We start from the raw sequence: 108,387 nt of genomic DNA, 5'->3' as shown, positions 1-108,387 counted from the left end.
CTGGTCCTTGTCGCGCAGCGCGCTGACGAAGATGCCGAGCGTCGGGATCAGCCAGATGATGACGATCAGGAGGACGGCTGCATGAACGAACAGACGGGCCGGGCCGATCTTGAAGAAATCGCGGGTCAGGGTCATCTCACTTGCCTCCCATTTCGCGATTGGCGCGGCGGACGTTCCACACCATGATCGGTGTGACGGCCAGCATGATGATCAGCGCGATGACCGCACTTCGGCCGCTGTCGCCGCCTCCCCGGAACATCCAGTTGAACATGAGATTGGCGAGAACCATCGTGTCCCACTGACCGTTGGTCATGGTGAGAACGATATCGAAGACCTTGAGAACAAGGATGGTGATCGTGGTCCAGACGACGGCGATCGTGCCCCAGACCTGCGGCACCATGATGCGCCAGAAGATCTGCCAGCCATTGGCGCCATCGATGACGGCGGCCTCGATGGTCTCTTCCGGAATGCCGCGGAGCGCCGCCGAGAGGATGACCATGGCAAAGCCGGTCTGGATCCAGATGAGGATGATCATCAGAAAGAAGCTGTTCCAGAAGGGCACCGAGATCCACACCTGCGGCGTGCCGCCGAAGAGCTGGACGATGGCGTTGAGCAAGCCGATCTGCGTGGCGTTGCCGCCGCGATACTCGTAGATGAACTTCCAGATGACGGAGGCGCCGACGAAGGAGATCGCCATCGGCATGAAGACGATGCTTTTCGCAATATTGCCCCACCAGATGCGGTCGGTCATGACGGCGATGACGAGGCCGAAGAAGGTGCAGGCGGCGGGTACGACGGCGAGCCAGAGGATGTTGTTGAAGATCGACTGGCGGAACTCGCGGTCACCAAGGGCCCACTGGTAATTGCTGAATCCGACGAACTCAGCCCCGGAGCGATCGTAGAAGGACAGGATCACGGTCGCGACCACAGGATAGACGAGATAGACCACCAGCAGGAAGAGCGCCGGGAACAGGAACAGCCACGGCCTGATGACGGAGCGGCGGTTGAGGTTCTGCGAGGCGGCGCGAATGTCGCCGTCCTTCACCGGAAGCGCCATATCAAGGAGCTTGTTCGAGAAATAGAAATAGGCCGCGCATGCGAATACGGCGACGACCACGACCCCCAAAGCGGAAACCAGCTGCGATAGCATTCATCCCTCCCCTGATGCCTACGTCTTTTTGAAATCACGCCGCCCGATCGCCGCTTGCTTCGGACGCAAGAGGCGGCGATGGCCGGCGCTTTGACGGCGTCCGGCCAGGCATTAAATCCATGCCGCCCGATCAGGCGGCATGGAGATCGGGCGATGTTACTTGATGCCGTCCCAGGCGCTCTGGATTTCCTTGGCGGTATCCTGAGCGGACTTGCCGCCGACGAAATCGACCATGCCGGTCCAGAAAGCGCCGGCGCCAATCTTGCCGGGCATCAGGTCGGAACCGTCGAAGCGGAACGTCGTTGCCGTCGTCAGGATTTCGCCTTCGCGCTTCATCTGCTCGTTGGCGTAGGCAGCCGTGTTGACGCCCTTGTATGGGGTCAGGAAGCTCGACTGCGCCATCCAGACTTCATGCGCGATCGGCGTCTTCAGGAATTCCACGAAGGCGCGAGCGGGCTTGGAGTCCTTGGCGATCGTGACCAGCGTGCCAGCGCCCAGAACCGGCTTGCCGAGTTCCGGATGCGAGGCGAAGGTCGGCATGTAGAAGAAGTCCGCATCCTGGCCCATCTTCGTGCCTTCAGGGAAGAAGGACGGGATGAAGGACGCCTGATGGTGCATGTAGCACTTCGGCGGCACCGCGAAGAGGCCCTTCGGGCTATCGCGGAAGTCGGTCGAGGCCACAGCCTTGACGCCACCATCGACGTACTTCTCGTTCTTGGCGAACTTACCGAACTCGTCGATGACGGCAACAACAGAGGGATCATCGAACTTTAGTTCGTTGGTGGTCCATTTGTCGTAGGCTTCCGGCGGCTGCATGCGCAGCATCAGGTCTTCGATCCAGTCGGTTGCCGGCCAGCCAGTGGCGCCGCCGGAACCGAGACCGATGCACCACGGAACGCCGCCGTCCTTGACGATCTGCTCGGAGAGAGCCTGCAGCTCTTCCATCGTGGTCGGAACCTTATAGCCCGCTTCCTTGAAGTTTTCAGGCACGTACCAGACCAGCGACTTCACGTCGGCTTTGTAGGGGAAGGCGAAGAAGGCGTCCTTGCCGTCCTTGCCCTTGTAGGTGCCGTAGCCGACCCAGCTGTCGCCGGCGCCGTAATTGTCCTTGATCCACTTGGAATTTTCATCGCCGAGCGGCGCCAGGAAGCCCTTGCTGGCGAGATCGGCGAGAAGGCCGGGCTGCGGCAGGATCGCGATATTTGGCGGCGAGCCGGCCTGCGTGTCGATGACGATCTGCTGTTCGTAGTTCTCCGAGGACGAATATTTGGCGTCGATGCCGGTCGCCTCGGTGAAGTAGGCGAGAATGCTGCGGAACAGCGTCTCGTCCTCGCCGCGCCACGGCCCGAAGATCGTCAGTTCCTGACCCTTCAGGTCGGCATTGGCCGCCTTGAAGTCATCGTAGCTCTTCCAGTTGAACTTGGCGTCCTCGCCCGGCGCGAATTTCAGATCGGCCGCGGACGCGCCGCCGGCCAGAAGCGCTGCCACGGCAACGCCCATCAAAAATGACTTTTTCATGTGATCATCCTCCCATCACAATCTCAATCACGCCCCGCAACCGAAATTCCAAAGCGCTTTGACAACGAACTCATTTCACTTTCGGCATAAAAGAGTCAAGGCAATTCGCAAAACCCAGCTTTGGGCCTTTGGATATCGCAATGCAGCAACGCCTATGGGGCAATATGGAGCGATTTTTCTTGAGTCAAGCCGCGCAGCTGCTACATTGCTAAAAGCGCTTTGGATGCCATTTGGGAGACATGACCTCCAAGGCGTTGGAGGAAGTTTAACACGTGAATCTGAAACAGCTATCGGAAATGCTGGGCCTGTCCCAGACGACGGTGAGCCGTGCGCTGAACGGCTACCCCGAGGTCAACGAGGCGACACGCGAGCGGGTGCTGCGCGCCGTGCAGGAGACCGGCTATCGTCCCAACAAGGCGGCTCAACGGCTGGCGACCGGCAAGGCGGGCTCAATCGGCCTCGTCATGCCCACTGCGCCAGGGCATTATTCCGACGTGCATTTCGGCGAATTCCTGACCGGGCTTGGCGAGGAAGCGGTAAGGCACGACTTTCATTTCGTGATCATGCCCGCCGATCCAGATGACGAGGTGGGCGCGCTGAGGCGGCTGGCGATCAGCGGCAATGTCGACGCACTGTTCGTCGCCTATATGCGCGGGCACGATCCCCGGCTGCCGCTCCTGAAGTCGCTTTCCATGCCGTTTCTCGTGCATGGCCGCTCGTTCGGGATTGAGCCCGATTACCCCTATCTCGACATCGACAATGAGGGCGCCTTCTACGATGCGACGCGGCTGCTGCTGCAACTCGGGCATACACGCTTCTGCCTGCTGAACGGGCCGGAGCATCTGGATTTCGCGATCCGCCGCAAGAAGGGTGTCGTCTCTGCGCTCGCCGAGCGCGGGCTGGAGCTTCCCGAGAATTGCACCAGCCACATGTCGATGACCGACGAGCACGGGCAGTTCGCCATGGAGCGCTTCCTGCAGCTACCGGAGCCGCCGACGGCCATTCTCTGTTCCAGCACGGTACTGGCGCTCGGCGCCATCCGCGCGGTAACGCAGGCGGGGCTGAAGCTTGGCGAGGATATTTCGCTGATCGCCCATGACGACGTGCTGCCGCATCTGAAGCCGGAGAATTTCTCCGTGCCGCTGACCACGACGCGCTCATCGCTGCGCGCGGCGGGTGTCCGGATCGCCGAGCGGCTGATCGGGACCGTCAAGCAGGACGGCCCCTTCCCCGAACAGGAACTGTGGAAGACGGAGCTGATCGTGCGGGCGTCGACGGGTGCCGCGCCGCGCTAAAATCAGAACTTTGGCGGTGTCTGGCCGGCGGCGCGATGCGCGGCAATCACGGTGTTGGCCATCAGCATGGCGATGGTCATCGGGCCGACACCACCGGGGACCGGGGTGATGACATCCGCGACTTCGGCGGCCTCGGCGAATGCGACATCGCCCACGAGGCGCGTCTTGCCCTCGCCCTTTTCGGGCGCTGCGATGCGATTGATGCCGACGTCGATGACGGTGGCGCCGCGCTTGACCCAATCGGCCTTGACCATCTCGGGGCGACCGACAGCGGCAACCAGGATATCGGCGTTGCGGCAAACAGACGGGAGGTCCTTGGTTCTCGAATGCGCGATGGTCACCGTGGCGTTGGCGTTGAGCAGAAGCTGCGCCATCGGCTTGCCGAACAGATTGGAACGGCCGACGACAACAGCGTTGAGGCCGGAGAGATCCTCGCCGTGGGTGCGGCGCACGAAGACCATGGCGCCTGCGGGCGTGCACGAGACGAGGCCGGTCTCGAGATCGCCGACCGCCAGCTTGCCGGCGTTGACGACGTGAAGACCATCGACATCCTTCTCGGGCAGGATCGACTGGATGATCGGCTCGGAATTCAGGTGCTTGGGCAGCGGCAGCTGCACGAGGATGCCGTGGATCGTGTCATCGGCGTTGAGCGAGGCGACGAGCGCGGCCAGGTCTTCCTGCGTCGTCTCGAGCGGCAGCGTGTGCTGCACGGACTTGAAGCCGCACTCCTTGGCCATCTTGCTCTTGGAGCCTACGTAAGCGTGGCTTGCCGGATCGTCGCCAACGATGATGACCGCGAGACCGGCCTGAACGCCGCTCTGCTTGTCCAATGCCGCGGTCGCCGCCTTCACCGTGTCGATGACCGAAGCTGCAACCTGTTTGCCGTCGATTACTGTCGCCAAGACCGTCTCCCTGCCATTGCCCGCCATTCTAGTCGGCGGCATCGGGCACAATTTGCCTGTCCACGCCCTATCCTGCCTGAAACGAGAAATGCAAGAACAATCATGCCGCAGGTGAGCGACGATCAGGCCGTCGGCGCGTAGGAACGCAGGCGATCGCGCATGGCGGCGATCTCGGCGCGCAGCGTTTCGACCTCGTCCGAGGTGTCTTCTACCGAGGGCTCCGGCACGGGAGCGCGCGGAATATCGACCGACGGCTCGATCGCGGCGACGGGCTCGATATGCGCGACGGCTTCGCCCGCATCCACGCGTCTGCGGAAACCGGCAAGGCCGAAGGCAAGACCGGCCAGCGCGCCGAGTGCCGGGGCGAGCCACGGGCTGCGGCCCGGCTCGATTGCTGTGACCACGGGCGCCTTGATGACCTGCACATGCGCGCCATCGGTGCCGATTGTGCCGGTGCTCAGCTGATCTTCGAGACGCTGGCGTGCAACGGCCGATTTCTCGCGCAGTTCCGTCAGCCTGGCGAGATCGACGCCGGTGTCGCGGCTTTGCGCGATCAGCGTGTTGCGCTGGTCGCCAAGCTGCCTGACGGCGGCGACCGTTGATTTGACTTCGTCGGCGGCATCGCGCGACAGCCTGCCGAGTTCCTGGCCGATGCTGGCGCGCAGGCCATCGACTTCGGCCTGCTGTGCGATCAGGCGCGGGTGCCGGGGGCCGAGGCTGGCGGCAAGCTGCGCGAGCGTCGACTTCGCGACGGCATAGCGACCACGGCGATCGTCCAGCGCGGGCGAGGTGATGTCCGCGGCGAGCGCACCGGTTAGTGCATCGTCTGCTGTCGCGGTCTTCAGCAGGTCGGCGCGCGTCTTCGCAGCCACGACCTTCTGCTGTGCGTCCTTCAAGGTCTCGTTGGCCTGCACAAGCTGCTGCTGCAATCTGGTTGCGACCTCGACATTGCCCTCGCCGTTCTGCTTGGTGAATGCCTCGAGCTCGGCGTCGGCGACCGCGCTTGCCTTTTTCACCGCGCCGTCGTTGACGCCTGCTGCCGACACCGGATGGGCGACGGTCGAGACGAGATAGGATGCGATGCGCGCGGATTTCGCAGCACTTGCCGTCGTGACGCTGAAGCCGATCGTTCCCGATTTGGGGTCGGCGGATGCGCGAATGGCGGCGGCGAGAGATGCTTCGGCGCGCGAGACGGGATCGGCGGCAGCGCCACTTGCGGAGAGGAGATCGACCACGACATTGAACGCGCTGCCGCTGGCGCCGGCAAACTCGGCGTCGCGGTCGAGCTGCAATTTGGCGACGGCCATGGCGATCGTCTTTTGCGAGATCAGCGCATCGCGCGCGGCGCTGACCAGCGCCCGATGATCCTTGGCCGGGCCTTCGACGCCGAGCAGGCTCTGCGCCCGAAAGCCGGATGGCTCGCTTGGGATCAGCGTTCCGCCAAGCGCGCCCAGTGCGCACAGTGCGCCGGCTGCGATCAGCGAGCGGCCGCTGCGCGCGGATGCCGGGGCCGGATGCTCGACGGCGGGATGCGATGTGGATTCGACGTGGAATTCCTGTGCGGCCAGATCATCGATCAGGTCGTCCATCGCTGCATCGTCCATCGCAGTTGCGTCGACGGCAGCGCTGATGAAGGCGGCGCTGGGGGCGGCATCGTCGATGGCCGGATTTGGCGCCGTGGCGGCGTCGTTGGCGGCCTCGAGCCTTTTGCCGAGGATGGTTTCGATGCGGCTGACGAGGGGCGCGGTGGTGTCTTGCGGTGCGGGTTCCTGGAATTCCGGCATTCGCTGCGCCTGAAGAGCCCGTTCGATGACCCGCAGGAGCTCGGCTTCCGGCACGGCCATTTCGTCCTGATAATGGCCGTTGGAAAAGCCGTTCGAGCCGGCTTCATCCTTCGGCTGGGATGACCATGAGTGGGTGGGACGTCTCGAATGATTTTCGCGCATCACCAAGTCTCGTGCATGGAACGATCGAACCCATCGCAGTCGCGTGTGGTTAATCGAGCCTAAACAGGCTTGGCAAACAAAAGGTTAATTTTCACTCAATCTTGACGTGTATCGCCGATTTCCGAGCGCTTCATGATCACCTTGCGGCGGCTGAACCGGTACTTGGCGACGTGATAGAGAAAGACCGGGATGCCCAGCGCGTAGCGGCGCCAGAGACGGCCGGGTTCCTGGACGAGCCTGTAGGCCCATTCCAGGCGCATCGAGCGCACCAGCTTTGGCGCGCGCGGCACCGAGCCGGAGACGAAATCGAACAGGGCGCCGACCGTCAGCACCAGGCGCGCGTGATCGGCGCGGATGTGCTTGTGCGCCCACTTTTCCTGCAGGGGGGTGCCCATGCCGACGATGATGATGTCGAGATCCTGCGCGGCAATTTCGGCGATCACGCCTGAGGGGTCATTCTTGTCGAAGAAGCCGTCAGAGATGACGACGAACTCATGCCAGGGCGCATGCGTACGGAAATTGAGTGCCGCGCGCTCGACCACGGCACGGGTGCCACCAATCAGGCCGATGCGACGTGGCTGCTCCATGAAGGTCAGCAGTGCTGGCACGAAATCGGTGCCGTTCAGATTGGCCGGAAAAGGCGATCCATGGGCGATCTGCGAGGCGATGTTGAGGCCGATGCCATCGGGCAGGACGAGGTTCTGCGAGAGAATGTCGCGATACTCTTCGTCGCGCAGCGCCAGAAGCATGTTGTGCGCGTTGACGAAGGAGATCGACGTCTGGCCGACGGGCATGGAAAGGAGCTCGTTGATGAAGACGAGCGCGTCATCCCAGCCGAGATCGCAGACAGGCAGATCGAAAATGGCGCGACGAGAGGCGAGGACCGCGAAATTCGCGATCAGATTCATGCCCGCTTCTTGACGATAATGCTTCATGGCTCGGAGATCCCGGTAACACTGAGGTCTGCCTGGGATCAGGCGCCAGCTTCCAATCTGGAATGCAGCGCGCATGTCTGCCCATCACGGGACGGTATAACAGGGCTCCCTCAAGCAACCTTTAGGAAAACCCGTCGACTTTGCTCAACGATATCAGGGATTTGTTAACCATCACGGATGGCTGGTCGCGGTGATGAGGCCACCGCAACGACAAGCGGGTGTCAACCGCCGGCGGCCGGGTCCTTGACGGGCTCTGGCGGCACGACGTTGACCGGCTTGCCCATCTTCTTCGGCTGGCCGGAGGCGTTGGCGGCGACGTCCTCCTTGGAGAGATAATCAAGCTGCTCCAGCAGAACCTGGTCGATGTACTCGCCGCCCAGATGCGTGTTGAGGTCTTTCTTGATCATCTCGCGGAAGGCGTTAGGATCGAACGACTTCATGTTAGCGATATCGACCATCTTGTTGCCGACGAGCAGCGAGAAGAGTTCGTCGGTGGTCATCTCGGTCAGCGGCAGGGTCGCGCCCTTCAGCATGTCCTTCTTGACCATGAACGACACTTTTCCAAGGAAATAGCCGCTGACTGCACCATCGTGGACAACAGGGATGGTGATGGACTCGCCCTTAACAAGCTCGACGAGGCTCTGCTTCGACTGATCGGGAGCCGGGGCCGGCGCCGTTGCCAGATGCACCGACATATAGACCGCCACCAGCGTGATCACGCAGACCCAGACGCCTGTAAGAACGAGTTTAATCATCAGTGTTCACGCGCCAGGAACTGTTCCTGGGAATAGGTGCCGTCGGCATCCGCATCCTGAACCGCGTTCTTCAGGAGATCGGCGACGGTGCGCACGGCTTCGAGGTGAGCCTCGACGCGGCGGGCGTTGAGCGCCAGCTTTTCCTTCAGGCCATGCAGCTGTTCGAGGTGCGAGGCTGCGAGTTCCTTGGGATCCGTATCGCTGAAGAGCATCGACAGCTCATAGAGGCAGCGGCTCTTGTGGGCATTCGACACCTTGAGATCGAACTGCGGATCGCTGCCGATGCGCGTGTTCTCGTTGTCGATGATCATTTCCAGGCGTCCAAGAACCGATTTGATACGGTATTCGTTCGAGATTATTTCCATTGTTTTCCTCGATTCCCTTAGGCGTCGCTTGCGGACTTGTTGTCCGTCGATGTCACGCCAAACGTCTGGCGCTGTATTTCATTGATCATGCTGACCGCTGCATTGCGGTCATCCTTGTCGGTAGTGGCGTTGACGACCCTACCTTCCTGTTTCTTCAGAGCATCGTGATAAAGCTGCTTGGCAACGCCGATGCCATCGCCCTTGGCGATGGTGTTGCCGAGCTGTTCGGCCATCATGCCCTTCCAGATATCGCCCGTGGCGCCCTTGCCGTAGACGTCTTCGCTCTCGTTGGGCAGCATGTTCTTGATGAAATTCTGCAGCACCATCGCTTCGAACTTGCGATAGGTCTCCGGAATTTCTTCCTTCTTGCCGGTGCGATTCTGGACGTCGCTGAGGCCCGCCTTGTTGGAGGCGCGGTCGAGAATGTCCACCGCCGAGGTGAAGCCCTTGCCTGCTTCGGCAAGGCTGTTGGCCGCGAATGCAGCCTGGTTTGCCTTCAGTTTTTCCTGAGCGGCCTGAACCTCCATGGGGTCGGCCGCCTTGACAACATCCAGCACCAGATCACTCGGGGGTGAAATCGCCACGTCATAATCCTCTTGATTTCAGATCGAGGGGATTATGAGTTTTGAAGCTTGCTGGAGGCTGGCGTACCGTATTTTTGATCGATGATATCATAGACCGCGTTGTCATCGGCCTCGCGGCGCTCGTCTTCGAGCGCTTCGCGCATACCGTCTTCCAGCCGGTCACCCTTGGCGCGCTCCTGCTGAACACGCATCTGGTGAACTTCCTGCATGCCGTTCAGCTGCTTGTCCTTGATGCCAAGCCGGTTGAAACGATCAGCATAGCCCTGCGAGAAGGCGTGATGCACCGGGTCCATGGAGCCGAGCGCATGGATCACGCTGTCCATCTCCTCGCTGACTTCGGCGCGCTGGCGCGTGGTCTCGGCGAGATCGAACTCCGCCATCTGTTCGAGATGCCGCTGGACGGCGACGAGGCGTTTGAGCTTGTCCGAGCGCGTCTTTTCAGCCATCCGCCTACTGCCCGATAAACACGCTGGTGAACGACTGGCCGAACTGGCTGATCATCGCCGCGACGGCGAAATAGAACAGGAAGAGGCCACCGAACAGCAGATAAGGCGTGGAGATGAAGTAAACAGGGATCTGCGGCGCCAGCTTGTTGATGAAGCCGATCGCGACGTTGAACAGAAGGCCGTAGATCAGAAACGGGCTTGCGAGCCGCAGCATGATGAATGTCGTGGTCGACAGCGTGTCGGTGAACGAGATGAGCGTCGCCCGCATCTGCATGGCGCCGCCAAACGGCATCGATGTGTAGGAATCGATCAATGCCCTGAAGACGATATGGTGGAAGTCCATCATGAAGAGAATCATCATGCCCGCGAAGATGATGAAGCCCGAGATGGCGCTTTCCTGGCCTTCTTCGAAGATATCGGCGGCGCTCGGCTGGGTGTAGCCGATCATCATGGCGGCGATGTTGGCGGCGAACTGAAGGCCCAGCGTATAGAGGCGGGCCAGCATTCCGAACATCACGCCGATCAGCGATTCGCTGAAGATGAAGCCGATATAGGTCGCATTCGAGGTGCGGACGGCCGGATAGACGGTGTCCCAGAGGACGGGCATGATCGCCAGCGACAGCGCGCCGGCGATGAAGACTCGCAAGACCGAAGGGATACGCGCCGAGGAAAAACCCGGCATTGTCAGCACACAGCCACCGATCCTGCAGAAGATCAGAAAGAGCGCCAACACGGTCCCTTGCGGGTCAGTTATCATGAAATAGAGCCTAGAATCTTTATCTCGATGCCCTTTGCCAGTTCCACATGCGAGAGAACCGGGAGCGTGGCGAACAGGCGTTCGATGATCATGCGCACATAGGACCGTGTTTCCGGCGAGGTGACAAGGGCGAAAGGCAGGCCGCGATCCATGAATTCACGGATAACTTTGCTCGCCTGCTCGCTGAACTCTTCCAGCATGCGCGGATCGATGTCGAATTCGACGACTTCGCCCTTGTTGTCGCGCTTCAGCGCCTGGTGGAAGGCGAGGTCCCACTTGCTGCCGAGGCGTAGCACGCGAAGCACGCCGTTGTCGGCAAGGTCGCCGCAGAGTTGCTGCGCCATGCGCACGCGAACGTGTTCGACGATCTGCTCGGTCTTGCGGACATGCGGGGCAAGCTCCGCCACGGCTTCGAGGATGAGATGCAGGTTGCGGATCGAGACGCGCTCGGCAAGCAGCAGCTTCAGCACGGCCTGCAGACCCGAATAGGACATGTGCGAGGAGCAGATCTCGTCGGCGAGCTTCTTGTACTCGGGATCGAGGCGATCGATCAGAACCTTGAGGTCCTTGTAGGAGAGAAGCGCCGGCAGGTTGTTGCGGATGACTTCGCTCATGTGGGTGAGCACGACGGAGACGTTGTCGATCGGCTGGAAGCCTTCGCGCTTCAGGTCCTCGGTGAATGCCTCGAGCACGGAGACAGCCGGCATGCCGAAAGCGGGTTCGCGGATCTCGTCGCCCGGCACGCGCGGCTTGCGGCCGGAGCCGGTGACGACGAGCACTTCGCCGACGCGCAGCTCGTTGGAGGCGACCGTCGTGCCGTGGATGCGGATCTGGTAGGACTTCTCGGTGATGGCGATATCGTCGGTGACCTTGATCTCCGGAACGACGAAGCCGTACTGGGTCGCGAACTTCTTGCGCATCTTGCCGACGCGGAATGCGAGTTCCTGGTGGGCGCCGAGAAGGCGAGAGGAGACCATCTTCCCGAGTGCCAGCTCGATTTCCGAGGTGCGCAGCACGGACTTGACCGAGTCCTTCTCCAGTTCCTTGTTCTCGACGACCTTCTTTTCTTCCTGCTCGCGCAGAATCTTGTTTTCCGCATCGATCTGGCGCGGGATGAACCAGGCGCCGAAGGCGAGAACGCCACCGAGGAACATGAACGGGATGAACGGCAGGCCGGGCATGAGACCGAGCACGATCATCAGCACCGCGGAGACCGACAGCGCGCGCGGATAGCCGCTCAGCTGATCGACGACGGCCTTGTCGGTCGAACCGACGGTGCCGCCGCGCGAAACGAGAAGGCCGGCGGCCAGCGAGATGATGAGGGCCGGCATCTGCGACACCAGACCGTCGCCGACGGAGAGCTTCACGAAAACGTCGGCCGCTTCGCCGATCGGCATGCCGTGGCGGAAGTAGCCGATGATGATGCCGCCGAAGACGTTGATGGCGGTGATCAGAAGGCCGGCGATGGCGTCGCCGCGCACGAACTTGGACGCACCGTCCATGGCACCGAAGAAGGAGCTCTCCTCTTCGAGTTCCTTACGGCGGCGCTGCGCCTCGCGCTCGTCGATGATGCCGGCCGAAAGGTCGGCGTCGATCGACATCTGCTTGCCGGGGATAGCGTCGAGGGTGAAGCGGGCGCCGACTTCCGCGATACGCGTCGCGCCCTTGGTGATGACGATGAAGTTGATGGTGATCAGGATCAGGAAGACGATCAGACCGATCACGAAATCGCCGGACATGACGAGGCTGGCGAAGCCGGCGATGACGCCGCCCGCGGCATCGTGGCCTTCATTGCCGTGCGAGAGAATGACGCGGGTCGTCGCGATGTTCAGCGACAGTCGCGTCATCGTGGCGATCAGCAGGATGGTCGGGAAGGACGAGAATTCGAGCGGCTTCTGAATCCACAGCGCCACCATCAGGATCAGCACGGACAGCGCGATCGAGAACGCCAGGCCCATATCGATGAGGAACGGCGGGATCGGCAGGAAAAGCACGCAGATGATGACGACAATGCCAAGGGCAAAGCCAACGTCACGCAGGCTGGGGCCGGCTTTCGGAAGGGGGAGTGCGGGTGGTTGCGCCATATCGATTCCATCTCTTCATGAGAAGTGCGGGCATGATGCCCGCCAATTCGAATCGACAGTTAAATGGCGAAGCTTGCGCGAGGGTGGCTCAGAAGCCGGACTGGATGCGCGAGAAGACGAGATTGGTAAAGATCGAGATCTGCGAGCCTACGAAGGGAGCGGAGATGCCGATCGTCACCAGAACCGCGACGATCTTCGGGACGAAGGTGAGCGTTGCTTCCTGGACCTGGGTCAGCGCCTGGAACAGCGCGATAACGAGACCGACGATCATCGCCGCGGCCACGGCTGGTCCTGCGGAAACGAGAACCGTCCAGATCGCCGCCTGGAACAGATCGAGTGCGTCAGCTTCATTCATCCAGGCAACCTCATATCGCCTTTCGGTCCGTCCGCAACCCGGCCGGACCGTCGTTCAGTTTCTTGTCGGTCAGCTGCCGGTCGTGGTCGAAGCCGGTGCCTGATCCGCGACGGTGATTCCCGCCTGGACAAGAATACTCTTCCCGTCGGTGGTCGTCGCGATAATTCCGTCGGAATACACTTTTACGGAATCGACGGTGCCGGCGACGGTGCCATCGGCGCTGGTCATGTACTTGCCGACATAGCTGCTGGCCTGCGTCAGGCTCGAGCTCGCCAGAAGCGTGTCCAGCTTGGTGTTGGTCTGGATGGTCTGCTCGACCTGCGAGAAGCTCGCGAGCTGCGCCATCTGCTGGCTGGCGTCGACGGGTTCCGTCGGATCCTGGTTCTTCATCTGGGCGATGAGGAGCTGCAGGAAGTTGTCGTAGTTCAGCGTCGCCTTCTGCTGAGCCGTCGATGTCGTTGTTGTCGTCGACGTGGACGTTGCCGAACCTGTTGCGCCTACCGCCATGGTGCGATCTCCTTGCGAATCTGCTCAACCATTGCAGGGTGCATTTCCTGGTTGTTCAAAATGTTGTCTTCGATAACGTAGAGACCGCGGATGGCCTTCAGGGCGTCGAAGGCGCGGCCGGTCGAAACCAGACCGTCGATGCGCTTCAGCTCGGCCAGAACTTCCTCGTTCTTGAAGCAGGTGAGCAGCATCGTTACCGACTTGCGGAACATCGCCGTCGACTGATCCTTGCCCTCCGGGTTGATCAGGATCATCTGCGCGATGAAGTAGAGCTGGCGCAGAGGCGTGGTCGCGTCTTCCGGCTGGAGAACGTGGTTTTCGAGAAGGAACGTTACATCATTCAGGAATTCCAGCGCGACCTTGCGATCGACGCGCAAAACCGCACCGTTGATGAAGATCTTTTCCCCGGCTTTTAGCGAGATACGAAGCGTGCTTTTCATTTAAGTCCATCCCTGATGATGGTGGTAACGTCAATAATGCCTTGAAAGTTGGTCGACTGCCGTTTCCGGATCCGGTCGCTTTCTTTCAAGATCCAAATAGCGATCGAGATCAGATTGGCGCGCAACTGAACTTCGAGCTGATTGTCCGGATGCTTGAGGTCTTCGATAAAGCTCACCCAAACGCGTCGGGTGTAAAACAATGCATCGATAGCCTCACGGCCATACTTCTCTTTGTCCCGTGCAATCGCGAGCAGCTCGATGGACCGGTCGAGAACTTGACGTTCCCGCTCCTTTGCATCGGCCACCGAGTCTTGCATGACCTCGGCGTAAGAGAACTGATACATTCATGCATCCTTCTTTGTACTTGTACTTCTACCGCTGATCATCAGAGGTAGTTCACGAGGCTCAACTGCTGAATTTTTGAAACGATCGTGTATGCGGTTTCGAGCTGCGTCTGCAGGGTGTTGACCAGTGTGGACGCTTCCGACTGATCGACGCCCTGAAGGTCGACGAGCTTGTTCTGAATGATGCTGGACTGCGCATCGAGGGCGTCGTTGGCCTTCGTGACGCGCTCCTGCGACAGACCGAGCTGGCTCGCCTGCGTGACGATACCGGTCGTGCCCTGCGCGGCGTAGCCGATTGCCTTCGATGTGGTCATCGCCAATGCGTCGCCACTGAGGCCGGTGCCGGCGAGCGCCGAAACGGTGATCGACGCGAGCGCGAAGTAGCGCATGCCCTCGGAGTTCGAATTGGTCGACGAGGTGACGGTCTCGGAGTTGCTGATCCGGCTCGTCATGTTCTGGTTGGACGCGCTCGACCAGTCGGCCCATGCCGGCGGCGTCACGTAGGCCAGCGGCGGCGTGGGCGTTCCGACGCCAACCGGCGGGAACGGCAACGGCGTCGAGGTCGCGTTCAGCGTATCTTGCGAGAACATCGGCTCGACGAAGTTGGAGATGAACGTGTCCATCTCGTCGCCTGTCAGCTCGGACTTGGTCTTGCCGAGGCTGCTTGCCCAGGCATCGAGATTCTTCTGGATCGCGTCGGTTGCAGCATCCGTCTGGTCGGTCAGAGGCTGGATGTCGGTGTTGATGCCGGAGAAGAGATATTCGCCGTTGAGCATCGAGTTGCCGGTGTCCATCAGCGACGACAGCGCATCGCCCGCCGACTGCATCGCAACGGTGATGCTCGTGTTGTCCTGGCTGCCCTGCAACGCGGTCAGCTTCGAGACGAGCGCGTCGCCCGCCGTCTTCATGCTGGTAAGGCCGAGCTGGGAGGCTTCGAGACGGCCCGATACAACCGAGTTGCTGCCCTTCAGCGCCTGGATGCGCGTGACTTCGGCGCTGAAATTGACACTCTTCGCTGCGCCAGAGCCCAGCGAGGCGCCGATATCGGCGTAGACGCCGGTGGTCGCCTCAAGCGAGGATTTCACGAGCTGGGTCTGCGACTGACGAATGGTCAGTCGCATCGCGTTTTGAATAGCCGAACTAGAAATAAATGAACTTTTCATGGGCTTACCTCGCAATGTCCAGCAGCGACTGGTACATCTCGTTGACGGCGTTCAATATCTTGGTCGCCGCCTTGTAAGACTGCTCAATATCAAGCAGCAGTGTCAGTTCCTCGTCAAGGTTGACGCCTGTCTCATTTGAGTACGCCTCGGTTGAGCGCGAGAGGGCAGCGGTTGTATTTTCCGATGCCGTCGTTGCGTCGCTTCGCATCTGTTCGAGCCAGCCGACCGAATTCTGCGCATAGCTGATGATGCTGACATTCGAGGAGATGCCGGCGTCCGAAGAGAACGTCTGTGCCGAGCCCAGCGCGGTGTAGAGGTCGTCGAGGTTGTCGGAGAAACCGCTCGCGCCTTCCGTGTTGAGGTTGGTCAATCCGGTGATGGAGCCGTCGCGCAGCTTCATCGGATCGCCACCCTGGCTGGTGATTACCGCTGTGTTTACCGTAATTGTACCGGCGATGCCGTTGATGACGTCTGGCGTGGTCGGAGTATCGCCGTCGAGACCCGTCGAGGTCTTCCAGACGAAGAGGCCCGGCTCCGTCGTCGTGCCATCGGTTTCCGAGAACATCGTCACCAGCGACTTTGCGATCTCGTCGAGCTGCGACTGGAAGGTGGGCGCGACGTCGTCGCGGATCTGCAACAGGGATTGAAGGCTGCCCTGAGCTGTCGTCGTGGACCCCTGCCCGCTTGAGAGCGCCACGCCGTCGATATAGACGCCGTTGCCTTTCGTTCCCGTCGTATAGGTATCCTGCGAAACGAAGGTGACCGCGCGCGGAATGGTGTCGAAGACAACCGTTCCGTCGTTGGTGTAGAGCGCCATATCGCCATTGGCGCGATCGGCGGTCTTGACGCCGACGATCGAGGAAATCTGCTTCAGCAGCTTGTCGCGCTCATCGAGCGCGTCGGCAGGATTGCCACCGCTGGCGGTCGCGCCCTTTACTGCGTCGTTGGCCGTCTTGAACTGCGCGAGCAGCGTATTCAGCGTGTCGACCTGGGTCGCGATCTCCTTGTCCGCGTTCTGGCGGATAAGCTGGACGGACTTGGTCGCGTCATTCAACGAGTTGGTGACATCCTGCGCCGCCGTGACCGCACTCTGCGCGGCAATCGCGCTGCTCGGCGACGTGCGGAAAGCCTGGAGCTTCTGCTGGAAGGTCGAGAGATAGGTGGCCGGCGACGTCTCGTAGTCGTTGCCGCCGAGCACCGATTTCAGGTCGGTGAGGCCGCTCAGCAAGGTCTGCTGAGCGCTATCACCGGCGCTTGCCTTCAGCCACTGCCGCATCAGGGCGTCTTCTTGCGCCCTGCTGATCTTCACAACCTGCGCACCATTCAGCGAAGTCGTGACCATCGCCTGACGGCGAACGTAATCGCTGTTGCTGGAGTTCGAGATATTGTTCGATACGACACTGCTCTGCGTGCCGGTATTGTTGAATATGCTCTGCGCGGTGTTCAGTGCTGATGTAAGCGACATGGCTAACCCGTTACCCTACTTATCTCTTGAGGTTGACGAGAACGTCCATGATGTCGGACCCCGTCTGGAACACCTTGGAGTTGGCAGTGTAGCTGCGCTGCGATTCGATCATCTCAGTCAGTTCGCCGGCGAGGTCGACGTTCGAGCTTTCGATCGCACCCGACTGGATGGAACCGAAGCCGTTGGTCTGCGGGAAGCCGGTGACCGTGACGCCCGAGGTGCCGTTGGCGCTGTAGACGTTGCCGCTCATGAGCGTCATGTTGTCAGGGCTTGCAACGGTTGCCAGCGGAATGCGATAGAGCGCCTTCGACGTGCCGTCGGCATACTTCGCCGAAACCGTGCCGTCCTTGCCGATCGATACGCTATCGACCGGGCTGGCAGCCTGACCGTTGGGCGTACCCTTGCCGGAGAAATCGGAAGCGAGCTGTGTGAAGCCGGACAGATCCATCTGGATCTGGCCTGTCGTCACCGGATCGTCGATCAGAAGCGAGTTGCCGGAAACGAGGTTGCCCGACGCATCGAATTCCATCGTACCTCCGCCGACGGCGTCCGTCGAATACGGGAAGGACGTCGTGCTACCGACTGTCGCGTCGGCGTGGCGGTAAACCGAGACTTCCCAGGTGCTGGCTGCGCCCGTTGCAGGCGGCGGTACGGTAGCGTCGGTCTTGGTGAAGTAGAAATCGTACTGGACGGTGTTGCCGAGCTTGTCGTAGCCGACCATCGAAATCTGCTTCGTGTCGCTGGTGACGGGAGCAGTGTTGCTGCTCGGCAGGTTTCCGGTTGCTACTTCGGCGCCCGAATTCAGGTTGCCGGAGAAGGTACCGGCCGTGGAGGCGATAGCCGTCAGCCCTGATTGAGCGACGTTGACCGGGACCAGTCCGGAGAAGCCGTTGACGACGACGGCCGGAGCACCCGAATCGTAGGAATAGCCCATCAGCTTGAAGCCGGCCGAGTTGACGAGATTGCCCTCGTCATCCTTCGTGAAGTCGCCAGCGCGGGTCAGGACCGGAACGCCATCCGGGCTCTGAACGATGAAGAAGCCGTCACCGGAGATGGCGAGGTCGTAGCCCGAGGTCGTGTAGGAGATATCGCCCTGCGCGGAAACCGACTGGCGAACCGACGTCTGAACGCCGCCCGAATTGTAGTTGCCCGAGCTCGAAGGCAGGACAAGCGACGAGAAGGCGGTCGATACCGACTTGTAGCCTGTCGTGTTTACGTTCGCAATGTTGTCGGCCACGGTGCTGAGGCGGTTCGCCTGCGCGTTCATGCCGGACACCGCCGTCTTCATGCTGCCGAAAATGCTCATCTGAAAACCTCGATTCCCTTAGTAGGCTTGAGAGTATCCGGTGGGCCTTGCGTGAAGCTGTCTGGCAAATGCGTGATCGGAGAAGATCGAAGCCTAGAGAGCCGCGCCCACCGAGGACGCCAAAAAAACTATTCCCAATCAATGCAGTAGCCGAGGAAGCGCTTGGAATCGACGGGGTCGACGCCGAGCTTCTTGCGCAGCTTTTTGCGAAGCTTGGAAATGTGGCTTTCAACGACGTTCTCTTCGACTTCCTCGTCGAAAATCCCGTAGATGGCATTGAAGATCTGGGTCTTGGTGACGCGGCGACCGCGGTTGGCGATCAAGTATTCGAGGATGCGGCGCTCGCGGCGCGGCAGTGCGAAGACTTCGCCGTGGATCTCGGGATCGCGGCCATCGGAGAAGACGCGAATGGCGCCGATGTCCGTGTGCGTGGAAATCGCCTTGAGGCGGCGGCGGATGGCCGCTGCGCGTGCAAGAATTTCGCGGGGGTGAACCGGCTTGCGAACGACGTCGTCAACGCCGCAATCAAAAAGTGCAAGGGTGTTTTCGAGCGACGGCTGGTCGCTGACCGCGATGACTGGCGCCATCGACCGATCGCGAATGGCGCGCGGCAGCTCGAACGTCTGCTGGCCCTGGCCAATCAGAAACGCCTCGACCGCTGCGATATCTGAATCAGCAGCCGTCTGCACCCACTCGCCAAACTCGTTGGGATCAAAACCGGTCGAAGGAATACCTTCTCGACCAAAAAGGGAAGTGTAGCCATCCTTCACGAGCTCACGCTCATCAACCACTACGATCATTCGTCCGCCTCCGAATCACTTGTGGCACATCGATGACCTATGGGTACGAATCGCACGATTCTGGGACAAGCTGTAGGAACTCACTGGCAGAAATTAATAGTTGATTAAGAATTGCCCCCCGATTTGCTCTACATTTAGTGGGTAGGCAGAATTATGCACACAAAAGTTTCGTGGAAAAGTTAACGTGTCCTAAATTGTGACTTGCCTTGCCACATTGGCCCGAATTCTTGCCATATTATGACACATTTCCGGTTTGTTCTTTTTTCGCTATCTTTGGGCGAGTTAGCTACGACAAAAATTGCTCGCGTTGGGAGTCCATTTCCCATAGCCCGTGGCGACCAGATTGGCGATGACGCGGCAGACATATTGCTTCTGCGCGGGGTCATTATTGGGGCCGGCGTGGTAGCGGGCGACCGCCATGGTCCAGGTCTCGTGGCGATCGTGCAGGTTCTTCAGGAACCGTGCCGCGTATTCCACATTGGTACGGGGGTCGAACATCTCCTCCAACGACCGAAAATTCTCCCCGTGGTAGAACTGGTTGATCTGCATGCAGCCGACGTCGATCAGCTTTGCGCCTGACCTGTGAGCCGTATCCACCTGCCTCAGCGCATCGCGCTCCGAGGGTGGGAAGAAGGGCTTGCCCTCTATGTTCAACGCATAGGGGTAGAGCGAACCCTTGCGGCCCGTTTCGGTCAATCCGACGGAATAGAGGATGCCCTCGGGGATACCGTACTTCAGCGCGGCCGACTGGATCTCCTGCTCGCAGGCGCCATCGGACGCCCGCGCGTCAGAGGTATACGTCGCCAGCGCTGCCGCTGCCAGAGGAGCCAGAAGAAGCGCTCGTAGCGTCGCTCTCACCTGTAACATTGAAGCCCCCTGCACTGCGCTGGCCTGTTTGATTTTGGCGCTCGCGCGCCTCGCCGCCCTGCCCCTGGGCGGAGCCCTGCTGCGAGCCGCTCTGCGCGTTCGCCTGGCTGCTGGTATCGGTGTTAGCGACCGGCGCCATGCTGACGCTCACGCCGTCGATGGCGTAGCCCTGACTGCGCAGAGACTCCAGCATCTTCGTGTGGTCTTCCCTGAGCTGCCTGTAGGCGGCTGCGGTCTCGACCTTGAGATCGACGTTCAGCGTATCACCCTGCAGCCTGAGCGTCGCGGTGACGAGGCCGAGATCGATCGGGTTCATCTGGATCTTGAGCGTGTTGACGACCTTGCCGGTGCTGCTGAGCTCAGCTGCGTTCGACAGGGACGACGAAGCCTGCATGGCGTGCGCCCACTCCTTGTCGCCGGCGATCGCCGCCGTGACAGCCGCGGAATTGGTGTTCTGCGCGAGGCCGATATAGCGGCGGGAATCGAGGATCGTGACCGTCTCGACATTCGCCTTTCCGCCAACGTCAGCCGCATCCTTCTCGATGCCGAGATGCATGTCCATGGATGTGCCACGGCTGTCTGCGCGCGTCAGCCGGAAGGTCTGGCCAACCGTATCGCCGGCTGCGGTCGCGCCAGGCATGTCCACGTCGGACGCGGCGTCGCTGGCCGAGGTCAAGGCGCTGGCAACATCGGCGACGGCGTCACCCTTGGACTTCTGCTTGCCGGAAGACTTGTCCTTGGCGTCGGTAGGCGCGGTGTCCTGCGCCTGCTGTCCGAACAATGCCGCAGCGGCGACCGATGCGCTATCGACCGGCGCGTTTCCGAGCATGCTCAGGACGTCCGAGACAGCACTGTCGTCGGCCGCTCCGGGCTTGGCCTCGGTCTTGACCGGCTTGCCTGTCTTGTCATCCTTGGATGTCGGCGCGGCGATCTTGTCGGCAACGTCTTCGGCCGTACCATCGACCTTTGTGTCGTCGATCTGCTTGCGCAGCGACTTGATATCGACGCGGCCCGTCTTCTGAACGTCCTTGCCGGCATTGGCCGTCGTCGCATCGGCTTCCGCCTGCGCCAGTGCGGCCGAGTTGCCGAGATCGATCACAGCCTTCGGGTTCTGCCGGTGCGGTGCCGAGCCAACGGCGCCATTGCCGCCATCGGCAGTGCCGGCCGGCTGCTGGCCATCGGCCTTGGCGCCCGGGTTGCGGTCGGAATTGGCATTCGCCTTGTTGAGGACGTCCGAGAAGCCACCGCTGCTGTCCGTGTCCGAACCCTTGCCGGCCGGCCGGCCGGCCTTTGCGCCTGCGGCGGCATCCGCGGCTCCAGCCGGAACGCTGATATCCATCATATCAATTGCTTTCTTTGTTCAAAAGGCCGTCGATCTCATCCAGCTGAGAGCGGCTCGAGGTCACAAATGAGCTGAATGCGGGGTCGGCGTTCTGTGGATCAGCTGACTGCGATCCGGCTGCCGGCGCGGCGTCGGGAACCGCCCCCTCTCCGGCCGATCCTCCCCCGGCCGCCTGTTCAGAACTGGCTTCTTGACCATCTGGTGTATTAGCAGAGCCTTGCGTCAGGCTTGCAGCGTCTGGTTGTCGAAGCACCTGCTCGGCCACTGAGCGCGCAGCAGCTCGCAAGATCTGGTCGCGTGGGGAAAGCGCCTTGTCGGCGATCGTCGAGATATCGCGCGCGGCGGTATCGATCTTGTCCGTCGGGATCGCGGCCATGCCGCCGTAGAAATCGGCCAGTGCGCCAAAGGCGTTGTTGTTGTCGCCAGACAATGCCTGCGCGCGGCCGGCGGCCATGCGGGCGAGTTCGCCCTTGCCCGCGATCGCGGCAGCACGCGCAATGCGCAGATAGATTTCGCGCTGACGCGCATCATCCATGAAAGAGAGGATGCCGATGACATCATCCGGCTTCACATCATGATCGTGATCGACGAGCAGCTTCACGAAAAGATCGGCGAACTGGCTGGCATAGGGCGAGTGCAGGAAGCGACGGACATAGCGCTGCGAATATTGCAGCCCCTGGTCGACCAGCCCCTTGTCGACGCAGATCGCGACCGAGCGGCGGAGAGCCGCTTCTTCGATGATCGTGCCGGGCGCATTAAGGCGCGCGAGATCGTAGAGCTTCAGCGCTTCTTCCGGGCTCTTGGCGATCGTGACATTGCCGCCGACCAGCGCCAGATAGGGACCGATCTTCTTGTCCTTATATTCCTGCGCGGTATCGACCAGCGTCTTGGCGACAAGGAGGCCCTTGCCGCTCAGATATTTGCGTAGGATGTCAGTCACGCGGTTGTCGAAATAGCCGTTGACGTCGCGCGCCACAAGATATTCCAGCGTTTGCGGATTGCCGCCGCTCATCGCGTAGATCAATGCGGCATCGACATTGCGGTCGTCATCGAACACGGCTGGGTCGACGGCGCGCAAGCGCTTGTCGATCGTGCCAAGCATGAAGCGCTGCATCTCGCTGGCGGAATGGTCGCCGAGCACGACGGAATCCTGCACGAACTGCAGCGAGCGCAGCATCTTGTAGGGGGCTGTGTCGCCGCTATCGTCCGTCGTCGGGACGATGGGTAACGCCTCGGCAGGCGCCGCCGCGTCGCCGTGTCCGGCAGACGATGCTTGCGCTTCGGTGGGTGCTGGCGTCTCCGCATGCGCTGCCGGCGGCTCTGCGGATGTTTCCGCATGCCCGACCGCCGGTGTTTCGGCTGGTGCCGGGGCGTGTCCGGCCGGCGTCTCGGCATGGGCGGCGGGCGCTGCCGCTTCTTCCGCGCGCACGACGCCGGTCGCCGTCAGCGCAAGGCTGAAAGCGAGGGGCAGAAGATGCCTGTGCTGCCGGCGCTTCATCGATTATCCCTGATCGGCCTGGAGAAGAATTTCGATACGACGGTTGGACGCGTTGAACGGATCGGCGGCGTCCTTGAGCTTGCGGTCGGCAAAGCCGGAGACCTGCGAGACGCGCTTCTCATCCAGCCCGCCGCGCACCATCATGTAATAGGCGGCCTGGGCGCGATCCATCGAAAGGCGCCAGTTCTCGTTCTCGCCCTTGTACTGGCGACCGTCGGTATGGCCGCGAATGGCGACGACGCCATTCTTCTCCTTCAGCACTTCGCCGATCTTCTGCATCGCGAGGACCATTTCCCGGCGCGGTACGGCGGAGCCGACGTTGAACATGGAATCGTCGCTCTGGTCGGAAATGCTGACCAAGAGGCCGCCCTCCGCCGGGGTGACGGTCAAGCCTTCGGCGAGCTTGCCGGCGATACCGCCGATCTGCTGGGCGATCTGCTGCTGGAGATCCTTGGCTTCCTGCTGCTGCTCGACCGCTTTTTGCTCAGGGGTCTGCGTGTCAGGCGCTATGCCATCCTTGTCAGCGGTCTTGTCACTCGTCTTGTCGGTGGTCTTGTCCGCCGCTTCAGGGTTCTGAAGGTCTGCCGGCTTTGCAGCCGCCTGCTCGGCCTTCGCGTCTTCGGCCTTGGCGAGCTCGATCGCCTGCTTGGCCGGATCGTCGGCTTGCGTCTTGTCGGCGCGCGTCACCTCGATCTGCTTCGTCCAGAAATCCGGATCGAACGGGTCGCGATAGGCTTCACCACCATCGGCACCGGTCGCAGGGCCGGAATCAGCCGCACCGCCCTCGCCCTTGGCGCTGACATTGGCCTGCTGACCCACTTCCTGGGCGATCTCAGCAAGGACCGAGTAGGGGTTTTCGAAGAAATCCGCTTCGGAATAGTTCTTCTGGTCGCCAGACGTCGAGGTTTCATCCTCACCGCTGGCAGCGGACGCGCCCTGGTTCGGCTGGTCCTCTTTTTCCTTCGACTTGTCGGCCTTCTCCTGCCCGTCAGCCTGGTCGACCGGCTTTTTCAAGCCCTTCTCGGTCGGCTTTTCGTCCGAGAGCTTGATCGGGTTGAAATAGGTGGCGACGGAGGCCTTGGTTTCCTCGTTGGCAGCATTGACCAGCCACATGACGAGGAAGAACGCCATCAGCGCGGTCATGAAGTCGGCATAGGCGATTTTCCAGGCGCCACCATGGGCGCCATCGTGATCACCACCACCATGTCGCTTGATGATGATGACCTCGTTCTTGCCGTGGTGATGATTTTCGCTGTCGCTCATTCCAGAACTTTCTTGACGCTCGCCGCCCAGGCAGACATGCGGGTTACGAGTACCGAGTCATCAAACTCGGCGATCAGGTCGATGTCGTCGTTTTCGTGATGCCGCAGCAGGTCTGCCTTCTCGCCGAGTTCGTTCTTCAAGATATTGAACAGCTTTTCCGGGCCTTTGACGGTGATCGTGCCGATCTCGCCGTCCAGAACGGCTTCGCGAAGCTGTGCGGCCAGTTCGATGGCAGCTTTTTCGGCAAGCGCTTCGGTCAGGACAGGCGCCAGCGTGCGGGCGACTGTTGCACTCACAAGATCCGCGACCTCGGTGGAGATTGCGTTGATCCGCGATGCGACCAACTCGGCGATCTCGGTCTCGTAACTGTTACGCAGCTCTTCGATTTCGCGCTGGTGGACAAGGGCAACGGTCTGCGCCTCAGCCTCGAATTTCTCCGTGAGCTCGGCGGTCGCCTTGGCCTCGCCCATGGCGTTGGCATCGCGGCGTTCCGCCTCGATATCGACTACCGGTTCGGGTGCGATGTCGTCAAAACCGCCGAAGCCTCCGAAATCGTCGGAAAGAGGCGTATCGGCCACTGATGGGGCGGCGACGGCGGGTTCGCCGAAGTCTTTCAGACGAGACAGCAGCGCGCTCACTCAACCCACCTCGTATCAGCAGAAGCCTGCGACATGCCGCGCCTCACATTGCACCAAACAAATCTTTCGCGCGGTTTTTCACCACGCCCGTTGTCCCTGACCCTAGGAGGCCAAACTTGTGCGAAGATGAAGGGCGCCGCCGCATAGCGCACGACGGCGGTTCGCAAATCACTGCAGCAGGAGCAGAACCTTGCTGGCAGCGGTGTTCAGGATCGAAACCGCCTGCACGCCCATCTTCTGCTGCGTCTGCAATGCCGTCTGGCGCACGGACGCCTCGTCCATATCGGTATCAACAAGCGCACCGACGTTCTTGTCGATCAAGTCGGCCATGTTTGCCGTGTAGTCGATGCGGTCGTTGATGCGGGCGCTCATCGTGCCGAGGCCGGCCGCGGTTGTGGTCAGCGTCGAAAGAAGCTTGTCGACAACAGCCATCATGTCGTCGACCTGCTCGGTCGTCGTATTGTTGTCGAGCTTGATCTCGTCACCGTCGGCGCCAGTGACCGATCCGGCATTGAGCAGATAGTAGTTGCGCGGCGCGGTCGAACCGGTGTCGTTCAAGGCGCTGGCATCGACGGACTTGGTCAGCAGGCCGCGATTGGCGTTGCTGGTGTCGATCATGACGGTCTGATCAGCCGGGAAGCTGATGTTCTGCGGCTGATACTCGCCCGTCGGCGCCCGCGTGAAGCCACCGATGACCGAACGCGAAGTGGTCAGCGTTGTATCCTGGTTGAACAGCCAGTTTTCACCCGCGATGCTGGTCGACTGAACCGTCGTCTGCATCTGCTGCTTGAGCTGCTCAATCGTCGTGTTTAGCTTTTCCTTGTCGACGCCGTCTTCCTTGGCGCTGACAAGTGTAGAGCGGATGCTGCTCAGCTGATCGATGAGGCTGTCCATCGCGGTATAGGCCGTGTCGACCTTGGAGGCACCAACGCCGAGCGCGTCGTGAATGTTGGTCATGGAGCTGCCATCGGAGCGCAAGACGCTCGCAAAGGACCAGTAGGTCGCGTCATCCGCCGCCGTTTCGACGCGCATGCCCGATGATACCTGCTGCTGGGTCGTCGCTGCTTCCTTGTTGATGATCCGCAATGCGGCGAGAGCGTTTACCTGGGCGGAGCTGGTGATTCGATAGGTCATGTTTGAAGCTCTATGGTAGAGGAGAGGATAGACCGGACCGCCGGCAGCGACAGGCGTGGCTTCATGCCGCCAACCGGACTTTTTCCGATCGGCTCGTCGCTAAACAAATCAATTCTTAAGTGAAGTTAACCAAGGCCCACAGCCAGCGCAAGTAGCCGACAAACGGTCCCGCAAGCCTCGCGCAACCTTGATTCTCTTTTCAAAAACAAAGAGAAAGCCGCATCTTTCGAGACGGCTTTCAAGGCTCTGACGCTTGTCTTCACGGCGTCGATGACGCCTTTGGACCAACTTAGTTCTGGAACAGCGTAAGGATGTTCTGAGCGCTCGAATTGGCGATCGACAGCGACTGAATTGCTAGCTGCTGCTGTGTCTGGAGCGCCGTGAGCTTGCTCGATTCCTCTTCCATGTCGGCATCGACGAGACGGCCCACGCCTGAATCGATCGAGTCGCTGAGATTGGAAACGAAGCTGTCCTGGAGGTCGATACGGGTGGAGATCGATCCCAGCTGCGAAGCGGCCTTGGTAAGCGCGCTCAGACCGGTTTCGACGTTGCTAAGCGTCGTGTTCAGATCCTCCACGCTGAGGTCCGAGATGTCCATGTTGTAGATCGAGCCGTAGGAGCCATATTCCGAACCGATGACGCCGGTCGTGGTGTCGATTTCGCCGGTCGCCTGCATGCCGAAGAGCACGTTTCCACTAGCGCTGTCGTCGAGATTGTAATCAGTCGTCTGAACAGAAACCTCGCCATTCGCGCCGCGAACGAAGGATGACACGACGCTCTTCGTGCCGTTGCCAGCCACCCAGTTCTCACCGGAGAAGGATGCGGACTGCGCGACGCTCAACAGTTGCTGCTGGAGCTGCCCGATCTCGTCCTGGATCTTGGTCTTGTCGACACCGTTTTCGGTGGCCGCGACAACCTTGGCCTTGATTTCGCTGACGATGTTGATGGCATTATCCATGGCGGCATAGGCGGTATCGACCTTGGCGGCACCCAGGCCGAGCGCGTCGGAGACGGCGGAGAGGGCCTTGTTGTCCGAACGCATCGTGGTTGCGATCGACCAGTAGGCGGCATTGTCCTTGGCTTCGGCGACGCGATATCCCGAAGACACATTGCCCTGCGTCGTCTCAAGATTGGTGTTGATGCCACGGAGTGTCTGAAGTGCGGACATCGCCGCGACGTTGGTCAAAATGCTTGACATGAAAAGAGCGCCCCTTGTTGGCAAACTATTTTAAAAAAGGGACATCCCGGTCCACCGCCGGGTACGGTTCATCAGCCTCATGCCTGCTAACCGCTTCTTAAGCTTGGTTAACATACCGTTTAATGATGGCCACAAGACATGAGTTTGGTTAACAAAAAGTTAACGGCAATAAAAAAGCCGCGCTCCGGAGAGCGCGACTTTCGAAAACCACCCGCAGAAGCGGCGGCGTATTCCTTCGCTGGCGCCTGGCGCCGGCGATTTTAGCGGAACAGCGAGAGGATGTTCTGCGACGAGGAGTTGGCGATCGACAGCGACTGAACAGCGAGCTGCTGCTGGGTCTGGAGTGCCGAAAGCTTGCTGGACTCTTCTTCCATGTCCGCATCGACGAGGCGGCCAACGCCGGAGTCGATCGAGTCGGAGAGCTTAGAAACGAAGTCCGTCTGCAGATCGATACCCTTCTGCAGCGAGCCGAGCTTGGAGCCGAGCGAGGTCATGTCCTTCAGCGCGCTTTCAGCGTCGGTGATCAGGCCGTCGATGTCACCCTTGGTGTTCGTGGTGGTGATCGAGAAGGTGGACATCGATTCGGTGATGGTACCCGTGCCATCACGGTCGAGGATGCCCGAACCGCCAGCGAACAGCAGGTCGTTTGCGCCGGCCGTGTAGCCAGACGTGCTGACGCTGACGCCACCGGTGGCATCGCGGATGAACGAGGAAACGACGGACATGGTCTTGCCGGTGCCGGAGCTGGAAACCCAGTTTTCGCCGTTGAACGAAGCCGATGCCGAAATGCTTTCCAGCTGCTTCTGAAGCTGCTTGATTTCGTCATTGATCTTGCTCTTGTCGACGCCGTCTTCGGTCGCGGCAACGAGCTTGGCCTTGATCTCGGATACGACGTCGATCGAGCTCTGAACGGCGGTGTAAGCCGTGTCGACCTTGGCGGCGCCCATGCCGAGAGCGTCGGAAACGGCCGACAGAGCGCCGTTGTCGGACTTCATGGTCGTAGCAATCGACCAGTAAGCGGCGTTGTCAGAAGCCTTGCCGACGCGGAGACCAGACGACACAGCGCTCTGCGTGTCCGAGAGGTTGCTGTTGACGCTACGGAGCGTCTGCAGCGCTGCCATTGCGGAGTTGTTCGTGAGAATGCTGGTCATTATAAAAAGCCCCTTTTTCGGCAATTTTTCATACGAAGGGACATTCCGGATTCTTACCGGAAACGGCGGACAGCTTCATGCCTGTTGACCGCGCTTCTTGCTGATCAACTCACCGTTTCGATGAGCCCATAAAACCGCAACATAGTTAAGAAAGACTAAATCCGCGGGGAAGAAATTTAAGAAATAACTTGCACTTAGCTCGAGACGTCCCCTGGCCAAAAAAAATGCGGCCGGGGAACGCCCGGCCGCACGAGATTTCAGATATTCTGCGTTCGCCGCTATTAACGGAAGAGCGACAGGATGTTCTGCGAAGAGGAGTTTGCGATCGACAGCGACTGGATCGCCAGCTGCTGCTGGGTCTGGAGTGCCGAAAGCTTGCTGGACTCTTCTTCCATGTCGGCGTCGACGAGACGGCCAACGCCGGAGTCGATCGAGTCCGAGAGCTTGGAAACGAAGTCGGTCTGGAGGTCGATGCCCTTCTGCAGCGAGCCGAGCTTGGAGCCGAGCGAGGTCATGTCCTTCAGAGCGTTTTCAGCGTCGGTGATCAGGCCGTCGATCTCACCCTTGGTGGTCGTCGAGCTGATGGTGAAGCTCGAGAGCGAAGACGTGTTGGTGCCGGTGCCGTCGCGGTCGAGGATACCCGAACCGCCTGCGAACAGCAGGTCGTTTGCGCCGGCCGTGTAGCCAGACGTGCTGACGCTGACGCCCGTGGACGTGCGGATGAACGAGGAAACGACGGACATGGTCTTGCCGGTGCCGGAGCTGGAAACCCAGTTTTCGCCGTTGAACGAAGCCGATGCCGAAATGCTTTCCAGCTGCTTCTGGAGCTGCTGGATTTCATCGTTGATCTTGCCCTTGTCGACGCCGTCTTCAGTGGCAGCAACGAGCTTGGACTTGATCTCGGATACAACGTCAATCGAGCTTTCGACGGCGGTGTAAGCCGTGTCAACCTTGGCGGCGCCCATGCCGAGAGCGTCGGAAACGGCCGACAGAGCGCCGTTGTCGGACTTCATGGTCGTAGCAATCGACCAGTAAGCGGCGTTGTCAGAAGCCTTGCCGACGCGGAGACCCGAGGAAACGGCGTTCTGCGTGTCCGAAAGGTTGTTATTGACGCTACGGAGCGTCTGAAGCGCTGCCATTGCGGAATTGTTGGTGTTGATGCTGGTCATATTACGTCCCCGAAATTCGATACCATAGAGGACATTACCGGACTTACTTACCGGCAATGACGGTTCGGCTTCATGCCACTTGGTCATTCTGCATTGGGACCAAACCCGTCATGTCGAGGATGAATTTCGCAGCAAAACCTTGCAGACTGATTAATGAGCATTTTTAGTTTTTCGAACAAATACAAATGGTTAATCGAATATTAAGTCCGCTCTCGCCTGTTTAACACAATCGATCCAGGGCCCTGACTTCCTGCTTCGGGCAAGCTTCACCTGCCATGAACAGGTGCAATGGCACCCGTGCGTCCGCGGTCAAGCGGTGCGTGGCGAGGTGCTCGACGTCTAACTGAACGAGGGTTGACCGTGAATCATGTGGTTTCGTTTTCCGCAGCATCGAAAGACTTCCAAAGCGGGAACTACGTTCGGTCGCTGGCAACTCTGAACACGCTTCTGGAGACGCAGCAGGACGCGAAGACCTACGCCCTGCTGGGCCGAACACTGGTGCAACTCGGCATGAAGGGCGATGCGGCGTTGGCCTATGCGCTCGCCGGCGACAAGGCTGGAGACAGCGGCGCCGAGTTCTCTCGCAAGGCTGCCCTTCTCCACTTCGAAGCCGGCAATGAAAACGAAGCGCTCAGGCTTGGCCTTCGCCATATGATGAACCGTAGCCTGGATGCGGAAATCGCCTATGTGCTCGCATCGATCTACCTGAAACGCGGCAAGGACGAATTGCTGAGCCCCTTCTCGAAGGTGCTGGCCGAGAGCAGCAACATCGAGCACACCCTGCTTGCCGTGCGCATGTTGAGGACCAATCCATCCGACGAAGCGCAAGCATTTCTGGCCCGCAGCCTTTTCAAGCGCTTCCCGCACCACCTCCGCTTCCGTCTGCTCTATCTGATCTTCAGCCGCCATATCAGCGACCTGAATGCAATCACGCTTCACAAGCCTCTGCTCGACAAGCTTCTCGCGAAGGGTGAGCGCGAGTTCCTGAGCTACGAAGGCGAATTCTACAATCTCCAATGGTGCGGCAACGAAGAGTTCAACATCCAGGCAGGAGCGTTGGGCGTTCTTGCGCCGGGCCAGGCCGCGGCACGCCGCGCGGCTCCGCATCAGTGGTCACAGAAGATCCGCGTCGGCTATCTCTCAAGCGACTTCTTCGAGCAGCATGCCACGATGAAGCTTATCGGCCGGGTGCTGGAGCTGCATGATCGCGACCGTTTCGACGTGACGCTCTACTGCCATACCAACGCCAAGAACCTCGAAAGCAACACGTTCGACCGAAACCGCTGGGGCCGCATCGTCGAAGTGCGCGACCTTTCCAACGAAGAAGTCGCCGCACGGATGCGGGCAGACGGTATCGATGTTGTCATCGACCTCAAGGGGCCGACATTCGAAACGCGCTGCCAGATCCTAAACCATGGCTGCGCGCCCGTTCAGATGTCGTGGATCGGATTTCCCGGCAGTACGCAAGGCACCGACCTCGACTACGTCATCGGCGACCGCTTCGTGCTTCCCGAGACGTCGAAGCCCTACTACCACGAAAAATTCGTGCATCTGCCGGACACCTACCAGCCGAACGACCCGATCGGTCGGCCGATGCCGCAGCCAGTCAGCCGCGCGCAATACGGCCTGCCTTTCGACAAGTTCGTCTTCGCGTCCTTCAACGCATCTCGCAAGCTTACCCCGGAGACCGTCGATGTCTGGTGCAACATCCTGCGCCGGACGCCCGACAGCGTACTCTGGATCATGGCCGTGTCGAAAGCGAGCGAAGCCAATCTCCGGGACTACTTCAAGAAGCAGGGTATCCCCGCCAAGCGGATCATCTTTGCTGGCCACAGCGACCAGTATCAGGACCATATCAACCGCCAGCAGGTGGCCGATCTGGCGCTCGACACATGGCCCTATAACGGCCATACGACGACCTCCGAACAGCTCTGGGGCGGGCTGCCCGTGCTGACGCTCAAGGGCACGAACTTCGCATCGAGAGTCAGCGAGAGCCTGCTCAACGCGCTCGGACTGCCGGAGCTGGTGACTGCCGACGTCAAGGCTTACGAAGACACGGCCGTCGAGCTCTACAACAACCCGGATCGCGTTGCCGGCTTCAAGCAGACGATCGAGACCAACCGGCTGCTCAAGCCGCTCTTCGATGCCGAGCGTTTCTGCCGGCATCTGGAAACAGCCTACGAGATGGCTGTCGAGCGCGCCAAGCAGGGGCTGTCTCCCGATCACATGGCGGTACCGGCGCTTCCCGAGCGGACTGCTCCGTTCCCGATCACCGCTGCCTGAGCAGTCCACTCAAGGCTCATGCAATACCAAAAGGCCGGCGATCAGATCGCCGGCCTTTTGCTTTGAAGAGTTGAACGGTGTCGTCCGTGTGCAGCGTATCAGTTGAAGGAGCGAACCAAACTGCCGACCAGCAAGTTCCAGCCGTCGATCAGGACGAAGAACAGGATCTTGAACGGCAGGGAGATCGATGTCGGCGGCAGCATCATCATGCCCATGGCCATGGTGATGGTGGCGACGATCAGGTCGATGACGAGGAAGGGAAGAACGACCAGGAAGCCGATTTCGAAGCCGCGCCGGATTTCCGAGATCATGAAGGCGGGAACGAGCACGCGATAATCGATCGTTGCGCCGGTATCGACCGCCTGGCCGCGCTCACGGGCAAGATCGACGAAGAGCGCCAGATCCTTGTCGCGGGTGTTGCGTGTCATGAAAGTGCGGAAGGGCTCGGCGATACGCTCGACAGCCTGTTGCTCGTTGATCTGGTTGGCCAGAAGCGGCTGAACCCCATCCCGCCATGCCTGATCGAAGGTCGGTTGCATGACGTAGAAGGTCATGAACAGCGACAGCGACAAGAGGATCATGTTCGAGGGAGTGGAGGCGAGGCCGAGGCCGGTGCGCAGGATGGAGAAGGCGATGACGAAGCGGGGGAAGCTCGTCACCATGATCAGAATGCCGGGCGCGACCGACAGAACGGTCAAGAGGCCGAAGGTGCGGATGATCCATGCCGCAACCGAACCGTCCACCGGCAGGTTGAGCAGGTTCGACGGGAGCTGCTGCGCATGCGCCAGCTCCGGGACCGCCATCATGGCAGCCAAGATCACTAGGAATCGAATCATTCGATGACGAAGGTCCTGAACATGACTTTCGATACGCGTCCCTGCGCCCGAAGGTCAACACGCTCCTGGATGTCATCCCTAAGATATTCGAAGCCGCGCGGACCCTCGATCTGCTGCAGCGAAACGGTCCGGATATAGGCCATGATATCCTGATGGATATCCTCGGCGAGCTTCACATCCGGCGGGCCGGAGAAGAGCAGCGCCACTTCGAGGCGCACCCAGTTCTCCGAGGGATAGGCGAGGTTCGAGGTGATAGGCTCGAGCTGAACGACGTTATTAGCTTCCGTCGAGATCTTCTGGAGCCCCGTCTCGCCGGCCTTTGCGGGTTCGGCAGCAGCAGGCTGTTCGGCCTGCTGCGCGGATTTCACGCTGGGCGCGATCATGCCGCCGACAACCCAGCCACCGCCGCCGCCAAGGAGGGTGAGGACGGCGAGACCGATGATCGTCATCATCATCGCCGACTTCTTCTTCGGCTGGCCCTCGGTGCCTTCTGCGTCTGCCATTTTGCCGGACCTTAGAGTGGCGAGAGGATATCGACGGCCTGCTGGCCGCGCGGCGGCTGCTGCACTTCCATCAGGCGGCCTCTGCCACCATAGGAGATGCGCGCTTCGGCGATCCTGTCGTAGGAGATTTCGTTGTTGGCGGTCACGTCCTGCGGACGCACGATACCGGCGACGTTCAAGATGCGCAGTTCCTGGTTCAGGCGCACTTCCTGCGAGCCGCTGACGACAAGGTTGCCGTTCTCGAGAATACCGGTGACGACGGCCGCGACCATCAGCGTCAGCTTGTCGGTGCGCTCGATCTTGCCCTTGCCATCCGTGCTCGTGTCTGAACCATAGGTGACGTCGGTTTTCGACGACGGGTTCCAGCCGAGAATGTTGGCCTGCGCGTCCCAGTTCAGGCCGCTGCTGTTGGTGCGGCTGCGGTTCGTGTTGTTTTCGAACGAGCCCTTGTCATTGATCGAGATGTTGACCGTCAGGATATCGCCGACGTTGAGCGCGCGGGCGTCCTTGAACAGCGCGGCCTTGGAATCGCTCCAGAGCGAGTAGCCCTGGGCGACCTGGCGCGGCTGCTTCGGATACATCGACATCTGCTGCGTCTGGCCATAGGCGAGACCGCTGCCGATCGGGCTCATGGCGGGCGCACGGCCGATCTCGTTGATCGCCTGCGGGGATTGGCAGCCGGCCAGAATGGCAACAGCGGCAATCGCGACCGGGAAACGCTTCTTCATGAGGGGTCCTTCGACGTATTGGGATCGGACGCGCTGGCGATGATGTTGGCGATGACCGCAGCCTTCTGCGGGTCCATCTCGTTCAGGATCAGGCTCGACTGGGTGGCGTTCAGCCGCATGATCACGGCGGCCGCCACTTCGACCTTCACTTCCTGAAGCTGCAGCGCCGCGGCGTCCGGCTTCATCTTCTTGTAGATATCGGTCAGCCCGGCCTCGGCCTGCTTCAGGAAGTCGTTGCGACGCTTCAGCCAGTCCTGATACTCGTCGCGGCGCTTCGTCATTTCGGCCATGCGGCTATCGACGTCGGCCCGGAGCTTGTCGAGTTCCTGCTTCTGGAGCAGATAGCGCTGATCGCGCGCGGGCTCGGCGATGTTGCTGCAGAACTGCTTGATTTCTTCCTCGGAGGTGAGCTCGCCGCCTGCGGAGGTGCGCGCTTCCTGCGCGAAGGCACCAGGGATGGTCAGCATGACGACGGCGGCCGCGGGCAAGACCAGGCGCTTAGCCAGTTCCGAAACGGTCATGTTCGCAAAAGAGATCTTCGTCATTGCAGGACAAGCTCCGCTTGCAGCGCACCGGCCGACTTGATGCCCTGCAGGATGGCGATGATGCCATCGGGCTTGACGCCGATGTTGTTGAGGCCGGCCACCAGCGTTTTCAGATCAGGTCCGTCGAGCAGGGCGACATTGCCACCCGTCTGCTGGGCCTGGATATCGGTCTGCGGCTGGACGGCGGTGACGCCGCGCGAGAAGGGCTCCGGCTGAATGACCTGCGGCGTCTCGGTGACCTGCACGGTGAGCGTGCCATAGCTGACCGCGACCGGTGAGACGCGGACATCAGCCCCGATGACGATCGTCCCCGTCCGCTCGTTGATCACGACCTTGGCCGGCGTATCGGTTTCGACCGCGAGATTTTCGATATCCGCCATCAGGCGCGTCAGGTCCGCTTCGCGAGGCTTCTGGACGATGACCTCCTGCGCATCCTTCGGCTCGGCAACAGGGCCGCCGAAGCGCGCGCGGGCGTAGCCGTTGACCACGTCGGCGATACGCACGGCAGTGGAGAAATCCGGATTGCGCAGCTGCAGGACGAGGTTGATCGAATCCTTGAAGCGCGACGGAAGCTCGCGCTCGATGATGGCGCCGCTCGGCACGCGACCGGCCGTCGTCACTCCTTCGGTAACCGTTGCGGCCTGGCCCTGCGCCGTGAAGCCGGAGACCACAACCGAGCCCTGGGCGACGGCGTAGATCTGGCCGTCGGCGCCCGAGAGCGAGGTCATGATCAGCGTTCCGCCGCGCAGCGACGTGGCATCACCCAGCGAGCTGACGTTTACGTCGAGCCGGCTGCCCGGGCTTGCGAACGGCGGCAGGTTGGCGGTGACCATGACTGCCGCGGTGTTCTTGGCGTTCGATTGGCCGCCCTGCGTAGAGATGCCGAGGTTCTGCAGCATCGCGCGCATCGACTGTTCGGTGAAAGGCGATGCACGGAAGCCGTCGCCCGTCCCCTGGAGACCGACGATGAGGCCGTAGCCGATCAGCTGGTTGTCGCGGCCCGCCTGCAGCGAGGCGATATCCTTGATACGCGAGCTCATTGCCGACGCCGGCGTGACAGCCAGGACGTTCGGCGCGAGCATTGCGAGTGCGATGAAAAGGCGAAATAGGATTTTCATTTTGCAGCCACGTGTATGGTGCCGTTCGCGAGCACGGTGCCGCTGACGATGACGCCGGAGTCCATGTTGCGGACACGGACCATCTGGCCGGTCATGCCGTCTTCAAGCGGGGAGCCGGCGGCCGAGATCGCCATCGCGCCAACCGTAAAGACCAGGCGGATCGAAGAACCGCGCGTCACGGTATAGGGTTCGCGGAGCGCCGAGACGGAAATCGACTGGCCGGGGAGCAGTGTGCGCTTGGAGATCATGCCGTCCACCTCACGAATGGACTTGGCGTAATCGCCCTGCAGGTTCGGGTTGGTGACTTCGACTTCCTGTAGCTGGGCGCTGGAGATCGTTTCGCCGGGGTAGATGATGGTGGTCGGAATGACCGCGTAACCCATGTTGGCGGCGGCAAAAGCCGTCGGCGCCGCAAGGCTCATGGCCGCAACGAGTGCGGCTTTCACCCATCCACGAAGATGTTCTACCCGGCAAAACGTCATGTTTCGGCCCTTCCCTGTTACTTCAGGTTCTTGCTGACGATGGAGGCCATTTCGTCGGCGGTGGTGATGACTTTCGAGTTCATTTCGTAAGCGCGCTGCGCCGAGATCAGCTCGGTGATTTCCTTCACCGGGTCGACGTTGGACGATTCCAGGTAGCTCTGCTTCAGATAGCCGTAACCCGGATCGTCAGGCGTGCCGACGACAGGCTGGCCGGAGGCCGGCGTTTCCTGGAAGAGGTTGTCGCCGAGCGGCTTCAGGCCTGCTTCGTTGACGAAGTCGGCGATCTGCAGCTGTCCGAGAGTCGTGGGCGTTGTCTGGCCCGGCAGCACCGCGGTGACTTCGCCGGAGCGGCTGATGGTCAGCTGTGTCGAACCGACGGGAATGGTGATGTTCGGCGCGACGGTGTAGCCGTCGACGGTGACGATCTGGCCGGTTTCGTTCTTGTTGAACGCGCCGGCGCGGGTGTAGAGCGTCGTGCCGTCAGGCGCCTGGATCTGGAAGAAGCCACGGCCGATCAGCGCCACGTCGAGGTCGTTGCCGGTCTGGGCGAGTTCGCCCTGGATGTGCAGGTTGCGGACAGCCGACGTCTGGACACCGAGACCGATATTCGCGCCTTCGGGCACGATCGCCTGGTTGGCGCGGTTGGAGACGCCCTGCGCGCGTTCGGTCTGGTAGAGCAGATCGGTGAACTCGGCGCGGGCGCGCTTGAAGCCTGTGGTGTTGATGTTCGCGATGTTGTTCGCGATGACCTCAAGGTTGGTCTGCTGGGCATCCATGCCCGTTGCTGCAATGGCAAGCGCTCTCATGGCTTAATCCTCAAATCAACTACATCTGCATCTTGGTTACTTCGAGGAAGGCCGAAACGACCTTGTCTCGAATGGCAATCGCGGTCTGAAGGGTCTGCTGCGCCTGCATGACGGCATCGACGACTTCGCGCGTTGTGGCGGTGCCCTTGATGCCTTCGAAGGACATGTTTTCAGCGCCCTTGATCGAATTGACGGCGTTGGTGGCCGCGTTGCCGAGGACGGATGCGAAGCTGGCATCGTTGGTGGCGCTCTGCGCCGACGACGAGGCCTGGGACTTGCCGAGATCGACGCCGCTCAGATCGCGCGTGATCGACAGGGAGCTGAGGCTGTTTACGCTATTAATCATTATTGGCTCTTCAGAAGGTCGATGGTCGACGAGATCAGATCGCGGGACTGCTTGATGGTCTGCAGGTTGGCGTCGTAGGAGCGGTTGGCTTCGCGCATGTCGGCCATTTCGACCAGCATGTTGACGTTGGGAAGCTTGACCACGCCTTGGGCGTCCGCGGCAGGATTGTTAGGGTCGAATTCGGTGCTGAACTTCGATTCATCGACGCCCAGCTTCTTGACGTTGACCGTCGTGACGCCGTTGGCGCGATCGACCGCTTCGCCGAAAGTAATCGTCTTGCGGCGGTAGGGATCAGCGCCGGGCGTGTCGCCCGTGGAGCGTGAGTTTGCGATATTTTCGGACACGATACGCAGGCGCGTCGATTGCGCCTCGAGACCCGAACCAGCGATTTTCATTGCTGCAGACAAAGGATCCATGATCTTAGCTCTTCACCGTCATAAGCATCATTCGGTTGAAAGACCCCACCAGCGAGGTGTTCAGCTCATACTGGCGCTTGATTTCGCCAGACTTGGAGAGCTCCTCGGCCAGACCGACCGTGTTGCCCGATTCCTGCACGCCCATTTCCTCGTCCAGAGCGGCATCCTTGATGTCGATGTCGTTCTTGGTGCTGAGGTCGTTTCCGCTCAGATGCGCGGCATTGGTCCGCGCCATCGCAACGTCCGAATGGTCGAGAACGGCCTGGAACGGCGTGATGTCCTTGGCGCGATACTTGGGCGTGTTGGCGTTCGCGATGTTGCCGGCAACGACTTCCTGACGAATCGTCAGCCATTCCGCCTGCCGCGAGGCCAAGTCGAACAGTTGAATCGGTTGCATGGAACTCTCCTTTTTACTGCCGTGAACCTAGGTGGGTAATCTTGCGTCAGACTTACGGAGAATGCGTTCTTGCTCCATAAGGGCGAGCCGGCATCGGCGGAGGCGAAAAAGGCTCCACCGCAGGTGCGGAGGAGCCTTGGAAACCGGCATTTTCCGAAATCGGCTACGTCAGTAGACTTCGCCTTTGGACGTGATGATCACCCACTTGCCGTCGCGCTGCTCTAGCGTCGCGAGCCGGCTCTCATCCGGCAGGATCGAGCCCACGCGCACGACGTACATGCCCGACGTGTCCTCGATCAGCGCGCGGCCATTGGCGACATGCAGCAGGCGGAAGGCCGACTTTCCGGGGAATGGCTGATCTTCTGCAGGCGCGCCCTTGTTGTCTTCCTTGCCGATGGAGGAGACCGTTGCGGTCGTCAGCGGATCGACGGGGACCTCCGGCTTTACTTCCGGCGGGTTCTTGTTGGCCATCGCCAGCGGTGAGACGCTGAAGACATTGCGCGCCGGCCAGTTCGGCAGGTCGCGCGTGCGGTCACCCTCGGCGATATTGAGACCGAACTTGTTCTCGTTAAAGAACACGTACCACGGAAAGATCGCGGACGCGCCGGCAAGCAGCAGGCCGGTGATCGTGAGAACGCGATCGTTGAAGGTCGACCGGCGACGGCCCTGCGGCTTCAGCGGTGGAATCTTTTCGTCATCGTCGAAATCGGTCACGTGTGGTCTTTCTATCTTCAAGCGTCGGCTATCGTCTAATTCGGTTATCTGCGCACCGGCTGGTTGCCGATGCCGGCGGCCGCCTTCAGGGCTCCCGCCAGATCGGCAAAGGAATCCGGGGATGGCTGATCGCCGGGCGATTGCTTCAATACGTCGTAAATGACGGGCACCTGCTTGACCGCCATGTCGAGATCCGGATCGGCGCCCTGCCGGTAACCGCCGATCAGGCGAAGGTCGCGGGTTTCCTCGTAACGGTGAACCAGAGCCTTGAGACGCGAGACCAGCTTCTCCTGATCCGGCGTCCAGGCCTTGCGCGCCAGACGCGAGATCGATGCGAGCGGATCGATCGGCGGATAGCGGCCCTCATCGGCGAGGCTGCGCTGGAGCACGAGGTGGCCGTCGAGAATGCCGCGGGTGGAGTCGGCGATCGGGTCGTTGTGATTGTCGCCATCGACGAGGATCGAGATGATGGCGGTGATGGTGCCCGTGCCCTCGGGGCCGGGGCCGGCACGCTCGAGAAGGCGCGGCAGTTCGGTGAAGACGGATGCCGGATAGCCGCGCGCGATCGGCGGCTCGCCGGAGGCGGTCGCGACTTCGCGGATGGCGTGGGCGAACCGCGTGACGCTGTCGACGATTAGAAGCACGTTGTCGCCCTGGTCGCGGAAATGCTCGGCGATGGTGATCGCCGTCAGCGGCGCCATCTTGCGCAGCATCGGGCTTTCGTCACTGGTCGCCACAACCACGACCGACTTCTGCATGTCGGCGCCGAGCGTATCCTCGATGAATTCGCGCACCTCGCGGCCACGTTCGCCAACCAGCGCGATCACGACCTTGTCGAAGGCGTCGGCGCGCGCAAGCATGGAGAGCAGAGTCGATTTTCCGACGCCAGAGCCGGCGAAAATGCCGAGGCGCTGGCCGAGGCACAGCGGCGAGAAGATGTCGATCGCGCGCACACCGGTCTTGAAGCCCTTCTCGACACGCTGGCGTGTCATCGACGGCGGTGCGGTGTTGGAGATCGAGCGACGCTTCAGTCCCTCGACAACGGGTCCCTTGCCGTCGATCGGCTCGCAGAGCGAGCTGATGGTCCGACCGCACCAGCTGTCAGACGGCGCGATGCGGAAGGCACCCTTGCGAATGACGGTGTCATGGATGCCGATCGGTTCGCCTGGTTCGATGGGGCAGACATAGGCAAGATCCGGCTCTACGCGCACGACTTCACCGAGATGCACGCCCGTTGAAGACTTGTGGGCGACGAACTCTCCCAAGCGCAGATGGCGCGAGAGGCCCGTGACCGTGTAGTGACCGGTCGCGATCGTCTGCACATGGCCGCCGGGGGCGATCATGAAGTCGGGATTGGTGTAGCGTGCCGAAAGCGCTTCGAGATGAGTGAGCTTCTTGGAAAGCGCCGCCTCGGTCAGCTGTTCATTGCCCATGGGTCAAACCTTCCGCTTAGCGGCTGCCACCAAGCGTCTTGATGGCTTCGCCGAAGGAGGATTCGCTGTCCTTGGTGAGCGAGGTCATGCTTTCGAAGGCACGGTTGACCTCGATCAGCTGAGTGATTTCGCGCATCGCATTGACGTTCGAGTTTTCGAGATAGCCCTGCTGAACGCCGACATTGAAGCGGTCGGTGACGGCGGTCGGCGTCTGAGTGGTCATGATGCCGCTGTTTTCGTAACGAAGGTAACCCTTGGAAATGTCAGCCTCGAAGAGGCCCAGCGAGGCGACCTGCCGGTTGTTCTGGTATATCATGCCGTCGGAGCCGACCTTCGGCTCGCCAGCGGTTCTGTCGAGCATGATCGGCGCGCCGCCGGTGTCGAGTACCGGATACCCGCGAACCGAAACCAGCTCGCCGGTGTCTGTCAGCGTGAAGCGACCGTCCTTGGTCAGCACCCGGCCTGCCGGCGTGTTGAGTGAGAACCAAGCATCACCCTTGATGGCGAAATCGAGCATGTTGCCGGTGTGGTTCATTTCACCATTGTCGGCGGACAGGTAGTCGTTGCCCTGCGAGACATATGCGATCTTCGCGTTGAGCTTGTTGTCGGTCTCGCCAATCAGCTGGTTGAACTTGACCTCGGTGCCGCGAAAGCCTGTTGTGTTCACGTTTGCCAGGTTGTCCGCGATGGTGTCGAGGCGACGCATAAGTGCCATCTGCGACGACAGCGAAACATAAAGACCGGATTGCATCGGGGTAGGCTCCTGGCATTGGCGATGAACGTTACGAAACCCGGGCGTTTATGGTGTGTTCGGCCCCGATTCCGCTGAGGCGGCATCTCAGACATGGGCATGGTGACCCATTCGTCATCTGTAGATTGTCAGCAAATCCTTGCGCGAAGCTGGCATCTGAAATGCTTGGCAAAAAGCTTGCCGGAAAGCTTAATCGTCAAGGCGAGGATCAGCCTCACGCAAGCCAGCCCTCCTATCCCTTCGGTTGAAAATAACGATCAGGTTTGGACTGGCGATGAATATCATTATCGGATTTGTGATTGTCTGCGGCTGTATCGTCGGCAGCTTCATGGCCATGGGCGGTCACATCGACGCGCTCTGGCAGCCCTTCGAGCTCGTCATCATCGGCGGCGCCGGCATCGGCAGCTTCATCATGGCCAACCCGATGAAGGTCGTGAAAGACTCGGGCAAGGCGCTTGGGGAAGCCTTCAAGCACTCGGTTCCGAAGGAGCGCAACTATCTCGATACGCTCGGCGTTCTCTATTCGCTAATGCGCGACCTGCGCACGAAGTCGCGCAACGAGATCGAAGCTCACATCGACAATCCGGCCGAATCGTCGATCTTCCAGTCCGCGCCGACCATCCTGAAGAACAAGGAAATCACGGCGTTCATCTGTGACTACGTTCGCCTGATCATCATTGGCAACGCCCGCAGCCACGAAATCGAAGCGCTGATGGATGAAGAGATCAACACGATCCTTCACGACAAGATGAAGCCCTATCACGCCATCCAGACGATGGGCGACGCGTTCCCGGCAATCGGTATCGTCGCGGCCGTTCTCGGCGTCATCAAGGCCATGGCGCACATCAACGATTCGCCTGAAGTTCTCGGCCACCTGATCGGCTCGGCGCTCGTCGGCACCTTCCTCGGCATTCTCTTGTCCTACTGCGTATGTTCGCCGATCACCTCGCAGATCAAGATCGTGCGCTCCAAGCAGCACCGCCTCTACGTCATCGTCAAGCAGACCCTGCTTGCCTACATGAACGGTTCGGTTCCGCAGGTCGCTCTCGAATACGGCCGCAAGACGATCTCGGCCTACGAGCGTCCTTCGATCGACGCCGTCGAGCAAGAAATGATGAACCCCGGTGGTGAGAACAAGGCGGCCTAAACGGACATGAACGCTCAACTCCAGAAACCATTGATGGACGACGCGCTGCTCGCGAAGCTGACAGGCAGGCTGGGCGACAAGGCGACGGTGGAAAAGCTCTGCGCCGCGTTCGGCGACGTCTACCGGGTATTTCTCCCCGATGTCATCAAGAGCGAGACCGACCTCGACGTGCAGGTCAACTATCTCGGTTGCCACGCCGGCTACAAGCACGACCTGGTCGCCGATCTCGGAGACAGCGTTACCCTCGTCGACGGATCGCTTCGCAACTGGTCGCCCGACTTCACGCTTTCCTGCGGCAACGGCTTCGTCATCACGCTGATGGAGCATCTGCTCGGCGCATCGCCCGAGACGGTGGAGCAGCCGGCGGATCGCCTGCTATCGATCATCGAGCTGGAACTTGCTGTCACCGTGTTCGAGAAGATCGCCAACGTCCTGCGCTCGGCCGTCAACGCGCCTGGCGGGTTCGAGCCTAGCCTCGAGCCTCCGCACGCCGCCGAGACGCGGCCGAAGGCTCCCGACGACAAGCCGGATGAATTTGCCGCCGCGATCAACATGTCGATCACGCTGTCAGGCATCACATCGGAATTCTCGCTGATCGTTCCCCAGGCCGCGCTGTTGAAGACGACTGTGGTCGCACCGCGCGCCAAGAACGCATCGGCCAACTCGTCGGAATGGACGGAGCAGATGAGCGAGCAGGTTCGCCGCTCGCAGGTGACGCTGGAAGCCAAGATCCATCTTCAGGAGCTGACGCTGCGCACCATCTCCAAGCTCGCGGCCGGCGACGTCATTCCCTTCCTCGACAGCGGCGATGTCCGCGTCGATGTCAGTGCCAACAGCAAAGAGCTTTACGTTTGTGAGTTGGGACGTTCGGGCGAGAATTATACCGTCCGGGTGAAGGATACGATCAACTCGGATGACGACCTCATCCGCTACTTAATGAATTAACCGATTTCGGCCCCTGCCCCCAAAGGCAGGTTGAGGCAAGTTTCAACTGGAATAGTGATTTCATGGCGACGAAAAAAACAAAGAGCACCGATCTCGAGCAACCAGGCAACGAAGCCGAGCTTGATCAGGCTATCGATGATCTGCGTGGCGTTCTGAAAACCGACGCGGAAGGCGGCATGCCCGACTTCGGCGGCGACGGTCTCGACGCGTTTGGCGGCGGTACCGACCTGTCTGCCTTTGGCGGCGATCTGGAAACCGGCACCGACACGGATTTTGGCGGCGGCGATTTCGGCGGCTCCACGGACTTCGGCGGCGTTTCCGATTTTGGCGACACATCGTCGACCCCGGGTGTCGCAGCCCCGCTCGGCAGCGCGATGCAGTCGAACATGGACCTGATCATGGACATCCCGATCGATGTTCAGATCATGCTCGGCAGCAGCCGCATGCAGGTCTCGGGCCTGATGAACCTCAACGAAGGCGCGACGATCGCGCTGGACAAGAAGATCGGCGAGCCGGTCGAAATCATGGTGAATGGCCGCAAGATCGCGCGCGGCGAGATCACCGTTCTCGAAAATGACGACACACGTTTTGGCGTAAAACTGATAGAAGTTTTAGGTACTAAGAAAGCCTGATCCCGCTGTAGGGACGGAGAGGTTAGACCATGATGGACTTTGACGATTTCGGCGGCGCTCTTGCCGAGAAACCGTTGACCCAGGCTGAGAAAGCAGCGGCCGTTCTCCTCGCGATGGGGAAAGGGGTTGCTGGCAGACTGTTGAAGTATTTCACGCAGGCCGAACTGCAGACGATTATCGGATCCGCGCAGGCTCTGCGCGCGATCCCGCCGGATGAGCTGCTCGGCCTTGTGGCCGAGTTCGAGGATCTGTTCACCGAAGGTGCAGGTCTGATGGACAACGCCAAGGCGATCGAAAGCATCCTCGAAGAAGGGTTGACGCCTGACGAAGTCGATAGCCTTCTTGGCCGCCGCACGGCGTTCCAGGCCTATGAAACCTCGATCTGGGACCGGCTGGGCGAAGGCGATCCCGCTTTCATCGGCAAGTTCCTGCTGCGCGAACACCCGCAGACGGTCGCCTATATCCTGTCCATGATGCCCTCTTCCTTCGGCGCCAAGGTGCTGATGCAGATCCCCGACGGCCGCCGCGCCGACATCATGAACCGTACCGTCAACCTGAAATCCGTCAGCCCGAAGGCGGCACAGATCATCGAAAAGCAGGTCATGACGCTGCTCGCCGAGATCGACGCCGAGAAGAATTCGATCGGCTCGACGAAGGTTGCCGAACTGATGAACGAGATGGACAAGCCGCAGGTCGACACCTTGCTGACGTCGCTCGAATCGATCAGCCGCGAATCGGTCAACAAGGTTCGTCCGAAGATCTTCCTCTTCGAAGACCTGATGATCATGCCGCAGCGCAGCCGCGTCATGCTGTTGAACGACATTTCCGCGGATATCCTGACCATGGCGCTGCGTGGCTCCTCGTCGGAGATGAAGGAAGCCGTTCTCGCCTCGATCAGCCCGCGTCAGCGCCGCATGATCGAATCCGACCTGCAGAGCGGTACGACGGGCATCAACCCGCGCGAGATCGCAATCGCCCGCCGCGCCATCGCGCAGGAAGCGATTCGTTTGGCCAACTCCGGCCAGATCCAGCTCAAGGAAGGCGAAGCCGAAGGGGCAGCTGCCGCCTAAGCCGCTGTTACTGTGTACAGATAGGCCCGGGACGAACGCCGCGATTGATCACGGCATTTCCGGGGACTACAAAAGCAAGGGTCGCGCGCGGGCGCGGCCTTTTCTTTTGAGTAGGAGTCGCGACCGTGGCGGACGACGACAAGGACAGTAAAACAGAAGCGCCTACCGCGAAAAAGCAAAGCGACGCGGCAGAGAAAGGTAATACCCCCTTCTCGCGCGAACTGCCCCTCTTCGCCACGGTTCTCGCCACCTACATCTATCTCATCTTCTTCCTGCCGAATGGGCTCAGCGTCGTCGGAGCGTCGCTGAAGGATATTTTCGAGCAGCCGGACCAGTGGAAGATCGACACCGGATCTGACGTGCTGTCGCTCTTCGTCCACCTTGGTTGGGTCAGCGCGCAGCTGCTCGCGCCGGCGATGATTCTCTTCATGGTCTTCGGCGTCGCCGCTTCGATCGGCCAGAACCTGCCGGTGCCGGTTCTCGAACGCATCAGGCCGCAATGGTCGCGCATATCGCCAGCCAAGGGGTGGTCGCGGCTCTTCAGCCTCCAGGGGCTTATCGAGTTCGGCAAGTCGCTGACGAAGATCGTCATCGTCGGTGTCGTGATGGTTTTACTGCTGCGCAGCGACTACTTCGCGTCGATCGATGCGATGTTCTCCGATCCGCGAACGATCTTCACCCGCATGATGTCGGCCATGCAGAAGATCACGCTTGTGGTGCTGGTCGCGACCGCGCTTGTGGCGATCGTCGACTTCTTCTGGACGCGCTATCACTGGTTCACCGAACTGAAGATGTCGCGCCACGAAATCAAGGAAGAAAACAAGCAATCCCAGGGCGACCCCTTCGTGAAGGGCCGCCAGCGCGCGCTGATGCGCGACCGCGCAAGACGCCGCATGATCGCCAACGTGCCGCGCGCCACCATGGTGATCGCCAACCCGACCCACTTCGCCGTTGCGCTTCGCTATGTGCGCGAGGAAAACGACGCGCCTATCGTCGTTGCCAAGGGCCAGGACCTAATTGCGTTAAAAATCAGAGAGATCGCCGAGACGAACGGAATACCGGTTTTCGAAGATCCGCCGCTTGCGCGCTCCATGTTTGCGCAAGTCTCGGTGGATAGTGTCATCCCGTCAGTATTCTACAAGGCCGTCGCGGAGCTCATTCATCGGGTGTACGCGGCGCAGGCCAAGAACAACCGGGTAAGATAAACGAATGAAAAAATGCCCCTACTCTGCCCAGCGCGAGAAGATTCTTGCCGAAGCAATCAGCCCGGTCGCGACCGAATTGCGGCTGCTTGATGCTTCGGACCTGATTTCGATCCTGCGATTTGAGTATTACGGCAATCTTTCAGACCTCGTTTCCTCGGCCGCCGAGATGTTCTTCCATCCCGGCACCGTCAATTTCGGCCATGGCGGCAGCTATACGCTCGAATGGGGTGGCAAGCCGGAGGTCGTCATCGACCTCGAGATCAAGCCACGCGGCGTCACCGTATACGCACAGCTAACGCTCGCCGCCGAGCACGCCGGTATCGAGATCAATCATATCGCTTTCGAGAATCCCTCGTCGAATCCGCACGAGAACACTGCTTTTCTCGAACGGAGCCTCAATCAGGCGCGCTACAATGTACCGCCGCTTCAGGCGCTCGCCAGCTAACTATCCAATCCGAATCAATTCTCAGCTGATGTAGCCGAGCCGTATCGCCTTGGCGATCGCCTGGATGCGGTTGACCGAATCCAGCTTGATCGTCGCCGAGCCGAGATAGGCATTGACGGTGTGCACCGACAGGCCGAGCTTGTCGGCAATTTCTTCGCTGATACGGCCGTCGCCGGCGAGCTGCAGGCAGGCGATCTCGCGTTCGCTGAGCGCTTCGGCGGCGGCCACGCGGCGTTCGTCGAGCGAGAGCAGGTCGATCATCACCTGGCAGGCGCGGCCGTGCAGCTCGACGACCATGTCGTTCGGCGGATCAAGATCATCGCCCGTGAAAACGACGAAGCCATTGCCGATCGCGCCCAGGCGAACGGGGAAAGCGAGGCCGGAGAACGGCACGAGGCCATCCGGAAGCCGCACGACGAATGGCGCCATGCCGATCGCGCCGGGGAAGCTGCGATCATGGCTGCCGGCCCATGCGAGCGGCAGGAGCGACTTCTCGACATGTTCGATCAGCGCATCGCCGTAGGCATCGACAAAGGCCTTGTGCAACGAGGCGTTGGCCGAACCCCAGTTCTCCAGCTCGCAGATCAGGCGCTGCTTGGCGGGCAGGCCTGAGCCCGACATGCGGTAGACTGCGAAGTTCTGCGCGTCGGCGAGCTTCTGCATGGCGACCAGGCGCGGGAAGAGATCGGATCGGCTGCTGACCCTGTTGGCGCGCGTGGAGCGCGAGATGGTGTCGGAGCTGCTGATCGACCGGCCCGATGCATATGCCATGAGCGCGCCCTCCTTACACCAGGTTGTTTCTGACAGCGAAAGCAATGGCTTCAGAACGGGTCTTCGTCGCCGTCTTGCGCATGACGCTGGTGATGTAGTTGTTGATCGTGTTTCGCGAGATACCGAGGATCATCGCGATTTCGTCGCTGGTCTTGCCTTCGGCAATCCAGAACAGACATTCGAGTTCGCGATCGGTCAGTTCGAAATCGCGATCCGACTTGGTACCGCTATACTGCAGCAGGCTGGTGTAATAGGCGGTCAGCAGGCCGACATCCCGCAGGCGCTCCTGCGAGAGGATGAAGCCATCGTCGAACAGGAACATCAGTGCCAGGCGCGAGCGCCCGATATTGAACATCAGCGAGCAGTACTGGCGGCTTGCGCCATCGGGAACGTCGGCTGTGTCAGGCAGGACGGCGAAGTGCGGCTGGAAGAGCTGCATGCACTTCTCAAGCTCGGTCGCGCGGCCGAAACCGCCGACGAATGCTTCGGCGAGATTGGTCACAAGATCGAAAGGCCAATCGGAAGAGACCACGAAATCGAGGCCGGCTTCCTGCAAGAGATCGGCGCGTGCCAGGAGATAGTGCGAAGCGCCCACGTAATCAGTCAGGATACCCAGCCCTGGCTGCAACCTTCCCGTGCCCGCTATCTCGCACAGCTGGGCAATGAGTTCCGAGCGCGATGACAGGTTGGCCGCAGCAATGCCAACGAAGTTCCCTGTCCTCGTTTCGCTCTTGAGAGCTTGCAATATATGCATGTCCATTGGCAATTCCTGAGGCTGAGAACCTATCACGAAAAAAACTTGATCCCGTCTTTCAGCAAAGAAATGCACCTTCTCCGCGAATCATCCAAGGGTACGTCAATGAATGCAAACCACCATCTCCGAGTTCTGGGGATTTACTTTCGCCGCGAACTGTGCGTCGATTCGCACAAAGAATTCATCTCTTAGAAGTTATAGTAAGCTAAGATGATTCGAGGCCATATGGCAATACGATTCGCGTCAAACGCGAGTCATGCACCGTTTTCGTGTGTGCGATGTGCCAAAAAAGATAAGGGCCGGTTTCCCGGCCCTTTTGTTACGCGGCGTTGTCGACCGCCCATTTTCTGAGGATTTTCGCTGCGCGTTCCTCATTGATCTCGACCATTCGGGCGAGCTTGCGCTCCGGCCCTTCCTTGACGCGGCGATTGAAGCTGCCGTCGTCGTCGCCGAGACTGAGGAGATCTTCGGTGCTGTCGAAGCCGAAGTCCGAGCCGAAGCCATCCATGAGGGCCCCGCCGCTGGCGTCTCCTGCCGGAGCGAAGTCCGGGAGTTCGAGGCCGGCGCTTTCGATCGAAGTGTCGCCGGCGATTGCCGCGCCGCCACCGGTCATGCTGCGGACCATCGGACGGACACCCATCCAGATGACCAGGAAGGCGACGACCACGAAGGCGAGCGAGTTGATGATGCCGGCGAGGTTGCGGCTCAACATGTCCATGACGCGGACGCCGGAACCGGTTTCTTCGAGGAGCTGGTTTTCGAGGAAGTCCATGGCCGTGACGGTGACCACGTCGCCACGATCGGTACGGATGCCGGCGGCCGAGGCGACGATCTTCTGCATCTCGGCAAGATAGGCATCGATCTTCGCCTGGTCGACGGGTTCACCGACCATCTGGGCGATACGACCCTTGTTGACGACCACCGCGATCGAGAGCTTCTCGACCTTGTAGCTGTTGCGGGTCGTTGCCGTGGTCTTGCTGTTGATCTCGTAGTTGGTCTGCTCTTCCTTCTTGTCGGACTTGTCCTGCGAGGCGGGACCGTTCGAACCACCACTTGGCGGAGCGGCCTGCGGAACGTTCTGCTGCACGGTGGCAGCGTTGTCGTTCGATGTCTGCTGGGACTGGGCCGCTTCCTTGGTGGTGCGGATGGAGCGTTCGACCTTGGATTCCGGATCGTAGACGGTTTCCTGGATCTGCTGCGCGTCCGTGTTCAGGTCGGCGGTGACGCTGGAGCGGAAGTTGTCCATGCCGAGGAACGGCGAGAGCGCCTTGTCGATGTTGGAGCCGATTTCGTCCTGAACGTTCTGGACGATGCCGAGCGAGCGATTGAGGTTGCTGTTGCTGGCCTCGTCGCCGGAAGCGAGCAGCTGGCCGGCGGAATCGAGAATGGTCACGTCACCGACATCAAGCCCCGGTACGGCCGAGGCGACAAGGTGACGGATGGAGCTTGCCGCGGCGCGGCCGGTCGAGGCACTCGCTCGCAGCATGACGGATGCCGTCGGCTTCTGCTCGGCGCGGCGGAAATTGCCGACCTCGGGCATGACGATGTGCACGCGTGCGGCCGATACGCCGGAGATCGATTGGATCGTGCGGCCAATCTCACCTTCCAGTGCGCGAACGCGGGTTACTTCCTGCATGAAGGAGGTCAGACCGAGCGAGCCGACCTTGTCGAAGAGTTCGTAGCCAGCATTGTTGCTGTTGGGCAGGCCCTTTTCGGCGAGCAGCAGACGCGACTTGCCAGTCATGCCTGCTGGCACGGTGATGCTCGAACCGTCGGAACCGACCTGAAACGCGATGTTCGATTCGGCGAGCGCAATGCTGATCTGGTTCAGATCGGACGAATCGAGCCCGACATACAGCGTTTCTTGAGCGGGTTTGTTTACGAAGAGAGCGGCGCCGAGAATGAGCGCCACGGAAACCACCCCGATGCCGGCCAACGCCAGCAGGCGATTCCGCCCAAGGGAACTGAAGTTCCTAATAACCGGAAGTAATTGATTTAACAGATTCATTCTGTTCTCGCACGATCTTTACAGACAAAGCAGGCCTATCGCCTAATTTGACCTATAGAAGCCGAAACTTGTGCGAGCGTTTCGTATTGACGTCCTGCGAAGGTGGCCGACTAGAAGAAATCGAAGTCGCCGGCCGCCTTGTTCATCGGCTGGGAGTGGCCATGGCGCATGCCACTACCGCCCAGTGCGCGCTGCATTTCGCTCAGTTTCACGAGGCTGAGCGCGGTTGCGACGTCGACCATCCATTCGTTGGAGATCTCGCCGGTTATCGTGTCGATGAACTCGGCGATCCCACGCGCCTTCTGCACGGCAAGGTCGATCCCCTGCAGGACCTTCATGCTCTCGGGCGCGTTCAGCAGATTTTCACCGCCGATCTCAAGAAGCTGAGGTTCGATGCGTTCAATCAGATAGGCGACGTCGTGCAGTTCGGACACCACCCGCATCAGGATATCTGGCAGAGCTTCGACCGGCGACGGTTGATCCGCCTGTGCATTCACGTTCATTAGGACCTCGGCTCAGAAGAATTCGATACTGGTTTCAACTGGCTTCTGCGGGGCAACCGGACGCTGTTCGAGCGCGACGGTCTTCTGGGTTTCGGCACCTGTGAGCGGGTACTGTCGAGCGCGACCGGAGACCGGCCAGAACTCGAGCTTGCGCCCGTGATCGCCGCCGGTACTGGAACCGACGATGGGGATGCCTTCATCCTTCAGAAACTGCGTGGCAAAAGCGGCATTCTGTTCCCCGACATTCGAGAATGTCGAGATCGTCTTCGCTCCTCCGAAGATCTTGGCTTCCAGGCGGTCGCGACGCGCGCCCTGCTTCAAGAGACCGTTGATCAGCAGTTCCATGAGATGCACGCCATAGCGCGTCGCATCTCCCCCCGTCATAGGCGTCGTGGCGTTGCCCGGCAGAAGGAAGTGGTTCATCCCCCCCACGCCGGCCACAGGATCCCGTAGGCATGCAGCCACGCACGAGCCAAGAATGGTCGTCAAGACCGCGTTCGGATCATTCAGGACCTTCCATTCGCCCTGAATGATGTGAACACGGCGGGCCGCAACCTCGATCGTCATTTCAATGCTCCAAATACGGCCTCGATGGCCGCCTTCATCTTTTCGATGGTGAAGGGCTTTGCCAGGACGTTGTTGGCGCCAAGCGCCGCAGCCTTGGTGACCAGCGCGCGGTCGCCCTGCGCGGTCAGGATGATGAAGGCGGCCTTCTTGGTCGTCGGATTGCTGCGAACGGCCTGCAAGAAGCCGAGACCGTCCATATTCGGCATGTTGAAGTCCGAGATGACCAGGTGGTGCGGCTGCTGGGCCATGATCTTCATGCCCTGCACGCCATCGCCGGCGGCGGTGATCTGCTTGAAGCCGAGCTGGGTCAGCGCGTCGCTGAGCAGCAGGCGGCTGGTGACCTGATCGTCGACGATCAGAACTTTGATTTTCTCTGCGAGTGACATTAGTCAGTTCCTTCCTTACGGGCGGTCATCTTCAAGATTTCCTCGCCAATGGCATTAAGCGGCAGCTGCTGTTCGACAGCGCCGAGTTCGAAAGCTACCCGCGGCATCCCGTAGACCACCGAGGTCTTTTCGTTCTGTCCGAGGGTACGGGCGCCTGCATGGCGCATTTTCAGGAGACCGGCGGCGCCGTCGCGACCCATTCCGGTCAGGATCACGCCGACAGCATTGCGACCCGCAAGCTCGGCGACGGAATCAAAGAGAACATCGACCGAGGGCCGGTGACCATTGACCGGCTCGCGCTCGAGAAGGCGGCAGCAGGGTGCGGATGGGTTGACCACCTGCAGGTGCCGCTCGCCGCCGGGGGCCAGATAGATCTTGCCGATTTCGAGCCGCGCGCCATCCGTCGCTTCCTGCACGACAGGCGCACAGAGGCGGTTCAGCCGCTCCGCGAAGCTCTTGGTGAAGGTCGACGGCATATGCTGCGTGATCACGGTCGGCGGGCAGTTGGCCGGGAATTTCTGCAGCACGGCGATCAAAGCTTCCACGCCACCGGTCGACGAGCCGATCGCGACCACCTTGCGGCCGACGCGATAATCGGCAACCGCGGGCGGCGGCGCGACAGGCTGCGGTGCCATGACGGGACGGCGCTGCGAACGGGCAGCGGCCTTCACCTTCTCGGCGAGGTCGGCGAAGGGGCGCATATCGCCCGGCTGCGGCTTGCTCACGCAATCGAACGCGCCGATCTCCAATGCCGCGAGCGTCGCGTTGGTGCCGCGATGCGTCAGCGTCGAGACCATGATGACGGGCATCGGGCGCAGACGCATGATCTTTTCGAGAAAATCGAGGCCGTTCATGTTCGGCATCTCGATATCGAGCGTCACGACATCCGGATTGAGCTTCTTGATCGCCTCGCGCGCTTCCATGGCGTCGCCGGCCTGGCCGATGACATCGACGTCAGGATCGGACTGCAGCACGGCGGTGATGAGACCGCGCATGGTGGGAGAATCGTCAACAACGAGAACACGTGCCGCCATGCTCATCCCTTCCTCCCAAGGCCCTTGGTCGTATAGCGGTACGTGGTGATACCGATATTGTCGAAGACATGCTTGGAATCGCCGGACACCCGCTCGGAGTGGCCGATATAGAGATGACCGCCTTCGGGCATGAGCTCGGCGAAGCGCGACCAGATCTTCATCTGGGTCGGTTCATCGAAATAGATCACGACGTTGCGGCAGAAAATGACGTCGAACTTGCCCTTGAACGGCCACTGGGCCATCAGGTTGAGCTCGTTATAGGTGATCAGCCGCTTGACGCGGTCATCGACCTGGAACTTGCGGCGCCCGTCGATATTGACTTCGCTGAACCACTGCTTGCGCATGGCGGGCGAAACTGTCTCAAGCGCGCTTTCGTCGTAGGCGCCGGCGCGGGCGATGGCGAGGATCTTCGGATCAATGTCGGTCGCGAGGATCTTGAAATCGTAATCGGCGACATTCGGCATCATCGACAGGACGGTGAGCGCGATCGAATAGGGCTCCTGGCCATCCGACGAGGCGGCCGACCAGATGCGGACGCGACCGCCCGACTTGGCACGCTGCAAGAGCTCCGGCAGCACGTGATCGCGCATATGCTCGAAGTGATGGTTTTCACGGAAGAAGCGCGTGAAATTGGTCGTCAGATGCGACAGCATTTCGCGGCGCGGCGCGGCACCCGCCTGCGAAGACACCAGCGAACAGTATTCGCGGAAGCCTGACAGGCCGAGATTGCGAATGTGCTTGGAAAGACGCGAATAGACCAGCGATGCCTTGGTCTCGTTGAGGAAGATACCCGCATCCGAGTAGATCATCGCGGCGATTTCCGTGAGGTCGCGGCGCGTCAGCGGGTATTCGCCGCTCGCCAGAACCTCGTCGGGGCTCCCCGGTCTCACATCTTTTGCACTCAAGACACTCATGCAGCTTCGCTTTCCGCGTCAGGGAATATGACTTCCAGTTCCAACAGGCAGATCAGACGTTTTTCGATCGCCATGATCCCGCGCGCGAACTGACGCTGCAGTTCGGACGCGATCTCGGGCGTTGGCTGTACGTTGTCTTCACTAACAGTCAGTATATCCGACACCGCATCTACAAGCAGACCAACTACTTTTCGGTGAACTTGGGCCACAATAATGACATGGCGCTGCGTCGGCTCGGTCGGCTTCATGCCGAGACGGGCCGATAGATCGATGATCGGCAGCACGGCGCCACGCAGGTTGATGACCCCTTTCATGTAGGAAGGCGAGTGCGGCATGGCCATTGCTGGCGTCCAGCCGCGGATCTCGCGAACCGACATGACATTGACGCAAAACTCCTGATCGCCGACGCGGAACGCGATCAGCTCGCGGTGCCCTTCGCTCAGATTTTTCACGATATAAGACATAACTTAACCCGCCGCCGCCAGGGATACTTCCTGTCTCAACGCCTGGCCGCGCGAAGCGCCCACGACTGCATCGACATCGAGAATGAGCGCGACGCGACCGTCGCCCAGGATGGTTGCCGCGGCAATGCCCGGAACGTGGGTGTAGTTCGCCTCGAGGCTCTTGATGACGACCTGACGCTGACCCTGGATCGCATCGACCATCAGCGCGCGCTGACCGCCGCCTTCGGATTCGACGAGCAGGGCAACACCTTCGACCGGATTGGCCTGGGTGGCGCGGAAGTTCAGGATGCGACCGACATCGACCAGCGGGCAGAAGGAGTTGCGGATCGAGATCAGGCGATGGCTGGCGCCGAAGGAGTGGATGGCGGATGCCTCCGGCTGCAGCGTTTCGACGATGGCCGTCAGCGGAACGACGAGCGTCTGGCCGGCGACCGTGACGACCATGCCGTCGAGAACGGCGAGCGTCAGCGGCAGGCTCATGGTGAAAACGGAGCCCTGGCCCGGCCGCGAGGTGATGTTGATACGACCACCGAGCGCCTGGATCGAGCGCTTGACGACGTCCATACCGACGCCGCGACCGGAAATGTCGGAGATCTTGTCGGCCGTGGAGAAGCCCGGCGCGAAGATCAGGTTGTCGATTTCCTCGTCCGTCAGGTTGGCGTCCGGCGAGATCAGGTCGTTGTCGATTGCCTTCTGCTTGACGCGTTCGCGGTTGATGCCCGCGCCGTCGTCCTGCAGTTCGATCAGGATGCGGCCCGAACGATGCTTGGCGGTGAGCTTGATCGTGCCCTCGGGATCCTTGCCGGCGGCGGTGCGCTTTTCCGGGCTTTCGATGCCGTGGTCGACGGCATTGCGGATCATGTGGGTCAGCGGCTCGGCGAGCTTGTCGATAACCGTCTTGTCGACTTCGGTGTTTTCACCTTCGGTGACGAGGCGGATCGACTTGCCGACCATGTCGGCGACTTCGCGGACTATACGCGACATGCGCTGGAAGACCGGCTTCACCGGCTGCGCGCGGATCGCCATGACCGAATCCTGGATCTCGCGAGTGAGCTGCTGCAGCTCCTCGAGGCCCATGTTGATCGAGGACGTGCCGGTCGTGTCGTTTTCGATGACGCTCTGGGAGAGCATCGCCTGGTTGATGACGAGCTCGCCGACGAGGTTGATCAGGCGGTCGACGCGATCGAGATCGACGCGGATGGTCTGGCCGGCGCTGTTGGCGGCGGCATTGTTCTGGGCGGCGGCGGCAGCGGCTGCATTGGCGGCAGCAGCCGATTCCTTCTTTTCGACGCGGGCGGCGGCGGACGCGATCTGCGTCACGTTCGAAGCCGTCTCGGCAGCGGCAACGGCCGCGGCGGCATCGCTCTTTTCAGCAGCAGGGGCTTCCGGGCCGTCATCCAGCGCCGAGAGGTCGAAGGGTACCGGCACCATCGGCAGTTCCTCAGCCGGAGCGGCCTCGGCTTCGGCGGCGACCGTCGTGATGGTCAGTTCGCAATCCCACTCGGCGAATTCGAAGACCGCGCGGATCGCGTCTTCGCCCTTGTCGGTCTTGAGCGTGATGTTCCAGTAGAAATAGGCGGCTTCGGGGTCGAGCTCGTCGAGGCCCGGCAGCGCATCCATGTTGCAATAGGTGCTCATCTCGCCGAGGCGGCTCAGATCGCGCAACAGCAGTGTCGCGTCGTTGCCCTTGGAATAGAGCTCGAAGCGCGGCTTGAAGGTGATCTCGAAGGTCTCGTCGTCGCTGAAGTCGTCGAACGAGAACGGGATCGGCTCGAAGCCGCTCTCGTCGGTCGGCTTGACGGGGGCTGCGGCGACCGGCACTGGGGCGGCTGCAGGCGCTTCGGAAACGGCTGACGGCGATGGGAGTTCGCCGTTGGCAAGCGCTTCCAGCTCCTTGACGAGGCCACGGCTGCGGCTTTCGTCGACGCTGCCGCCGTCACGGGCGGCATTCGTCAGGTCCGCAAGCACGTCGGCCGACTTGAGCATGACCTTCAGGACGTCCTGGGTCGGCTCTAGCTTGTTGGAACGAACGCAATCAAGTGTGGTCTCGAACACATGGGCGAAGGCGACGAGATCGTCCAGACCGAAGGCGCCAGCGCCGCCCTTGATCGAGTGAACGGCGCGAAATACCGCGTTGACGGTTTCCGGATCACGATCGCCATCATTCATTTTCAGAAGACCGGATTCCAGTTCCGCGAGCTGTTCCTCGCATTCCTGGAAAAAGATCTCTTTGATTTCGTTCATATCCATAAAAGAAATTCCTGATTTTAAGCGGTTACGCGCTCAATGGCATCGATCAGCTTGGCAGGGTCGAAAGGCTTGACGATCCAGCCGGTGGCGCCGGCCTGGCGTGCGCGATTCTTCTTCTCGGCATCGCTTTCGGTCGTCAGGACCAGGATCGGAATGGCGCGGTACTTTTCGTTGCGACGAACGCCTTCGATGAAGCCGAAGCCATCGAGACGCGGCATGTTGATGTCGGTGACGATGACGTCGGGGTGGGATGTCTCCAGAACCTCGAGACCTTCGACGCCGTCTTCAGCCTGGATCGTCTCGAAGCCCGCATTGTTGAGGGTCACGAGGAGCATGTTGCGGATCGTCCGTGAATCATCCACGGTCAGCACTCTTTTCTTCATTACTAAATCTCCTTGGCGAGCAGCGGGTGAACATCCACACCGATCAGCTGCATGGTTTTCTGAAACGCGTCCGAAACCTTGGTGAAGGTGAACGCAAGCTTGTCCTGATCCCAGGTCTTGGCGGCCGACATCAGCACCTGCGCGCCGAGGGCCCCGACGCGCTCGACGGCCGATGCATCGATCGACACGGCGCTGCCGCGCATCGACAGAAACTTGTCGCGCAGGGCGGCGGCTTCGTTGAGGTCAATGGTCGCCGCCAGGTTCAGCGTCTTCCCACTCTTTTTTGCTGCCATCAGACTTTTCCTATCTGCTGATTGGCGCCCAACGAATGTGAGCCGCCGTCATAAATCAGTGCTTCAGTAAGCATTTCGTCCGCCTCCGAGACTTGCGAGCGGAGGGTTGAAATCGAATGCCGCGTCGGCTTCCTCGACAACCCGGCGGGCGGGCTGGGCATCGACGGCGCGAACGGGCCGGCGGTCACTCGCCTCGGCGCGATTGCGGGCAATGCGGAATTCGCGGACCGTGCGGCCAAGCTCGACGATGACAGTGTGGAGATCGTCTGCGCCATCGGCCGAATGCGATGCGGCGCCAGCGCTCTCAGCCACGCGTGCGCCCAGACCCTTGACGTCGGTGGTGACCGCATCGAGCACGGAGGCGTTGTCGCTGGTCTGGCTGGCGACAGAGGCGATGGCGGCGTTGATATCGGTGACCTGGCGCACGATGCTGCCGATCGAATCCTGCGTGCGGCCAACCATCTGCACACCTGCATCCACCTGCGACTTGGTGGTGGTCACCAGCGTCTTGATTTCGCGGGCGGCATCGGCCGAGCGCTGCGCCAGCGCGCGAACTTCCTGCGCGACGACCGCGAAGCCACGGCCGGAATCACCCGCGCGAGCGGCTTCGATGCCGGCGTTGAGCGCCAGCAGATTGGTCTGGAAGGCGATTTCGTCGATGGCGCCGATGATCTGGCCGATGCGCTCGGCGGACTGCTCGATGTCGGCCATGGCAGAGATGGCGCGGCCGACAACCTCGCCGCTTGCTTCGGCTGCCGCGCGCGTCGATGCGGCTGCATCTTCAGCCGCACGACTGCCGGCGGCACTGCGGCGCACGTTTTCGGAGAGATCGGCGAGCGTGGCGGCCGATGCCAGAAGCTGCTCGGCGTGACCGGTAGCGTGACCGGAGAGATTGCGGGCGGACTGGCCAAGCACCTGAACCGATGCCTCGGCCTTCAAGGTACGTTCGCTGATCGCGCCGAATTCGGTCTGCAATGCTTCGAGCGCGCCGTTCAGCGCCAGGGCGACATCATTGTGCGGGCCATCCTCGGTGACGACGGCGCGGGCGGTCAGGTCGCGGGCGGCCAGACCTTCGATGACGTCGGAGAATACGCGGGCGACCTCGGCCTTGTCGCTGCTTCGCTGATCGGCGATCTGGCGCTGCTGCGAGGCGCGGAGCGCATTGAAACGCAGCGACACGGCGATCTCGACATCGACCATCACGAGGCGGATGAGCGCGGTCATGAGGTCGGCGATTTCGCGCTTTCGGCGCTTGACGCTTGGAAGGAAGGAGGACCCGGCAAGCTCATCGGCGAGTCCGGCAATGACATGCTCAAGGACGACGCCGTGGCCGGCGACATGCCAGCGGGGGTCCAGTCCCATCTTGCTTTCGGAATCCGACAGAACCTTGACGCGCTCGGCGTAGAGGCTGTCGAAGCGCGCATCGGTCAGTACATCCCAGTGCGACGTCTGCAGATCATGGAGCCGATCGACCTGGCGCTCGCTCTCGAAATTGCGGGCTGCATCGGGGAAAGACTGGAAACGCTGGAAAAGATCGCGAAGGCCTGAGGTCAGGTGCTGCTGGAGCGCCGGGCGATAGCGCCGCACCATCTCGCATTGCTCGGCATCGAGGCCGGCAAAGCGCAGGCGGTCACGCAGGCTGCCCGCCTGTGCTCCACGATCCTGATCCGATGGCATATTCTGCCCCACGCCTGTCCCCAAACCAATGCCCGGGCATATCGCCCGAAGAGAAATCAAGCCTCCTGACACCAACACGGATGCGTGCGGACCTGACGCGGGCTAACGCCGGCGGTCGGACCTGTCGCGATCAGTGCGGACTATCGTAGAGCTACTTGAGAGATCGATACCGGATTAAGCCGGTACGGCGGTTCGGCGTCATGCCTGCTAGGAACGCTAAAATTTTCCCATTCCGACGTGTATTGCAATGTTTATGGTTAATTCCTTGCCTGAAGGTTAATACCCATTTTATGAATGTGGGCTTTCGGAGCAACGCGAATAACCATCCATGAAATACTGGCGTAGCGTTGCGCGGCTGCTACAAGTTCGAAGCAAGCTTCGTGTTATATCCCCGGCAAATCACGACATGACGTCATAGGGATTGAGCAATGATTGTTCTGGGTTTGGGTGCATGTTTTCTTGCTGTGTCTGTTCTCACGGCCGTCGCACTTCTCGACCGTATTGAAGCGGGCCGCGTCGCCTTGTCTTTGCGGGTGCTTTGAATTCCCGTCATAAAACAACAGTAATGGACGTGTTTAACCACTGAGCCGGCGAAGCGTTGCGCATTAGCCAGCGGTGGTTTGTTCAGTTTACGGAAATCAGACGCATGTCCCCACGCCTCGGTATCCTCATCATTATCGGCGTGACGCTTTGGCGCATCGTCACCTTGCACTTCGACACGACGGATCTGTTCGTCGACGAGGCACAATACTGGTTCTGGTCGCAGAATTTCGACTTCGGCTATTACTCCAAGCCACCGATGATCGCCTGGGTGATCCGCGCGATGACCGAACTTTCGGGATCGACCGCGATCTTCTGGATCCGGCTTTGCGGCCCGCTCGTGCACATGGCGACCGCTTTCGTGCTGATGAAGCTCGCCAAGCGCTTCGTCAGCCCCGAGATCGAGGGCTGGACGGGGGTCACCTACATCACGCTGCCCGGCGTCGCTCTTTCTTCCGTCTTCTTCTCGACCGACGTCATTCTGCTCTTCTTCCTGGCTGTTGCGCTGTTCGCCTATTTCGGCCTGACCCGCCAGCGCTCGATCGCCCTGGCGCTATTGATGGGCGTGGCCTTCGGCTGCGCCTTCCTGTCGAAATACGCCATCCTGTTCGTCGTCCCTGGCGGCCTGATCGCCCTGCTGCTTCTGCCGATGGCCCGGATCGGCTGGCGCGACTTCTTCATTTCGGCCGCAACTGCCATCGTGGTAGCGGCGCCGAACCTCTGGTGGAACGCCACCCATGACGCCACGACGATCAAGCACACGACCAGCATCGCCCACTGGAGCGGGCTGAGCCTCAATGTCGGCCACGGGATCGAATTCTTCGCCGCGCAGTTCGGCGTTGTCGGCCCTATCGTGTTCTTCGCGATCCTCTGGGCGGTCTATCGGGCTTTGAGAGGGCAAGGCAGCCCGATCGAGAAATTGCTGATCTGGCTTTCCGTGCCCGTCGTGCTCCTGATCACCTTCCAGGCTCTCATCGCCAAGGCCTACGCCAACTGGGCGGTGACGGCTTATGTCGCCGGCACGATCCTCGCCGTCTGGCTGCTTCATCGCGTCTGGCCCAAGGGGCTGCGCGTGTCGTTCGCGATCAACGGCACGGCCAGCGTGCTCTTTCCGCTCGCCGCCATCTTCGCGCACCAGCTCGTGCTGCCAAATGGAAACGAGGTGATGAAGCGCTATCTCGGCCGCAGCGCCGTCAGCCGCGAAGCCGGCGATCTGGCGCGACAGGCGGGCACCGCGATCATCGTCAGCGACAGCCGCGACATCCTGGCGGACATGTACCATACGCTCAGAAACGAGCCCTTGAAGATCTACGCGCGGCCGCCGGCGGAAGCGCCTGACAACTATTATGAGCAGACCTTCGCGCTACCCAATAATGTCAGCGACGACGTGCTGTTCGTCACCACGCAGCCCTTCGAGTGCGCAGAGCCGCCGCAGACCATCAAGTCATGGCAGCCGAGCGAAGGCTATTATCGTGGAAATACGATCTACGCCTACAAGGTGAAGGCCAGCTGCCTGGCGGCTGGAAAATAGCGTATCATTCGCTTGCGGGCCGCAGTGCACATGAGGTCGAGGAACTCAGGCAATATGGTGCTGATACCGTCATCATGGGCGAGCGCGAAATCGCCATGGGCATGCTTGACCGTCTCTCTCAAGTGCATCATGACAGTTCACCCTATGAAGTCGAGACCGAGGCTGGTATAAGCGCGGCCGAGGAAACGCCTTCTCCCGAGAAGCAATGAGAGAACTTTGCGCCGTTGAGCCGGTTCGAGATTGAAAATCCGCAGGACGACCAGATGAGGTTCGATACGCGCCGCATGACTGGTCGCGTTGCCGTCTCGCTGGCCGTCGCGATCTTCGCTTATCTCGGCCTGTTGTTCGGCGGCAATCTCGTGCTCGGCCCCGCGCGCGGCCCCAACAACGCATTCTCCTCTTCGAGCAAGGATAGCCAGCCGCTGCAGCTGAGCGCACGCGACGTCGTGCGCGGCGTGCTGGCAGCCGACCGCAAGGTCGCGCAGAAATACGCGACCTATGCTTCCGGCGACGCGGCGACCGCTGACCAGCAAGTCTTCGAGCGCCTGTCGCCCGGCTTCCTCCGGCTTTCGCAGTCCACTTCTCCCGCGTTTTACGCGGCTGACGCGAAGCCCTACGATTCGCATGGACCGCCCGCTTTCGCGGCCTGACGACACGCGCCTCGGCGCCTCCCATTGCATTTACGACACGCCTGCCTGCGCCTGAAGCGCAGGTTCAAGCGTTATCAAGGATAGACAACACAATGCGCACCTCACCATGGCTGGTGGCCACCTATACGGTGATCATTCTCCTCGGCATTCTGATCGCACTGCCGAATGCCCTACCGCAATCCACATTGCAGCGCCTTCCCTCGTGGCTCCCGCACCAGCAGGTCTCGCTCGGTCTCGACCTTCGCGGCGGCTCGCACCTCGTTCTCGAAGTCGATGAAGCCGACCTGACGCGCGAGCGTCTGCAGTCGCTTCTGCAGGACGCGCGCCGCGTGCTGCGCGAAAAGAACATCCAGCCGAAGTCGGTCGTTCGCAACCAGAATCAGATCGTCGTGACGCTGAACGACCAGGCGCAGACCGATGAAGCCGTCACGCAGCTGCGCACGCTGGGCAACACGATCGCAACCGGCATTTCCGCCGGCCAGTCGGACCTTTCGGTCACGACCAGCGGCGGCAACATCATCGTTGCCTTCTCAGCCGCCGGTATCTCCAGCAACGTCGACAGCGCCGTCCAGCAGAGCCTTGAAGTCATTCGCCAGCGCGTCGACCAGGTCGGCGTCGCCGAACCGACGATCCAGCGCATCGGCGGCAACCGCGTTCTCGTGCAGCTTCCGGGCGCACAGGATCCGACCCGTCTTCGCCAGCTTCTCGGCTCGACCGCCAAGATGTCGTTCCACATGCTCGCGCCGAACAACGCTCCCGGCCCCGGCGTGACGATGCTCAAGGACGATCAGGGCAATACCTATCCGGTTCTCGACCGTGTCGAAATCTCCGGTGACCGCCTGTCCGACGCCCGCGTCAGCTTTGACCAGAGCCAGCAGCCCGTCGTCAGCTTCCGCTTCGACAGCGCCGGCGCGACCCGCTTCGCTGACATCACCCGCCAGAACGTCGGCAATCCCTTCGCTATCGTTCTCGACGACAAGGTGTTGAGCGCCCCGGTTATCCGCGAGCCGATCACCGGCGGTTCCGGCCAGATCTCGGGCAACTTCTCGACCGATACGGCCAACACGCTTGCCGCCATGCTGCGCGCCGGCGCCCTGCCCGCCAAGCTCACCGTAATCGAAGAACGCACGGTTGGTGCCGACCTCGGCGCCGATGCGATCCAGATGGGTATCTATTCCGGTCTCGTCGGTTTTGTCCTCGTCGCAGCCTTCATCTTCCTGCTCTACGGAACCTGGGGCATTCTCGCCAACGTCGCGCTGCTCATCCACACGATCCTGACCTTCTCGGCACTGACGCTTGTCGGCGCCACGCTGACGCTGCCCGGCATCGCCGGCGTCGTGCTCGGCATTGGTCTTGCGGTTGACGCCAACGTTCTGATCAACGAGCGCATCCGTGAAGAAACCCGCAAGGGCAAGGGCTCGTTCGCGGCCATCGACACCGGCTTCCGCCGCGCCTACTCGACCATCATCGACGGCAACATGACGGCGCTTATCGCCGCCGCCATCCTGTTCTGGTTCGGCACCGGCCCGGTTCGCGGCTTCGCCGTCACCATGGCGCTCGGCCTGATCATCTCGATGTTCACCTCGGTCGCCTTCGTTCGCGTTTCGATGATCGAGATCACCCGCCGCTTCAAGCTGAAGACCATCAACATCAAGCCGCTGCTGCCGGTCTTCTACCCCTACGACAAGCACATCCAGTTCATGAAGGCGCGCTTCTTCGGCGTGACCGTCTCCGCGCTGCTGTCGGTCGCATCGGTCGTGCTCTTCTTCCATCCCGGCCTCAACTACGGCGTCGATTTCCGTGGTGGTATCCAGATGTCGGTGAAGACGCAGGAAGCAGCCGATCTCGCCAAGTTCCGCGAAGGCCTGAACAGCCTCGGCCTCGGCGAAGTGTCGCTGCAGTCCTATGGTGACAACAACACCATGGCCGTGCGCGCTCAGCGCCAGGACGGCGGTGAAGAGGCGCAGACGGCAGCCGTCACAAAGCTGAAGGACGAGATCGTCAAGATCGATCCATCCGCAACCGTGACCGGCACCGATGTCATCGGGCCGAAGGTCAGCGGCGAGCTTGCATGGGCGGGTATCCTGTCCGTCGTGATCGCCAGCCTCGCGATGCTGCTCTACATCTGGTATCGCTTCGAATGGCCGTTCGCGGTCGGCGCCATCGTCACGCTCATTCTCGACGTGACAAAATGCATCGGCTTCTTTGCTCTCACCGGGCTCGACTTCAACCTGACCGCCATCGCGGCGATCCTGACGCTGGTCGGCTACTCGGTGAACGACAAGGTCGTCGTTTACGACCGCATGCGTGAAAACATGCGCCTCTACAAGTCGATGCCGCTGCGCGAACTGATCGACAAGTCGATCAACGAAACCCTCGCCCGAAGCATCTACACCAACGTCACCGCCTTCCTCGCCCTGCTGCCGATGGCAATCTGGGGCGGCAGCGCGGTGGAAAGCTTCGCGATCCCGATGGTGTTCGGCATTCTCGTCGCCGCAGCATCGTCGGTGTTCATCGCGGCGCCGATCCTGCTCTTCCTCGGCGACTGGCGTACGCGCCACCGCGCCGCGGTTTCGAGCAACGACGACAAGGTCGACATCATTCCGCCGAGCTCGCGCAAGTCGGCCGGCTGATAAAGGATCGACCTTTTCAGGTTGCTTTCGTGAAATTGATGCGGGCGCCGGTTGCAGAACCGGCGCCCGCTTTCTATTCTCCGCCCGGGCTTAAATCCGGCGGACGAGACATGTCACCATCGACGACAGAGACCGACGAAACGCGCATCAAGCGCTTTCTCGCCATTGCCTCGCACGACCTGCAATCGCCGCTCAGGCACATCGCGATGTATGCGGAGATTTTGATCGACGAGATCGGCGACAGGATCGATGCCGAGCATCTGGAATACCTCAACACCATTCTTGCCAAGACGCAGGCCGCGCAGGAGCTGACCAAGGGGCTGATCAGCTTCGCCTCCGGCGCGCCGCGACTTGTGATCAGCGATGTCGATACCAAGCTGCTGGTTGCGCAGATCTGGGGGGAGCTGCGCTTCGAGGTCGATGCGCCCAAGGCCACGATCGAGACAGGCGACCTACCGGGCATCCGGACCGATGCAGGGATCCTGGGGCTGGTGCTGAAGAATGTGATGGCGAACGGGCTGATGCACCGCACGGATGCCGACGAGGCGTGCCGCCTGACGGTCGAGGCGGAAGTCGATGCCACGCATTGGACGATCCATATTTCAGACAACGGGCCGGGCATCGTGCCGGAACATCAGGAGAGCGTGTTCACCGCTTTCTGGAGCCTGCTGCCGGAGGGCGCCGCGAAAAGGCCGGGCCTGGGGTTGGCGGCCGCGCGCGAGCTGGTGACCGCGCTTGGTGGCACGATTTCACTCACATCACCGACGGAGATGGGAAGTCGGTTCACGATCCGGCTGCCGGTTTGACGACACGTCAGATGTTGTAATCGTCCTTCCAGACATCAGGCATGTCATAGCGAACATATTCGCGGATGATGTGCTGCAGCGTCTCGACGTCGATCTCGTCCTTGCCGATGCGGAAATCGACACCGTATTCCTGGAACTGCTGGAAGTAGCTGTCCGACACATCCATCGATATGACGCCGATCGGGCCGGTGAAGCTCGCGGCGCGAAGCTTCGGCACGGTCTCGCGAAAGTCCGCGTTCGGCAGCAGGCGGTTGTCGAGCAGGATCAGGTCGAACCTGTCGCTGCCGAGCTTTGCCAGCGCATCGCTGACCGATTGCGCATAGTCCATCTCGACCTTCGGCTCGGTGAGCGCCGCGACGGTCTTTTTCAAGGCGCGAAATTCGATGAATTCGTCATCGACGAACAGGATTTTTACCGCCTCGCCGCGAGCCGTCTCTGGTTTCACTTCAGCGTTTTCGGTCACGAAACAAGTCCCATGCGCAACGCCATCGCCACCATGTGGACGCGATTGACCGCGCCGAGCTTTCTGACCGACGCCGCGATATGCGAATTGACGGTGTGTTCCGACAGGCCGAGGATGATGGCGATTTCCGCCGATGTCTTGCCTTCACTGGTCCAGCGAACCACTTCATTCTCCCGTTGGGTCAAACGGCCTGACATTTCGTTGACCAGGATTTCTTCGTAGAACTTGTCGAATATCCGCATCGTGTCGAGCAGGATATCGGCGACTTCGCCCTGGTCCGGCTGCTGGCGCTTGCCGCTGAAGGCGACACAGTAGCGGCGCCCCTCGGGCGTGAAAAGCGGGATGAGCAGAAAGCTGTTGGTGTCGAACTCGTTGAGGACGAGATCGGGCGGGTAGCCCTGCAGATTGCCCGCCTTACCGCTCATGGGGGTTGCCAAGAACTGCGCGGCCTTGGATTTGATGAATCCGAGCGCGCGGCCCATGGCGTAGACGAAGAAGCCGGTCTGGCGTTCGGCGACATTGGTGATGATGATATCGCGCGCGCCGAAGGGCTGCGACGCCTCGGAGATGCGGGCGAGCGCGAAGCTGTCGAAGGCATAGTGATGCGCGGCCGCCTTCAGAAGTCGAAAGAAATCCGTGCGGTTGATCGCCCGCCCCAATTCCGGGCCAGCGTGAAATGGAAGTGCCATCGCGCTACTCATTCCGCATTCCTGCTTCTTGGCTCCTACGTGCCTCTGGTTACCGGTTGGGCAGCATCTCCGAACCCTGGAGACACGGGCCAGACTGATACAGTTAATGACCGAGTGCGGAGTTTCGAGGGAAACCGCCGCGACACGCCGATCACAAAATCGGCATGCGCCCTCCGTTTCCGCCCCCTACCCTCGGCATTCGCCTGTCCTACGCCGCCGGCGACGCGCCTCGCCTATAAGCGGGACGACAGACTTCAGTCACGGATTTTGCCGGGGTTGTTTCGTCAACAAAGTCAAACGGCTCTCCCCAGCATCGTCTCACACTGCTTCATTCGTATAGTGTGAAATGTAGCCAAAGTCGTGTCAATGAGACTTGCAACCATTGCGTCATAAATACCTAAGAAAGTCGATTGTCTTTGATGGACTATTGGCTGGGACGCACGAGTGCACTGAGGTCGATCGGCTTTTCGACGTATAGATCCGCCCCGCAGGCCAAGGCCCGCTCTCGATCCGCCGTCGCGTCCGAGCCGGAACAGACAGCGATTCGCATCGAGGCGAAGCGGTGATCCGCGCGCAGGCGCGTGACGAGGCCGATGCCGCTATCGACAGGCATATAGAGATCGACGATCAGGAGCGCCGGCAGCGTCGCTCCTTCGCAGAGCGCTTCGAAGGCGGCATCGGCGGCATGGAAGCAGGAAAGAGCGATGTCGGGGCGTTCCTTGCGGCAGACATATTGCGCGTAAAACAGGTCGTCGCGGCTGTCGTCTACGTAAAATACCGCCGGCATTGCCACCCCCCGTGCTCGCGCCGGCGCTCCGTTCGACCGCAGGGCACAGCATCCGTAACAGGCATATTGCCGGTCGGCGCCGAAGCCGCAACTATCGCGACAGATGTATATTGAATAATTTTCAATTCTGGAAATAGTAACCGCCGGACGGGAGAGCAACGCGTGGTGAAGCCGATCATTGGTCGAAGGACGAGTGCCCCCTGGCGCCAGGAACGACACCGTTTGACGACGATCGTGCTCGGCGTGCTGCTGCTCATGCTGGGCGCCGTGATCCTTCTCGCCTGGGTGCGGCAGATCGAGCCTCTTCTTTTCCTGATACCGGGTTCGCCTGCGATGGCGATCAACACAGCGATCTGTTTCTGTTTGACCGGGATCGCGCTTGTCATCTCGGTCTACACCGGCGCCAATGCGCGGCTCGCCGCTTTCCTGCTGTTTTCGCTCGCCGCCGCGATGAGTGGAGTGCGGCTGATCGAGCTGACATTCGTCGGACGGCAGCCGCAGATCATGGAGCGCTTTCTGGCCGGCATTTTCGTCGATCCGGCATTCTTTGGCCGCGTCGGCGGCGGCATGGCGCTGAACACCGCCGTGGTCATGTTCTTCTCCAACCTCGCTCTCGCGCTCACCCCGCCGGACCAGAAGGGCAAGGCGCGGCTGTTCGAGGAACTTGTCGGCTATGTGGTGATCGGCCTCGGCATCGCGGCCCTTGCCGGATACGCGATGCATACCGAGCACATCTATCGCTGGGGATCGAACATCGGCATGGCGGTGCATACCGCCGCCGGCGTGACGCTGCTCGGCTCGGCGATGCTGGTGCGGTCCTGGTGGCTGCAGCCGGATCATCATGGCGGCATGCCCGTCTGGCTGCCGGGTGCGCTGTGCTTCATCGGGCTGATGATCGATCTCTACACCCCGCTCGGGGTGGTGAACGGCATGATCTATGTGCCGCTGATCCTGACCTCGCTGTGGTTCAACAGCCGCACGGCACCGTTCAACCTGGCCTTCGTCTGCTCCATCCTGATCCTGCTCGGCTTTCTTGCTGTCGATCGGCATGGCGAAGGCTATGGCTACGAGGCGACGAACCGCGCCATCACCGTCGGCATGCTCTGGCTGGTGGCAACCTTCGTGTTCTTCTTCCAGCGCAAGAGCGACAGCCTGGATGCCGAGCGCATCCGCTTCGACACGGTGACGCGCAACACGCCGAACGCGATCGTCGCCATGGACCCGCAGGGCAAGATCTCGCTGTTCAATCCGGCGGCGGAAGAGATGTTCGACCGGACGTCGAGGGAGGCGATCGGAGAGAGCGTCCATATACTGCTGCCGGAGACCTTTCATGCGGGGCTCGACGACTATTTTCGGCGATCGCTGCTCTTGAGCGAGGAAGGCGGGACCGGGACGACCGGTACCATCTCCGGCATCCGGCGCAATGGCGAGACATTCCCACTCGATGTGTCGCTGAGCGCCTTCCGGACGGGGCCGACGGTTACCTTCGTCGCAATTCTGCGCGACATCAGCCTGCGGGTGCAGCAGGAGGAACAGCTGCGGACGATGTTCCGCCAGCTTCAGGCCTATACCGCCGATCTGGAGCGCAGCAATTCCGATCTCGACGAGTTCGCCTATATCGCCTCGCATGACCTGAAGGAACCGCTGCGTGGGATGCACAACCATTCCCGCTTTCTGCTCGAGGATTACGAGACGGTGCTCGACGAGGACGGCGTGCGCCGCATCAACCGCATTGTCCGGCTCAGCCAGCGTATGGAGAAGCTGGTCAATGACCTGCTCTATTTCTCGCGCATCGGGCGCCAGCAGCTGGCGGTGAAGCGCACCGACGTCCATGCCATCGTCAAGGACGTGGTCTCGACCATGGAGCTTTATCTGGAAGAGCGGCGGGCGAAGGTGCTGGTCGAGGGCCAGCTTCCCGAGGTCGTCTGCGATTCGCTGCGGCTGACCGAGGTCTACCGCAACCTGATCACCAATGCCGTGAAATACAACGACAAGCCCGAGCCGATCGTGACCGTCGGCCACGTCGGCGAGCTTGTCGGCGAAGACGGGCGCCGGACGAGCGACGTCTATTTCGTGCGCGACAACGGCAAGGGCATTCCCCGCGAGTTTCACGAGGATATCTTCCGCATCTTCAAGCGGCTGGAAAAGACGCAGGAATCGGACGACGGCACCGGCGCCGGGCTGACCTTCGTGCGCAAGATCATCGGCCGTCACGAGGGCGACGTCTGGCTGGAGTCAGAGGTTGGCCAGGGCACAACGTTCTATTTTACATTGGGTCACAAGCGCGAGGGGCAGCATGCAGCACCGTGAATCACAGCCGATCCTGATCGTCGAGGACAGCGAGGACGACTACGAAGCAACGATCCGCGCCTTCAAGCGCGCCAAGCTGAAGAACCCAGTGCAATGGGCGCCATCGGGCCAGCAGGCGCTGGATCTGCTGGCGACGATGGAAACACGGCCGGGTCTCATCCTGCTGGACCTCAACATGCCGGGGCTCGATGGCCGCAAGACGCTGGAGGCGATCAAGTCCAACCCGGCGTGGCGTAAGATCCCTGTGGTGATCCTGACCACGTCGGACGACGAGCGCGATATCGAGGGCTGCTACGCGCTCGGCGCCAACACCTATGTCCAGAAGCCTGTCGATCTCGACGGTCTGTTCGCGGCGATCCAGAGGCTGAAGGAATACTGGTTCGAGATCGCCATATTGCCTCTGGAGGGGTGATCATGGCCGAGGGCAGCGCGGTACTTGTTATCGACGACAATATCGACGACCGCGAGGTTTACCGGCGAATGCTGGCGCGCGCGCCGGGCGCCAACTACGTGGTCTACGAGGCTGAGAACGGCGACGAGGGCATAGCGCTCAACGCGCAGAAGCGGCCGGATTGCGTGTTGCTCGACTACTCGCTGCCGGGCCGCGACGGCGTCGGCGTACTCGAGGAGATATTGAAGCTCGATCCCTCCGCCAACGTGATCATGCTGACGGGCCAGGGCAGCGAGACGATCGCCGTCGAGGTGATGAAGGGCGGCGCGCGGGATTACCTCACCAAGGACACGCTTTCGCCAGAGACGCTGCACCGCTGCATCCAGAGCGCCATCATGCATGGCGATCTCGCGGCCAAGCTGGAGCAGAAGCAGCAATCGCTCGAGATCTTCACCCGCGCCATGGCCCATGACCTGAAGGAGCCGCTGAGGACGATCAAGTCGTTCAGCAGGCTGCTGCAGGCTTCGCCCTCGCTGGCGCATGACGATCACGATCTGCTCGGCTATGTGCTTAGTGCGGCCGACCACATGGAGGAGCTGATCGTCAAGGTGTCGGGCTTTTCGAAGCTCGAGACCTCCGGCGATCTTGAGGCCAAGCCGGTGTCACTGTCCGCGATCGTCGACCAGGTGGAGCGCAATCTGCGCGAACAGATCAGCAGCCGTGGTGCCGAGATCGAGCGCGGCCCCTTGCCCCAGGTGATGGGCGACGGGACGCTTCTGGTGCAGATGCTGCAGAACATCATCTCCAACGCCATCAAATATTGCGAGGCCAAGGTGCCGCGCGTGCGAATCTCGGCACAAGGCGAAGGCACGCTCTGCCGGATCGCAGTCAGCGATAATGGACCCGGCATCGCGCGCGATCATCGCGAACTGATCTTCCAGCCCTTCAAGCGGCTGGTCGGGCGCGGCATCGAGGGGACGGGGCTCGGGCTGGCGATCTGCCGGCGGATCGCGCAGCTGCATGGCGGCGCCATCTGGTGCGAGGATGCCGATGGTGGCGGCACGACCTTCATCATGGAGCTGCCGCTGGCCTTGATTGAGACGGACAGGGCGCCCAAGGGGGCGGCAAACCCGCGGCAAGAAGAGCAGCGCGCAGATAGAATCGGCCGTGTGGCCGAGGTTCTGCTGGTCGAAGACAGCCCGGCAGATGTGCAGCTTTTGAAGATCAAGCTGATGAAGCGCGAGAAGGTGACGTTCAACCTGCATCTCGCTTCGAACGGTCTTGAGGCGATGCGGCTTCTTCAGGAGCGGGCAACCGGTGGTCACGATCCTTTGATCGACCTCATCCTGCTCGATATCAACATGCCGATCATGGATGGGTTCGAGGTTTTGGAGGCGCTTTCGCGCGACGCGCGGCTGAGGACGATACCGGCCTTCATCCTAAGCACATCAAGCGATGAAGACGACATGCAGCGCGCGAAAGCATTGGGTGCGTGCGCCTATATGATCAAGCCGCCGACGCGACAGCAGCTGGAACTTGCGCTGCGGGATGTTCAGACTTTGGATTTGCAGCCTTGCGGAGATGCCCTAATTCTCTATGGAGAGCAAACAAGGCACCAAGCAAACGCAACGATATGACTGTTATCCTCACCTTCATCTCCGCGCTCCTTCTGTACCCAATGCAATCCGGGCTCCCCTCAATGGCTTCAGGCATACACCACATCACGCTGCTGACCCGAAAGGTGCAGGCGAACGTCGACTTCTACGCCGGCTTTCTCGGCATGCGGCTGGTCAAGCAGACGGCCGGCTTCGAAGACGCGACGCAGTTGCACCTCTTTTACGGTGACGCGGAAGCCACGCCGGGCTCGCTCGTGACATTCCTTGTCTGGGAAGACGGCGCGCCTGGCCGTGCCGGCTTCGGGCAATTGAGCGAACTGGCACTGGCGATCGACCCTTCCAGCATCGGCTACTGGCTGACGCGGGCGATGAGCTTCGGCGTCCGCACGGAAGGTCCGGCCGACGAATTCGGCGAGCCGGTGCTGCGCCTGAAGGATCCGGACAACATCATCGTCAAGCTTGCCGGCACGCCGGCGCTGAAATCGCCTGCTCCCTGGCATGGCGCCGGCATTCCGGTCGAGCACGCCGTGCAGCGCGTGCGCGGAACGACGATGCTGACCGAGGAACCGGAAAAGAGCCGCGCCTTCGTCGAGAGCCATTTCGGCTATCGCTTCCAGGAAAACCGCGGCAATATCGACCGACTGGTCTCGCAGTCCGGCGACATCGTCGACATCAGGAACGCCAAGGGGTTCTGGTCGAGCGCGCCGGGGACCGGCACCTTTGACCACGTGGCCTTCCGCGCGGAGGACGACGCGGCGCTTTCAAAGGTTCATGATGCGCTGAAGAGCGAGGGTTCGAGCGCGTCTGATATCAACGTGCATGACCGCAAGTATTTCCGCTCGCTCTATGTGCGCGAACCTGGTGGCACGCTGATCGAGCTCGCGACCGACAAGCCGGGCATGACCGTAGACGAGCCGGCGGCGACGCTTGGCGAAAAGCTGTTCGTGCCGAAGGACCCGATCACCGATCTCAAGGACCTGAAGGTGGTTCTGCCGCAGTTTTCGATGCCGGGCGAACCCCGGGTCAACTATCGCGAGCTGCCCTTCGTGCACCGCTTCTATACGCCGCCGAACCCTGACGGCACCGTTCTGGTGCTGCTGCATGGCTCGGGTGGCAACGAGACGACGTTGATGCCGCTGCTGCACAAGGTGGCGCCGCGCGCGACGCTGCTCGGTGTGCGCGGACGCGCGACGGAGGAAGGCATTCCGCGCTGGTACAAGCGCATCACGCCGTTCTCCTTCGACCAGCAGGACATCAAGAACGAGGCCGAGGCTTTCGCGGCCTTCATCGACGGCGCGGTCAAATCCTATGGGCTCGATCCGAAAAAGCTCGTCTATGTCGGCTATTCCAACGGCGCCAATCTTCTGAACTCGCTTCTCTACCTGCACCCGAATCTCGTTCACAAAGCGGTTCTGCTGCGCTCCATGCCTGTGCTCAGCGAATTTCCGCATGCGGACCTGAAGGGCACCGATCTGCTTGTCATCAGCGGCAAGACGGACGCTTATGGGAAATATGCAAGCGACCTCGAAACACGGCTGAAGACATCAGGCGCAACGGTCGATTCGACCGTCATTCCGACGGGGCACCTGCTTGGCGATGACGATGTTCCGGTCATTCAGAAGTGGCTGACGCACGAGGAATAGCGCGTCAGCGAGCCGGCCGGCGGAGCTTCATCCACTGCGGGCAGGACACACCCGCTGGTCGTATTCTGTAATCTCTACTCGGACCCGTCGCATTGTTCCAAGTCATGCGGCGGGTTTTTCTCTGGCAAAAACGTTCGATCCGGCCGGTCTTCTTGCTCGATATTGGTCCGGCGAGAACAGCTGTCTTTTACCTCTCAGCCATTTCGCCAGTGCGAAGAAGCGCAATGCGGCCATGAGAAAACGACGCAAGCAACGTTATTGCACTTCCATATATTTTTATATTCTCAATACTTAAATCGGAATTATTTCGACAATAGTCAGAAGCAAACAAACAGAATTTCGACTTTGTGAATATTAAATAAACACGAATTATTACAATTACTTTTGTTAATTCCAGAAATAATATCGCATCAATATCACCTGCCTGCGATTAATAATATACCAGCAAGAAATCACCACATTGTTTTGGTTTTTCAGCAAACTGTATTGGTTTGCTGCAACGCAAAATGTTTCTTGCCGAGGTTGGGGGAGCGCCCTACCCTTTCCCCGACATCGACTGCAGAAGGGAACCCGAATGCCTCCTCAGCCCGTGGACATCAGCCTGATCATCTCGTCGAGAAATCGGGCTTATGGACTGACGAACTGCCTGGATGCCGTATCGAATGCCGCGCGCCAGGCCAGCGATCTGAGCCTGGAACTCGTCTTCGTCGACAATGGTTCCACCGACAACACGTCCGCGATCGTCAGCGAATGGGCAAAGACGGCGCCGATCAGCACCAATCTCGTCTACGAAGCGAAGCCCGGTCTTTCGGTTGCGCGCAATAGCGGGCTGGCTGCCGCCACGGGCCGGATCATCGCTTTCACGGATGATGATTGTGAAGTGTTTCCCGATTATTTCACAGTGATCGCATCGCTCTTTGCCGCCGACACCGACATCGTCATGCGCGGTGGCCGCATCGAGCTTGGCGACGCACGCGATCTGCCGGTCACGATCAAGCCCGAGCTGGAGCCTGCCGTGCTGACCAGCGAGCTGCATGCCGGCGGGTTCATCCATGGCGCCAACATGGCGTTTCCACGCGCGCTGATCGAGAAGGTCGGCCTGTTCGACACGCGCTTTGGCGCCGGCTCGCCCTTCCGCTCCGGCGAGGACACAGACTACGTGCACCGCGCCTTCAATTCCGGCATCCGCGTCGAATACATTCCGGATTTCGCGGTGAAGCATTTCCATGGGCGCCGGGAGCTCGGCGACGTGAAGAAGCTGCAGAGCGGCTATGCCTTCGGCAACGGCGCGCTCTACGCCAAATACCTCTTCGACCGCCGCTCGAACATGCGCGGCATGCTGCGCTGGGACATTCGCCAAGCCGTGCTGGAGGCAATGGGCCGCTGCAAGCTCAGCGACGAGCTAGGGCTCACCTATCGCAGCCAGCTCAGAGACAATTTCACCGGCATGGTCGCCTATTGGCGCGGCCAGAAGACGGGCCGGGCCGCTTGAGCGGTCCCGAGCCCCGGAAGCATTGCGCCTCAGCGCCCAATCGATTGGATACTGAATGACAGATACGGCAATTGGCCACGCCGAGCTGAAGAAGAAGACCGCGCTTTCCGTCCTCTGGTCGGTCATCCGCGTGGCGTGGAGCACGGTTGCGACCTTCGTGATCTTCGTCATTCTCGCCCGCATTCTCGGACCCGGCGACTTCGGCACCTTCGCGCTCGCGAGCCTGTTCGTCGAGATCGGCCGGGTGCTTGCCTATGCCGGCCTCGGTGACGCGGTGACGCGGCAGCTCGATCTGGACGAGGAACTGGCCGATACCGCTTTCTGGGCGACCATTGCCTTCAGCGCCATCGTCGCCGCCGTCGTCTTCGTCTTCGCGCCCTATTACGGCGATCTCGTCCGCGACCCGAAAGTCGCCGAGATCCTGCGCTGGTTGGCGCCGCTGCTGCCGGTGTCGTCGCTTGCGGTCATCCACAATGCGCGGCTGGCCCGCGAATTCGGCCACAAGAACCTCGCGGCCCAGGCGATTGCCGCCAGCCTGCTTTCCGGCATCACCGCCGTCGCCTGCGCCTTCATGGGCTGGGGCGTGTGGGCTCTGGTCGCCCAGACCGCCGTCAATGCCGTCGTCACGGTGCTGCTCGGCTGGGTCGCCTATCCCTGGATGCCGAAGTTCCGCTTCAACGTGCCGCTGTTCCGCTCGGTCTTCCTGTTCAGCATCAGCCTTGTCGTCACGCAGTTGATGTGGATGCTGCTTGCCCGCGTGCAGGACATCTTCATTTCGCGCTGGTACGGCCCGGTCGAAGTCGGCCGCTACCGTATTGCCTGGCGCCTGATCGAGCTGATCGGACAGGCGGTCCTTGCGCCGATCGGCAGTGTGGCGCTGGTGACGCTGTCGCGACTGCAGAACGACCGCGTCGCCTTCCGCAACGCCTATAACAAGATCGTCGGCGCCGCCGCACTCGGCACCATTCCGCTGCTGCTCGGCTTCGGCGCTCTGTCCAACGACATGATCGCCATGCTGTTCGGCGACAAGTGGGGCAATGCCGGCGACATCGCCACAGTGCTCGTGCTGATGGCCGTGCCCTTCGTGATGAACTTCTTCGCCTCGTCGGCGCTGTCCGCCGTCAACCGTGCGGAATCGATCCTCTCGGTGGCTGCCCTGCAGCTCGCCGCGACGCTGGTGCTGACTTGGCTGCTCGTGCCCTATGGCGTGGTTGCCGTTGCGGCCGGCTATACGCTGCGCGCCTGGCTGACGCTGCCCTACCAGCAGTACGTGCTGGCCCGCTTCGCCAACATCGATGCGATGAGCACGCTGAAGGCCGTGGCGCTGCCGCTCTGCGGCTCGCTGCTGATGGCAGCCGGCGTCTGGCTCGCTCATCCTGTCATCGTCGAGCATATCCAGAACCGCTGGCTGTCGCTCGGCCTCAGCATCGGCCTCGGCGCGGTGATCTACCTCGCCTTCCTGCCGATCTTCGGCCGGTCGGTCATCCGCCCCTACATCGCGCTTGCAATGTCGCTCAATCCGTTTCGCAAACACGCGCAGGCCTGAGCCCGCGCAATAACTTTCGGACCTCTTGTCCCTAAAACAAGGAGCCTTCAATGGAATCTAACCTGACGATCATCAACCGCCTGCAGGGCGTGATCGAGAAGAACCTGTCTGACGTTTTCGACCCCTCGGAGCGTTATGCGCTTCTCGACTTTCCGAACCATTACAATATCGGCGACAGCGCGATCTGGCTGGGCGAGCTTGCATACTTCGACAAGAAGCGCTCGCGCCCGTCCTATGTCACCGAAATCCCGACCTTCGACGAGGACCGCATGCTCGGCGCCATTGGCGACGGCCGGATCTTCCTGCATGGCGGCGGCAATTTCGGTGACATCTGGGCCGGCTACCGTCAGTTCCGCGAAAACATGCTGGAGCGGCACAAGGGACGGCCGATCGTGCAACTGCCGCAGACCATCCATTTCAAGGATCAGGCCAACGTCGACAGCACGGCACGCGCCATCGAGAAGCACGGCCAGTTCACGCTTCTCGTGCGCGACAAGAAGAGCCTTGCCTTCGCACAGCGCTGGTTCCAGTGCGAGACGCGCCTCTGCCCCGACATGGCCTTCTGCATCGGCCCGGTCGCAAAGCCGGTGCCGCAGCATGAGCTGCTCTTGAACCTGCGCGAAGACCAGGAAGTCGGCACGCCGCAGGACCTGACGGCAGCGACGCAGCGCCCGGGTACCGTGAAATCGGATTGGCCGGATGAGCCCGCCGATTTCCAGAAGCAGACCAAGCATGCGGCCATCCTGAAGGGGCTGCTCTCGGGCAAGATCGGTGGCCGCGCGCGGATGACGGAACTCGCCTATCGTGAGCGCGCGCAGCAGCGTTTCGACCGCGGCGTGGCGCTCTTGGGCTCTGCACGGCAGGTCATCACCGACCGCATGCACGGCCATATCATGTGCGTGCTGATCGGCGCCGACCATTGCGTGCTCGACAACAGCTACGGCAAGACCAGCAGCTTCATCGAAGCCTGGAATACCTGCAACACGGAGAAGGCGGAACTGGCAGCGACCGTCGACGAGGCGCTCGATATTCTCGACGCACGGCGCATGCAGAAGCAGGCCGCTGTCGCCTAAGGCAGTTACCCTCGCCGGGCGATCATGATCCCGGCGAGGACCACCAGACCGCCGATCGCCTGCATGGGGCCGATCGGCTCGCTGAGCAGGATCCATGCGAGGATCGCGGCCACGACCGGCTGCAGGAGCAGCGTCAGCGACGAGAAGGCGGCCGGCAGATAGGCCAGCGCATAGGTGATCGCCACCTGCCCGCTGGCGTGGCTGATGAAGGCGAGGCCGAAGACCATGGCCCAGCCATAGGCCGTGGTCGGCATGAGATGACCTTCGACGAAGAAGCCGAACGGAAACAGGCAGACGGCGGCCGACGCCGTGCTCCAGAGCATGATGCGAACCGTATCGAAGCGCGTGCGCAGCCTGCCGATGGCGAGGATGTATAGCGCATAGGCGACTGCCGCCAGAACGGCGCCGCCATCGCCCAGCAGATCACCCTGGCCGAGTGCCGCAGGACCGCCCTTGAGGATGACGACGCCGACGATCGCCAGCAGCAATCCTGCCACGAACACGCGCGTGACGGCAGCACCCATGAAGAGCACACCGATGATGGTGACGAAGACCGGCGCCAGATTGGCAAGCAGCGTCGCATTGGCGACGGATGTGATCGTGATCGACAGGTGCCAGGTGATGAGGTCGACGGCGAGAATGACGCCGGGCAGGATGAGCATGCCGCGATCGGCCCAGGTCTCGGGCTTAGGGCCGGTCGCGCCACCCTTGATCAGCGAGAAGATGTAGATCGGGAAGAAAGCCAGCGCCACGCGCCAGAAGCCCGTTGCCATCGGCCCCACTTCCGACAGCCGCACGAAAATCGGCGAGCCGCCGATCGCGGCGCCACCGAGGATCAGCGCGGCAAGCGCGAAACGTTGCGAGGGAGCGGATTGCGGGAGGGCGGAGGAGACTTGCGACATGGCGTACCGTGCTTGCGGCGTCGGGTGCGATCGAGCGGCGCCATCATGCACCGCAAGTAGCAGAAGCAGCGGCCTGAGAATAGCCCGGGAACGACAGGCTCGGTCGATATCGTCGCCGGCGTGGCTCGCGCGACGCCGGCACCAGTATAATGGGTCAGCCGGAGATGACTGTCGCGAATTCCGGATTGCCGCGGATCGTGTTGCTGACCGTGCAGATCTCGTCTTCAGCGGCGTGGGCGATCTTCTGGCGGGTCTCTTCGTCAATGTCGCCCTTGATGGAGAAGACGATGTTGAAGGTCTTGACCCGCGACAGGCCTTCGGTGGCCTTCTCGCCGGTGACGTCGGCCTTGAGTTCGGTGATGCGATCGAGAACGCCGAGCTGGCTTGCCGCCATGCGTGCGCTCAGGACCAGGCAGGCCGAGAGCGAGGAGTAGAGAAGGTCCAGCGGGTTAAAACCCGGTTGCGACGGGCTGGTGACGATGTCGATCTCGCCGCCGGTGGCAGAGGTGACATGCGGGAAGCCGGTGCGGCCGAGAACGGCGCTGGCGCCAACGGGACGAGTGCGAACCTTTAGGTCGGCCATGAGTTATTCCTCGGAGATGATTCGTGAATGTAGATAGGAGCTTCGATTGGCCGGCGCAACGCGCTTTTCGCCGCTGATGCAATCGCAATCCACAAAGGTGCGGTTCGCTGCAACCAAGGAAGGAAATCGGCATGAAATGCCGATTCGGGACACCTTGAGAGGCGAAAGGTCAAGCTGAGTTAGACATCCCCATTTCTAGGGATAGCCCGGCATCAGCCTCGCAATGCAATATGATTTCGCACTAAAACAGAAATGACTATCGGAGTGATCCATGCGAGAACTTGAGACAGTTGCTGTTGCACCCAACGTCGTCTTCGAAAGCGCGCCGTTCGGTTACGTCCGCAAGGTCTATGTCGATGATGAAGCCTGTTGGGGCCTGTTCGACCAGGATGGCGATGTGATCTTCGTCGGCGATGCGCCGATCGACTGCCATTCCTATGCAGCCAAGGAGCATATACGCGTTCAGGTCGTTCACTGATCCGCCGTCCACGGCGCCGTCCCCAAGAACGAGCGCCGCAGGGGTAAGCGAAGACCTTAGCGATAGGACGGCGTCGATGGCGTCATGGCCACCTGTTCGCCGGAGAAGATGACGAAGGCGAACAGCAGGACGCCGATGAATGTGATGATCGAGGCGATTGCCACGACGGGTTCCATCGCCATGTTGCCAAGCAACATCAGATAGAGGCTCGGAACCATCAGCGTAACGCCCGCGGTATAGATGCCGTACTGGATCATCGCGATCCGACGTTCGGCCTTGCGCGGGTTGAGCGCATAATAGCCTCCGAAGAGCGCCATCGTCACCCAACCCAAGAGATTACAGTGTGCATGAGCGCCGATCACGCTGTGATCCTGCGAGATTGCCATGTTCAGGCCCATTCCGATACCAAGGATCAGGAACAGAATGGCCGTCTTGAAATATAGATGCGAGATGCGTGGCATGTGAATCTCCCCTCTTTTCGGCAAGGGTAATATTACCACTCCAGGGGCGAGTTGAGAACGACGCCATTATCAGTAGGTTGCGATATGCGCGGCGGGACAACTTGCGTCGCTTCTACGAGAAATCGGATGCGTCGCGAATTTCCGCCCAGATTGCTGGATATCGTCATGAATAGTTCGTTAAAGCCTGTGGTCTAGCATGGCTCGTGCGAATGATTTGCGGAGAGCTGAGATGCGGGAGATCTACAGGCCGTTTGTCACCAGTGACGATCCCGATCGGGACGTGCGCTGCCAGGACGCGATGCAGTTCGCGTTCGAGGATCTGACGCGCGCCTGTGTCGCTTCCGGCTGGGGCGAGCGTGAAAGCATGGAGGCGATCATAAGCCTTGCGGAAGAGCGCCTGCGCGTGCTCGGCGCCAATGACGACGCCAAACAGCTTCTCGATGTTCTGAAAAAGATGATCCAGCAGCCGGCGGCCTGAGGGCTGTCGCCGATCCCCAACTATCAGGCGGATTTCGCCAGCGGCACGTCGACGCTGTCGGCCAGGATTTGCGCCTGGGCGACCGACAGGTTATGCGACGCCATCAGGAGCAGGCAGAGCGCCACGGCGCGCGGCACATCCTGCTCTCCCGTCGCCCAGCGGCGGCTGGTGATCTGATCGACCCCAAAGAGATTTTCCACTCCAGCAGTGGTCAATCCCAGGACCGCCAGAGCGGCTCTGTATTCCAAAGCTTTCATGTTTGCTGTTCCCGACGCGCTTTATGCGCACTTATCTTTCGGAGTGGCCACAATAGTTTCGGTTTATTTTAAAGGGTCTCCGCAAGCGACATTTTCAAGTCTGAAAACGACAGTCACAGCAGTGTCACGGCGTCAAAGTCTGCCTGGCCGGCGTCTAGTGAACCGACGGTTCGTCCGCATCATCAAGGAAAGTGCGGATGCCGTCGCGCTCGACAGTGGCCAGAAACTCGTCGAAAGCGTCGCGATCGGTCTCGAAGCCCTCTTCCCATTCAATCAGGTCGTCGTCCTGCGTCACGACTTCCATCTTCCAGTCGCCATTGGTGCCGGCGGGGCGGAAGATATCGACCAGAACGGTCACGCCATCATCGGTAAACTCGCCGGCGAGTTCGGAATGCTCGAGCTTCGGTTCTTTCGTCTTGGCCATGTCACTCTCTGCTGGTCCTGCGGGATGGATCGCTGTAGCAGCCCGATCGTTTGCCGCCAAATCAAAAGATGGCTTCGGCAAAAGACACGAGAGAAAGAGTTTTATTGTTTGGGAAAAAGAGTGGTGCCCAGACGCGGATTTGAACCACGGACACGCGGATTTTCAATCCAACCCTGTTCGGCCCATTCCAACATCTTATCCCGCGAAAAGTGTCAAACCCGCACTGACAGATCAAACACTTAGCGGCCGTTTGTCAAATCAAAATCGCGCTGTCTCACCGACAACTCAAGCTGCATTTTGGCTTGCTGATCATGCCAGACTCTCCGAGTGGACCTTAGCAGAGATAGGCCAGAAATTCGATCTCTGCGAAGCTCAAGCCCGAGAGGCAGTTTTGCTCGCGAGACGCTACCGGATCTGCCGGAAGGCATTCGGCTGATGGTAAAGAAGCAACCGCCGAGCGGAGAGGAAATCCTCGCGTGGGTTAAACAGGGGCTGGAGCTTATGCGCGCAGCCGGTGTCACCATGCCGCCAGAGTTGATTTTGCGTAGCAGCACGGCTGCTGATCCCCGGCCTCTCACATCGGCGCAGGAATACGTTAGGGACCAGGTTGATCACTTCATATCAACTTCACTCGAAATGGCCCCGGCCGGTGCGCCACTGCAGGCACAGAAGCTCTATGAAGCGTACCGCCGCTTCGCGGATAGAAATCACGCCGAACCGATCATGCAGACCGCCTTCGGGCGCGCGCTGTCTAAACGCCTCCGGAAGGAAAAGCTCGGTGGCCGGATATACTATTTTGGTGTGCGGCTTCAGGATGATCCGGGGTTGCCGCTATGAACCCCGTACCCCACCCATCACTCGATGCACTCTCCACAAGCCGCGCGGATGCGCGGAGGCGCATTTGCGCAACCCCGTACCCCACCCACTACCAGTCGCCTTGGCGATTTTCGGATAGTTGGAGAGTTCTCGAAAAGCTATTGGAGAGTTGGAGGGCGAGAAAATTCAACGATAACAGCGACATGGATAGTTCGGATAGTTTTCACGCGCGTATATACGATTATTTTTATGAAATGGTGGGGTCTAACCAATTTCACTATGTAGTGCGGGAAAAACCATCCAAACTCTCTATCTATCTGTTTCTATTTCATAATACTCTCCAACTCACCATCCAAGAACTATCCAAACTATCCAATGGGGAACTGAAGTATGGTCTTTATGGTTGGTATCTGAGCCAACTGCATAGCTTTGCTCGTACTTGCCTAAAGACCTCATGTGCATCCGGTTGCTGCCGAATGATGGTGCGGCGCAAGGCGGCCGTGACGCAGGCCGCATGCAAAAGGCTGTGCGCCGCCGCCGCCCGCCCCCTCCCCGGTCTAGGGACCGTACAGACATTCTTCCCTCTGCGGGCCGGGGCGACCCCGAAAACCTGTCAGTCAGACTGGTCTAAATGTTGGGTTAACGGGGTTAACGCTGTTAACGGCCCAGTTAACGGGTTAACGCCCCATGGCTGATCGCCACCACAAGGCGCTCGACGAGCCGTCGGGCATCGTCTCTCAGCTACGCGACATGCACCGCCGCCTTTGCCGTGGACATTCACTTACCGACGATCAGTGCTCCCTACTGGTGAGCGGCATCGGGAATTACCTCTACGCCCTCGACAATGGTGCTTCCCCTTCCTTGGACAAGGCGATCGGCTTGAAAGCATGGGGCGGCGTTTCGGCCGGTCGGCAGGACGCTCTGTCTAGACGTGATGATCTTATCCGTAGGCTGTGGCGCAGCCAGCCTGATTGGCAGGGCCTTCCGCCGGCCGCCGCCGCCAAGCTGATGCAGCAATCCGCCGAGCGCTACGCCAATCTGCGCTGGCCGCGAGAATGCGACCTGATCGTCGCCCCATCGGCCGAGCCTGCAGCGACCTGGTGGCGCATTCTGTCGAGCGGTGAGCGCATTCCGGGGTCATCCAAGAGGCTGCAGCAGATCCTCAATGTGGAAATTCAAGGTGGCGTTTGAATTTCCCGAGTCGAGCTCGATGATGGTCGAAACAGGAGATCATCTGTCGATGGAAGCACCACACAAACTCGATTTGACCCGGCTACGCGGGCTTGAGGCCGCGAAGTCGGCTGCAATTGGCCGAAGCAGACAGCTATTGTCTGAGTATCAGGCGCTGGGTGTGAAAGAGGCGAACGCGCGCAAAGAACTGAAGAGCCTCGATGAGCACTTGGCGCACTACTCACGACATGGCAGCAGCACCGATCAGAATGCTGGAGCGACGCCGAGCGGCCCCGTCCTGCGCAATTCTGTAGCGAAGAAGAAGGATGATCTCGAGCGGATCCGCGAGGACATCAGGATCAAAGAAGCCGAGATGCACGCTGCGAGCGAAGAGGCCTCCACCGCATCACAGCTCTTCGAAAATTGCCGCAAGTATGCGGAGGGAGTGACCAATGGCGAATGAACTGCGCGATAAAATGAGAGTTTTCCTTTCCGCCACGAAGAAGGCGGGAAAAGACCTGGGCGATGGCATCGAGGCGCTAAGAGAACAGATCGTTCGGCTTCGTGAACAACGCGGACGATTGCTCTCAGTGCCGGTGAACAAAACGGTCGCACTCGAACGCGCCGAGCGTTGGGCGCGCTCCAAAGTGGAGATCAGCACCATCGTGGACGGCTCCATGTTCGTTGGCGCGAGCCCCAACTGGCGGGGGCCTGAGATGACGCTGGAGGCGGCTTTTGGCGCCTTCGCCGGGGAGTTTCTCATCAACGGCGTTCGTCGCGCGGTTGAACATCAATACGCAGCCGGCTTGGAAGGTATTTCCGAGGACGACCGTGTGGTGAAGCTCATGGAGATCGACCGGAAGCTGCTCGATGCGGAGCTCTCGGAGGAAAGCATCATTCGAACAGCTGAAGCGGCTGGCTTCCCCGCAACGCGCCGTGCTGACGCCGATCCAAGAGCGGTTTTGGCTCACGATGAGGTGCTGCCATGACACAAGTGTCCCGCATATACGCGGCCGAGGAAGTCGCCCGAATTCTCGGTTCAAAGGCTTTCGCATCGCCAAAACGACTGTTTTCTCCGCTTGGCATGACGGCTGCGAACATTTTCGCCGCGAGGCGTGCCGGAGTTGCGCCGACCGTACCAGGCGCAAAAGCTTCTAAGTCCGCTACGACGTTGGTCGACGATGACGACGACAATCACTCGCCGCAAAATGTTGCGCGGCAAGAAGTGTCTGGGTTTTTTGGTAGCAAATCCACGGGCTCTCCCACGGCGCGTACCTTCGCGCTACCGGGCATGACGTCTGCCGATATTTTCGCCTCGCGCCGTGCCAACTCTAAGGGAGCATGATTATGCCAACAACGCTCACTGAAACCCCTCGGGACCTCGCTTTCATCCTTTCGGAAGCGAATAGACATCTTTCTCGCGACGTCCTGACAATCAAGTCTGGATCTGGAAAGGTGTTCGCCGGCACCATTCTCGGGAAGGTGACCGCTGACGGCAAATACGTACCCTCTCCCGCCGCCAGCACAACTGGCAAGGAGGGTGCGGAAACGGCTAGCGCCATCTTGGGCTACGAAGTCGACGCGACCTCGGCCGACGTGCAAGCCGTCTGCATAACCAACAATGCCGAGGTGAAGAAGCCGATGCTGATCTTCGAAACGACGGTCAACGACGAAACCAAGAAGGCGGCTAAGCTGACACAGCTGCGCAGCGCGACCATCAAGGCACGCTAGGTAGGTTTGGGTGCCCCCTGGTCTAGGGACCGTACAAGACCGCTTCCCCCTGCGGGCCGGGGCGACCCCGATATCTCGCCAGTCTGACCCCTAAAATAAAGCCTAAAGCCTAAAGCCTAAACTAAAGAACTAAAATTTGGCGCACGCTCCTATGAGGCCGAAGAGCTAGGCCGATAGCGGAAGCGGACCTCCCCGCGCCAGAGATCAGACAGGGGTCAAGGTCCGCATAGCTTAAAGACGAACGCGACGAGAGAGAAACAATGGACATCGTACTCATCGAAGATCTTACGCCCGTTGGCGCGACGCGAAATCACTTTGTGCCGGCAATGTCGGGAGGAGAAGCAACCCGGTTGTCGGTCGGCGAAATCCTCGACCTGTACAGCGGCGACGATGTCGTCGACCTAGTCAATGGCGCGACCGCCAAGACATCGCTGGTCGGCGGCGACGAGTTTATCCTGCGCGACAGCGTCACCGGCAAGCTTTCGAAAATATCGCTGACGAACTATTGGGCGCAACAGAAATGGAAATCGATCATGGTCGGCGAGATCTACTTCGCCAACACCGGCCTCCTTGGCGTCGATGCTCCTCCCGCGAACAGCAGCGAAGTGGCGTTCATCGAGTTGACCGCCGGCCTTACGGGATCGGGTGGGTTCAATAACGGCAAGCTGACCAGCGAAAGCGTTTCCGGATCCGCGCCGCTCGTGGTCGCTACGGCCAATATCTTCCTATCTGGATCTCCGATGCTTGGTCAGAGCGTCGCGTTGATCAACACCGAGGGCCGCATTCTCCGACCTGGTGCGACCGCCAACAACAAGCAGGACGACGCGTTTCAAGGTCACTATCACCACGTCAACATGTCATCGGCAGGTGGAGTCGGCGCGGCTCCTCAGCCTGCAGCGACGAACACGGCAAACAGCGGCGTGCAAACTGACAGCCTTGCGACCACCTATCCCACGACTGACGGCACGAATGGCACGCCTCGCACGGCGAACGAAACCCGCATGCGAAACATCAGCGTCAAAGCCTACATGAGGATCAAGTGATGGCCTGGGCAACGAACGGACAAGTATCTACCGACGAGCTCGACGACGGAATCGAGATCTCCGACGATGACTACGCGCTGGCGATCGACGGTATTCTCGCGGGTAAGATTGTGACCATCGAAGGCGGGTTCGCGCTTATCGACCCGCCACAGCTGCCGGTCGATCCGGAGCCGACGCTCGATGAGCTGAAGGCACGCTTGAAAGCGACGGTCGATATGTCGGCCGAGCTGGAGCGCGGGAAATACATCACGGCGGGTTCCGGCCAGGCCATGACATATATGCAGAAAGCTTCTGAGGCGTCGGCGCTATTGGCTTCCGAGAACCCGGTTGCGAGCGATTATCCGCTTCTTTCGGCCGAGGTCGGCATTACCGCCGGCACGATCCAAGAGGTGGCCGCGATCGTCAACGCCGCCTTCGTCCAGTGGCAGCAGATCGGCGCTGCGATCGAGGCCGTTCGCCTCAGTGCAAAGGCTTCGATCGATGCCGCCCAATCCACATCGGGAGCGCTGGCCGCTGCCGAAAACGTCAACTGGCCATAAAGGAGTTTCTGTATGAAGGAAGTCGAAGCACGCCTCAAGATCTCTGCAGTAGACAAGACCGGCCAGGTGCTTAAAGCCGTCTCCGGCAAGATGGGCGAGATCAATCGTCGAGCCGAAGCTCTCAATCGCCAGCAGAGCGGGATGACGCATGGGGCCAAGGCAGCATACGGAGCGATGCTGCGCTACGCCGCGCCCGCTGCGCTTGCCTACGGTGCAAAGAGAGCTCTCGTCGATTTTGCGGCGATCGAGCGCGAGATGACCCGCATAGGGATCACATCCGGCGCAACCGCCGACCAGACAAACGCAGCCTTTTCCAGCATGCAAACAATGGCGAAGCAGTTTTCCTTACCGGTGGATCAGGCGATCACAGCCCTCGATACGCTGGTTGCCTCGGGGATGGACCTTAAAGAGGCGATGGCCTTTCTGCCGTCCGTGCTCGCTACTGCGCAGGCGTCGGGTGCGGCGACTGATGATATCGCCAACACGGCAATCAAAGCGGCTTCCGCCCTCAAACTCGAAACTAACCAACTGCAGAACGCCTTTGACATCATGGTTGCGGGCGGGAAGGCTGGCCAGTTCGAACTGAAGGATATGGCTACCTATATCCCGGACCTCGCGAATTCATTCGCCTCTCTTGGATACAGCGGCGAAGAGGGCCTGAAAAGGCTGGTGGCGATCCTCCAGACGATCCGCGAGGATACTGGATCGGCATCGTCGGCCGCTACCTTCGCACAGAACATCTTCGGCAAGATCTATTCCGCTGACACCGCATCGAAATTTGCAAAGATGGGTATCGACATCCGCAAGGAGATGGATGCAGCTCGAAAAAGTGGCGAGGATACGGTCTCAGCCTTCACCCGTCTTTCCAAAGAGGCGATCAATGGCGACCTCAGCAAGTTGCCCCTGCTATTCACCGATGAGCAATTCCGTCTCGGGATGCAGTCGCTGATAACCAGCCCGGAAAGCCTTAAGAAGTTCCTGGACATCATGAATAGTGCCGAGATCAAAGGGACCGTCTTCCGCGACCTCGCCCGGGTGACCGGCGACACGCAGGCCAGCATCGACCGCCTTTCGAGTAGCTGGGACAAGTTCATGAACAGTCTCGGCAAGGGCGTCTCCCGGCCGGCCGTGCCGATCATGGATGCTGTCTCTTCCGATCTCGATTATGGCGAGGCGATCAGAACCTCGTTGGCAAAACAAGGCATGAGTGCAACTCAGGTTGAGAGCTGGATGGCCTGGAACCTGCCGTTCGGACCATTTTCTCACAGCAGTGAGGCCGACAAGCTGGCGGTGCAAGGTGGCTATCAGGATCCTGAGTTCCTAAAGAAATACTGGAGCGACCGCTATGAGGACGGCTCTATTCGTCCTTCCACAGGCGGCCCCCACTCGATGTCGCCTCCCGGCCCTGCAGAATTTCCCGGTGGCGATCACAATTACCTCAACGGCAAAATCCCGCTTTCCGCCGTCCCAATCCCCGAGCCTCGGCCAGCGCCTCAGTCATCTACCTCGATGATCAGTCGTCTCGAGCAGCTGCATGAGTCTGCCTACTCGCCGAACCGTGTGAGCGCACCAATCCCCGCCAGCTTCAATGCCTTTGAGGGTATCGAACAACGGTTCGCGCAAGGCGGTGAAGCGGCGGGAAATGCCATTGAGCAGTCTGGATCGACGGCAGGCGACGCGATGGCAAGCAAGCTTAAAGCCGCGGGGGATCAGGTCGGCGCGGCGATTGCTGGTCGTGTCCTCGATGCTGTTATCTCGGGGTTGGCCAAATTCAAGACGGCGTCGCAGTCCGGCGCAAACGCCAACACCGGCCGATCGATGCCCCCCGGATCTAATGGGCCAGCAGGCGGAGGTGGCGGAGGCGGTTTTTAGAATGAGGTGCGGCGATATGCCCAGTTCGTCGTAGTGAGGTACAACCAATGCTACCTTGAAAATGACGCACATGTTTGAGATAAGTTTCGCATGTTACATTGCTTGGAACCTAGATCTTAGGATTAAGTTTACACAGGCATTGTAAAAAAAGCGACGGCCCAAGGGCCGCCGCGATATGTTCGGATTGGAGGTTGCAGTCTATCCGAACGGCAAGTGCTCAGTGATGACACGAGCCAAAATCGTAACAAAAGCCGGGGCGATATAGGTGGCCACCACCGAAATTCGTGCCCGGCTTTTTTGCTTCTGCTGCTGCGCCACCATTTCAATCAGGTCAGCGCGGGTTTCCGCAACATAATCTTCATAGTCTTGCGTGCGGTTCTGATGCACAAGATCGCCAAGATAGCGGTCGAGCGCTTCAGTGTATTCCAGAGCTTTAATCGGGTCGGCAAGCGCCTGGCGAATGAGCTCGCGAACATCTTTTGGTATCGTAGACAAAGGAGGATCCTTTCCTATTGCCGGGAACGCCCGGCGGGCTTCGATAAAACTGGACTGCATGTTCATTCCCTCCGTTTGGTAACCACGATGGCATTTGCTCCATACGCCGACTTTTCAGGCGGCGGCCGGACTTGGCGCACTGGCAAGAATTCGCGAGTTCAGAACGGCCATCCTGAACGCCTCGCGCCCTTGTCCATGAATTTGATATCGACGCGAACGATCCGCCTCGCCTTCAACTTGTGTCAGAAAGCCTCTATCGAGCAGGCGTTCGATCGTTTTGTAGACCATGGTGATATTCATGGCCTTCCCAGAGAACCGATCGGTCAGGCGGAGCACATCGTGATACGACAGCGCCTGACGTTCGTTCTCCATGTACAAAGCGCAGGCGAGTGCCTGCACTTCGTGTTTTGACAACGGTTCAACGAACAGGGCGGCGGAAGCCCCGAGCTGAATCATCGCGTCATCATGCTCGCCACTTTCGATTGCAGGCGAAAGCAGGTTGAGCATGGCCTTCATAGAGCGCTCGACATTCATTTCGAGCGCTCTTCTGTCTTCTTCGGCGGACCTGTTGAGGTGACGGCCTTCCACATTGAGTTTTATGGACCGGCCGCCTGTCACCTTCCTGAGTTGGGTGATCATGATGAGCTTCCCTTTTTTAAGCTGGTCTTACTTGTCTGTGCTGCCAGCGAGTCGGAGTGTTTCATTTTACGATCGTAAAAACAAGCCTCTTTTTACGATCGTAAAATGCCATTCGACTGCGGTCACAGAAAGCGACCAGAAACCATCAGCCGCCGCTATCAGCTCCAGGTTCGTGACGGGCTCAGAAGCCAGTCGGTAGAGGGCGTCTGCCGATTTGCACCCCAGCTCTCTGTCAAACCCACAACGAACAGGACATCATTTCGATCAATCAGCTTCATAAGCCGATCTCGAACCGCCGCCGGTGTGTCCTGGGTGTCGATGAAGTACGCCGACTTGAGGCACTTCGAGTGCGTGTAACTCTCGATCGCTTTGATCAGAGGGGCATAGTCTTGACCTGGTGCGTACAGGTCATATTGCACAAGCATAACGCTCATGGTGATCTGTCCTTTGAAACATCGGTGGATCAGGCGCGGCCGAGGCCGCGCCGTCGCTGTCAGTGCATTCCGCGCTTCAGTTTCGCGATCGCTTCAGCGTTCGGGTGGCGCTTGTGCTTCAGCACTTCGTTCACGCGCCCCTGATTGACGCCGTAGCTGGCGGCAATCTCGTGCTGATATTCGCCCGCCCATCGGCGGATCCACACTTGCACTGCATCGTCGAGGGTGAGTTGATAACTCGAATGTTTCATTGTGAGGCTCCTTTGTGAGCCTTGGCCGGCTTGACAGATCAGCCACCCCGCGTATTTTTGGGGTTGTAAAGGGGATCCGTAAGCCGTCCAAGGCGCTGCGGTTTTCGAATACGAGGCCGGGGCGGCAACCCCGGCCTTTTTCGTATCCATTCGCCAGATTATCCAGCGAACGAGCATAATAAACAATCGGTTGGCTGATTGCGTCAAGTGGTCCGGCGCGCGAGTCCTGTGGAAGGCGCGGTTTCCACAACCAACTGCGGGATTATTTTTTCAACTATCCACAGCAAAAATTGCGTGAAATCAACGCGTTGGCTGAAGAGCGATTAACGCTTTGTTAATGCTATATTTTTGGGGGAAACCGGGGAAATTATGCGATTGACTCGGCGACCGTAATCGATCTTGCGATTCATTCTAGTTGAAATTCGGCGCCGGAGGCCTTTGGACTCTGCTGATAAGAATCATCGTGCGCGCCGAGGTGCGTTGCGGCACCTCGGCGCCGACCGATTGATTAAAGACGATAGCGAGCTGCCGCGCGCCTAACGAGACTTAAGCCAAGTGGCGAAAGCTTCCGTGTCACCATTCCAACCAATCAGAAAAAGCACGAAGAGCACGACGGCCGCCGTTAGCGCGAAGAGGATCATTGTTGGGTAGCTGTAGGCCATAAACACCTTGGTGGATTTCACCCAGCGCTGCGCGCGGGACATCTCGAAATCCTTCGGGTACTCAAGCTGAAATCGATAAAAGTCCACATCGTCATGGTTGATTGAGTACTTCTGAAGAACGGCGTCATAGCGCTGAGACAGCAACAGGAATAGTTCGTTCGAGATGTTCTCGCCAGCAAAGCGGAGTTGCCGCCTGATCTCCTGAATCTCGAGCGCGCTGCGATGATACTGCTCCGATCGCACCGCGTGTCCGCTTGCGTAAGACAAGACGGACGATGCCAGCAACAGGACTGAGAGAACTGTAGAGAACAGGTTGTTTATCGGCTGTGCCGCTGCCGACGCACCCATGAGTGACGGGCCAACAGAGAGCAGGATGAGATAGGCCGACGAGAACGACGTTAAGGCCGTCATCCGCTTGTCGATGTGTTCGAGACGCTTTGCAGCGTTGAAACGCGCACCCGCCGTCGATTTCAGCGACCGGTTAAAGTCTGTGATCGTGTCACTCATGCTAACGCTTTCGTTGAGATAGTTGGAGCGTCTTTGCTGCGCAAAGGGGGGTGTGGGGGAGCGCGTGGACAATCTGGGGTCCGATAAGGGAGCTTATTGGACATTAGGAAACTGGGTTGGCGCTGTCAGATCAGGCCTTCTTTTTCGCAGGCTTCCGCGCCTTGTCGATTCTCGGCAGCTGCGGCGTTTCGAGATTGCTCCAATCCCAATCACCGTCGGCTTTGGCGTCCTCACGCTTCACCAGGCTAAAGCCGTATCGCGCGGCGATAGAGCGCACCTTGTCGAGCACCGCCTCATCGTAGCCCTCATCGCCTCGCTTGGGAAACGGCTCCGCCGGATCGGGCAGATCCACGTCGTCATCGGCGCCCGTGGCAGGCATGAGCTCGACCTCGCGGCGGCCGTCGGCGTGGTGGCGAATGTCGGTGATCGACATGCCGCGCAGCGCCCTCACCTCGTCCAGGATTGTCCCGAGCGTGCTCATAATCGAGACGCCTGGCGCTGGATGCGATTTTAGGTGATCACTCAACGCCAGCCCGTAATCTGCCTCACTCGGCTCCGGCGCGTCAGCATGTCGCGCAACATGCTCCTGGTAGGCCAGTGTGTCTTCTAGGCGCTTGATGATCTCGGAATTGAGCGAGCGACCGTTGTTTTCTGCAATTTTCTTTAGTTGATCACGCATGCCATCTGGAAAGCGCAACATGTACTGATCAAGTTTTTCGCTTGGGTATTGTGGCTTGGCCAAGGGTTTGCCGATCCGCTTTTCAAAATGACACCTATCAACTAGCTGCTTTTATAAATTGACGCCATCCTATCAAGTTGATACAACATATCTATCAACTTGATAGGAGGCTCCATTGGCTAGGGGAAATTTTCCGAGTGCCCAACAAGACCAGTACATGCTGCGACTTCCAGATGGCTTGCGAGGCCGCATCAAGGAAGAAGCTCAGCTCAATCATCGTTCGATGAACGCGGAGATCGTCTTCCATCTCGAGCGTGCAATGTTCGACCCATTGGAAATGAAAAAGGGCGAAGCGGCCTGATCCGCCGCATCGCCCTCTGAGATCAACATTCTTTACAGGAGAATGCCGAAATGCAGTTACAAGATAATATAAACCCTGCCCGACAATCAATAGCCGCTCCGCTTCTTGCTGAAGATGCGATGGTCGACCAGATCAGTTTGGCGGTCAGCATGCTTCAGGTTGCTGCTGCGGCGCTGGTCGGACCGCATGATGTTGCTGTCTCCGCCTCGAAAGTCATCGCCGGCGTCCAGGACGGACTTGAGGCGATCGAGCGGCAGATCACCGAGGACAGCGAAACAGATAGCGGCATTGAAGCCGTGCTTGGCCGTCTGCGGGCGGTGAGCGACCGCATTACGCGCTTAGGGCCGGAGCCAGACGCTCCGATTTTCGAGGAGTATGACAAGCTTCTCTATCAGTTTGTCGGCTTCCCCTGCCGGACCCAGAATGCCGCAAGTTTCAAGGCTAGCGTGATTTTGGGGGATAGCAATCTCAGGGATGCTTTGCTTGAGACGCGCGATGGCGAACTCCTCGACGAGTTTCTTGGAGCGTTGGTGCAGGGAAAACGAAATGCTTGAGCAGGACGTGTTGGCTTCCAGCTTTGATCTCCCGCCCTCGACGGGGCGGGGTCACCACCTTTGCGACAGGTCGATGTAGATGACGGTTTCCACTTTCACGATCAAGAGCCCTCCCCGCCGCATGCTCGATCTGAGCGAAGCGGCGATTTACGTTGGTGTGCCTGCCAAGCGGTTTCCGGGGACGTGTGCGGTTTGCCCGATCCGGATGCCGGACGGGCGCAACAAATACGACATAAAGGATCTCGATCACTGGATCGACGGCCTCAAAGGCGGCGACGGCGAGAGTGATGATGATATCATCGGGAAGCTCGGATGAGCGGCCGCAAGGATAAGCGCAAAAATAAGTACGCGGGTTGGAAGATCCACCGCGACAAGAAGCCGCCTTTTCGCTGGCGCGCCTACCATCGCAAGACCGGCGCGAAAATCGACTGCAGCAAGTTCGAGGTTTACAGCCTCGCCTTCGATATGGAAGTCCACCGCATCAACCAGCTGCACCATGAGCATGAGGCAAAGCCCGGCTCTCTTGGCATGTTGATCAAGAGGTATCGCGCCAGTCCTCGTTTTCAGAAGCGCGCCGATCGCACGCGGGCGGACTATCAGCGCGTTTTCAACTGGCTCCAGCCGATCGAGGACACTGAGCTACAGCGCTTCACGCGCGGCTTTATCGCTAAGCTCCGCGACAAGGCGGAAGAACAACACGGGTTTCGGTTCGCGAACTATGTGCGATCCGTGCTCTCGCTGTTGTTCTCTTGGGGGCTCGAATATGAGCTGGTCAAGGAAAACCCCGTTGCCGAGATCAGCCTGGCTGAGCGGCCAAAGAATTTGCCAGATGCGAACCGGCCGTGGACCGATAGCGAGCGCGATGCGGTCATGGCAGCACTTCCGCCGCACATGCTTTTGCCTTTTGGCTTGATGATGTTCTATGGGCTCGACCCGCAGGACGCGCTGGCGCTACCGCGTACGGCGATTTCCGATGCAGGTATCGACACGCGGCGCAAGAAGACAGGCCAGCCGGTCTATCTGCCGATCTTTGAGCCGGTCGCTGATGCGATCGCCAAGATGCCCGAGCATAACGCTATAACGCTGTGCGCTAACAGTCGCGGCAAACCTTGGACCTACAACGGCTTCAGCACCAATTGGGACAAGGTAAAGCGAAAGCTTCAGACAGCGCAGCTGATCCAGCCGGGCCTCACCCTGAAGGGCTTGCGCCACACAGTCGGCACCATCCTTGCCGAGATGGGTAAGGATAACGGCACCATTGCCCTAGTGCTCGGTCACGCAACCGAGGCCATGGCAAAACACTATTCAAGACGGGCTGATCGATCGAAGCAGGCGACAGCGGCCGTGTTCGATCTTGAGGCTGAACTGAACAGACGGAAAACGAAAGTTGTCAAACCCGACGCTTAAAAGTGTCAAACCGCAACATTTTAGCGAGCGCTAATAGCATGGAAAACGAGAACGAAAGCAAGGGCTTGGAGTGGTGCCCAGACGCGGATTTGAACCACGGACACGCGGATTTTCAATCCGCTGCTCTACCAACTGAGCTATCTGGGCATTCCTGCTTCGGCACATCTCTCGTTTCCGAAAGCTGCGGGGGCTTGGTTTTCCCCGGAAGCGAGCGGGGTTATAACATCTTGTTCGGCCATGGCAAGCGCCAAATGAGAGTTTTTTGACAGGCCTGTGAATTTTCCGAATTATTGAACAAATTGAACGGCTTCCCGAGCGGAAAACCCGATCAGTTCTCGTCGGGGTACTCGGCCTTCGTCTCATCCTCGGCAACGGGAATGGCGTATGAGCCGGTCAGCCAGCGCGAAAGATCGACTTCGCGGCAACGGTTCGAGCAAAATGGATAGTGCTCGCGCTGCGAGGGCGTGCCGCACTCCGGGCACGGGTGTGCCTTGCGCAGCGGTTCGATCTTGGCGCTCTGTCTGGTTTCATCGGGCATGGTCATTCCTTCGGGTTTTCGGCCCGCCGGCTTCAAGCCTCGGGCCACCGGCTATGGACGTCGAAGCCCTCGCCGGTCAGAAGCAAAATGGTCTCGTACAGCGGCAGGCCGACGACGTTGGTGTAGGAGCCGACCATCTTCTGCACGAAGGTGCCGGCCAGCCCCTGGATGCCGTAGGCACCCGCCTTACCGCGCCACTGGCCTGAGGCCAGGTAGTTTTCGACCTCGAAACCGGACAAACGCTTGAAGCGCACCTTGGTTTCCACGATCTTCTGGCGGATCTTGCGATCGGGCGTCACCAGGCAGACGCCGGTGTAGACCCAGTGGCTGCGGCCAGAGAGCAGGTAGAGCGAGGCCGAGGCCTCGTCTGCGAACTCGGCCTTGCCGAGAATGCGGCGGCCGACGGCGACGACGGTATCGGCGGCCAGGATGTAGCTGCCCTTCCAGGTCATGTCGCCCTTGATGGCGGCAAGTGCTGCTTCGGCTTTTTCGGTCGACAGGCGGCGCGCCAGCGAGCGCGGATGCTCCGACTTTTTCGGCGTCTCGTCGATATCCATCGGCATCAGGCGCGAGGGCTCGATCCCTGCCTGGTTGAGCAGGTCAACGCGGCGGGGGGAACCCGAAGCCAGAATGAGCTTGTATTTGAGCGCCATGGAACCTCGACTACCGGGCAGACGGAAGCGAAAGCCTTAGGGCTTTCGCATCAAGCTTACTTGAAGCGGTAGGTGATACGGCCCTTGGTCAGGTCGTATGGCGTCATTTCCACAAGAACCTTGTCGCCGGCGAGAACGCGGATACGGTTCTTGCGCATGCGGCCGGCCGTGTGGGCGATGATCTCGTGCTCGTTTTCGAGCTTCACGCGGAACGTCGCATTCGGCAAAAGTTCGGTGACGATACCCGGGAACTCGAGGACTTCTTCTTTAGGCATATAGGTGTTTTCTTCCTGTCGGTTGAGATGGCGGCATTGGCCAAGATTGGGGCCGCCTCAAAATTTGGGCGGAAACTACACAATCAACGGGGGTTTGTGAACCAAATTGATCGCGTTTCCTTTATTTGTTTCATGCGGACTGCGCGGCGATACCACTTCGGTCTAATAGACGGTTCTGGATAAGCTCGGCGAGGTAATTGCGCACCTCGCGATAGCTATCCAGAATCTGCTCCCGCGTACCCTGCGCAACTGTCGGGTCCATGGTTGGCCAGTAGACCACCTCGACGGCGCTCGCACGCGTCAGTTCCAGCGCTGCGTGGTGGGCTTGCGGCGAGAGCGTGATGATCACGTCGAAATAATCGTCTTCGAGATCTTCCAGCGTGTGCGGCAGATGCCGACCGAGCGACAGGCCGATCTCATCGAGCACCACATCGACGAAGGGATCGCGTTCGCCGGCGCGAACGCCGGCAGACCTTATATAGGTATTTGATGGCAGCAAACTACGGGCAATCGCTTCGGCGATCGGCGAGCGGATGGCGTTCATGCCGCACATGAACAAGATCGCGCCCGGCCTGATGCTTGCGCTTGTCGGTTCGAGTTCGCTCATCCCGGTCATCCGCGCCAGTAGAGAACGCAGACCAGCGTGAACAGGCGGCGGGCGGTGTCGAAATCCACCTCGATCTTGCCATCCAGCCGGTTCTGCAGCGTCTGCGAACCTTCGTTATGGATGCCTCGCCGCCCCATGTCGATCGCCTCGATGCGGCTTGGAGAGGCGGAGCGGATCGCCTCGTAATAGCTCTCGCAGATCATGAAGTAGTCCTTCACGATGCGGCGGAACGGGGTGAGCGACAGGATATGGGTGGCGACCGCCTCGCCGTCTTCGGTCGTAATCGCAAAGACCAGCTTGGTATCAACAAGCGAAATGTTCAGCCGGTACGGGCCGCCGGCGTGGCCGAGGGGCGTAAAACTGTTCTCCTCGATGAGATCGAAGATGGCGACGGCGCGCTCGTGCTCGACATCGGGCGTCGATCGGCCGATGGTGTCGTCCAGGACGACGTCGCAAAGCCGGAAGTCGCCCGCAGCCATCGCTTACCGTTCCAGATTGAGGCGGATCGCAACCGACCGCGCGTGGGCGTCGAGGCCTTCCGATACGGCAAGCGCGATGGCGGCCGGCCCCAGCGTGCGCAGTTGTTCCGAACCGAGGCGCAGGATCGAGGTGCGCTTGACGAAATCCAGAACCGAGAGGCCGGACGAGAAGCGCGCGGAGCGGGCGGTCGGCAACACGTGGTTGGAGCCGCCGACATAATCGCCGATCACTTCGGGCGTATGCGCGCCGATGAAGATGGCGCCGGCATTGCGGATCTTGTCGACCAGCGCATCGGGATCGGCGACGGCGATTTCCAGATGCTCGGCGGCGATGCGGTTTGCGAGCGGAATGGCGTCGCTGATCTCCTTGACCAGGATGACAGCGCCGAAATCGCGCCAGCTGGCGGCCGCCGTCTCGGCGCGGTTCAGCGTCTTCAGCTGACGCTCGACGGCGGCTTCCACCGCCTTGCCGAAGGCTGCGTCGTCGGTGATCAGGATCGACTGGGCGCTGACGTCATGCTCTGCCTGGGCAAGCAGGTCGGCCGCGATCCAATCCGGATTGTTGTCCTTGTCGGCGACAACCAGGACCTCCGACGGGCCGGCGATCATGTCGATGCCGACAGTGCCGAAGACGTGGCGCTTGGCGGCGGCGACATAGGCGTTGCCGGGGCCGGTGATCTTGTCGACCGGCGCGATGCTCTCGGTGCCATAGGCGAGTGCTGCCACGGCCTGGGCTCCGCCGATGCGATAGATCTCGCTCACGCCGGCAAGCTTTGCTGCGGCGAGCACGGCGGGGTTCACCTGGCCGCCGGTTGCGGGAACGACGATGACAACGCGATCGACACCGGCAACCTTGGCCGGAATGGCGTTCATCAGTACCGAGCTTGGATAGCTCGCCGTGCCGCCGGGAACATAGAGGCCAACTGCCTCGATCGCCGTCCAGCGCGAGCCGAGCGTCACGCCCATGGCGTCTTCGTAGATATCGTCCTTGGGCAGCTGGCGGGCGTGGTGGGATTCGATGCGGACGGCGGCGACCTTCAGCGCGCCCAGCACTTCGGCGGGAACGGCCTCGACGGCCGCGTCGATTTCCGCTTCGGTGACGCGCATCGGCGTCTCGGCGAAATCGATGCCCTCGAACTTCCGCGAATATTCGGCGAGCGCCGCATCGCCGCGAGCGCGCACATCATCGATGATGGCGCGAACGGTGACGTTCACGTCCTCGGACATTTCGCGCTTGGTCGTCAGAAACGCCGCGAAACGCTGCCCGAAATCGTCCGATGCCTGATCCAACCAGATTGCCACGCGTCAATTCCTCTCGGTATGCTTCAATAAATGCGTATTCAGGCGCCGGGATGGCGCGGCTTGGAAGCGGTTTCCCATGCGCCGCCGATATCCGCAAGCTGAACCTCGATGCATTCGACATCGAGTGCGATGGTGGCGCCGGCGGCCAGATCGATCTGGACAGTGCCCTCCGGCCCCTCCCCCTTCTGCTCGAAGCGGATGGCGAGCAGCGACAGGACATCCTCGCGGTTCTTCTGATTGATGCCGACGGAGCGGACGGCCAGCACGCGCTTGAAGACGATGGCCGCGCGGCGGCGCTCGAAGCCCTTGCGCTTGGCGCCGGCTTCTTCCCAGACGAAACGATTGGCGGCGATGGAGAACTGGTGGTCGCGCGGCGACCAGGAAAGATCCGCGACCTTGAAGACGCTATCCTGCGTATGCGCGGAGACGACGGCAAGGTCTTCGCTATCCAGCGCAACAAGCTTCAGGTCGGTCATTCAGGCAGCACCCCATTGTCTCTGATATCACCGGGATGGCGATATCCGGCGCCGCGGAATGGCGGTGCCGTAGGACAAGGGACATAAGGCGCTAAGGCCCATTGCGCAACGGGGACAAAGGGCGAATGACCGCCCTTTGTCTCGTTACGTCTACAGTTGCGCTTATTCGCTGACGCGTTCGACGATCGCGCCGCAGCGAGTGAGCTTTTCTTCGAGGCGCTCGAAGCCGCGATCAAGGTGATAGACGCGCGACACCATGGTCTCGCCTTCGGCCGCAAGACCGGCGATGACGAGCGACACGGAAGCGCGCAGATCGGTCGCCATGACGGGCGCACCCTTCAGGCGCGGCACGCCTTCGATCTTCGCCGTCTGGCCCGACAGCGAGATCTTGGCGCCGAGGCGGGCAAGTTCCTGCACATGCATGAAGCGATTTTCGAAGATGGTCTCGGTGACATGCGACACGCCGGTCGAGCGGGTCATCAGCGCCATGAACTGCGCCTGCAGGTCGGTCGGGAAGCCCGGGAACGGATCGGTGACGATATCGACCGGGCGGATGCCGGCGCCATTGCGGCGGACGCGCATGCCGTTGTTGGTGGCGGAGATTTCAGCACCGGCGCGGCGAAGCGTCTCAAGCGCGGTGTCGAGCAGCGCCACGTCAGTGTTTTCAAGCACGACATCACCGCCGGCCATGGCAACGGCCATGGCGTAGGTGCCGGTCTCGATACGATCCGGCAGAACGCGGTGGCGCGCGCCCGACAGCGAGGTGACGCCTTCGATGGTGATGGTGGAGGTGCCGGCGCCGGTGATCTTGGCGCCCATGGCGATCAGGCAGTTGGCGAGGTCGACGACCTCAGGCTCGCGAGCAGCGTTGCCGATGACGGTGGTGCCGCGGGCAAGCGTGGCGGCCATCATCATGACGTGGGTGGCGCCGACGGAAACCTTCGGGAAAGTGTACTTGGCGCCAATCAGACCGCCCTTGGGGGCGGTGGCGTTGACATAGCCGCTGTCGATATCGAGCGTCGCGCCGAGTGCCGTCAGGCCGTCGAGGAAGAGATCAACCGGGCGCGTGCCGATGGCGCAACCGCCGGGCAGCGAAACGCGGCACTGGCCTTCACGCGCCAGAAGCGGGCCGATGACCCAGAAGGAGGCGCGCATCTTCGAGACCAGCTCGTAGGGAGCGGTCGTATCGACGATGGTGCGGCAAGTGAAGTGGATCGTGCGCGAGTAGCTGTCTTCCTGGCGTTCGCGGCGGCCATTGACCGAAACGTCGACGCCGTGATTGCCGAGGATGCGCAGCAGCTGCTCGACATCGGCCAGGTGCGGCACGTTTTCGAGCGTCAGCGTATCGCTGGTCAAAAGCGAGGCGATCATCAGCGGCAGGGCGGCATTCTTGGCGCCGGAAATGGGAATGATGCCGTTAAGCTCATTACCGCCGACAATTCTGATACGATCCATAAGCGCTTACGGGCGATGCCCGCCTTTCTGAAACTCTGTCTTTTAAAAGGATGCGGGTCTTTAGACGAAATCCGCGAAGGCTTCAATTCGAAGCGGACGGAACATTACGATTCGTCCATTTTTGCGGCAGGCAGTCCATTTGTCTCGTCGGCCTGGCCGGAACGACGCGCACGCGTCTGCTGTTTGCGGCGGGAAAGATTTTCCCGCAATTTTTCCGCGGCCCGATCGCGGCGCAATTTCGCCTGCTGTTCGATCGCGTCTTTGCGGCCCTTGCGGGCATTTTCAGTCTCTTCGGTCATGTTTCATGGCTTACCCGAATTCGCGGCAATCCAAAAGTGGCGACGTGAAACTGACATAAGTTTGAAATTGCGTCTTGCGCTCGTCCCGAAGCTGTGGCAATAGCCGCCCCGTTCACGCAACGCAGCCGCTTCGGTTGCCAGCGTCTGGTCCTCGCTGCCGTAGCTCAGTGGTAGAGCACACCCTTGGTAAGGGTGAGGTCGGTGGTTCAATCCCACTCGGCAGCACCAGTTTTCTTTCCGGTAAAAATCAGCCCCTTTCGTACGCCTCATCGACGCGCGCCTGCACCTGTTCAGCAAAAAGGGCCGAACAAGCCGGCCCCTTTTTGATTACGGATGTCCATCCGCCTTAATTGTCGTATTCGCGGCATGCCTGGCTGATCGAGGCGCCGCTTTCGCCGCCGCGGGTGTCGACGCCCGAGTTGGCGCGGGGCATGGATGGGCAATCCATGGCCTTTGGCTGCGTTGTGATCGACTGCGTGGTCGTTGGATCGATGGGTGTAACGGTCACGGGATGGGTGCCGTTGTCGCTGCTCGTGTAATCGCTGGAAAATGTTCCGGCGCTTGAGCCGGTCGAGCCGCCATTGGTGGGGCCGATCGAATCGGGGTTGGATTGCGCGAAGGCCGATGTGGCCAGGCCCGCGGCGAAGATGGCCGCCGTGATGACAGACGTTCGCATGGGAATTTCCTCTTCATCGTCGGTTTTCACTATCGGGTTACGTGTGGACAACCCGGTCGAAACGGGTTTGTTCCGCGATTTACGGCAATCGTGAATTGTGACCGCGCGTCCCGCTGCGACATTCGGCGTCAGATATCCCGGTTTGCGAAAGAGCGGCCGACTGGTTAAGACGTGGCGCTAACGGTTTTGCCGGCCGAGACCATCAGTGAGCCGGGCGAGCCCGCAGGAGACGACCATGAGCACCGACGACAACGACCAGCAGAACGGCAAGGGTACGAAGGCGATCATCCTGATCGCCATGGTTCTGGCTGCCATCACCGCGGTTTTCGGCGCGCTCGCCGTCTATAAAGCCGTGTTCGTCTACACCATCGCACCGTAAGGCTTGACCCTCTGCCGGGGATGACCCGGACATGAACGCGCCTCTCAGCTCACATTCATGCTGCGCTTATTATTCGTATTGAACAAATTCTCGATACGAACGTTTCATCAACGCTGTTATGAATGGAGACTAGCATGAAGAAGCTTATTATCGCTGCCGCCGTGGCCATCGCATCGCTCAGCGCAACCGCAATGCCATCCTTTGCCGATAGCGTGACGGTTAGGATCGGCCAGCCCGGCTATCACGGCTACCACGATCGCTACCAGCCGCGCCCCTATTACGGCCATTCCTACCGCCATCATCCGGTGCGCTACAATTGCCGCATGAAGACCGTGAAGTATCACAGCCACGGCCGGATCGTGACCAAGACCACCCGCGTCTGCAGCTAAACGCGCAGGTTTGCTGGATGTTTCAAGCACTCGGTCGCATGGCCGGGTGCTTGTCTTTCATACGTCTTTGGTTCGTTACGCCGAACGCGTATGTCTTTTCCCATTTGCGGGTTTGTGAATTATCGCTAAAATGCTCCCGCACACTGCTTTGCGGGAGGAGCAGGCAGAACGCTGCAGAGTACCTGGCGTGAGCAATGGAGGAGTGCGCAAATGGCAAGCGAAAAGTGGAATGATCCTATCCAGGTCGGCTTCGAAACCACGGGTGCACGGACGATATCCGGCCCGTTCGATGCCCTGACATGCCTTACCGAGCTCTGGCCCAATGTTCGCGGCCTGCGCTACCTGAAGGCCCGCAGCACATGCAGGGCAGCGCTTGACGGCCGCAAGAGCGTGGAAGAAGCGCGCGCAGAGTTCGTCGCGGCGGCCGAGGAAGCAAGGTTGCACGTGCATTAGACGCGCCACAACAGTCCATAAATGCTTCGAAATAGAACAGGGTTGATTTTTACTTAACCCTTGCAGGAGCTTGTCGGGGGCAGGCCGACGAAGCCGGTTGTCTCAAACGTACAACGCTGACTAGAACACTGGCAGCCATCATGATGATGGTCAGAGGCTCGTCACCCTCTGTGCGAAAAGCGCAGACGGGCCTCGAATACTCTTTCCAAAACAATATTTTAGTGAGCGCTTCCATAGCGCGCCGCCAGCACAACAGAAAGATTGCGCATAAATCGCGGCCGCGTTTAAGCCGCTGGTTAATTGAGCGTTACCTGATTTCAGCATCCGGTGTCGGCGCTTGCCACTTCCACATATCCCACGCCGATGATCGTGCCGTCATTGGCGCGGATGAAGGATGGAACGTAGTGCGCTCCTGAGGGAACACAGGTGGTCGCGTCGCCATATTGGGCGAGCACGACATCATCGCGCTGAAGCGCCGAATAATTGCTGTCAATCTCCAGCGAAGCGGCGGCCGGCAACGCGAAGGCGCCAATCATCAGCACTAAAGCGGGCATCCCAAGTCGAAGAAAGCGCGTCATGCCATTCTCCCATGTTTGATTATGCCAGTAACGGAACAGCCGCTAGTTTAGTTCCGCGAAACCGCCGCCACTTTCAAATGCGTTAACGCTTTTCTACTTCCATCTTACAGTATTGACCGAAACAGCGCAGCGGCGACAAAAGGAGAGCATCACCGGCGTAGCATCCGGCTCTGCACGTTACCTTGGCCCACGACGTCCTCGGCGATCATCATCGCGCGAACAATGTCGCCGGCACTGTGCGCAAAGCCTTCGAGCACGGCGTATCGGCCGAGCATGGTGACGGTGATTTCGGTGCAATCGAGGTCCGGATCGGCGCTCAACGCGCTTTCGACCGCAGCCCGCATCGACGACTGGCTGTGGCCCCGTTCGCACTGATCCTCGTGCCCCGTCAAAATCTGGAACAGCTGTACCATCTTCGCCTCCAAGCGAATTGTTCTGCTGCTTAACGCTGCAGCGCCGCATTTCGTTGCAGTGCGGGCGCTATCGTTGGAGTATTTTCGAGAAGAAAATCCAAATACCTCTTGGCGCTTCAAGCGAAGCGAGCCATATCAACAGCATAGATATGCGGGGTGATCGCGATGAAACGCGTGATATCGGCCGTTGCGGCAACATTCGTTATGGCTGGTCTTCTGGCTGGCTGCACCACCAGCGACACGGCGGAGGTGAAACCCATCCCCGGAAGCATCACCTATGGCGGGCAGCCGCGCACTAAGCTCACCAAGTCGCCGCCGGGCAGCGTCGTCCACAATACCTTCTACGATTCGACCGGAACGAAGCAGCTGGAAACTTATATCCTGCAGCCGGACCGGACCCTGAAGCTGACCCGGCGCGAAGCCATTCCTGATTTCCCGATGTAAGCGTCCTTACAGCGCAAGCGGCGGATCCGCCGGCTGGAGGAATCGATCGATCGCGGCCGGTTCCACCGCTTCGATCGTGGCCGGTGTCCATTTCGGATTACGATCCTTGTCGATGACGGCTGCGCGGATGCCCTCGTAGAAATCGGGGCTCTGCAAAATCCCCAGGCAGGCGCTGAACTCGCGGCGCAGGCACTCGGCCAAGCTGCGGCTCTGCTTGCCCTCATGCAGCAGGCGCAGCGTCAGCGCCAGGCTGGTTGGCGAGCGCAACTGGATGGCGCGCAGTGTCTCGACGGCGAAGTCCGATGGCTCCGCTTTCAACGCCGCGATGATGTCGCCGACCGTGCCGAAGCGGAAGGTGCGCTCGATCAAGCCGCTGTTGAGCCGCAGCGGCCCCTTGCCCGGATCGGTCGACAGGTTCTTGAGGACAACATCGACATCGCGCGAGTTTGCGCCACGCGACAGACCGGCCAGCGTGTCGACAAGCTCCGGCAGCTGGAACGAGGCGACCTGGACATCCGCAAGCCCGGCATGGATCACATCTGCCGCCCCGACCTCCAGGCCTGTCAGGCCCATCCAGACGCCGACCTCGCCCAGGGCGTGGGGCAACAGCCATGTGGCGCCGACATCGGGGAAATAACCGATCCCTGTCTCGGGCATGGCAAAGCGGGTGCGTTCGGTGACCACGCGGTGGCGGCCATGCGAGGAAAGACCGACACCGCCGCCCATGGTGATGCCATCCATCAGCGCGACATAGGGTTTTGGGTAGGCGGCAATGCGGTGGTTGAGGTGAAACTCCTGGCGCCAGAAATCTTCCGCCAGCGACGTGCCGGCGCGTCCGCTTTCGTGCAGCGCGCGGATATCGCCGCCGGCGCAGAAGCCACGCTCGCCCTCGCCCATGATGATAACGGTCGCCACGTCGGCATCGGCCGCGAATTCGCTGAGCGCCGCATCGATCGAACGGACCATGTCGAGGGTCAGGCTGTTCAGCGCTCTCGGCCTGTTGAGGCGAATGATGCCGGCGGAACCCTGTCGCTCGGCAATAACCTCGCGCTGATCGACTTTGTCGTGCATCCAGGCCTCCTTGCGGCGTGAGCCGCGATCGATGCGGCCGCGCCAAAATTGCGATTCCAAATTCATGCCATCAGCGAATTGCGCTGCTTGTACACAAACTTATCGCGCTCGGCCGGATAGTCGATGGCTCGTATGCGAGGAAGATGCTCGCGACCTCGTTCGGTCGCAAGACTGCAACAGTTTTGGCGCTTAGAGCCTTTCCTGGTTAGATTGAAGCATTCTGTTGGCTCAAACGGAGTCGGATGGTCGTCCGGCCGGCGCGCGTCGTAGCCAACGCATACGGCCAAGCCGGCCGGACGATCAGGCGGCCCGTTTCAGCCAACCCCCGCAGGGGCCGGGCATCTTTCCGCCAGGATCAAAGGCGATTGGCTCGACCGTACCTGGGGTATGCCCTTCGCCAATCGCCTTTGCCCTGACGAAAACCTTCTCCGGCAGAATGCTTCAAGCTAACCAGGAAAGGCTCTAGAAGGAAGCGGCGGCGAGCACGCGGTGCAGCCCCTGCAGATCCTCGACGTTGCAGTTCATGAGAGACAGTTCCCAATCGAGCGCGCTGCGGACGATCGTCTCGAGCGAATCGTATCGCGGGGTCCAGCCGAGAACGCGGTTCGCCAAGGTGGCATCGGCGACGACACTGGCGGAATCGCCCGGGCGACGCGGGGCCATGTGGATCTTGAAGGCGTGGCCGTGCAGCCGTGTGACCATGTTCAGCACATCGAGCACCGAGTAGCCGGCGCCATAGCCGCAATTGGCAACGAGAGAGCCCCGCTCGCCGCGCAGGTGCTGCAGGGCTCTGAGGTGCGCCTCGGCCAGATCGCTGACGTGGATATAGTCGCGCACGCCGGTGCCGTCGTGCGTCGGATAATCGAGGCCATAGACGCTGACGCTGTCGCGGCGGCCAAGGGCGGCCTCGCAGGCAACCTTGATCAGATGTGTCGCGCCCGAAGTGGACTGCCCGGCGCGGCCGAGCGGGTCAGCGCCGGCAACGTTGAAATAGCGCAGGGCCACATAGTTGAAGTCGTAGGCCGCGGCGGCATCGCGCAGCATGAACTCGGTCATCAGCTTCGACTGGCCGTAGGGGTTTTCCGGATTCAGCGATGCATCTTCCTTGACCGGATCAGACGTCTTCTGCGGACCGTAGACGGCGGCGGTGGAGGAGAAGACGAAATGGCGGATGCCGGCGCTGACCGCCGCACTCATCAGCGCGCGGGTCTTGCCGGAGTTGTTATCGTAATAGGACAGCGGGTCGGCCACCGAGGCGGGCACGACGGCGGAGCCGGCGAAATGGATGATCGCCTCGATGTCGTTTTCGATGAAGATGGTCTTGAGCAATTCGGTATCGGCGACATCGCCGAGATAGAAGCGCGCTTCCGGCGCCACGGCCCAGCGGAAGCCCGTGGAGAGGCGATCAAGCACCACGACCTGCTCGCCCGCATCCAGCAATGTCCAGACCATATGACTGCCGATATAGCCGGCGCCACCCGTCACCAGAATTGCCATGTCCCGCACTCCCGTTTCATCTCACGGGGGCATCTGACCCGGCTTTCCTTTCCGAAATTCGAATAAACGGCCCCGGCCGGGCGTGCGCCGGGGCGAAGTTTGCCGATGTGGTTAGGGGCTGATTTGCGGGTTTGCTAGAATTTTATCGATGTGGCCATTTCGGCCCCATCGAGGGTTCAGGCGCCCGGTTCGGCTGCGGCCCGGGGAGCCAGGAAGCCCTGCTCGACGGCGAGCGCGATCAGCCGTTCGGTGAGGTCTCCGAGCGTGCCCGAGGCGATGGCGATCGGCTCCATGCGCCTGACGACATCTGGCTCGGTGACACCAGCCGTGTGCCAGGTGCCGCCGCCGGTGAAGAAATTGTGGAGCAGCGGCTGGAAGCGATCCATGGCGTTGGCAAAGCGCGCATCGCTGGTGCGCTTCTCCTCGAACTCATCCCAGAGCGCGCGGAACTCGATAGCCTGATCGGCGGGAAGCAGGGTGAAGATGCGGTCTGCGGCACGCAATTCGCGCTCAGCCTGGCTGGTGCGGGCAACCGCGTCATAGGCGAAGGTGTCGCCGGCATCGATCTCGACGATGTCGTGGATCAGGAGCATCTTCAAGACGCGCAGCAGATCGATCGGCTCGCTCGAATGTTCGGCAAGCACCGCCGCCATCAGCGCAATCTGCCAAGTGTGCTCGGCATCGGTCTCGACGCGCGAGCGATCGAGCAGCGACGTGCGGCGCAGGATCGTCTTCAGCTTCTCGACCTCGAGAATGAAGGCCAGCTGCTCCATCAGGCGCCGATTGCCGAGAAAGCCTTCCAGATGGTCGGCGGTGATCTTTTCGGACATGCGGACGCTCCCGGTTCAGAGCTTCAGGATATAGTCGCAGAGCCTGTCGGCCGCGGTCTGGATCTGGGCGGGATCACGCAGGAAGCAGGCGCGCATGAAGAGCTCGCCGCCGGGACCGAAGGCAGTTCCAGGCGCCAGGCCGACGCCGGTCTTGTCGACGATATCGATCGCCGCCTTGCGGCTATCCGTGACGCCGTCGATCTTCAGGAAGGCATAGAGCGCGCCATCGGGCTTCAGCGTCTGCACCCGGTTGGTTGCAATCAGCGCGTCGCAGAGGATATCGCGCGAGCGCCGGGCCTTGTCGATATTGGCCTGAACGAAGGCATCGCCTTCGTTCAAGGCGGCGACGGCGCCCCGCTGCATGAACTGGGCAACGCCAGAGGTCGAATACTGGATCAGGTTCTCAAGCACCTGTCCGGTCTCCGGCGGCGCCACGATCCAGCCGACACGCCAGCCGGTCATCGACCAGTTCTTCGAGAAGGAATTGACGAACATGACCTTGTCGCCCGCTTCCATCACATCCAGGAAGGAAGCCGCGCGGTCGCCGGGGAAGTAGTAGCGGGCGTAGATTTCGTCCGCCATGATCCAGAGACCATGCTTGCGGGCCAAGCCGAGGATGGCGGCCAGATCCTCACGTGTCGCGGTCCAGCCGGTCGGGTTGGAGGGCGTGTTGATGAAAAGCGCTTTCGTCTTCGGCGTGATCGCGGCGGCGATGCGGTCGAGGTCGACTGCCCACTTGCCGCCTTCGAAGTCGAGTTGCACGCCCACGGAGCGGGCGCCGGCGATTTCGAGCGCGGCTGCGATATTCGGCCAGGCGGGCGTCAGATAGACCAGCTCGTCGCCGGGCGAGGTCATCGCCTGCACGGCGATCTGGATCGCCTGCATGCCGGAGCCGGTGACGAAGAAATGCTCGACGGGCAGGTTTATGCCGAAATGGCGGGCGTAATAATCGGAGAGCGCCTGGCGCAGTTCAGGAATGCCGCGCTGGTAGGTGTAGAAGGTCTCGCCGGCGGACAGTGCCGTCATAGCCGCCTGATTGACGAAATCGGGGGTGGGAAGATCGCCTTCGCCGACCCAAAGCGGCAAGAGGCCATCGCGGCCACGGGCATAATTGACGACTTCGACGATCCCGCTTTCAGGCGCCTGGATGGCGCGCGGGCTGAGGCTATTGACGATCGACATGCATCACTCCGGTTTTCGCCTACATAAAACAAATGCGCGGGCGAATCCCATGACAATCGGTGATGGCCGATCGATTTCCGTGATGGATGAGCCCTGCCTCATCCGGCAGGGCTCTTAAGCCCATCAGACCGTGGGGCGCTTGGCCAGCAGGTCGCGGATTTCGGTGAGAAGGGCGACGTCGGCTGGCGGCGGCGGTGCTTCTTCCGGAGCAACCTTCTTCTGACGCTCGACCTGCTTCTGCAGCGTGTTCACGCCCTTGACCATCAGGAAGATGATCCAGGCAAGAATCAGGAAGTTGATGAGAACGGTGATGAAGCTGCCGTAAGCGAGAACGGCGCCCTGTGCGCGGGCAGCGGCCAGCGTCGGCGCATTGACGTTGGACGAGAGGCCGATGAAGTAATTGGAGAAATCGAAGCCGCCGAAAATGGCGCCGACGATCGGCATGATGACGTCATCGACCAACGATTTGACGATACCGCCGAACGCACCACCGATGATGACACCGACGGCAAGGTCCATGACGTTGCCGCGAGCAATAAACGCTTTGAACTCATTGAGCATGCGATCTGTCTCCCTCTGATGCAGTTTGATTGCAGGCTGTTGTTTTTATTAGCTACATCTTCGTTGCGATTATTCAATTACAAATTACGAATTATTCAATTACTCCACCCGTCTTTGACTTAAGACCTAGACGGCGGGAATTTTCAAAGGCCCCGATTTGCCGTAGGCTTCGAGCTCCGGGAGGACCGGCGCATGGGACGCCGGCGGAGGAGACATGCTGCCAGGCTGGGTGATACTCGCATCGGCGTTCGGCTATCTGTTCCTGCTGTTTGCCGTGGCAAGCCATGGCGACCGGCAGCGCAGGCGCTTCGGCGCGCCGGACAGCGGGCGGCCGGTCGTCTATGCGCTGAGCCTCGCGATTTACTGCACCTCGTGGACCTATTTCGGCGGCGTCGGCCTTGCTTCGCAGCGCGGGCTGGAATTCACCGGCATCTATATCGGCCCGATCCTGGTTTTCACGCTGGGGATGCCGGTGCTGCGGCGGATCATCGATCTCGCCAAGACGGAGAAGCTCACTTCGGTCGCCGACTTCATCTCGGCGCGTTATGGCAAGAACTCGGCGGTAGGGACGATCGTGGCGCTGATCTCGCTGGTCGGCGCCATCCCCTATATCGCGCTGCAGCTGAAATCGGTGTCGAGCACCGTGACTGCCATGCTCAATCCGTCGGATTACGGTATCGGGAGCGGCAATCTCTATTTCCTCGACCTGCCGCTCTTGGTGACGCTGGTGCTTG

The 108,387-nt window shown here is 60.5% G+C and carries 126 protein-coding genes and 3 tRNA genes (2 of these 129 only partly in view); 41 read left to right on the top strand and 88 right to left on the bottom strand.

The features are described 5' to 3' along the window. The 3 genes from ACIQUB_RS08775 to ACIQUB_RS08765 form a co-directional block, all read right to left on the bottom strand. Window positions 1-135 carry the 5' portion of a carbohydrate ABC transporter permease gene (locus tag ACIQUB_RS08775; RefSeq protein WP_113235503.1) on the bottom strand. 1,029 nt of this gene lie to the left of the window's left edge, so only the first 135 of its 1,164 coding nucleotides appear in the window; the start codon lies at window positions 133-135; its stop codon lies beyond the left edge, outside the window. Window position 136: 1 nt separating this feature from the next. Beyond that, window positions 137-1,150 (bottom strand): carbohydrate ABC transporter permease, encoded by a 1,014-nt coding sequence (locus tag ACIQUB_RS08770; RefSeq protein WP_112979870.1) that lies wholly within the window; start codon window positions 1,148-1,150, stop codon window positions 137-139. Window positions 1,151-1,306: 156 nt separating this feature from the next. Continuing rightward, entirely contained in the window at window positions 1,307-2,668 is a 1,362-nt protein-coding gene (locus tag ACIQUB_RS08765) for an ABC transporter substrate-binding protein (RefSeq protein ID WP_113196454.1), read from the bottom strand. Window positions 2,669-2,940: 272 nt separating this feature from the next. Here ACIQUB_RS08765 and ACIQUB_RS08760 point away from each other — a divergent pair, with 272 nt between their 5' ends. Next, entirely contained in the window at window positions 2,941-3,963 is a 1,023-nt protein-coding gene (locus tag ACIQUB_RS08760) for a LacI family DNA-binding transcriptional regulator (RefSeq protein WP_026283001.1), read from the top strand. Between the two features lie 2 nt (window positions 3,964-3,965). Here the strand turns inward: ACIQUB_RS08760 and folD are convergent, their stop codons facing one another. The 26 genes from folD to ACIQUB_RS08630 all read right to left on the bottom strand — a co-directional run bounded on the left by folD (window position 3,966) and on the right by ACIQUB_RS08630 (window position 29,377). Beyond that, complete coding sequence (gene folD, locus ACIQUB_RS08755) at window positions 3,966-4,865, bottom strand: bifunctional methylenetetrahydrofolate dehydrogenase/methenyltetrahydrofolate cyclohydrolase FolD (RefSeq protein ID WP_113235543.1); 900 nt, start codon at window positions 4,863-4,865, stop codon at window positions 3,966-3,968. A 122-nt stretch (window positions 4,866-4,987) separates the two neighbouring features. Continuing rightward, window positions 4,988-6,811: a succinoglycan biosynthesis protein gene (locus ACIQUB_RS08750; protein ID WP_113235502.1), complete on the bottom strand. Its 1,824-nt coding sequence runs from the start codon at window positions 6,809-6,811 to the stop codon at window positions 4,988-4,990. A 95-nt stretch (window positions 6,812-6,906) separates the two neighbouring features. Beyond that, window positions 6,907-7,719, bottom strand: a complete 813-nt coding sequence (locus ACIQUB_RS08745; RefSeq protein ID WP_113235542.1) for a WecB/TagA/CpsF family glycosyltransferase — start codon at window positions 7,717-7,719, stop codon at window positions 6,907-6,909. 248 nt (window positions 7,720-7,967) lie between these two features. Beyond that, window positions 7,968-8,501: a hypothetical protein gene (locus ACIQUB_RS08740; protein ID WP_113235501.1), complete on the bottom strand. Its 534-nt coding sequence runs from the start codon at window positions 8,499-8,501 to the stop codon at window positions 7,968-7,970. Then, the gene (locus ACIQUB_RS08735) at window positions 8,501-8,866 is read right to left on the bottom strand and encodes a hypothetical protein (RefSeq protein ID WP_018898457.1); all 366 of its coding nucleotides are present in this window, start codon (window positions 8,864-8,866) and stop codon (window positions 8,501-8,503) included. The genes ACIQUB_RS08740 and ACIQUB_RS08735 overlap by 1 nt, the downstream gene beginning before the upstream one ends. Before the next feature lie 17 nt (window positions 8,867-8,883). Further along, window positions 8,884-9,450: a rod-binding protein gene (locus tag ACIQUB_RS08730; RefSeq protein ID WP_113235500.1), complete on the bottom strand. Its 567-nt coding sequence runs from the start codon at window positions 9,448-9,450 to the stop codon at window positions 8,884-8,886. Between the two features lie 32 nt (window positions 9,451-9,482). Next, complete coding sequence (locus ACIQUB_RS08725; protein ID WP_047507454.1) at window positions 9,483-9,896, bottom strand: hypothetical protein; 414 nt, start codon at window positions 9,894-9,896, stop codon at window positions 9,483-9,485. Between the two features lie 4 nt (window positions 9,897-9,900). Continuing rightward, window positions 9,901-10,653 carry a flagellar biosynthetic protein FliR gene (gene fliR / locus ACIQUB_RS08720; protein WP_026282997.1) on the bottom strand — a complete coding sequence of 251 codons (753 nt, stop codon included), beginning with the start codon at window positions 10,651-10,653 and terminating at the stop codon, window positions 9,901-9,903. Beyond that, entirely contained in the window at window positions 10,650-12,737 is a 2,088-nt protein-coding gene (flhA, locus tag ACIQUB_RS08715) for a flagellar biosynthesis protein FlhA (RefSeq protein WP_047507451.1), read from the bottom strand. The genes fliR and flhA overlap by 4 nt, the downstream gene beginning before the upstream one ends. Window positions 12,738-12,825: 88 nt before the next feature. Then, window positions 12,826-13,092, bottom strand: coding sequence for a flagellar biosynthesis protein FliQ (fliQ, locus tag ACIQUB_RS08710; RefSeq protein WP_018898452.1), 267 nt, complete (start codon window positions 13,090-13,092; stop codon window positions 12,826-12,828). 69 nt (window positions 13,093-13,161) lie between these two features. After that, window positions 13,162-13,599 (bottom strand): flagellar hook assembly protein FlgD, encoded by a 438-nt coding sequence (gene flgD, locus ACIQUB_RS08705; protein WP_113235499.1) that lies wholly within the window; start codon window positions 13,597-13,599, stop codon window positions 13,162-13,164. After that, entirely contained in the window at window positions 13,590-14,039 is a 450-nt protein-coding gene (gene flbT, locus ACIQUB_RS08700; RefSeq protein WP_018898450.1) for a flagellar biosynthesis repressor FlbT, read from the bottom strand. The genes flgD and flbT overlap by 10 nt, the downstream gene beginning before the upstream one ends. Then, window positions 14,036-14,383 (bottom strand): flagellar biosynthesis regulator FlaF, encoded by a 348-nt coding sequence (gene flaF / locus ACIQUB_RS08695; protein ID WP_112429030.1) that lies wholly within the window; start codon window positions 14,381-14,383, stop codon window positions 14,036-14,038. Before flaF ends, flbT begins: the two co-directional genes overlap by 4 nt. Before the next feature lie 41 nt (window positions 14,384-14,424). Then, the gene (locus ACIQUB_RS08690) at window positions 14,425-15,546 is read right to left on the bottom strand and encodes a flagellar hook-associated family protein (protein WP_113235498.1); all 1,122 of its coding nucleotides are present in this window, start codon (window positions 15,544-15,546) and stop codon (window positions 14,425-14,427) included. 4 nt (window positions 15,547-15,550) lie between these two features. Further along, entirely contained in the window at window positions 15,551-17,011 is a 1,461-nt protein-coding gene (gene flgK, locus ACIQUB_RS08685; RefSeq protein ID WP_113235497.1) for a flagellar hook-associated protein FlgK, read from the bottom strand. Between the two features lie 19 nt (window positions 17,012-17,030). Continuing rightward, window positions 17,031-18,317, bottom strand: coding sequence for a flagellar hook protein FlgE (locus ACIQUB_RS08680; RefSeq protein WP_113235496.1), 1,287 nt, complete (start codon window positions 18,315-18,317; stop codon window positions 17,031-17,033). A gap of 128 nt (window positions 18,318-18,445) precedes the next feature. Continuing rightward, window positions 18,446-19,117: a transcriptional activator Rem gene (rem, locus tag ACIQUB_RS08675; protein WP_018898445.1), complete on the bottom strand. Its 672-nt coding sequence runs from the start codon at window positions 19,115-19,117 to the stop codon at window positions 18,446-18,448. Window positions 19,118-19,399: 282 nt separating this feature from the next. Then, entirely contained in the window at window positions 19,400-19,984 is a 585-nt protein-coding gene (locus ACIQUB_RS08670) for a lytic transglycosylase domain-containing protein (protein ID WP_113235495.1), read from the bottom strand. Next, window positions 19,905-21,326, bottom strand: a complete 1,422-nt coding sequence (locus ACIQUB_RS08665) for a flagellar hook-length control protein FliK (protein WP_402929270.1) — start codon at window positions 21,324-21,326, stop codon at window positions 19,905-19,907. Before ACIQUB_RS08665 ends, ACIQUB_RS08670 begins: the two co-directional genes overlap by 80 nt. Window position 21,327: 1 nt before the next feature. Then, on the bottom strand, window positions 21,328-22,824 hold the full coding sequence (gene motC, locus ACIQUB_RS08660) for a chemotaxis protein MotC (protein ID WP_113235493.1): 1,497 nt from the start codon (window positions 22,822-22,824) through the stop codon (window positions 21,328-21,330). 3 nt (window positions 22,825-22,827) lie between these two features. Next, the gene (locus ACIQUB_RS08655; RefSeq protein ID WP_113235492.1) at window positions 22,828-24,087 is read right to left on the bottom strand and encodes a MotB family protein; all 1,260 of its coding nucleotides are present in this window, start codon (window positions 24,085-24,087) and stop codon (window positions 22,828-22,830) included. Further along, window positions 24,084-24,725, bottom strand: a complete 642-nt coding sequence (locus ACIQUB_RS08650) for a hypothetical protein (RefSeq protein WP_113235491.1) — start codon at window positions 24,723-24,725, stop codon at window positions 24,084-24,086. The genes ACIQUB_RS08655 and ACIQUB_RS08650 overlap by 4 nt, the downstream gene beginning before the upstream one ends. Before the next feature lie 168 nt (window positions 24,726-24,893). Further along, complete coding sequence (locus tag ACIQUB_RS08645; RefSeq protein WP_113235490.1) at window positions 24,894-25,859, bottom strand: flagellin; 966 nt, start codon at window positions 25,857-25,859, stop codon at window positions 24,894-24,896. Window positions 25,860-26,148: 289 nt separating this feature from the next. Then, window positions 26,149-27,057 (bottom strand): flagellin, encoded by a 909-nt coding sequence (locus tag ACIQUB_RS08640; RefSeq protein ID WP_113235489.1) that lies wholly within the window; start codon window positions 27,055-27,057, stop codon window positions 26,149-26,151. 260 nt (window positions 27,058-27,317) lie between these two features. Beyond that, entirely contained in the window at window positions 27,318-28,208 is an 891-nt protein-coding gene (locus tag ACIQUB_RS08635; protein WP_113235488.1) for a flagellin, read from the bottom strand. Window positions 28,209-28,489: 281 nt separating this feature from the next. Next, the gene (locus tag ACIQUB_RS08630) at window positions 28,490-29,377 is read right to left on the bottom strand and encodes a flagellin (RefSeq protein WP_113235487.1); all 888 of its coding nucleotides are present in this window, start codon (window positions 29,375-29,377) and stop codon (window positions 28,490-28,492) included. Window positions 29,378-29,737: 360 nt separating this feature from the next. Between ACIQUB_RS08630 and ACIQUB_RS08625 the strand changes: the two genes are divergently transcribed. Continuing rightward, on the top strand, window positions 29,738-31,660 hold the full coding sequence (locus ACIQUB_RS08625) for a glycosyl transferase (RefSeq protein ID WP_113235541.1): 1,923 nt from the start codon (window positions 29,738-29,740) through the stop codon (window positions 31,658-31,660). Window positions 31,661-31,758: 98 nt separating this feature from the next. Here ACIQUB_RS08625 and fliP read toward each other — a convergent pair whose 3' ends face one another. From fliP to flgF, 13 genes are all read right to left on the bottom strand, one after another. After that, window positions 31,759-32,496 (bottom strand): flagellar type III secretion system pore protein FliP, encoded by a 738-nt coding sequence (gene fliP / locus ACIQUB_RS08620; protein WP_113235486.1) that lies wholly within the window; start codon window positions 32,494-32,496, stop codon window positions 31,759-31,761. After that, the gene (locus ACIQUB_RS08615; RefSeq protein WP_113235485.1) at window positions 32,493-32,999 is read right to left on the bottom strand and encodes a flagellar basal body-associated FliL family protein; all 507 of its coding nucleotides are present in this window, start codon (window positions 32,997-32,999) and stop codon (window positions 32,493-32,495) included. Before ACIQUB_RS08615 ends, fliP begins: the two co-directional genes overlap by 4 nt. Before the next feature lie 11 nt (window positions 33,000-33,010). After that, window positions 33,011-33,727 (bottom strand): flagellar basal body L-ring protein FlgH, encoded by a 717-nt coding sequence (flgH, locus tag ACIQUB_RS08610; protein WP_113235484.1) that lies wholly within the window; start codon window positions 33,725-33,727, stop codon window positions 33,011-33,013. Further along, entirely contained in the window at window positions 33,724-34,272 is a 549-nt protein-coding gene (locus ACIQUB_RS08605; protein ID WP_018898433.1) for a MotE family protein, read from the bottom strand. Before ACIQUB_RS08605 ends, flgH begins: the two co-directional genes overlap by 4 nt. Next, a complete protein-coding gene (locus tag ACIQUB_RS08600; protein WP_113235483.1) occupies window positions 34,269-35,390 on the bottom strand; it encodes a flagellar basal body P-ring protein FlgI in 1,122 nt (373 codons plus the stop codon). The genes ACIQUB_RS08605 and ACIQUB_RS08600 overlap by 4 nt, the downstream gene beginning before the upstream one ends. Next, on the bottom strand, window positions 35,387-35,872 hold the full coding sequence (gene flgA, locus ACIQUB_RS08595; protein ID WP_113235482.1) for a flagellar basal body P-ring formation chaperone FlgA: 486 nt from the start codon (window positions 35,870-35,872) through the stop codon (window positions 35,387-35,389). The genes ACIQUB_RS08600 and flgA overlap by 4 nt, the downstream gene beginning before the upstream one ends. 17 nt (window positions 35,873-35,889) lie before the next feature. Continuing rightward, complete coding sequence (flgG, locus tag ACIQUB_RS08590) at window positions 35,890-36,678, bottom strand: flagellar basal-body rod protein FlgG (RefSeq protein WP_112942776.1); 789 nt, start codon at window positions 36,676-36,678, stop codon at window positions 35,890-35,892. A gap of 19 nt (window positions 36,679-36,697) precedes the next feature. Then, window positions 36,698-37,024 carry a flagellar hook-basal body complex protein FliE gene (locus ACIQUB_RS08585; protein ID WP_113009917.1) on the bottom strand — a complete coding sequence of 109 codons (327 nt, stop codon included), beginning with the start codon at window positions 37,022-37,024 and terminating at the stop codon, window positions 36,698-36,700. After that, window positions 37,024-37,440 carry a flagellar basal body rod protein FlgC gene (gene flgC / locus ACIQUB_RS08580; RefSeq protein ID WP_113235481.1) on the bottom strand — a complete coding sequence of 139 codons (417 nt, stop codon included), beginning with the start codon at window positions 37,438-37,440 and terminating at the stop codon, window positions 37,024-37,026. The genes ACIQUB_RS08585 and flgC overlap by 1 nt, the downstream gene beginning before the upstream one ends. 4 nt (window positions 37,441-37,444) lie before the next feature. Beyond that, window positions 37,445-37,837: a flagellar basal body rod protein FlgB gene (flgB, locus tag ACIQUB_RS08575; RefSeq protein ID WP_018898427.1), complete on the bottom strand. Its 393-nt coding sequence runs from the start codon at window positions 37,835-37,837 to the stop codon at window positions 37,445-37,447. A gap of 168 nt (window positions 37,838-38,005) precedes the next feature. Continuing rightward, window positions 38,006-38,551, bottom strand: a complete 546-nt coding sequence (locus ACIQUB_RS08570; RefSeq protein WP_113009915.1) for a flagellar protein — start codon at window positions 38,549-38,551, stop codon at window positions 38,006-38,008. Window positions 38,552-38,595: 44 nt separating this feature from the next. Continuing rightward, a complete protein-coding gene (gene fliI / locus ACIQUB_RS08565; protein WP_113235480.1) occupies window positions 38,596-39,984 on the bottom strand; it encodes a flagellar protein export ATPase FliI in 1,389 nt (462 codons plus the stop codon). Window positions 39,985-40,000: 16 nt separating this feature from the next. Beyond that, complete coding sequence (gene flgF / locus ACIQUB_RS08560) at window positions 40,001-40,735, bottom strand: flagellar basal-body rod protein FlgF (RefSeq protein ID WP_113235479.1); 735 nt, start codon at window positions 40,733-40,735, stop codon at window positions 40,001-40,003. Window positions 40,736-41,009: 274 nt separating this feature from the next. On the opposite strand from flgF, the gene motA reads away from it, so the two are divergent. The 6 genes from motA to ACIQUB_RS08530 all read left to right on the top strand — a co-directional run bounded on the left by motA (window position 41,010) and on the right by ACIQUB_RS08530 (window position 46,179). Beyond that, window positions 41,010-41,882: a flagellar motor stator protein MotA gene (motA, locus tag ACIQUB_RS08555; RefSeq protein ID WP_018898423.1), complete on the top strand. Its 873-nt coding sequence runs from the start codon at window positions 41,010-41,012 to the stop codon at window positions 41,880-41,882. Window positions 41,883-41,888: 6 nt separating this feature from the next. Beyond that, the gene (locus ACIQUB_RS08550) at window positions 41,889-42,827 is read left to right on the top strand and encodes a flagellar motor switch protein FliM (RefSeq protein WP_113235478.1); all 939 of its coding nucleotides are present in this window, start codon (window positions 41,889-41,891) and stop codon (window positions 42,825-42,827) included. A gap of 62 nt (window positions 42,828-42,889) precedes the next feature. Next, window positions 42,890-43,459, top strand: a complete 570-nt coding sequence (gene fliN / locus ACIQUB_RS08545; RefSeq protein ID WP_113235477.1) for a flagellar motor switch protein FliN — start codon at window positions 42,890-42,892, stop codon at window positions 43,457-43,459. A 29-nt stretch (window positions 43,460-43,488) separates the two neighbouring features. Next, entirely contained in the window at window positions 43,489-44,529 is a 1,041-nt protein-coding gene (fliG, locus tag ACIQUB_RS08540; protein WP_018898420.1) for a flagellar motor switch protein FliG, read from the top strand. Between the two features lie 125 nt (window positions 44,530-44,654). Next, complete coding sequence (gene flhB / locus ACIQUB_RS08535) at window positions 44,655-45,734, top strand: flagellar biosynthesis protein FlhB (RefSeq protein WP_113235476.1); 1,080 nt, start codon at window positions 44,655-44,657, stop codon at window positions 45,732-45,734. 4 nt (window positions 45,735-45,738) lie between these two features. Further along, window positions 45,739-46,179: a hypothetical protein gene (locus ACIQUB_RS08530; RefSeq protein ID WP_113235475.1), complete on the top strand. Its 441-nt coding sequence runs from the start codon at window positions 45,739-45,741 to the stop codon at window positions 46,177-46,179. Between the two features lie 21 nt (window positions 46,180-46,200). Here the strand turns inward: ACIQUB_RS08530 and visR are convergent, their stop codons facing one another. The 13 genes from visR to ACIQUB_RS08465 form a co-directional block, all read right to left on the bottom strand. After that, window positions 46,201-46,950, bottom strand: coding sequence for a transcriptional regulator VisR (visR, locus tag ACIQUB_RS08525; protein WP_113235474.1), 750 nt, complete (start codon window positions 46,948-46,950; stop codon window positions 46,201-46,203). Window positions 46,951-46,963: 13 nt separating this feature from the next. Beyond that, entirely contained in the window at window positions 46,964-47,710 is a 747-nt protein-coding gene (visN, locus tag ACIQUB_RS08520) for a transcriptional regulator VisN (RefSeq protein ID WP_113235473.1), read from the bottom strand. 313 nt (window positions 47,711-48,023) lie between these two features. Beyond that, window positions 48,024-49,712, bottom strand: coding sequence for a flagellar basal-body MS-ring/collar protein FliF (gene fliF, locus ACIQUB_RS08515; RefSeq protein ID WP_113235472.1), 1,689 nt, complete (start codon window positions 49,710-49,712; stop codon window positions 48,024-48,026). A gap of 110 nt (window positions 49,713-49,822) precedes the next feature. Further along, complete coding sequence (locus ACIQUB_RS08510) at window positions 49,823-50,215, bottom strand: hypothetical protein (protein WP_113235471.1); 393 nt, start codon at window positions 50,213-50,215, stop codon at window positions 49,823-49,825. Window positions 50,216-50,227: 12 nt separating this feature from the next. Continuing rightward, the gene (gene cheD, locus ACIQUB_RS08505) at window positions 50,228-50,782 is read right to left on the bottom strand and encodes a chemoreceptor glutamine deamidase CheD (RefSeq protein ID WP_047507372.1); all 555 of its coding nucleotides are present in this window, start codon (window positions 50,780-50,782) and stop codon (window positions 50,228-50,230) included. Further along, complete coding sequence (locus ACIQUB_RS08500) at window positions 50,779-51,168, bottom strand: response regulator (RefSeq protein WP_018898412.1); 390 nt, start codon at window positions 51,166-51,168, stop codon at window positions 50,779-50,781. Before ACIQUB_RS08500 ends, cheD begins: the two co-directional genes overlap by 4 nt. Continuing rightward, entirely contained in the window at window positions 51,168-52,208 is a 1,041-nt protein-coding gene (cheB, locus tag ACIQUB_RS08495; RefSeq protein WP_018898411.1) for a protein-glutamate O-methylesterase CheB, read from the bottom strand. Before cheB ends, ACIQUB_RS08500 begins: the two co-directional genes overlap by 1 nt. Next, window positions 52,205-53,116 (bottom strand): protein-glutamate O-methyltransferase CheR, encoded by a 912-nt coding sequence (cheR, locus tag ACIQUB_RS08490; RefSeq protein ID WP_113009906.1) that lies wholly within the window; start codon window positions 53,114-53,116, stop codon window positions 52,205-52,207. The genes cheB and cheR overlap by 4 nt, the downstream gene beginning before the upstream one ends. Beyond that, the gene (locus tag ACIQUB_RS08485; protein WP_402929261.1) at window positions 53,113-53,580 is read right to left on the bottom strand and encodes a chemotaxis protein CheW; all 468 of its coding nucleotides are present in this window, start codon (window positions 53,578-53,580) and stop codon (window positions 53,113-53,115) included. The genes cheR and ACIQUB_RS08485 overlap by 4 nt, the downstream gene beginning before the upstream one ends. 3 nt (window positions 53,581-53,583) lie before the next feature. Continuing rightward, window positions 53,584-55,830, bottom strand: coding sequence for a chemotaxis protein CheA (locus tag ACIQUB_RS08480; protein WP_113235469.1), 2,247 nt, complete (start codon window positions 55,828-55,830; stop codon window positions 53,584-53,586). Window positions 55,831-55,847: 17 nt separating this feature from the next. After that, window positions 55,848-56,213 (bottom strand): chemotaxis response regulator CheY1, encoded by a 366-nt coding sequence (gene cheY1 / locus ACIQUB_RS08475; RefSeq protein ID WP_113235468.1) that lies wholly within the window; start codon window positions 56,211-56,213, stop codon window positions 55,848-55,850. A 2-nt stretch (window positions 56,214-56,215) separates the two neighbouring features. Further along, complete coding sequence (locus ACIQUB_RS08470) at window positions 56,216-56,506, bottom strand: STAS domain-containing protein (RefSeq protein WP_113235467.1); 291 nt, start codon at window positions 56,504-56,506, stop codon at window positions 56,216-56,218. 63 nt (window positions 56,507-56,569) lie between these two features. Further along, the gene (locus tag ACIQUB_RS08465; protein WP_113235466.1) at window positions 56,570-58,183 is read right to left on the bottom strand and encodes a globin-coupled sensor protein; all 1,614 of its coding nucleotides are present in this window, start codon (window positions 58,181-58,183) and stop codon (window positions 56,570-56,572) included. 646 nt (window positions 58,184-58,829) lie between these two features. On the opposite strand from ACIQUB_RS08465, the gene ACIQUB_RS08460 reads away from it, so the two are divergent. From ACIQUB_RS08460 to ACIQUB_RS08440, 5 genes are all read left to right on the top strand, one after another. Further along, window positions 58,830-60,254 carry a glycosyltransferase family 39 protein gene (locus ACIQUB_RS08460; RefSeq protein WP_113235465.1) on the top strand — a complete coding sequence of 475 codons (1,425 nt, stop codon included), beginning with the start codon at window positions 58,830-58,832 and terminating at the stop codon, window positions 60,252-60,254. Window positions 60,255-60,328: 74 nt separating this feature from the next. Further along, complete coding sequence (locus ACIQUB_RS08455) at window positions 60,329-60,463, top strand: hypothetical protein (protein WP_402929483.1); 135 nt, start codon at window positions 60,329-60,331, stop codon at window positions 60,461-60,463. A gap of 54 nt (window positions 60,464-60,517) precedes the next feature. After that, window positions 60,518-60,904 (top strand): hypothetical protein, encoded by a 387-nt coding sequence (locus ACIQUB_RS08450; RefSeq protein ID WP_113235540.1) that lies wholly within the window; start codon window positions 60,518-60,520, stop codon window positions 60,902-60,904. Window positions 60,905-60,996: 92 nt separating this feature from the next. Beyond that, entirely contained in the window at window positions 60,997-63,537 is a 2,541-nt protein-coding gene (secD, locus tag ACIQUB_RS08445) for a protein translocase subunit SecD (RefSeq protein ID WP_402929259.1), read from the top strand. 110 nt (window positions 63,538-63,647) lie between these two features. After that, entirely contained in the window at window positions 63,648-64,343 is a 696-nt protein-coding gene (locus ACIQUB_RS08440) for an ATP-binding protein (RefSeq protein ID WP_113235462.1), read from the top strand. A gap of 7 nt (window positions 64,344-64,350) precedes the next feature. Here ACIQUB_RS08440 and ACIQUB_RS08435 read toward each other — a convergent pair whose 3' ends face one another. The 3 genes from ACIQUB_RS08435 to ACIQUB_RS08425 all read right to left on the bottom strand — a co-directional run bounded on the left by ACIQUB_RS08435 (window position 64,351) and on the right by ACIQUB_RS08425 (window position 66,282). Continuing rightward, on the bottom strand, window positions 64,351-64,788 hold the full coding sequence (locus tag ACIQUB_RS08435) for a response regulator (RefSeq protein ID WP_113235539.1): 438 nt from the start codon (window positions 64,786-64,788) through the stop codon (window positions 64,351-64,353). A gap of 14 nt (window positions 64,789-64,802) precedes the next feature. Next, window positions 64,803-65,507, bottom strand: coding sequence for a helix-turn-helix transcriptional regulator (locus ACIQUB_RS08430; RefSeq protein ID WP_113235461.1), 705 nt, complete (start codon window positions 65,505-65,507; stop codon window positions 64,803-64,805). 412 nt (window positions 65,508-65,919) lie between these two features. Beyond that, window positions 65,920-66,282: a response regulator gene (locus ACIQUB_RS08425; protein WP_113235460.1), complete on the bottom strand. Its 363-nt coding sequence runs from the start codon at window positions 66,280-66,282 to the stop codon at window positions 65,920-65,922. A gap of 255 nt (window positions 66,283-66,537) precedes the next feature. Here ACIQUB_RS08425 and ACIQUB_RS08420 point away from each other — a divergent pair, with 255 nt between their 5' ends. The 7 genes from ACIQUB_RS08420 to ACIQUB_RS08390 all read left to right on the top strand — a co-directional run bounded on the left by ACIQUB_RS08420 (window position 66,538) and on the right by ACIQUB_RS08390 (window position 76,353). Beyond that, the gene (locus ACIQUB_RS08420; RefSeq protein WP_402929454.1) at window positions 66,538-68,592 is read left to right on the top strand and encodes an ATP-binding protein; all 2,055 of its coding nucleotides are present in this window, start codon (window positions 66,538-66,540) and stop codon (window positions 68,590-68,592) included. Beyond that, complete coding sequence (locus tag ACIQUB_RS08415) at window positions 68,579-69,004, top strand: response regulator (protein ID WP_018898394.1); 426 nt, start codon at window positions 68,579-68,581, stop codon at window positions 69,002-69,004. The genes ACIQUB_RS08420 and ACIQUB_RS08415 overlap by 14 nt, the downstream gene beginning before the upstream one ends. Window positions 69,005-69,006: 2 nt before the next feature. Further along, on the top strand, window positions 69,007-70,620 hold the full coding sequence (locus ACIQUB_RS08410; protein WP_113235458.1) for a response regulator: 1,614 nt from the start codon (window positions 69,007-69,009) through the stop codon (window positions 70,618-70,620). Window positions 70,621-70,682: 62 nt separating this feature from the next. Continuing rightward, window positions 70,683-72,242 (top strand): VOC family protein, encoded by a 1,560-nt coding sequence (locus ACIQUB_RS08405; RefSeq protein ID WP_113235538.1) that lies wholly within the window; start codon window positions 70,683-70,685, stop codon window positions 72,240-72,242. A gap of 574 nt (window positions 72,243-72,816) precedes the next feature. After that, window positions 72,817-73,734: a glycosyltransferase family 2 protein gene (locus ACIQUB_RS08400; RefSeq protein ID WP_113237563.1), complete on the top strand. Its 918-nt coding sequence runs from the start codon at window positions 72,817-72,819 to the stop codon at window positions 73,732-73,734. Between the two features lie 55 nt (window positions 73,735-73,789). Then, a complete protein-coding gene (locus ACIQUB_RS08395; protein ID WP_047507343.1) occupies window positions 73,790-75,280 on the top strand; it encodes a lipopolysaccharide biosynthesis protein in 1,491 nt (496 codons plus the stop codon). A 50-nt stretch (window positions 75,281-75,330) separates the two neighbouring features. Beyond that, on the top strand, window positions 75,331-76,353 hold the full coding sequence (locus tag ACIQUB_RS08390) for a polysaccharide pyruvyl transferase family protein (RefSeq protein ID WP_047507341.1): 1,023 nt from the start codon (window positions 75,331-75,333) through the stop codon (window positions 76,351-76,353). A gap of 5 nt (window positions 76,354-76,358) precedes the next feature. Here ACIQUB_RS08390 and ACIQUB_RS08385 read toward each other — a convergent pair whose 3' ends face one another. Both ACIQUB_RS08385 and ACIQUB_RS08380 read right to left on the bottom strand, forming a co-directional pair. Continuing rightward, a complete protein-coding gene (locus ACIQUB_RS08385) occupies window positions 76,359-77,255 on the bottom strand; it encodes a DMT family transporter (protein ID WP_113237562.1) in 897 nt (298 codons plus the stop codon). Between the two features lie 154 nt (window positions 77,256-77,409). Then, window positions 77,410-77,838, bottom strand: a complete 429-nt coding sequence (locus tag ACIQUB_RS08380; RefSeq protein ID WP_113237561.1) for an OsmC family protein — start codon at window positions 77,836-77,838, stop codon at window positions 77,410-77,412. 271 nt (window positions 77,839-78,109) lie between these two features. Between ACIQUB_RS08380 and ACIQUB_RS08375 the strand changes: the two genes are divergently transcribed. Then, window positions 78,110-78,316, top strand: coding sequence for a hypothetical protein (locus ACIQUB_RS08375; RefSeq protein WP_047507335.1), 207 nt, complete (start codon window positions 78,110-78,112; stop codon window positions 78,314-78,316). 56 nt (window positions 78,317-78,372) lie between these two features. On the opposite strand, the gene ACIQUB_RS08370 is transcribed toward ACIQUB_RS08375, so the two are convergent. Further along, window positions 78,373-78,777, bottom strand: coding sequence for a hypothetical protein (locus ACIQUB_RS08370; RefSeq protein WP_111561686.1), 405 nt, complete (start codon window positions 78,775-78,777; stop codon window positions 78,373-78,375). Window positions 78,778-79,006: 229 nt separating this feature from the next. On the opposite strand from ACIQUB_RS08370, the gene ACIQUB_RS08365 reads away from it, so the two are divergent. Further along, window positions 79,007-79,255 carry a hypothetical protein gene (locus ACIQUB_RS08365; protein WP_113237560.1) on the top strand — a complete coding sequence of 83 codons (249 nt, stop codon included), beginning with the start codon at window positions 79,007-79,009 and terminating at the stop codon, window positions 79,253-79,255. 23 nt (window positions 79,256-79,278) lie between these two features. Here the strand turns inward: ACIQUB_RS08365 and ACIQUB_RS08360 are convergent, their stop codons facing one another. From ACIQUB_RS08360 to ACIQUB_RS08350, 3 genes are all read right to left on the bottom strand, one after another. Next, complete coding sequence (locus ACIQUB_RS08360) at window positions 79,279-79,512, bottom strand: hypothetical protein (protein WP_111561685.1); 234 nt, start codon at window positions 79,510-79,512, stop codon at window positions 79,279-79,281. A 154-nt stretch (window positions 79,513-79,666) separates the two neighbouring features. Then, the gene (locus ACIQUB_RS08355; protein ID WP_047507331.1) at window positions 79,667-79,936 is read right to left on the bottom strand and encodes a hypothetical protein; all 270 of its coding nucleotides are present in this window, start codon (window positions 79,934-79,936) and stop codon (window positions 79,667-79,669) included. Window positions 79,937-80,057: 121 nt separating this feature from the next. After that, window positions 80,058-80,130 (bottom strand) — tRNA-Phe (locus tag ACIQUB_RS08350). Between the two features lie 241 nt (window positions 80,131-80,371). Between ACIQUB_RS08350 and ACIQUB_RS08345 the strand changes: the two genes are divergently transcribed. From ACIQUB_RS08345 to ACIQUB_RS08305, 9 genes are all read left to right on the top strand, one after another. Beyond that, a complete protein-coding gene (locus ACIQUB_RS08345; protein WP_402929254.1) occupies window positions 80,372-80,773 on the top strand; it encodes a hypothetical protein in 402 nt (133 codons plus the stop codon). Window positions 80,774-81,439: 666 nt separating this feature from the next. Beyond that, window positions 81,440-81,943, top strand: a complete 504-nt coding sequence (locus ACIQUB_RS08340) for a hypothetical protein (protein WP_402929252.1) — start codon at window positions 81,440-81,442, stop codon at window positions 81,941-81,943. Continuing rightward, window positions 81,918-82,385 (top strand): hypothetical protein, encoded by a 468-nt coding sequence (locus ACIQUB_RS08335; protein ID WP_402929250.1) that lies wholly within the window; start codon window positions 81,918-81,920, stop codon window positions 82,383-82,385. Before ACIQUB_RS08340 ends, ACIQUB_RS08335 begins: the two co-directional genes overlap by 26 nt. Further along, window positions 82,375-82,911 carry a hypothetical protein gene (locus ACIQUB_RS08330; protein WP_402929249.1) on the top strand — a complete coding sequence of 179 codons (537 nt, stop codon included), beginning with the start codon at window positions 82,375-82,377 and terminating at the stop codon, window positions 82,909-82,911. The genes ACIQUB_RS08335 and ACIQUB_RS08330 overlap by 11 nt, the downstream gene beginning before the upstream one ends. After that, window positions 82,908-83,267 (top strand): hypothetical protein, encoded by a 360-nt coding sequence (locus tag ACIQUB_RS08325; RefSeq protein ID WP_402929248.1) that lies wholly within the window; start codon window positions 82,908-82,910, stop codon window positions 83,265-83,267. Before ACIQUB_RS08330 ends, ACIQUB_RS08325 begins: the two co-directional genes overlap by 4 nt. After that, on the top strand, window positions 83,264-83,653 hold the full coding sequence (locus ACIQUB_RS08320; protein ID WP_402929246.1) for a head decoration protein: 390 nt from the start codon (window positions 83,264-83,266) through the stop codon (window positions 83,651-83,653). The genes ACIQUB_RS08325 and ACIQUB_RS08320 overlap by 4 nt, the downstream gene beginning before the upstream one ends. 260 nt (window positions 83,654-83,913) lie before the next feature. After that, entirely contained in the window at window positions 83,914-84,696 is a 783-nt protein-coding gene (locus ACIQUB_RS08315; protein ID WP_402929245.1) for a hypothetical protein, read from the top strand. Further along, window positions 84,696-85,235 carry a hypothetical protein gene (locus ACIQUB_RS08310; protein WP_402929243.1) on the top strand — a complete coding sequence of 180 codons (540 nt, stop codon included), beginning with the start codon at window positions 84,696-84,698 and terminating at the stop codon, window positions 85,233-85,235. The genes ACIQUB_RS08315 and ACIQUB_RS08310 overlap by 1 nt, the downstream gene beginning before the upstream one ends. A gap of 12 nt (window positions 85,236-85,247) precedes the next feature. Then, window positions 85,248-87,107: a phage tail tape measure protein gene (locus ACIQUB_RS08305; RefSeq protein WP_402929241.1), complete on the top strand. Its 1,860-nt coding sequence runs from the start codon at window positions 85,248-85,250 to the stop codon at window positions 87,105-87,107. 198 nt (window positions 87,108-87,305) lie between these two features. On the opposite strand, the gene ACIQUB_RS08300 is transcribed toward ACIQUB_RS08305, so the two are convergent. From ACIQUB_RS08300 to ACIQUB_RS08275, 6 genes are all read right to left on the bottom strand, one after another. Next, window positions 87,306-87,662 (bottom strand): hypothetical protein, encoded by a 357-nt coding sequence (locus tag ACIQUB_RS08300; protein WP_402929239.1) that lies wholly within the window; start codon window positions 87,660-87,662, stop codon window positions 87,306-87,308. A gap of 54 nt (window positions 87,663-87,716) precedes the next feature. Continuing rightward, on the bottom strand, window positions 87,717-88,241 hold the full coding sequence (locus ACIQUB_RS08295; protein WP_402929237.1) for a hypothetical protein: 525 nt from the start codon (window positions 88,239-88,241) through the stop codon (window positions 87,717-87,719). A gap of 158 nt (window positions 88,242-88,399) precedes the next feature. Beyond that, on the bottom strand, window positions 88,400-88,675 hold the full coding sequence (locus ACIQUB_RS08290) for a hypothetical protein (RefSeq protein WP_402929235.1): 276 nt from the start codon (window positions 88,673-88,675) through the stop codon (window positions 88,400-88,402). 59 nt (window positions 88,676-88,734) lie between these two features. Next, window positions 88,735-88,926: a hypothetical protein gene (locus ACIQUB_RS08285; RefSeq protein WP_112950022.1), complete on the bottom strand. Its 192-nt coding sequence runs from the start codon at window positions 88,924-88,926 to the stop codon at window positions 88,735-88,737. A gap of 536 nt (window positions 88,927-89,462) precedes the next feature. Then, window positions 89,463-90,095 (bottom strand): SLATT domain-containing protein, encoded by a 633-nt coding sequence (locus ACIQUB_RS08280; RefSeq protein WP_402929233.1) that lies wholly within the window; start codon window positions 90,093-90,095, stop codon window positions 89,463-89,465. Between the two features lie 130 nt (window positions 90,096-90,225). Beyond that, a complete protein-coding gene (locus ACIQUB_RS08275; RefSeq protein WP_402929231.1) occupies window positions 90,226-90,837 on the bottom strand; it encodes an Arc family DNA-binding protein in 612 nt (203 codons plus the stop codon). Window positions 90,838-90,949: 112 nt separating this feature from the next. Here ACIQUB_RS08275 and ACIQUB_RS08270 point away from each other — a divergent pair, with 112 nt between their 5' ends. From ACIQUB_RS08270 to ACIQUB_RS08255, 4 genes are all read left to right on the top strand, one after another. Then, window positions 90,950-91,135, top strand: a complete 186-nt coding sequence (locus ACIQUB_RS08270) for an Arc family DNA-binding protein (RefSeq protein ID WP_402929229.1) — start codon at window positions 90,950-90,952, stop codon at window positions 91,133-91,135. 50 nt (window positions 91,136-91,185) lie between these two features. Beyond that, window positions 91,186-91,689, top strand: a complete 504-nt coding sequence (locus tag ACIQUB_RS08265) for a hypothetical protein (protein ID WP_402929228.1) — start codon at window positions 91,186-91,188, stop codon at window positions 91,687-91,689. A gap of 121 nt (window positions 91,690-91,810) precedes the next feature. Then, window positions 91,811-92,005, top strand: a complete 195-nt coding sequence (locus ACIQUB_RS08260) for a hypothetical protein (RefSeq protein WP_402929226.1) — start codon at window positions 91,811-91,813, stop codon at window positions 92,003-92,005. Next, a complete protein-coding gene (locus ACIQUB_RS08255) occupies window positions 92,002-93,096 on the top strand; it encodes a tyrosine-type recombinase/integrase (RefSeq protein WP_402929224.1) in 1,095 nt (364 codons plus the stop codon). Before ACIQUB_RS08260 ends, ACIQUB_RS08255 begins: the two co-directional genes overlap by 4 nt. A gap of 71 nt (window positions 93,097-93,167) precedes the next feature. On the opposite strand, the gene ACIQUB_RS08250 is transcribed toward ACIQUB_RS08255, so the two are convergent. The 10 genes from ACIQUB_RS08250 to ACIQUB_RS08205 form a co-directional block, all read right to left on the bottom strand. Continuing rightward, window positions 93,168-93,243 (bottom strand) — tRNA-Phe (locus tag ACIQUB_RS08250). A gap of 181 nt (window positions 93,244-93,424) precedes the next feature. Beyond that, window positions 93,425-93,634, bottom strand: coding sequence for a DNA gyrase inhibitor YacG (gene yacG / locus ACIQUB_RS08245; protein ID WP_047507557.1), 210 nt, complete (start codon window positions 93,632-93,634; stop codon window positions 93,425-93,427). Window positions 93,635-93,666: 32 nt separating this feature from the next. Further along, complete coding sequence (locus ACIQUB_RS08240; RefSeq protein ID WP_018898379.1) at window positions 93,667-94,287, bottom strand: Maf-like protein; 621 nt, start codon at window positions 94,285-94,287, stop codon at window positions 93,667-93,669. A 56-nt stretch (window positions 94,288-94,343) separates the two neighbouring features. Beyond that, window positions 94,344-94,562, bottom strand: a complete 219-nt coding sequence (infA, locus tag ACIQUB_RS08235; RefSeq protein ID WP_003545338.1) for a translation initiation factor IF-1 — start codon at window positions 94,560-94,562, stop codon at window positions 94,344-94,346. Window positions 94,563-94,692: 130 nt separating this feature from the next. Beyond that, window positions 94,693-95,169: a low molecular weight phosphatase family protein gene (locus ACIQUB_RS08230; protein WP_113237559.1), complete on the bottom strand. Its 477-nt coding sequence runs from the start codon at window positions 95,167-95,169 to the stop codon at window positions 94,693-94,695. A gap of 5 nt (window positions 95,170-95,174) precedes the next feature. Next, window positions 95,175-95,648, bottom strand: a complete 474-nt coding sequence (locus ACIQUB_RS08225; RefSeq protein WP_113237558.1) for a UPF0262 family protein — start codon at window positions 95,646-95,648, stop codon at window positions 95,175-95,177. Between the two features lie 3 nt (window positions 95,649-95,651). Next, window positions 95,652-96,950, bottom strand: a complete 1,299-nt coding sequence (gene hisD / locus ACIQUB_RS08220; protein ID WP_113237557.1) for a histidinol dehydrogenase — start codon at window positions 96,948-96,950, stop codon at window positions 95,652-95,654. 38 nt (window positions 96,951-96,988) lie between these two features. Beyond that, window positions 96,989-97,426 carry a DUF2948 family protein gene (locus ACIQUB_RS08215; RefSeq protein ID WP_113237556.1) on the bottom strand — a complete coding sequence of 146 codons (438 nt, stop codon included), beginning with the start codon at window positions 97,424-97,426 and terminating at the stop codon, window positions 96,989-96,991. A 162-nt stretch (window positions 97,427-97,588) separates the two neighbouring features. Beyond that, a complete protein-coding gene (murA, locus tag ACIQUB_RS08210) occupies window positions 97,589-98,881 on the bottom strand; it encodes a UDP-N-acetylglucosamine 1-carboxyvinyltransferase (protein WP_112429160.1) in 1,293 nt (430 codons plus the stop codon). A gap of 104 nt (window positions 98,882-98,985) precedes the next feature. Continuing rightward, window positions 98,986-99,180, bottom strand: a complete 195-nt coding sequence (locus ACIQUB_RS08205) for a hypothetical protein (protein ID WP_402929178.1) — start codon at window positions 99,178-99,180, stop codon at window positions 98,986-98,988. A 153-nt stretch (window positions 99,181-99,333) separates the two neighbouring features. Between ACIQUB_RS08205 and ACIQUB_RS08200 the strand changes: the two genes are divergently transcribed. Then, a tRNA-Thr gene (locus tag ACIQUB_RS08200) sits at window positions 99,334-99,408 on the top strand. Between the two features lie 118 nt (window positions 99,409-99,526). Here ACIQUB_RS08200 and ACIQUB_RS08195 read toward each other — a convergent pair. After that, window positions 99,527-99,856 (bottom strand): hypothetical protein, encoded by a 330-nt coding sequence (locus ACIQUB_RS08195; protein ID WP_113237555.1) that lies wholly within the window; start codon window positions 99,854-99,856, stop codon window positions 99,527-99,529. Between the two features lie 235 nt (window positions 99,857-100,091). Here ACIQUB_RS08195 and ACIQUB_RS08190 point away from each other — a divergent pair, with 235 nt between their 5' ends. From ACIQUB_RS08190 to ACIQUB_RS08180, 3 genes are all read left to right on the top strand, one after another. Continuing rightward, complete coding sequence (locus tag ACIQUB_RS08190) at window positions 100,092-100,235, top strand: hypothetical protein (RefSeq protein WP_156144778.1); 144 nt, start codon at window positions 100,092-100,094, stop codon at window positions 100,233-100,235. A 134-nt stretch (window positions 100,236-100,369) separates the two neighbouring features. Continuing rightward, window positions 100,370-100,624, top strand: a complete 255-nt coding sequence (locus tag ACIQUB_RS08185) for a hypothetical protein (RefSeq protein WP_113237554.1) — start codon at window positions 100,370-100,372, stop codon at window positions 100,622-100,624. Window positions 100,625-100,834: 210 nt separating this feature from the next. Continuing rightward, window positions 100,835-101,077: a DUF982 domain-containing protein gene (locus ACIQUB_RS08180; RefSeq protein WP_018898368.1), complete on the top strand. Its 243-nt coding sequence runs from the start codon at window positions 100,835-100,837 to the stop codon at window positions 101,075-101,077. 317 nt (window positions 101,078-101,394) lie between these two features. Here ACIQUB_RS08180 and ACIQUB_RS08175 read toward each other — a convergent pair whose 3' ends face one another. Together ACIQUB_RS08175 and ACIQUB_RS08170 are read right to left on the bottom strand one after the other, a co-directional pair. Beyond that, window positions 101,395-101,655, bottom strand: a complete 261-nt coding sequence (locus ACIQUB_RS08175) for a hypothetical protein (RefSeq protein WP_113237553.1) — start codon at window positions 101,653-101,655, stop codon at window positions 101,395-101,397. A gap of 149 nt (window positions 101,656-101,804) precedes the next feature. After that, on the bottom strand, window positions 101,805-102,068 hold the full coding sequence (locus ACIQUB_RS08170) for a BON domain-containing protein (RefSeq protein ID WP_113237552.1): 264 nt from the start codon (window positions 102,066-102,068) through the stop codon (window positions 101,805-101,807). Window positions 102,069-102,233: 165 nt separating this feature from the next. Between ACIQUB_RS08170 and ACIQUB_RS08165 the strand changes: the two genes are divergently transcribed. After that, window positions 102,234-102,512: a hypothetical protein gene (locus ACIQUB_RS08165; RefSeq protein WP_402929175.1), complete on the top strand. Its 279-nt coding sequence runs from the start codon at window positions 102,234-102,236 to the stop codon at window positions 102,510-102,512. A 6-nt stretch (window positions 102,513-102,518) separates the two neighbouring features. Here the strand turns inward: ACIQUB_RS08165 and ACIQUB_RS08160 are convergent, their stop codons facing one another. The 5 genes from ACIQUB_RS08160 to mscL form a co-directional block, all read right to left on the bottom strand. Further along, window positions 102,519-103,583, bottom strand: a complete 1,065-nt coding sequence (locus tag ACIQUB_RS08160) for an enoyl-CoA hydratase/isomerase family protein (protein WP_113237564.1) — start codon at window positions 103,581-103,583, stop codon at window positions 102,519-102,521. Window positions 103,584-104,045: 462 nt separating this feature from the next. Further along, the gene (gene galE, locus ACIQUB_RS08155; protein ID WP_402929172.1) at window positions 104,046-105,080 is read right to left on the bottom strand and encodes a UDP-glucose 4-epimerase GalE; all 1,035 of its coding nucleotides are present in this window, start codon (window positions 105,078-105,080) and stop codon (window positions 104,046-104,048) included. Window positions 105,081-105,256: 176 nt separating this feature from the next. Beyond that, entirely contained in the window at window positions 105,257-105,910 is a 654-nt protein-coding gene (locus ACIQUB_RS08150) for an HD domain-containing protein (RefSeq protein WP_113239675.1), read from the bottom strand. A 15-nt stretch (window positions 105,911-105,925) separates the two neighbouring features. Then, window positions 105,926-107,092 carry a pyridoxal phosphate-dependent aminotransferase gene (locus ACIQUB_RS08145; RefSeq protein WP_113239674.1) on the bottom strand — a complete coding sequence of 389 codons (1,167 nt, stop codon included), beginning with the start codon at window positions 107,090-107,092 and terminating at the stop codon, window positions 105,926-105,928. A gap of 123 nt (window positions 107,093-107,215) precedes the next feature. Then, window positions 107,216-107,653 (bottom strand): large conductance mechanosensitive channel protein MscL, encoded by a 438-nt coding sequence (mscL, locus tag ACIQUB_RS08140; protein ID WP_047507292.1) that lies wholly within the window; start codon window positions 107,651-107,653, stop codon window positions 107,216-107,218. A 214-nt stretch (window positions 107,654-107,867) separates the two neighbouring features. On the opposite strand from mscL, the gene ACIQUB_RS08135 reads away from it, so the two are divergent. Next, window positions 107,868-108,387 carry the 5' end (the start) of a PAS domain-containing hybrid sensor histidine kinase/response regulator gene (locus ACIQUB_RS08135; protein WP_113239673.1) on the top strand. 2,984 nt of this gene lie beyond the right edge of the window, so 520 of the gene's 3,504 nt are visible here — the first part of the coding sequence; its start codon is at window positions 107,868-107,870; the stop codon falls past the right edge of the window.

It is taken from the genome of Rhizobium sp. NPDC090275, assembly GCF_044772225.1.
GTDB lineage: Bacteria > Pseudomonadota > Alphaproteobacteria > Rhizobiales > Rhizobiaceae > Rhizobium.
The sequence above is the reverse complement of the archived record's forward strand: the minus strand, read 5'-3'. Positions and strand labels throughout refer to the sequence as shown.

Bases quoted from the DNA above. Each gene is read 5' to 3' on its own strand.
- ACIQUB_RS08295 (WP_402929237.1), bottom strand. From the start codon at position 88,241: ATGATCACCCAACTCAGGAAGGTGACAGGCGGCCGGTCCATAAAACTC.
- ACIQUB_RS08185 (WP_113237554.1), top strand. From the start codon at position 100,370: ATGAAGAAGCTTATTATCGCTGCCGCCGTGGCCATCGCATCGCTCAGC.
- visN (WP_113235473.1), bottom strand. From the start codon at position 47,710: ATGGACATGCATATATTGCAAGCTCTCAAGAGCGAAACGAGGACAGGG.
- ACIQUB_RS08745 (WP_113235542.1), bottom strand. From the start codon at position 7,719: ATGAATCTGATCGCGAATTTCGCGGTCCTCGCCTCTCGTCGCGCCATT.
- ACIQUB_RS08165 (WP_402929175.1), top strand. From the start codon at position 102,234: ATGAAACGCGTGATATCGGCCGTTGCGGCAACATTCGTTATGGCTGGT.
- ACIQUB_RS08455 (WP_402929483.1), top strand. From the start codon at position 60,329: ATGGGCGAGCGCGAAATCGCCATGGGCATGCTTGACCGTCTCTCTCAA.
- ACIQUB_RS08735 (WP_018898457.1), bottom strand. From the start codon at position 8,866: ATGGAAATAATCTCGAACGAATACCGTATCAAATCGGTTCTTGGACGC.
- ACIQUB_RS08315 (WP_402929245.1), top strand. From the start codon at position 83,914: ATGGACATCGTACTCATCGAAGATCTTACGCCCGTTGGCGCGACGCGA.
- ACIQUB_RS08355 (WP_047507331.1), bottom strand. From the start codon at position 79,936: ATGGCCAAGACGAAAGAACCGAAGCTCGAGCATTCCGAACTCGCCGGC.
- motA (WP_018898423.1), top strand. From the start codon at position 41,010: ATGAATATCATTATCGGATTTGTGATTGTCTGCGGCTGTATCGTCGGC.
- ACIQUB_RS08765 (WP_113196454.1), bottom strand. From the start codon at position 2,668: ATGAAAAAGTCATTTTTGATGGGCGTTGCCGTGGCAGCGCTTCTGGCC.
- ACIQUB_RS08280 (WP_402929233.1), bottom strand. From the start codon at position 90,095: ATGAGTGACACGATCACAGACTTTAACCGGTCGCTGAAATCGACGGCG.
- ACIQUB_RS08485 (WP_402929261.1), bottom strand. From the start codon at position 53,580: ATGTCTTATATCGTGAAAAATCTGAGCGAAGGGCACCGCGAGCTGATC.
- ACIQUB_RS08300 (WP_402929239.1), bottom strand. From the start codon at position 87,662: ATGCAGTCCAGTTTTATCGAAGCCCGCCGGGCGTTCCCGGCAATAGGA.
- ACIQUB_RS08255 (WP_402929224.1), top strand. From the start codon at position 92,002: ATGAGCGGCCGCAAGGATAAGCGCAAAAATAAGTACGCGGGTTGGAAG.
- ACIQUB_RS08655 (WP_113235492.1), bottom strand. From the start codon at position 24,087: ATGAGCGACAGCGAAAATCATCACCACGGCAAGAACGAGGTCATCATC.
- ACIQUB_RS08170 (WP_113237552.1), bottom strand. From the start codon at position 102,068: ATGGTACAGCTGTTCCAGATTTTGACGGGGCACGAGGATCAGTGCGAA.
- ACIQUB_RS08615 (WP_113235485.1), bottom strand. From the start codon at position 32,999: ATGGCAGACGCAGAAGGCACCGAGGGCCAGCCGAAGAAGAAGTCGGCG.
- ACIQUB_RS08335 (WP_402929250.1), top strand. From the start codon at position 81,918: ATGTGGAAATTCAAGGTGGCGTTTGAATTTCCCGAGTCGAGCTCGATG.
- ACIQUB_RS08645 (WP_113235490.1), bottom strand. From the start codon at position 25,859: ATGACCTATCGAATCACCAGCTCCGCCCAGGTAAACGCTCTCGCCGCA.
- ACIQUB_RS08395 (WP_047507343.1), top strand. From the start codon at position 73,790: ATGACAGATACGGCAATTGGCCACGCCGAGCTGAAGAAGAAGACCGCG.
- ACIQUB_RS08195 (WP_113237555.1), bottom strand. From the start codon at position 99,856: ATGCGAACGTCTGTCATCACGGCGGCCATCTTCGCCGCGGGCCTGGCC.
- fliI (WP_113235480.1), bottom strand. From the start codon at position 39,984: ATGGGCAATGAACAGCTGACCGAGGCGGCGCTTTCCAAGAAGCTCACT.
- ACIQUB_RS08430 (WP_113235461.1), bottom strand. From the start codon at position 65,507: ATGAGTAGCGCGATGGCACTTCCATTTCACGCTGGCCCGGAATTGGGG.
- cheD (WP_047507372.1), bottom strand. From the start codon at position 50,782: ATGACGATCGAGGTTGCGGCCCGCCGTGTTCACATCATTCAGGGCGAA.
- flgK (WP_113235497.1), bottom strand. From the start codon at position 17,011: ATGTCGCTTACATCAGCACTGAACACCGCGCAGAGCATATTCAACAAT.
- yacG (WP_047507557.1), bottom strand. From the start codon at position 93,634: ATGCCCGATGAAACCAGACAGAGCGCCAAGATCGAACCGCTGCGCAAG.
- mscL (WP_047507292.1), bottom strand. From the start codon at position 107,653: ATGCTCAATGAGTTCAAAGCGTTTATTGCTCGCGGCAACGTCATGGAC.
- fliG (WP_018898420.1), top strand. From the start codon at position 43,489: ATGATGGACTTTGACGATTTCGGCGGCGCTCTTGCCGAGAAACCGTTG.
- ACIQUB_RS08145 (WP_113239674.1), bottom strand. From the start codon at position 107,092: ATGTCGATCGTCAATAGCCTCAGCCCGCGCGCCATCCAGGCGCCTGAA.
- ACIQUB_RS08410 (WP_113235458.1), top strand. From the start codon at position 69,007: ATGGCCGAGGGCAGCGCGGTACTTGTTATCGACGACAATATCGACGAC.
- motC (WP_113235493.1), bottom strand. From the start codon at position 22,824: ATGAAGCGCCGGCAGCACAGGCATCTTCTGCCCCTCGCTTTCAGCCTT.
- ACIQUB_RS08450 (WP_113235540.1), top strand. From the start codon at position 60,518: ATGAGGTTCGATACGCGCCGCATGACTGGTCGCGTTGCCGTCTCGCTG.
- cheY1 (WP_113235468.1), bottom strand. From the start codon at position 56,213: ATGAAGAAAAGAGTGCTGACCGTGGATGATTCACGGACGATCCGCAAC.
- ACIQUB_RS08470 (WP_113235467.1), bottom strand. From the start codon at position 56,506: ATGGCAGCAAAAAAGAGTGGGAAGACGCTGAACCTGGCGGCGACCATT.
- flgC (WP_113235481.1), bottom strand. From the start codon at position 37,440: ATGGATCCTTTGTCTGCAGCAATGAAAATCGCTGGTTCGGGTCTCGAG.
- ACIQUB_RS08390 (WP_047507341.1), top strand. From the start codon at position 75,331: ATGGAATCTAACCTGACGATCATCAACCGCCTGCAGGGCGTGATCGAG.
- ACIQUB_RS08480 (WP_113235469.1), bottom strand. From the start codon at position 55,830: ATGGATATGAACGAAATCAAAGAGATCTTTTTCCAGGAATGCGAGGAA.
- ACIQUB_RS08160 (WP_113237564.1), bottom strand. From the start codon at position 103,583: ATGCACGACAAAGTCGATCAGCGCGAGGTTATTGCCGAGCGACAGGGT.
- ACIQUB_RS08370 (WP_111561686.1), bottom strand. From the start codon at position 78,777: ATGCCACGCATCTCGCATCTATATTTCAAGACGGCCATTCTGTTCCTG.
- ACIQUB_RS08205 (WP_402929178.1), bottom strand. From the start codon at position 99,180: ATGACCGAAGAGACTGAAAATGCCCGCAAGGGCCGCAAAGACGCGATC.
- ACIQUB_RS08365 (WP_113237560.1), top strand. From the start codon at position 79,007: ATGCGGGAGATCTACAGGCCGTTTGTCACCAGTGACGATCCCGATCGG.
- cheR (WP_113009906.1), bottom strand. From the start codon at position 53,116: ATGAGTGTCTTGAGTGCAAAAGATGTGAGACCGGGGAGCCCCGACGAG.
- ACIQUB_RS08740 (WP_113235501.1), bottom strand. From the start codon at position 8,501: ATGATTAAACTCGTTCTTACAGGCGTCTGGGTCTGCGTGATCACGCTG.
- rem (WP_018898445.1), bottom strand. From the start codon at position 19,117: ATGATCGTAGTGGTTGATGAGCGTGAGCTCGTGAAGGATGGCTACACT.
- fliR (WP_026282997.1), bottom strand. From the start codon at position 10,653: ATGATAACTGACCCGCAAGGGACCGTGTTGGCGCTCTTTCTGATCTTC.
- ACIQUB_RS08415 (WP_018898394.1), top strand. From the start codon at position 68,579: ATGCAGCACCGTGAATCACAGCCGATCCTGATCGTCGAGGACAGCGAG.
- ACIQUB_RS08285 (WP_112950022.1), bottom strand. From the start codon at position 88,926: ATGAAACATTCGAGTTATCAACTCACCCTCGACGATGCAGTGCAAGTG.
- flgF (WP_113235479.1), bottom strand. From the start codon at position 40,735: ATGCAATCCGGTCTTTATGTTTCGCTGTCGTCGCAGATGGCACTTATG.
- ACIQUB_RS08420 (WP_402929454.1), top strand. From the start codon at position 66,538: ATGCTGGGCGCCGTGATCCTTCTCGCCTGGGTGCGGCAGATCGAGCCT.
- ACIQUB_RS08680 (WP_113235496.1), bottom strand. From the start codon at position 18,317: ATGAGCATTTTCGGCAGCATGAAGACGGCGGTGTCCGGCATGAACGCG.
- ACIQUB_RS08225 (WP_113237558.1), bottom strand. From the start codon at position 95,648: ATGGCTGCGGGCGACTTCCGGCTTTGCGACGTCGTCCTGGACGACACC.
- ACIQUB_RS08670 (WP_113235495.1), bottom strand. From the start codon at position 19,984: ATGTTACAGGTGAGAGCGACGCTACGAGCGCTTCTTCTGGCTCCTCTG.
- ACIQUB_RS08640 (WP_113235489.1), bottom strand. From the start codon at position 27,057: ATGTCAAGCATTTTGACCAACGTCGCGGCGATGTCCGCACTTCAGACA.
- ACIQUB_RS08305 (WP_402929241.1), top strand. From the start codon at position 85,248: ATGAAGGAAGTCGAAGCACGCCTCAAGATCTCTGCAGTAGACAAGACC.
- ACIQUB_RS08635 (WP_113235488.1), bottom strand. From the start codon at position 28,208: ATGACCAGCATTCTCACGAACAACTCCGCAATGGCAGCGCTGCAGACG.
- galE (WP_402929172.1), bottom strand. From the start codon at position 105,080: ATGGCAATTCTGGTGACGGGTGGCGCCGGCTATATCGGCAGTCATATG.
- ACIQUB_RS08530 (WP_113235475.1), top strand. From the start codon at position 45,739: ATGAAAAAATGCCCCTACTCTGCCCAGCGCGAGAAGATTCTTGCCGAA.
- ACIQUB_RS08510 (WP_113235471.1), bottom strand. From the start codon at position 50,215: ATGAACGTGAATGCACAGGCGGATCAACCGTCGCCGGTCGAAGCTCTG.
- ACIQUB_RS08175 (WP_113237553.1), bottom strand. From the start codon at position 101,655: ATGACGCGCTTTCTTCGACTTGGGATGCCCGCTTTAGTGCTGATGATT.
- ACIQUB_RS08465 (WP_113235466.1), bottom strand. From the start codon at position 58,183: ATGCCATCGGATCAGGATCGTGGAGCACAGGCGGGCAGCCTGCGTGAC.
- flgD (WP_113235499.1), bottom strand. From the start codon at position 13,599: ATGGCGGTAGGCGCAACAGGTTCGGCAACGTCCACGTCGACGACAACA.
- ACIQUB_RS08360 (WP_111561685.1), bottom strand. From the start codon at position 79,512: ATGAAAGCTTTGGAATACAGAGCCGCTCTGGCGGTCCTGGGATTGACC.
- ACIQUB_RS08345 (WP_402929254.1), top strand. From the start codon at position 80,372: ATGGTAAAGAAGCAACCGCCGAGCGGAGAGGAAATCCTCGCGTGGGTT.
- flaF (WP_112429030.1), bottom strand. From the start codon at position 14,383: ATGTATCAGTTCTCTTACGCCGAGGTCATGCAAGACTCGGTGGCCGAT.
- ACIQUB_RS08630 (WP_113235487.1), bottom strand. From the start codon at position 29,377: ATGACCAGCATCAACACCAACAATTCCGCAATGGCAGCGCTTCAGACG.
- flgA (WP_113235482.1), bottom strand. From the start codon at position 35,872: ATGACGTTTTGCCGGGTAGAACATCTTCGTGGATGGGTGAAAGCCGCA.
- secD (WP_402929259.1), top strand. From the start codon at position 60,997: ATGCGCACCTCACCATGGCTGGTGGCCACCTATACGGTGATCATTCTC.
- ACIQUB_RS08585 (WP_113009917.1), bottom strand. From the start codon at position 37,024: ATGATTAATAGCGTAAACAGCCTCAGCTCCCTGTCGATCACGCGCGAT.
- flgH (WP_113235484.1), bottom strand. From the start codon at position 33,727: ATGAAGAAGCGTTTCCCGGTCGCGATTGCCGCTGTTGCCATTCTGGCC.
- ACIQUB_RS08405 (WP_113235538.1), top strand. From the start codon at position 70,683: ATGGCTTCAGGCATACACCACATCACGCTGCTGACCCGAAAGGTGCAG.
- ACIQUB_RS08310 (WP_402929243.1), top strand. From the start codon at position 84,696: ATGGCCTGGGCAACGAACGGACAAGTATCTACCGACGAGCTCGACGAC.
- visR (WP_113235474.1), bottom strand. From the start codon at position 46,950: ATGGCATATGCATCGGGCCGGTCGATCAGCAGCTCCGACACCATCTCG.
- ACIQUB_RS08320 (WP_402929246.1), top strand. From the start codon at position 83,264: ATGATTATGCCAACAACGCTCACTGAAACCCCTCGGGACCTCGCTTTC.
- ACIQUB_RS08380 (WP_113237561.1), bottom strand. From the start codon at position 77,838: ATGGCCGACCTAAAGGTTCGCACTCGTCCCGTTGGCGCCAGCGCCGTT.
- ACIQUB_RS08400 (WP_113237563.1), top strand. From the start codon at position 72,817: ATGCCTCCTCAGCCCGTGGACATCAGCCTGATCATCTCGTCGAGAAAT.
- ACIQUB_RS08770 (WP_112979870.1), bottom strand. From the start codon at position 1,150: ATGCTATCGCAGCTGGTTTCCGCTTTGGGGGTCGTGGTCGTCGCCGTA.
- ACIQUB_RS08690 (WP_113235498.1), bottom strand. From the start codon at position 15,546: ATGAAAAGTTCATTTATTTCTAGTTCGGCTATTCAAAACGCGATGCGA.
- ACIQUB_RS08725 (WP_047507454.1), bottom strand. From the start codon at position 9,896: ATGGCTGAAAAGACGCGCTCGGACAAGCTCAAACGCCTCGTCGCCGTC.
- fliF (WP_113235472.1), bottom strand. From the start codon at position 49,712: ATGAATCTGTTAAATCAATTACTTCCGGTTATTAGGAACTTCAGTTCC.
- ACIQUB_RS08460 (WP_113235465.1), top strand. From the start codon at position 58,830: ATGTCCCCACGCCTCGGTATCCTCATCATTATCGGCGTGACGCTTTGG.
- fliP (WP_113235486.1), bottom strand. From the start codon at position 32,496: ATGATTCGATTCCTAGTGATCTTGGCTGCCATGATGGCGGTCCCGGAG.
- flgG (WP_112942776.1), bottom strand. From the start codon at position 36,678: ATGAGAGCGCTTGCCATTGCAGCAACGGGCATGGATGCCCAGCAGACC.
- ACIQUB_RS08550 (WP_113235478.1), top strand. From the start codon at position 41,889: ATGAACGCTCAACTCCAGAAACCATTGATGGACGACGCGCTGCTCGCG.
- ACIQUB_RS08180 (WP_018898368.1), top strand. From the start codon at position 100,835: ATGGCAAGCGAAAAGTGGAATGATCCTATCCAGGTCGGCTTCGAAACC.
- ACIQUB_RS08665 (WP_402929270.1), bottom strand. From the start codon at position 21,326: ATGATGGATATCAGCGTTCCGGCTGGAGCCGCGGATGCCGCCGCAGGC.
- ACIQUB_RS08150 (WP_113239675.1), bottom strand. From the start codon at position 105,910: ATGTCCGAAAAGATCACCGCCGACCATCTGGAAGGCTTTCTCGGCAAT.
- ACIQUB_RS08240 (WP_018898379.1), bottom strand. From the start codon at position 94,287: ATGGCGCTCAAATACAAGCTCATTCTGGCTTCGGGTTCCCCCCGCCGC.
- ACIQUB_RS08750 (WP_113235502.1), bottom strand. From the start codon at position 6,811: ATGCGCGAAAATCATTCGAGACGTCCCACCCACTCATGGTCATCCCAG.
- ACIQUB_RS08325 (WP_402929248.1), top strand. From the start codon at position 82,908: ATGACACAAGTGTCCCGCATATACGCGGCCGAGGAAGTCGCCCGAATT.
- fliQ (WP_018898452.1), bottom strand. From the start codon at position 13,092: ATGAATGAAGCTGACGCACTCGATCTGTTCCAGGCGGCGATCTGGACG.
- flhA (WP_047507451.1), bottom strand. From the start codon at position 12,737: ATGGCGCAACCACCCGCACTCCCCCTTCCGAAAGCCGGCCCCAGCCTG.
- ACIQUB_RS08265 (WP_402929228.1), top strand. From the start codon at position 91,186: ATGCAGTTACAAGATAATATAAACCCTGCCCGACAATCAATAGCCGCT.
- ACIQUB_RS08340 (WP_402929252.1), top strand. From the start codon at position 81,440: ATGGCTGATCGCCACCACAAGGCGCTCGACGAGCCGTCGGGCATCGTC.
- murA (WP_112429160.1), bottom strand. From the start codon at position 98,881: ATGGATCGTATCAGAATTGTCGGCGGTAATGAGCTTAACGGCATCATT.
- ACIQUB_RS08500 (WP_018898412.1), bottom strand. From the start codon at position 51,168: ATGTCACTCGCAGAGAAAATCAAAGTTCTGATCGTCGACGATCAGGTC.
- ACIQUB_RS08260 (WP_402929226.1), top strand. From the start codon at position 91,811: ATGCTCGATCTGAGCGAAGCGGCGATTTACGTTGGTGTGCCTGCCAAG.
- flbT (WP_018898450.1), bottom strand. From the start codon at position 14,039: ATGAAAAGCACGCTTCGTATCTCGCTAAAAGCCGGGGAAAAGATCTTC.
- infA (WP_003545338.1), bottom strand. From the start codon at position 94,562: ATGCCTAAAGAAGAAGTCCTCGAGTTCCCGGGTATCGTCACCGAACTT.
- cheB (WP_018898411.1), bottom strand. From the start codon at position 52,208: ATGAGCATGGCGGCACGTGTTCTCGTTGTTGACGATTCTCCCACCATG.
- ACIQUB_RS08385 (WP_113237562.1), bottom strand. From the start codon at position 77,255: ATGTCGCAAGTCTCCTCCGCCCTCCCGCAATCCGCTCCCTCGCAACGT.
- ACIQUB_RS08605 (WP_018898433.1), bottom strand. From the start codon at position 34,272: ATGACGAAGATCTCTTTTGCGAACATGACCGTTTCGGAACTGGCTAAG.
- flgB (WP_018898427.1), bottom strand. From the start codon at position 37,837: ATGCAACCGATTCAACTGTTCGACTTGGCCTCGCGGCAGGCGGAATGG.
- ACIQUB_RS08375 (WP_047507335.1), top strand. From the start codon at position 78,110: ATGCGAGAACTTGAGACAGTTGCTGTTGCACCCAACGTCGTCTTCGAA.
- fliN (WP_113235477.1), top strand. From the start codon at position 42,890: ATGGCGACGAAAAAAACAAAGAGCACCGATCTCGAGCAACCAGGCAAC.
- ACIQUB_RS08330 (WP_402929249.1), top strand. From the start codon at position 82,375: ATGGCGAATGAACTGCGCGATAAAATGAGAGTTTTCCTTTCCGCCACG.
- ACIQUB_RS08600 (WP_113235483.1), bottom strand. From the start codon at position 35,390: ATGAAAATCCTATTTCGCCTTTTCATCGCACTCGCAATGCTCGCGCCG.
- ACIQUB_RS08230 (WP_113237559.1), bottom strand. From the start codon at position 95,169: ATGAGCGAACTCGAACCGACAAGCGCAAGCATCAGGCCGGGCGCGATC.
- ACIQUB_RS08290 (WP_402929235.1), bottom strand. From the start codon at position 88,675: ATGAGCGTTATGCTTGTGCAATATGACCTGTACGCACCAGGTCAAGAC.
- ACIQUB_RS08190 (WP_156144778.1), top strand. From the start codon at position 100,092: ATGAGCACCGACGACAACGACCAGCAGAACGGCAAGGGTACGAAGGCG.
- ACIQUB_RS08215 (WP_113237556.1), bottom strand. From the start codon at position 97,426: ATGACCGACCTGAAGCTTGTTGCGCTGGATAGCGAAGACCTTGCCGTC.
- ACIQUB_RS08440 (WP_113235462.1), top strand. From the start codon at position 63,648: ATGTCACCATCGACGACAGAGACCGACGAAACGCGCATCAAGCGCTTT.
- ACIQUB_RS08425 (WP_113235460.1), bottom strand. From the start codon at position 66,282: ATGCCGGCGGTATTTTACGTAGACGACAGCCGCGACGACCTGTTTTAC.